This is a genomic window from Streptomyces sp. NPDC008238, from assembly GCF_042956445.1.
Lineage (GTDB): Bacteria > Actinomycetota > Actinomycetes > Streptomycetales > Streptomycetaceae > Actinacidiphila.
On sequence record NZ_JBIBGK010000007.1, the window covers coordinates 1 to 114,938 of the forward strand.

Here is a 114,938-nt window from a genome sequence, read left to right on the forward strand (position 1 = left end):
CCCCGACCGTCTCCTCCAGCGAGGTGCCGGAGTCGGGGTTGGTCACCTTCAGCACCGCGAAGTCGTAGGGGTAGGCGGAACTGGTCTCCGAGGACTCCCCGCCCCCGTCGATCCACTGCTGGGAAGTCCCCGCCTTCGTCGCCCACCACGTGCCGTAGGGCGCGAGCTGCTCCTTTCCGGCGCTCCGCAGCGCGGCGCCGGTCAGGCCCGCGTCGTTGAAGGACGGCACGAAGACGATGTTGCGGTACCAGCCGCCCCGGGCGCCCGCGTGCACGCAGTGCCCGGCCGTCCAGACCAGGTTGCTGCGGCCCGGGTTCGCCGGGTCGCTCACCACGGTCGCCGAGCAGACGGCCTGGCCGTCGGGCATGTCGAAGAGCAGCTTGCCCGTGGCCGGGGAGGCCTCGTGGTACGGGGTCGGCAGCCGCTGCACCCGGATCGCGGCCGGCTCCGGGTCGGTGGTGCCGTCGTCCGCCTGTCCCAGGTCGGGCCGTTGCTCGTCGTCCGGGGTCCCGTCGGCGTTGCGGAGCCGGTCGGCGTCCCAGAGGTCCTTGATGATCGGGTTGATGAAGTCGGCCGCGTCGCGCAGCCACTTGTCCTTGTCCCAGTCCTTCCAGCCGCCGTTCTTCAGCGCGTCGGCCCACTTGTCCAGGTCGTCGAGGCTGGTGGGGAGGGCGGTCGGCAGCCGGAGGCCGCCGTCGCCCGCCGTGGCGGTGGGCGTGGGGCTCGGCTTGGCGTCGGCGTTGTCGTCGGACGGGCCGCAGGCCGTCGCGGTCACGGCGAGCAGTGCCGCGGCGACGGCGGCCGCGGCCAACCGGCTTATCGGTGCCATGGGTTGTGGTCCCCCTGTTGTCAACACGTCGTCAACAGTCGTCTGCCCGCTCGAGGGCGACCCCGCACCATGCCCTCACGGGGAGGACGGCGCCGGCCCCGCCGACGGTTCCTCGCCACGATCTGCGCCCCAGGCAGTTGCCGGTCAGCGCGTACGTCGTTGGTAGCTCCGGGGACGCAAGCGCCGACACCGAGGAGTGAGCACGTGACCGCCATGCCGAGCGCGAGGAGCCGACCGGCGGTGCACGAGGGCGGACGCGTGGACACCGAGGGCATCCTGCGCCGCCAGTCGTCACGTGAGTCCGCCGCCCGCACCTACGCCCGCTGGCTGCCCGTCGTCCCCGTGCGCGCCCGCGGCATGACCATCGAGGGCGCCGACGGCCGCCGTTACCTCGACTGCCTCTCCGGCGCCGGCACCCTCGCCCTCGGGCACAACCACCCCGTCGTCCTCGAGGCCGTCCGCGCCGTCCTCGACTCCGGCGCCCCGCTCCACGTGCTGGACCTCGCCACCCCCGTCAAGGACGCCTTCACCACGGCCCTCTTCGAGACCCTGCCGCCCGAACTCGCCCACCGCGGACGCGTCCAGTTCTGCGGCCCCGCCGGCACCGACGCCGTCGAGGCCGCCCTCAAACTCGTCCGCGCCGCCACCGGCCGCGACGGACTGCTCGCCTTCTCCGGCGGCTACCACGGCATGACCGCCGGCGCCCTCGCCGCCACGGGCGACACCGCCGTCCGCGGCGCGGCCGCCGCCGACGCGCGGATCACCCGGCTCCCGTACCCGTACGACTACCGCTGCCCGTTCGGCGTCGGCGGGGAGCACGGCGCCGAACTCGCCGCCCGGCTGACGGAGAACCTGCTGGACGACCCCAAGGGCGGCGTCCAGCCCCCGGCGGGGATGCTCCTCGAACCAGTGCAGGGCGAGGGCGGCGTCATCCCCGCCCCCGACGACTGGCTGCGGCGCATGCGCGAACTCACCGCGGCGCGCGGCATCCCCCTCATCGCCGACGAGGTGCAGACCGGCGTGGGACGCACCGGCGCCTTCTGGGCCGTCGACCACAGCGGTGTCGTCCCCGACGTGATGGTGCTGTCCAAGGCGATCGGCGGCAGCCTCCCGCTCGCCGTCATCGTCTACCGCGAGGAACTCGACGTCTGGCGGCCCGGCGCCCACGCCGGGACCTTCCGCGGCAACCAGCTCGCCATGGCCGCGGGCACCGCCACGCTCGCCTACGTGCGCCGCAACGGCCTCGCCGAGCGTGCCGCGCTGCTCGGGGCCCGCATGCTCTCCCGCCTGCGGGCGCTGGCGGCGGAGCACCCGTGCGTGGGCGACGTCCGCGGCCGCGGCCTCATGCTCGGCGTCGAACTCGTCGACCCGGACGCACCCGTCGGCCCCGGGGGCGTCCCCCCGACCGCACCGCGCCTGGCCGCGGCCGTCCGGCAGGCCGCCCTGGACCGCGGGCTCATCGTCGAACTCGGCGGCCGCGACGGCAGCGTGATCAGGCTGCTTCCCCCGCTGACGATCACCGAAGAACAGTCAGAAGCCGTCCTCGACCGTCTCGCCGACGCCCTCGCCGCGGCGACCGCGGTCCCGGCGTGACCTCGCGCCCACCGGCCCCGCCCCGGAGCGGACGCCACCGGGCGCCGACCCCCCACGGAGCGAAGCGATGACCGTACGTCCCGGCGAAGAGGCCACCGTGGCCGTCCCCCAGCAGCGCGCCGCCGTGGCCGAACCGCCGGGCCGCAGCGAGCCGGCGGCCCCCGCGGAACCCGCGGAGCCGGCCGCCGCCCCGGCCGGCGCCGACCCGCTGGAGCAGGCGGACCCGTGGGCCGCCGCCGACGCCGCGGGCACGGAGGCGCTGCTGCGCTGCTGGGTCCGCGAGAAGGGGCTGCCGCCGGAGCCGGACGGCCGCACCCTGCGCGTCCCGCTGCCGGCGAGCGGCGCCGAACTCCTGGTCCCGGTACGCCACTGGTCGGCCGTCGGCCACCACCGCTTCGGCGTGCCGCGGCCCGCCTCCGCAGGCGCCCCGCTGGACGCTGTCACCCTCGCCGCGCTGCTCGCCCGCGAGGCCGCCACGACCGGCCCGGACGGTCCCGGCCTCGTCGCGCGCGTCGCCGACTCCGTACGCCAGACCGCGGCGTTCCTCACCGGGCGCCGCGCCCGCCCCGCCGCCCCCCAGGGCACCCACCCCTTCCTCGACGCCGAGCAGGCCCTCGTCCTCGGCCACCCGCTGCACCCCGCGCCCAAGGGCCGGGAAGGGCTCACCGAGGCCGAGGCCGCGGTGTACGCCCCGGAGCTGCGCGGGTCCTTCGCCCTGCACTGGCTGTCCGTGCACCCCTCGCTCCTGGCCGCCGACTCCGCCTGGACCGAACGCGGCCGCCCCGTCCCCGCCGGGCACCTGCTGGCGGCCCTCGCCGGACCGGAGCTCACCCGGCGGCTCCCCGCGGGCACCGTGCCCCTGCCGCTGCACCCCTGGCAGGCCCGCGAGGTCGCCCACCGCCCGGGGGTGCGCGCCCTGCTGGAGGCCGGACTCCTCCACGACCTCGGTGCCGCCGGCGAGCCCTGGCACCCCACGTCCTCACTGCGCACCGTCTACCGGCCCGGGGCTCCCGCGATGCTCAAGCTCTCGCTGGCCCTGCGGATCACCAACTCCCGCCGCGAGAACCTCCGCAAGGAGCTGCACCGGGGCGTCGAGGTGCACCGGCTGCTCCGGGCCGGCCTCGCCGCGCGCTGGCACGGCGCCCACCCCGGGTTCGACATCGTCCGCGACCCCGCCTGGCTGGCCGTCGGCACCCCCGAGGGCGTCCCCGTGCCCGGCCTCGACGTCGTCCTGCGGCACAACCCCTTCGGCCCCCGCGACGAAGTGCGCTGCCTTGCCGGCATCACGGCCCCCCGCCCCGCGCCGGACGGCGGCGGCGCCCTGCGCTCAGGGCTCGCGGAACTGCTGGGCCGGCTCGCGTCCCGCACCGGACGACCGGTCGCCGCCGTCGCCACCGAGTGGTTCCTGCGCTACCTCGACGCCGTGGTCCGGCCCGTCCTGTGGCTCGACGGCGAGGCGGGCATCGCCCTCGAGGCCCACCAGCAGAACACCCTGGTCGTCCTCGACGCCGGCGGCTGGCCGGCGGGCGGCCGGTACCGCGACAACCAGGGCTACTACTTCCGCGAGTCCGCGCGCGCCGGCCTCACGGCCCTGCTGCCCGGAGCCGGCGAGGACAGCGACACCTTCGTGGCCGACGCCGTCGCCGACGAGCGCTTCGCCTACTACCTCGGCGTCAACAACGTCCTCGGCCTGGTCGGCGCCCTCGGCTCCCAGCGGCTCGCCGACGAACGCGTGCTCCTCGCCGCCCTCCGCCGCTTCCTGGAGCGGGCCGCCCGCACCGGCCGCTCGGGACTGCCCGCGCGGCTGCTGGAGGAACCCCTGCTGCGCTGCAAGGCCAACCTCCTCACCCGGCTGCACGGCATGGACGAGCTGGCGGGCCCGGTCGACACCCAGTCCGTCTACGTCACCGTCCCCAACCCCCTCAGCGCCTGACGAGAGGAGGCCGCGACCACCGTGGCGACCGCCGAACCCACCCCCGCCCCCGCAGCCCCGCCCGGGAACGCCGACGACACCCTCGACCTGGAACTGCCCCCCGAGATCCGCGCCCTCTTCGACGAGGACGTCACCGCCGACGACCGCGCCGGCGGCCCGACCCCCCTCGACGACCTCCTCGACGGCGTCGCCGACTGGGGCCCGGTCGGCACCCCCGCGGGCACCTTCCAGCTCGTCCCCGTACGGCCCGAACGCGACCTCCCCGTCATCGCCCACTGGATGAACGACCCCGCCGTGGCGGAGTTCTGGGAGCTCGCGGGCCGACCCGAGGTCGCCGAGCGGCACCTGCGCGCCCAGCTCGACGGCGACGGCCGCAGCATGCCCTGCGTCGGGGTCCTCGACGGGGTGCCCATGAGCTACTGGGAGGTCTACCGCGCAGACCTGGACCCGCTGGCCCGCTACTACCCGGCCCGCCCCCACGACACCGGCCTCCACCTGCTCATCGGACCCGTCGCCGACCGGGCCCGCGGCCTCGGCGGCACCCTGCTGCGGGCGGTCGCCGACCACGCCCTGCGCCGGCGCCCCCGCTGCACGCGGGTGGTCGCCGAGCCGGACCTGCGCAACACCCCGTCCGTCGCCGCCTTCCTCACCGCGGGCTTCCGCTTCTCGGCGGAGGTCGAGCTGCCCGGCAAACGGGCCGCGCTGCTCGTCCGCGACCGCGCGCTGCGTCACCTCCTGTGACCCGCCGGTCCCGCGGGGGGACCGGCGGACGTCCGGTGGCGACCGCGCTGTCGGTCCCGCCCCGTAGGCTGGACCCCCTATGACACAGCCCGCGAAGCCCGCCCTCACCGACCTCCTCCACGCCGCCGTCAGCGCGGTCGGCGGGGTGGAGCGGCCCGGCCAGGTCGCCATGGCCGAAGCCGTCGCCGAAGCCGTCGACAACGGCTCCCACCTGCTCGTCCAGGCCGGCACCGGAACCGGCAAGTCGCTCGGCTACCTGGTGCCCGCACTGGCCCACGGCGAGCGCGTGGTGGTCGCCACGGCGACCCTGGCCCTGCAGCGCCAGCTCGTCGAACGCGACCTGCCGCGCACCGTCACCGCGCTGCATCCCCTGCTGCGCCGCGAGCCGCAGTTCGCGATGCTCAAGGGCCGCTCCAACTACCTGTGCCTGCACCGGCTCCACGAGGGCGTGCCGCAGGACGAGGGCGACGGGCTCTTCGACCAGTTCGAGGCCGCCGCCCCCACCAGCAAGCTCGGCCAGGACCTGCTGCGGCTTCGCGACTGGTCGGACGAGACGGAGAGCGGCGACCGCGACGACCTGACCCCCGGCGTCTCCGACCGCGCCTGGCAGCAGATCTCGGTGACCTCCCGGGAATGCCTGGGCGCCTCGCGCTGCGCCTACGGCGCCGAGTGCTTCGCGGAGGCGGCACGCGAGCGCGCCAAGCTCGCCGACGTCGTCGTCACCAACCACGCGCTGCTGGCCATCGACGCCCTGGAGGGCGCGCCCGTCCTGCCCTCCCACGAGGTGCTCGTCGTCGACGAGGCCCACGAACTGGTCTCGCGCGTCACCGGCGTCGCCACCGGCGAGCTCACCCCCGGCCGGGTCAACCGCACGGTGAAGCTCGCGTCCAAGCTGGTCAACGAGAAGGCCGCCGACGCCCTGATGAGCGCGTCGGAGGGCTTCGAACGGCTGATGGAACTCGCCCTCCCCGGGCGCCTCGAAGAGCTGCCCGAGGATCTGCGCTACGCCCTGATGGCACTGCGCGACGCCTGCCGCCAGGTCATCACCTCGCTCGGCGAGACCCGTGACCGCTCGGTGCAGGACGAGGACGCCGTCCGGAAGATGGCGCTGGCCGCCACCGAGAACGTCCACGAGGTCGCCGAGCGCATCGTCGAGGGCTCCGAGTACGACGTCGTCTGGTACGAGCGCCACGACCGCTTCGGCGCCTCGCTGCGGGTCGCCCCGCTCAGCGTCTCCGGGCTGCTGCGGGAGAAGCTGTTCACCGAGCGCTCCGTCGTCCTGACCTCCGCCACGCTCCGGCTCGGCGCCGACTTCAACGGGGTCGCGGCCTCGCTCGGGCTGGCCCCGGAGGGCACCGTGGCCGCCGAGGGGGAGGAGGAGCCGCCCGAATGGAAGGGCCTCGACGTCGGCTCGCCGTTCGACTACCCCAGGCAGGGCATCCTCTACGTCGCCCGCCACCTGTCGCAGCCCGGCCGGGACAGCGGCCGGGAGGACATGCTGGACGAGCTCGCCGAGCTGATCGAGGCCGCCGGCGGCCGCACGCTCGGGCTGTTCTCGTCCATGCGTGCGGCCCAGTCCGCCGCCGAGACGCTGCGCGGCCGGATCGACCACCCGATCCTGCTGCAGGGCGAGGAGACCCTCGGCGAGCTGATCCGACGCTTCGCCGCGGACGCTCGGACCTGCCTGTTCGGCACCCTCTCGCTCTGGCAGGGCGTGGACGTGCCCGGGCCGAACTGCCAGTTGGTGGTCATGGACCGGATCCCGTTCCCCCGGCCCGACGACCCGCTGATGAGCGCACGCCAGAAGGCGGTGGAGGAGAAGGGCGGCAACGGCTTCATGGCGGTCGCGGCCACGCACGCGGCGCTGCTGATGGCGCAGGGTGCCGGCCGGCTGGTGCGCGCCTCCGGTGACCGCGGGGTCGTCGCGGTCCTCGACCCCCGGCTGGTCACCGCGCGCTACGGCAGCTTCATCAAGGCCTCCATGCCGGACTTCTGGCAGACGACCGACCGCAACCAGGTCCGCCGCTCGCTGGCCGCCATCGACGCGGCCGCCTCGGCGGCCGAGTGACACCACCGGGCACGGGCCGTCCCCGAGGACCGGCCCCCGGAACACACCACCGGAACACATTCGGCAGACGTTCCCGGAACACAACAGGGCCCCGGAACCGGCGCAGAGGTCCCGGGGCCCGGTCACGGGCGGGTCCTGGCTCAGACCCGGCGCAGCACCGCCACGACCTTGCCGAGGATGGTCGCCTCGTCACCGGGGATGGGCTGGTACGCGGCGTTGTGCGGCATCAGCCACACGTGCCCGTCCTCGCGCTTGAAGCGCTTGACCGTGGCCTCTCCCTCGATCATCGCCGCGACGATGTCGCCGTTCTCCGCGACCGGCTGACGGCGCACGGTCACCCAGTCGCCGTCACAGATGGCGGCCTCGATCATCGAGTCGCCGACGACCTTGAGGACGAACAGCTCGCCGTCGCCCACCAGCTGGCGGGGGAGCGGGAACACGTCCTCCACGGACTCCTCGGCGAGGATGGGGCCACCGGCGGCGATCCGGCCCACCAGGGGCACGTACGACGCGGACGGCTTGCCCGCGGTGTCCGTGGGCTGTGCCTGCGCGGAGTCCGAGGCGCGCACCTCGTACGCGCGGGGCCGGTGCGGGTCGCGCCGGAGGAATCCCTTGCGTTCCAGGGCCATGAGCTGATGGGCGACCGACGACGTGCTCGACAGCCCGACGGCCTGACCGATCTCACGCATGGACGGCGGGTATCCGCGCCGCTGGACGGAATCCCGGATCACCTCGATGACGCGCCTTTGGCGGTCGGTGAGTCCGGAGCTGTCCGCCCGGATTCCTGGAGGTCGTCCGGGTAGCGCTCGCGCGGGCTTTGGCGTCTCGTCGTTCATCGCTTCCATCGGGCGTACCCGGTCCTGGGGGCGGTCATGGGCGGTCAATGCGGCGCTGTCGGCGGTGGTGGTCACGGCGGCCCCTCTCGAGATGTTCTCCCTAGTAGGACAACGGTAGTTGCTTTCGAAAGGTTGCGCCAAACACACGTTCGAGTGAATTTGCACAGATCTACTGACGCGAGCAAGGTGTAGATGGTATTGATCGAATATAAATTCGAATTCACCGTGCATTCGGGATCCGAACGCCGTTTCCCCGGGCGGGTATTGCGGTGCCGCCCCCGTTCCCCTCGCCCGTCTCCATGATGCGCGAGCCGTGACGATCCGTACACCCAGTGTGTCACTCGCGCCCCGGCTCCCCCGGGAGGCGCCGCGTCGCGTAGGCTCCCGTCCCGTCGGCGGGCCGCGACACGCGGTCCGTTCGATGGGCGCATTTGGCCACCACGGCACCAGATCTAGTGGTTGGATGGAGTGCAGCCCCCACAAGTAGTGGTCCCCGGGTCATCAAGCCCTCCTGGATCGCCTATGCTTGTGGCTGCTTCGCGGGGCCGTCACCAGCCCCTCGGGCTCAGAAGTCGTGCGCTCACCGTGGGTGAGGGAGGGAGAGGGAAACGATGCATTGCCCCTTCTGCCGACACCCCGACAGCCGCGTCGTCGACAGCCGGACCACCGACGACGGCACCTCGATCCGCCGTCGCCGGCAGTGCCCCGACTGCGGCCGCCGGTTCACCACCGTGGAGACGGCCTCGCTGATGGTGATCAAGCGCAGCGGGGTCACCGAACCCTTCAGCCGGAACAAGGTCATCGCCGGGGTCCGCAAGGCCTGCCAGGGCCGGCCCGTCACCGAGGACGCCCTCGCCCAGCTCGGGCAGCGCGTCGAGGAGGCGGTCCGTGCCACGGGCAGCGCCGAGCTGTCGACCCACGACGTCGGACTGGCCATACTCGGCCCGCTGAAGGACCTGGACCTGGTCGCCTACCTGCGGTTCGCCTCGGTCTACCGGGCCTTCGACTCGCTCGAGGACTTCGAGGCGGCGATCGCGGAGCTGCGCGACCAGGGGCCGCCGGGCGACACCGGAGGGCGGGGCCGGGACGGAGCCGTCCCCACCGCCGCCCTCGCCGCGGAATAGCGGCGGCGCACCGGCACCGGACTTGCCGGGCACCTGGGGGTGCACCGGCCGTGAGACACATCGACGCGGGAAGACCGCGGCGCTTCAGGGCGTTTTACCTGTAATGCCTGTAATGGGAGGCGGCACATGACAGAGACGACGAGCGGCCCGGCACGGGGTTCCCGAGCCAAGGCCGGCAAGGCGGCCGCGGCGGCCCCGGCCGCCAAGGGCCTGCGCATCGAGCGCATCCACACCACCCCGGGGACGCACCCCTACGACGAGGTGGTCTGGGAACGCCGTGACGTCGTCATGACCAACTGGCGCGACGGCTCGATCAACTTCGAGCAGCGCGGCGTGGAGTTCCCCGACTTCTGGTCGGTGAACGCGGTCAACATCGTCACCAGCAAGTACTTCCGCGGCGCCGTCGGCTCCCCGCAGCGCGAGAGCAGCCTCCGCCAGCTCATCGACCGCGTCGTGACGACGTACCGCAAGGGCGGCGAGGACCACGGCTACTTCGCGTCGGCCGCCGACGCGGAGATCTTCGAGCACGAGCTCACCTGGGCCCTGCTCCACCAGGTCTTCAGCTTCAACTCCCCGGTCTGGTTCAACGTCGGCACCGCCCAGCCGCAGCAGGTCTCGGCGTGCTTCATCCTCTCGGTCGACGACTCCATGGAGTCCATCCTCGACTGGTACAAGGAAGAGGGGATGATCTTCAAGGGCGGTTCCGGCGCGGGCCTGAACCTCTCCCGCATCCGCTCCTCCAAGGAGCTGCTCTCCTCCGGCGGCAACGCCTCCGGCCCGGTCTCCTTCATGCGCGGCGCCGACGCCTCCGCCGGCACCATCAAGTCCGGCGGCGCCACCCGCCGCGCGGCCAAGATGGTCGTCCTGGACGTCGACCACCCGGACGTCGAGGCCTTCATCGAGACCAAGGTGAAGGAGGAGGAGAAGATCCGCGCCCTGCGCGACGCGGGCTTCGACATGGACCTGGGCGGCGACGACATCACGTCCGTCCAGTACCAGAACGCCAACAACTCCGTCCGCGTGAACGAAGAGTTCATGAAGGCGTACGAGAACGGCGAGAAGTTCGGCCTGCGCGCCCGGATGACCGGCGAGGTCATCGAGGAGGTCGACGCCAAGGCCCTCTTCCGCAGGCTGGCCGAGGCCGCCTGGGCCTGCGCCGACCCCGGCATCCAGTACGACGACGTCATCAACCACTGGCACACCACGCCGGAGACCGGCCGCATCACCGCGTCCAACCCCTGCAGCGAGTACATGCACCTGGACAACTCGTCCTGCAACCTCGCCTCGCTCAACCTGATGAAGTTCCTCGACGACGACGGCAAGGGCAGCCAGCGCTTCGACGCCGTGCGCTTCGCCAAGACCGTCGAGCTCGTCATCACCGCGATGGACATCTCCATCTCCTTCGCGGACTTCCCGACGCAGAAGATCGGCGAGACCACCCGCGCCTTCCGCCAGCTGGGCATCGGCTACGCCAACCTCGGCGCGCTGCTCATGGCGACCGGCCACGCCTACGACTCCGAGGGCGGCCGCGCGCTCGCCGGTGCCATCACCTCCCTGATGACCGGCACCTCCTACAAGCGTTCCGCGGAGCTCGCCGCGGTCGTCGGCCCGTACGACGGCTACGCCCGCAACGCCACCGCCCACAAGCGCGTCATGAAGCAGCACTCCGACGCCAACGCGGTCGCCACGCGGATGGACGACCTGGACACCCCCGTGTGGGCCGCGGCCACAGAGGCCTGGCAGGACGTCCTGCACCTCGGCGAGAAGAACGGATTCCGCAACGCGCAGGCCTCCCTGCTGGCGCCGACCGGCACCATCGGCCTGATGATGGACTGCGACACCACCGGCATCGAGCCGGACCTCGCCCTGGTCAAGTTCAAGAAGCTGGTCGGCGGCGGCTCCATGCAGATCGTGAACAACACGGTCCCGCAGGCCCTGCACCGCCTCGGCTACCAGCAGGAGCAGATCGAGGCGGTCGTCGCCCACATCTCCGAGCACGGCAGCGTCCTCGACGCGCCCGGCCTGAAGCCCGAGCACTACGAGGTCTTCGACTGCGCCATGGGCGAGCGCTCCATCGCGCCGATGGGCCACGTCCGGATGATGGCCGCGACCCAGCCGTTCCTGTCCGGTGCCATCTCCAAGACGGTCAACATGCCGGAGTCGGCGACCGTCGAGGAGATCGAGGAGATCTACTACGAGGGCTGGAAGCTCGGCCTGAAGGCGCTCGCGATCTACCGCGACAACTGCAAGGTCGGCCAGCCGCTCTCCGCCAAGACGAAGGCGGACGAGAAGAAGGCCGAGGCGACGCCGGCCGCCGCCCCCGCCGCGGTCGAGAAGGTCGTCGAGTACCGCCCGGTCCGCCGCCGGCTCCCCAAGGGCCGCCCGGGGATCACCACCTCCTTCACGGTGGGCGGCGCCGAGGGCTACATGACCGCCAACTCCTACCCGGACGACGGTCTCGGCGAGGTCTTCCTGAAGATGTCCAAGCAGGGCTCGACCCTCGCGGGCATGATGGACGCCTTCTCCATCGCCGTCTCGGTGGGCCTGCAGTACGGCGTGCCGCTGGAGACCTACGTCTCGAAGTTCACCAACATGCGCTTCGAGCCGGCCGGTCTCACGGACGACCCGGACGTGCGGATGGCGCAGTCGATCGTCGACTACATCTTCCGCCGCCTGGCGCTGGACTTCCTGCCCTTCGAGACCCGTTCCGCCCTCGGCATTCACTCCGCCGAGGAGCGCCAGCGCCACCTGGACACGGGTTCCTACGAGCCCGCCGCCGAGGAGGTCGACGTCGAGGGTCTGGCGCAGTCCGCCCCGCGCCAGACCGAGGCGCCCAAGCCGGCGGCCACCGTCGTGCCCGAGGCCGAGGCGGTCGCGGTGGCCCCGGCCCCGAAGACCGCGCACAACTCGACGGAGCTGCTGGAGATCCAGCTCGGCCTGAACGCCGACGCCCCGCTCTGCTTCTCCTGCGGCACCAAGATGCGCCGCGCGGGCAGCTGCTACCTCTGCGAGGGCTGCGGCTCCACCAGCGGCTGCAGCTGACCTGAGGCCGCCGGCCTGATCCGGCCGTCGTCCCCCGCGTGTCCCCCCGAAGCGCTCCGCTCCGGGGGGACACGCTGCGTTGCGGGCCTTTTCCCTGCGTTCCGGAGGCCGCCGAAGTCGGCGCGCACCTTCTATTCCGGTCCTTCCGGGCCCGCATAGGGTCAAGGGGACCGCTGTCGCATTCCCGTGACGGTGAGGCGTTTCCCCTCCCGCGGCGATCGGCGCCTTCTTCCCCGTACGCCAAGGAGTTCCCCCGTTGTCCACCGATCCCCTCGCCGGCACCGTCGCGTCGCTGATCCCGGCGGCACGGGAGGAACTCGCGGAGCTCGTCGCGTTCAGGTCGGTCGCGGACCCGGCCGCCGCGCTTTCCGAGGAATGCCACGAGGCCGCCGCCATCGGACTCCGCGGACCCGGGGCACGGATCCACTCCGTGGACGAAAGCGAGTCCGCCGATGGATTGCGGCGCCTGGCCGTCGCCGAAGGCCATTTCATGCGCCATTCCGCGGGAACGGTCGACCGCGAACAGCGGGGCGGTGCGGGTCATGGCGGTGCGGGTCATCGGAAGTGACGTGCTCTTCCCGGGGAAGCGTTGTTGCCTTTGAGCCGCCGCGCCGTTCCTCGTTCCGTCGTCGATCCGCGTGCCGCCGTCCGTCCGGCGCCCTGCGCGACTCACCCGCCCTTTGGAGCACCCGGTGCGGAGAGCACTCGTATCCGCCGTACTCGCCACCGCCGGACTCGGCGTGTTCGTCGTCGGGCAGCCGAGGGGCTCCGACGCGCACGGGGCGGCGGGGGGCGCCGCCTCCGCGGCGGGTCTGCGGGTCGGCGCCGTCTGCTCGTCGGGCATCGGTTACGCCACCGAGGTCTCCTGCGGGCTGGGCGAACTCGGGGACGTGCGCTTCCGGTGCCCCGAGGGCACCTCAGCCGGCCCCTGCCCGCGAACCCGCACCGTCACCCTGGAGAACACCGGCCGCGCGTCCCTGCGGTTCGTCACCATCAGCGGCTCGGCGCCGGGCGTTGGGGGCGACGTTGTTCCAGGCGGTGGAGGGGCGTTCGCCGTTCCGCCGGGACACGGCGATCGAGACGGCGTACGCGATCGCGACGGACGAGGTGCCGGTGGCGGGGAACGCGGGGCCGCTGGGGCCGGTGATCGCGGGGCTGCTGGTGCGGGAGCCGCAGGGCCGGCTGTCGGCGCCGGGGGCCGAGCGGATGCTGCGGGCGTGTGCTGCCGAGACCGAGACCGAGACCGAGACCGAGAGCGTCCCCCGTGACGGCCTCGTGTCCCCGGCCGGCCCGGCCCGCGCCGCGCGTTCCGGGGCAGGCGGTTCGGTGACCGCGCCCGTCCCCGCCCGTGTGTCCGCCTCCGCGCCCGGGCCGCGTGCCCGCGGGCGGCGTGCCCCGCTGTGGGCCGCCGCCTTCCTGGTGCCCGCCCTCGCCGGGGGCGGGGTGTACGCCGTGCCGCTCCTGCGCGACGTGGACCGTACAGGGGCGGGCCCGTCCCCTTCCGCGTCCTCGTCCGCCGCGAGCACGCCGGACGCGTCCCCCGCGGCCTCCGCCACGGCCCGTCCCTCCGTACGGCCGACGCCCGCCCACACCCCGCCCCCGGTCCCCGAGGGCTACCACCTCGCCGAGGAACGGGAGCGCGGCTTCTCCGTCCCCGTGCCGGACGGCTGGAAGCGTCAGGTGAGCGACGACGGGCGGCAGTTCGTCTACGTCGACCCGACGGGGCTCGTGGGCCTGCGGGTCGCCGCGCTCGACTTCGCGGGCCCCAGCCCGCTCCGGCACTTCGAGGACGTCGAGGCACAGATGGTCCCGGACCTGCGCGCCTACGAGCGGCTGCGGATGCAGAGCACCCGCTGGCGCGGGAAGCCCGCCGCGATATGGGAGTTCACCTTCCAGGGGAGCGCCCGCGGCTTCCGGGCGATCGACCTCGGCTTCGGGGAGCCCGGCGGGCAGGAGTTCACGGTCTACCTCTCCGCGCCGTCGGACCGCTGGGCCTCCTACCGGGCCGTCTTCGAGAACGCCGTCGACGGGTTCCGGCAGGACACGCCCTGAGGCCTCAGCCGTCCGACGGCTCGCCGTCGTGCCTCGTGGCGACGCCGACCCGGCCGAGCCCGGCCGGCACCGAGGGCACGGCCTGCTCCGCGACAGGGGCCGCCGGGCGGCGGTCGCGACGGACGTCCCCGGCGACGAGGGCGACCACGGCCGCGGAACCGACGAGCTCCAGCAGGTCCTGGGAGGTGTCCACCAGGTTCTGCGCCGTCGCGCCCACCGCGTACGCCCACAGCTCGGTGAACGCCGAGGGCATCATGAACAGCGCCAGGCCCACGGAGAACCCGGTCGCGACGGGACGGCGCCGGGCGGCGAAGAGCATCCCGGCACCGCACAGCACCGTCAGGCAGGCCCACTGGTACGGGGCGGAGACGCCGAGGACCGATCGTCCCGTCCCCTTGCCCACGAGCAGGTCGCCGAGCGTGCCGGGGCCCACCTGGAAGGCCGTCACCGCGTTCCTGCCGATGTAGAAGACGTTCAGCACCGCGAGGAGCAGCCCCGAGGTGGTGGCCGTGACCTTCACCGGCCGTATTCCGCCGGCGGCCGACGCCTGCGTGGCGGCGGCCTCGTACTCCATCCGCCGGGCCAGGTACAGCAGCGCCCCCAGGACGAGGGCGAGCACCGCCGCGAGCGCGGCGGTGCCCCCGACGACGCTCACCGGGGGGCCGCTGAGGCCCCCGAACCAGGGGTCGGAGGGGGAGTCGAGGAGGACGTACCAGACCCTGGGGAGGCGGAAGCCGAGCGTCGCCGCGCACGAGGCGACCAGGAGTCCGCCGGCGCCCCGGGTCCGGTCGAGCGCCGCCAGGCCGGCCGCGAGCTGCAGTGCCGCGAGGCCCAGGTCCAGCGAGGTCGTCGCCGCGAGGCCGGGCGCGCTGCCGGTCGTCCACAGCGACCACGCGCCGGGCATACCGCGAGCGGCGACGTCGTACAGGAGCCAGGAAGCCGTCTGGACGAACAGCGCGAGGCTGAGCACGGCCAGGGCGAGGCGTACCTGGTGGATCGACACAGCCGGATCCATCGCGTGCTGTCCCCTTCGACGTCCATCTGAACCAGGCGCTGATGCAAGCATTCTGAGGGATGCTCAGGCAAGTTCCCGCCGTGATTCGATCTAATTGGCGCTCCCCCTCCATTCCTGGCACAGGCATTCCATTTCCCGGCCGGCGGGCGCCGCGGCGACGGCCGCCGGACGCGGGCCGACGGCGATGGAATGCGGGTGCCGCGCCCTCGTCACGCGGAGTGCCGGTCCTGGCGCGGCCGTACTATTTCCGGGGACGTCGCATGGGCGACAATGCCGTGGGCCGTGCCTCGCTCCCGGGGCGGGCCGTGGGCGGCGATCCCGGTCGTGGGCGACCGGTGGGCAATGGGGCCCGGATGACGCGTCCGCCGCAAGGGGAAAAGGAATTGCCTCAAGGGTTTCGATGACCGACCGTGGGTGGCCGTACAGGGCCGGATCCGGGGCTGGATAACGTTGTCATCCGGGTCGCGGCCTCGGTACGCACACCCGGCCGAGAGGGTGCAGGTGAAAGATCAGCGATTGGCGGGAACGGTGGACTGCGCGCAGCATCGCGGGGGCTCCATAGATTATCGGGCCGACATGAGTTTGACGGCCGAACAGGCGCAGGCTTCGGAACGGCACTTCCGGGAGTGGGAGCGCGGCCCGTTCTCGCACCTCATCCGTCTTTCCGTCCCCCATTTCGCCGTTCCCCGCGGATTCCGTTTCGTCGCGAACGGTCATCTCATCGACGGGCTGCTTTCCGCCCGGGTCTACTGCGATTCGCTGACCGGGGTGTCGGGGAACAACCTGGACCAGGACCCGATCGTCGCCGATCTGGTGACCTCGGGCTGGATCGAGTTCCAGGACGGGAAGAAGCGGCATTCCGTCAAGCCCGGGCAGATATGCATTCGCGACACGAAGGCCTCCTGGGAGTTCTCGTGCGCGCCGGCGACGACCGCGCACGTCGTCTCGATCCCGCGGCACCTCGTGGTCCCCCGGATCGGGTCGCCCCGGGTGCTCGGTCAGGCGTACCTGTCGGACGCCGACGTCCCCGAGGTCCGCTTCCTGCTCAACTTCCTGGACGCGATCAGGAGGAGCAGTGACGACCTCGAGGGGTCGCCGGCCGCGCGGGACATGGCCCGGGAGGCCTCGGCCACGCTGTTCTCCCGGATGATCTCCGAGCGGCCGGGTCCGGGACTCGGGGACCACCCGCAGGCCGTCGTGGTCGCCGCCAGGAACGTCATCGAGCAGAACCTCGAGAGCGGCGAACTGTCGCCCCCGATGGTCGCCCGCAGCGTCGGGGTGTCCCTCCGGACCCTGCACCGGTGCTTCTCGGCGTCCAACGACTCCGTCATGTCGTTCGCCCGGCGCCGCCGTCTGCAGAAGGCGCACGACGAACTCCTGGACCGCGGCAGCACGACCGGGATGTCCGAGGTCGCGGCACGCTGGCACTTCTCCGACGCCAGCCACTTCATCAGGCACTTCAAGTCGGTGTACGGGGCCACCCCGGCCGCCTACCTCCGCAGCCACAGGAAGGCGGGTTCCCCGTGACCCCCGTGCACGATCCGCTCGGGCCCATCGCGGCCGCCTACGCCGACCTCGTGGAGGCCCTGGCGACGGTCGCCACCGGGCATGCCCGAAGGGGCCGGGGCGACGCCGTGCTGGCCGTCTCGGGGGCGCCGGTCGCCTCCCTCAACGGCGTGTTCAGCCCCAGCCCCGAACCGCTCGCGGACGACCTTGCCGCGCTGGCGGAGTCCGAGCGGTGGGAGGTCCCGTGGAGCATCCAGGTCCGCGGGGTACCGGGACGGCTCGTCACCCGGGAGGCGGCACGGCACGGCCTCACCGTCCTCCACCGCAGCCCGCTCATGGTCAGGTGGCCCGACCACGGCGTGCCGCCGCGGACGCCCGCGGAGTCCCTCGAGGTGCGGGCGCTGGACGCCGCCGAGCTCGGCCTGTACGCCGAGGTCATGGCGAAGGGCTTCGGGGTGCCGCGCGAGGTGTTCGGGCTGTTCGCCGATCCGGCGATGGGCCGGCTGGACGGGGTCACGTTCTACCTGGCGGAAGCCGGCGGCGTGCCGGTCGGGACGGGCATGACGGCGGTCCGCGGCGACCTCAACGGGATCTTCAACGTCTCCACGCTCCCGGGGCACCGGCGCCGCGGCTACGGGCGGGCGGTCACCGTGGAGCTGGTCCGCGCGGGCTGTGCCGCCGGCGCCGCCACGGCCTACCTGTACGCGAGCGCGATGGGCGAGGCCGTGTACGCGTCGGCGGGCTTCCGCACCGAGGAGTACCTGTCGGTGTTCTCGGCCCCGTCCCAGGAGTGAGGGACGGCGGTCCGGGACCCGCGGAGCCCCGCGGGTCCCGGACCCCCGGGGTCCGGGACCGGCCGGTCGTCCTCAGGCCCGCGCGGCGGCGTCCGGTTCACGCCGCGGTCGCAGCATCACCAGCGCGAGCACGAAGGCCGCCGCGAGGAGGGCCGCCCCGGTGCCGAAGGCGAGGCGGAAGCCCCCGGTGAGGGCGGACGCCTCCTCGTGCCCGGCGGCCACGAGGTCCTGGGTGCGGGAGCCGGCGAGGGTGGACAGCACGGCGACGCCGAGGGCGCCGCCCACCTGCTGGGTGGTGTTGAACAGGCCCGAGGCGACACCCGCGTCCCGCGGCCCCGCACCCGACATGCCGAGCACGGTCAGGGCCGAGACGGCGAGGCCGAAGCCGGCCGCGAGCAGCATCGTGGGCAGCAGGTCGGCGGCGTAGCCGGCGTGCACCGGCAGCCGGGTGAGCAGGCCGAGCGCGACCACCAGCAGGGCGAGCCCCGCGAGCAGCACGCGGCGCTCGCCGAAGCGCGCGCTGAGCCGGGCGGACAGGAGCAGCGAGACGGCACCGATGGACACGGCGGCGGGCAGCATGGCCAGTCCCGTGGCCGCGGCACCGTAACCCCGGACGCCCTGCAGGTAGAGCGCCACGAGGATCTGGAACCCGAAGAGCGCGGAGACCATCAGCACCTGGACGAGATTGGCCCCCGAGACCTCCCGCGAGCGGAACATGCGCAGCGGCAGCAGCGGGGCCGCCGCCGTCGCCTGCCGGAGCACGAAGCCCGCGAGGAGCGCGACGGACAGGGCGGCGAGACCGAGGGTGCGGCCGGAGGCCCAGCCGTGGCCACCGGTCTGGACGATCGTGTAGACGCCGGTCATCAGGCCGGTCGTGACGAGGAACGCGCCGAGGGCGTCGGCGCCCCGGGCGGCGGGCCGCGCGGGGTCGGGCTCCAGCACGCGGACGGCCAGCAGCGCCGCGGCCGCCCCGATGGGCAGGTTGATGAAGAAGATCCAGTGCCAGCTGACGGCCTGGGTGAGCACGCCGCCGAGCACCTGCCCGATCGATGCCCCGGCGGCGCCGACGAAGCTGAACGCGCCGATGGCCCGGCCGCGCTCGCGGGGTTCGGGGAAGAGCGTGACGAGCAGGCCGAGGCTGACGGCGGAGGTCATCGCGCCGCCGACGCCCTGGAGGAAGCGCGCCGCGATGAGCACGGCCTGGTCGCCGGCGACGCCGCACAGGAACGAGGCGGCGGTGAAGACGGCCAGTCCCGCGACGAACATCCGCTTGCGTCCGAGGAGGTCGCCGAGCCGTCCGGATAGCAGGAGCAGCCCGCCGAAGGCGATCATGTAGGCGTTGACCGTCCAGGTCAGGTCGGCGGGGGAGAAGCGCAGGTCGCGCTGGATGGCGGGGAGCGCGACGGTGACGATGCTGCCGTCCAGCACGATCATCAGCATCCCGGCGCACAGGACCGCGAGGGCCGGCCCGCGGGAGCGGTGGCCGGGGCCGGTTCCCCCGGTTGCCGTGGTCGCCGTGGTCGCCGCGGTTGCGGCCGTGGGCGAGGTGCGTGCGCGTAAGGGCTGCGAGGTGCGTGCGCGTAAAGGCATGGCGTCGTCTCCTGGTCGTCGGGACACCCAGGTGTGACGCTAGCAGATTGTTTTGTTGCGGACTATCTCTTTCCGTCTTGCTTTCCGGGGTTCGGTCAGTACGACTGGAGTTCCACGAGGGTGCCGTCCGGGGTCCGCAGGTGCGCGGTCCGCAGTCCGGGGCCCCATTCGGGCCGGTCCTGGGGCCCGGCGAGGACGACGGCACCGTGGGCGGTCAGCTTGCCCGCGGCCGCCTCGACGTCGTCGACCCGCAGGACGAGCATCGACGCGTCCTGGGCGGGGGCGTGCGTGGGAAGGGCGTCGGTGCCGATGGCCCTGGCGAGCGCGGCGCGGGAGAAGAGCGTGAGGGCCGCCTCACCGCCCAGGTCCCAGTTGGCGTAACCGGCCTGCGGGATCACCTTGACGGGTTCCGTACCGAGCAGGTCGCGCAGGGCGGCGGTCCAGAAGCGGACGGCGGTGTCGAAGTCCTCGACGAGCAGGCGCGGGTACAGGGTGTCCATGTCGTGATCGTATTCCGGTCCCTTTCAGGGGAGTTGCTGCTCCGATGGGGCGGAAGCCCCGCCGGCGGGCCGTAGGATGGCGCGGTGCTGGTGAAGTGGATTCGCTGCGGAATCGTCGATCGCGCCGGATTCGAGCGCGGGCAGCGGAAATGGGCCAACGGGCTCATGGGGGAGCCGGGGTTCCGGGGGCAGGGCGGCGGCTGGAGCCGCAGTCAGCCGGGTGTCGCGCACCTCTTCGCGTTCTGGGAGGACCGCGACTACTACGAGGCCTTCATGGCCGGTGCGCACGACCGCCTCGCGGCCGCCCAGGCCGGCACCTACGAGAGCCTCGGCGTCAAGCTCTTCGAGCACCGCCTGGACGTCAAGGTCGGCTTCCGGCCCCGCTTCGCCGACGGTGACCTGCTGCGCCTGGCGCACTGCAAGGTGCGTCCGGACCGCGTCGAGCACTTCGTGCTGATGCAGGAGAAGGTCTGGAACCCGGCCATGGCCGGCTCCCCGGGGATGCTGCGCGGGGTTTTCGCGCAGGGCCCCGAGTCCGACTTCCTGGTGCTGTCGATGTGGGACTCGGCCTCCGAGCACGCCAAGTACCGGGACGGTTCCATCCTGCGACTGTCCGAACGGGCGGATCTCGACGCCGACGTGCTCACCGTCGCCGGGGACGTCGTCGACCTGGAACAGGCCTGGTCGATATGACGCCACGGCGACCGGGGACCGGCCCCGGCGCCGCCCGCCTCAGCCCTCCCCGCCCCGCGCGGACGGGCGGGTGATCACCGAGAAGTACGCGCCGTGCGGGTCGTCGAGCACGGCGACCCGTCCGACGTGCTCCAGGTCGAACGGCGGCACGGAGACGCTGCCCCCGAGCTCGGTGGCGCGGGCGGCGGCCGCGTCGGTGTCGGCGACGGAGAAGTAGTGCATCCAGTGCTGGGGTATCTCCGGCGGCCAGGCGTCGTTCATCAGCAGGATGCCGCCGAACTTCCTTCCCGCGCCCTCCACTTCGAGCTCGGTGTAGGAGCTGTCCCCGCCGAACGGATGGGTCTCGCCCGTCCAGCCGAACACCTCGCGGTAGAAGGCGCGGGAGCCGTCCACGTCCCGGGTGTTGAGCTCGATCCAGCACAGCGCGCCCGGCTCGTCGAGCAGGCCCGCCCCGCTGAACCGGCCCGGCTGCCACGCGGCGAACTCCGCGCCGTGCGGGTCCGTGAACTGTGCGAAGCCGCCCTGGTCGAAGACCGTCATCGGCGGTACGCACACCGAGCCGCCCGCGGCCTCGACCGCCTTGGCGGTGTCGGTCACGTCGTTCGTGGCCATGTAGGTGATCCACCGCGGCCGGTCGCCCTCGGCCATCACCGGGCCGACGGCCGCCACGTGCTCGCCGCGCAGGCTGAAGAAGGTGTAGCCGCCGGCCTCCGGGGGACCCGCCTGGGAGTCCCAGCCGAACAGGCCGCCGTAGAACGCGCGGGAGGCCTCGATGTCGGGACTGCTCAGATCGGTCCAGCAGGGTGTGCCGGGAACGAACGACGTGGTCTTCATGGCGGCCTCCAACCGTGGCGCGCGAACGCGCCCCCCTCTTCATGCTGAGTCTGAGGTACGCCACTGACAATCGGGGGAGACGGCGGCCGGCCGGCGGGCGGAGCGGGTGCCCGCCGCGACCCTGCTCCCGCGTACGAATTACAGTGAGGCCATGGCCCGACCGCGTCGCATAGTGCTCATCAGGCACGGAGAGTCCCAGGGCAATGCCGACGACACGATCTACGAGCGGGTGCCCGACCACGCGCTGACCCTCACCTCCAGGGGCGAGGAGCAGGCCCGCGCGGCGGGCCGGGAGCTGCGCGAGCTGTTCGGCGAGGAGCGCGTGCAGGCCTTCGTCTCGCCATATCGCCGGACGCATCAGACCTTCCACCTGCTCGGCCTCGACCCGTGCCGTACCCGGGCCAAGGAGGAGCCCCGGCTGCGCGAGCAGGACTGGGGGAACTACCAGGACGCCGAGGACGTGCAGCGGCAGCGCAAGGCCAGGGACGCCTACGGCCACTTCTTCTACCGCTTCGCCCAGGGCGAGTCCGGGGCGGACGTCTACGACCGCGTCGGGTCCTTCCTGGAGACGCTCTACCGCGCCTTCGACAAGCCCGAGTTCCCGCCGAACGTCCTGCTCGTCACCCACGGGCTCACCATGCGGCTGTTCTGCATGCGGTGGTTCCACTGGACCGTCGACGAGTTCGAGTGCCTGTCGAACCCCGACAACGGCGAGACACGGATGCTGCTCGTCGAGCCCGACGGCCGGTACGGGCTCGACCGGCCCTTCTCCCGCTGGCGGACCACCGACTCCGACCTGGCGCGATATCACGGGTGAGATTGCGCACAGGACGATTGACCCGGGTGGCACCGGATGTCAGAGTTCTCCCGCCATGACCGCTGACCCGCATGACCTCCCACGCCGCCGCGCCTTGTCCAGCCTGCGCGGTCTCGCCTTGGGCGACGCCCTCGGCTCCCAGTTCTTCGTGCCGGCCCACTACCCGGCCCTGCAGGGCCGCACGCTGCCGCCGGGAACCTGGCAGTGGACGGACGACACCGAGATGGCGTGCTCGGTCGTCGCGGTCCTGGACTCGCGCGGCACGATCGACCAGGACGCCCTGGCCGCCTCCTTCGCGGCGCACCACGACTTCGACCGCGGTTACGGACCCGGCGTGAACCGGATGCTGCGGCTGATCCGGCAGGAGGGCGCCGACTGGCGCACGCTGGCCGCCGAGATGTTCAACGGCCAGGGTTCCTGGGGCAACGGCGCCGCCATGCGCGTGGCGCCCCTGGGCGCCTGGTACGCGGGCGAGCCGGAGAAGGCCGCCGAGCAGGCCGAACTGTCGGCGTACACCACCCACCAGCACCGCGAGGCCGTCGTGGGGGCGATGGCCGTGGCCGCCGCCGCCGCGCTCGCCGCGGACCCGGCCGGCCCCGGAGCCCCCGCCGACCTCATCACGCGCGTCGTGGCGCTGCTGCCGCGCAGCGCCGTGCACGCCGGGCTGCGCCGCGCCGTCGACATGCTCGACTACGACGACGTCGCCACCGTCGCGGCCGTGCTCGGCAACGGCCGGCGCACCAGCGCCCACGACACGGTCCCCTTCGCCCTGTGGTCCGCCGCCCGCGGCCTCGGCGACTACGAGGGCGCCTTCTGGACCACCGCCCGGGCCGGCGGGGACGTGGACACCACCTGCGCCATCGTGGGCGGGATCATCGCCGCCGGGGCCGGTGGCGAGCCCCCGCGCGAGTGGCTGGAGCGCTGCGAGGCCCTCCCGGAGTGGCTGCCCGCCGGCTGACCACCCACCGGTCCCGCCCCCGAGGTCCCCAACCCCCTGCATTGTCACGGGCCTGTCACAGACTCGGTCGTGCGGCCCGCACCGCGTCCGCGCGGCCGGCCGGCGCGCCTAGCCTGTCGGCCACGCCGTCCGGCCGATCTTCACCGGACGGCAGTCGAGTATCCGGTCTCGCGTGCCGCCTCCGGCCGCCGTGTGACCGGCGGGGAGGGGTTCTCATGTCCGACACGCCGTCCGACGCCGCACCGGCGGTGCAGGCGTCCGCACCGCCACACCCGCAGGCACCATCGCGGAAGAACGGTCCACCCGCCCCTCCGGCGGCGCCGTACGCGCGTCCCTGGACGCCGCCACCACCGCCCCCGCCCCCGGCCTGGGTGGTCGCGAGCCGGCCGCGGACCCCGCGTGCCGTGCGGCCCGCCGCGCTGTGGGCGGCGCTGCTCACCGGCGTGCTGACCTCGGCCCTGCTGCGCGGCGGCCTGGGGATCAACCTGCTGCTGGTCACCGTTCCCGCCGTGGCCGCGGCCGCGGTCGCCGCCCGCGACCACGGACGGCGGCTGCGGCCCTGGTCGGCGCTGTGGGCGGTGGCCGGCCTGACGCTGCTGCTCGTCCCGGCGCTGCGGGACGCCTGGTGGCCGTCGTTCCTGGCCGTCGTCGCCGCCGCCTTCCTGGGCTCGCTGGCGCTGCACGGCGGCCGCCGCTGGCCGGGCGTCCTGCTCGGCGGCGCCGGACTGTGGTTCGCTCCGGCGTCCGCGATCGGCTGGGCGCTGCGCGGGCTGCGGGAGCGGGCCGGGCGCGGCCGGAGCCGGCTGGTGCCGATGCTGAAGACCGTCGGCGTGACCGCCGTGCTCCTGGTGGTCTTCGGCGCGCTCTTCGCGGGGGCCGACGCGGCGTTCGCCGACCTGCTGTCCGACCTCATGCCGGACGTGACCGTCACCGACGCGCCGCTGCGTGTCCTGCTCCTCGCCGTGGGCACGCTGTTCGCGCTCTGCGCCGCGTGGACCGCCGCGGCGCCGCGCCGCTGGGACCGCATCGAGGTCACGCCGGGACGCGCCCGCCGGCGCGCCGAGTGGGCGCTCCCGCTGGTCGTCCTCGCCGGGCTGTTCGCCGCCTTCAACGCCGTCCAGCTGGCGGTGCTCTTCGGCGGCTACGAGAAGGTGCTCGCCAAGACCGGCCTGACCTACGCGGAGTACGCGCGGCAGGGCTTTTGGCAACTGCTCGTCGTCACCCTGCTCACCATCGCGGTGATCGGCCTCGCGCTGCGCTGGGCGCCGCGCGGCACCGACCGCGACCGCCTGCTCGTGCGCTCCGTGCTCGGCACGATCTGCGTGCTGACCCTGGTCGTGGTCGCGTCCGCGCTGCGCCGCATGGACCTCTACGTGGACGCGTACGGGCTGACCCGGCTGCGGATCTCGGTGGCGGGTGTGGAGCTGTGGCTCGGGCTGCTGATCGTCCTGGTCATGGCGGCCGGGGTGTTCGGGGCGCGCTGGCTCCCGCGTGCCGTGGTGGTGAGCGCCGCGGCGTCCGTCCTGGCCTTCGGGCTGGTCTCGCCCGACGCGCTCATCGCCGGCCAGCAGGTGAGCCGCTTCGAGAGCAGCGGCAAGATCGACCTGGCCTATCTGCGGAACCTCTCCGCGGACGCCGTCCCGGAGCTGGACCGGCTGCCGGAGCCGCAGCGCTCCTGCGCCCTGGAGAAGATCGCCGAGCACCTCTACGAGGACGGCACCGAGGCCTGGTACACCACCAGCCTGGACGAGGTCCGGGCCCGGTCCCTGCTCGACGGGCGTCCGCCGCTGACCGCCGACCAGCCGTGCCGCGCGGCGGGTCTGGACGGGTTCTCCGTCGACTGGCGCGACCCCGCGTACCCGTGACGCGAACGCCGTGTGCCGCCGCCCCGGCCTCCCCTCAGGCCGGGCGGCGGCGCCGGTGTCAGGCCGCGGGCACGCCCGCGCCGCCGCTGAGCGCCTCCAGGTCGCTCCTGCGGACCCGGATCACGAACACCGCGGTGACGAGCGCCAGCGCGACCAGCCCCACGCCCGCGTAGAAGGCGGTCGAGATGCCGTGCGCCAGCACCTCGTGGCCCCACGGCGGCGGCAGTTCGTGCGTCCGCCGGAAGGCCTCCTGCTGCTCGGGCGTGGCGCGCGCGAGGAAGTCCGGGAGGAGACCCGTGGCCTTGTCGCGGCTCGCGGTGCCGAACACCGTCACCAGGATGGACAGCCCGAGCGAACCGCCGACCTGCTGCATCGCGTTGAGCAGCCCGGAGGCGGCCCCCGCCTCGTGCTGGGCGACGCCGGAGACGGCCGTCAGGGTCAGCGTCACGAAGTTGAGGCCCATCCCGAAACCGAAGAGCAGCATCGGGCCGAGGACGCCGCCCACGTAGCTGCTGCCGGGGTCGATCAGGGTCAGCCACGCCATCCCGGAACCGGTCAGCGCCGAGCCGGCGACGAGGAACGGCTTCGGCCCCAGCACCGGCAGGAAGCGGGTCGACAGCCCGGCCCCGGTCACGATCGCGGCCGTGACCGGCAGGAAGGCGAAGCCCGCCGCTATGGGGCTGTAGCCGAGCACGTTCTGCACGAAGAGGACGATGAAGAAGAACATGCCGAACATGGCGGCGGCCAGGCTCAGCATCATCAGGTAGGTGCCCGAGCGGTTGCGGTCGGCGAACATCCGCAGCGGGGTGATCGGTTCCCGGGCCCGCCGCTCGACGACCACGAAGGCGCCCAGCAGCAGGACCGCGGCCGCGAACGAGGAGACGGTGAGCGTGTCCCGCCACCCCGAGTGCGCGGCGCGGATGAAGCCGTAGACGAGCGAGGCCATGCCGAGCGTCGAGGTGACGGCCCCGGTGACGTCGAACCGGCCCGGGTGCCGCTGCGACTCGCCGATGAAGCGTGGCGCCAGGAACGCGATCAGCAGCCCGATCGGCACGTTGACGAAGAACACCCAGCGCCAGTCGAGCCAGTCGGTGAGCATGCCGCCCGCCAGCAGACCCACGGCACCGCCGCCCGCGGAGACCGCGGCGAACACGCCGAACGCCCGGTTGCGTGCCGGGCCCTCGGGGAAGTTGGTGGTGATGAGCGCGAGCGAGGTCGGCGAGGCTATCGCGCCGCCGACGCCTTGCAGCGAGCGTGCGGCGAGCAGTTGCCAGGGCTCCTGCGCGAAGCCTCCGAGGAGGGAGGCGAAGGAGAACAGCAGGATGCCGGAGACGAACACCCTGCGCCGTCCCAGGATGTCGCCCGCGCGCCCGCCGAGCAGCAGCAGACCGCCGAAGGTGAGCGTGTAGGCGTTGAGCACCCAGGACAGATCGGTGGTGGAGAAGGAGAGCGCGTCCTGGATGTGCGGGAGCGCGATGTTCACAATGGTGGCGTCCAGCACGACCATGAGCTGGCAGGCCGCGATCACCGCGAGTGCGATGCCCGGCCTGCCGTCACGTCGCGCGGCTCCGGGCTTTCGTGGTGAGGTGAGTTGCCCAGTCGTCACGAGGTCCCCAGTCGGTGACTTAGTGAACGGTCGCGTTCACTGTGTACGACAGTAGGGTGATGGTTGTAGTGAACGCAAGCGTTCACTAGCGAGCGATTGAGAAGGTGGCATGGCCATGTCGCAGGGAGCGGGCACCCGCCGCCGCGGGCCCGTCCTGGAACGGGCGATCCTCGGGGCCGCCCTGGAGCAGCTGAGCACGGTGGGCTGGCGAGGGCTGACCATGGAGGGCGTCGCCGCCGGCGCGCAGACCGGCAAGGCGGCCGTCTACCGCCGCTGGCCGTCCAAGCAGGCACTCGTCGCGGACGCCCTGCAGACGGCCTTCCCCGAGGTCCCCGACGTCCCGGACCTCGGCGGCCTGCGGGAGGACCTGGTCTTCCTCGTGCTGCGGATGCGCGAGGCGATGTACTCGCGCGGCGGGCTGGCCCTGCGCTCGGTGATCGACGAGTGCGACCAGGAGGCCGCCCACTGCTTCGTCCGGCTGATCATGGAAGGGGTCGTCGAACCCACCAAGCAGCGCATCCTCGACGTGGTCCGGCGCGGCATCGAACGCGGTGAGGTACGGCCCGACGCCACCGGCGACATCGTCGCCGACGTCGTGCCCGCGCTCATGATGTACCGGTCGAAGATCGGCGGCCGGGCGATCACCGAGGAGGACCTGACCGAGGTCGTCGACCAGGTGATGCTGCCCCTGCTGCGCCCCTGACGCCGTCGCCGGGTGCCTCCGTCGGTGGGTGCTTCCGTCGCCGGGTGCTTCCGGCGCGGCCACGTCGGGCCGCGTCGTGGTCGCGGCCCGGCGCGGACACCGCCCGGTCGCGCCCGGGGAGCGGTTCCCGTAGGCGCTGCGCGGACCTGCTCCGGGACGGCCCAACACGGGAGCGTAGGCTAAGCCTTGCCATGGTCCACGAACCCCCCACCCACACCGTCGAGCGCTCGCTGCGCGCGACCCTCGGCGCCAAGGTCGTCGCGGGTGTCGACGAGGTCGGACGGGGCGCCTGGGCCGGGCCCGTCACAGTGTGTGCGGCCGTCACCGGTCTGCGACGGCCCCCCGACGGCCTCACCGACTCCAAGCTGCTCACCGTCAAGCGCCGTAACGCACTCGCCGGTGTGCTCACCGGATGGGTGAACTCCTTCGCGCTCGGCCACGCCTCCCCGGAGGAGATCGACGCGTTGGGGATGACCGCCGCGCTGCGGCTCGCCGCCACGCGCGCCCTGGACGCCCTGCCCGTGCGGCCGGACGCGGTGATACTCGACGGCAAGCACGACTACCTCGGCGGTCCCTGGCGCGTGCGCACGGTCATCAAGGGCGACGTCTCCTGCGTGGCCGTGGCGGCCGCGTCCGTGATCGCCAAGGTGCGGCGGGACGCGATGATGGCGGAACTGGGCGTCGACTATGCTCCGTTCGGCTTCGAGGCCAATGCCGGGTACCCTTCGCCGGTGCACCGGGCGGCACTGGAGGAGCTGGGGCCCACCCCGTTCCACCGGCTGTCCTGGGCATACCTCGACGCGCTGCCGCGTTGGCAGCACTTGAAGAAGGTCCGGGAGACCGCGGAGGCGGGGGATACGGGTGAGCAACTCGGGTTCGACTTCTGAGCCGAGTTGTGACCTACCCGCCGCTGCGTTGTTCCGGTGCATTTGATAGACATCAGCACATGCCTCTCACCCCCGAGGAGCCTCAGATTCACGAGAGTGTCCCGGGTCCCCGCGTTGCCCCGGCCGCCGGCCGGCCCGCGCCGACCCCCCGCCCCGTACCGGGCTCCGGCCCGCGTCCCGCGCCTCCGCGCCCCGCGCCGCCGCGTGGCGCTCCGGCGGCGAACGCCCGTCCCGGCCGTCCCGGTCCGGCCCGCGGGCCCGTCGTACCCCCGCAGCAGCGCTCGCCCCGGGACTCCGAGGCCGTCGCCTCTCCCGCCGCCGGCACGTCGGCGCAGCTCCAGCTCATCCCCGCCTCGGTGGACGGCGCCCTCGACGCCGCCGACGAGGCCGTCGACCTGCTGCTGGACAGCGGGCGCGCGCCGGGTGAGGTCCTGGTGCTCACCACCGGCGAGGAGCACCCCTGGGCGGCCCACGAGCTGAGCTTCGGCGAGGCGTCGTACTGGGCCCAGCAGGACGCCGGTGACGACGTGTTCTACGCCGCCCACGACGCCGAGCGCGCCAAGGGCCGGCCCGTGGTGGTCGTGGCCGTCAACGGCGGCTCCGACGAGACCGTCGCGAGCATCCTGCCCTCCGCGCTGGCGCGGGCCGGAAAGCTGCTGATCGTCTGCGGCGACCCGCAGCGGATCAACGCGCTGCTCGGCGTCAACGCCTGATCAGCGCGCCGCCGCGCGGCGCAGGGGCGGCGTCCCGCTGGGACGCAGGCTCGCTGCGCCGCGGCTCGTGGCCGCCGACCAGGAGGCCGCGTTCGGGGTCCGTCCGGCGCGGTCCTCGCCCTGCACCCGCCAGCCGTCGTCGGTCACGGTGATGTACGACCCGGGGCGCAGCCCGTACAGCGAGCAGGCGTCCCGCAGCCCCCACATCCAGGCACCGTCCACCTCGGTCCAACCCGCTCCGCCGTCGCGGCAGACGAGCAGGACCGCGGTGCGGACCGGCCTGCGCCGCCGCAGGTCGTCGGCGGTGATCCGGCGCAGGTGGACGAGGATCGCGTTGCGCCGCTCCCAGCCGTCGACGACGTGGGGGCGCTGCGCGAAGGACGCGCTGGCCGTCAGCCGTTCGTCCGGGGAGTAGACCGCGACCACGGCGGTGCCCGGTGCCGGGAGGTGCCGCTCGTGGAGGTCGGTGACCACCTCGCGCGGGTTGATCAGCAGGGGGACGCCCGCGGCCGTCCATTCGGCGGGCTCGAGGCTGCGATGGCGTCCGGCACGGCGGGAGGCATTCACGGAAGCGGTTTCCGGAGCGAAGCCGATGGCCACGGTCCTCCCTTCGGGTATGCGTCCGCGACCGGGCGTGCGCGGGCATGCCGGTCGTAGGGCTCCAAGAGCCGATGCGGGGATCCAGGTTCAATTGTTCCTGTCGCACACGCGGGCGGCAACGGTCATTTTGTCGACCTGTCTGTTATCTGACCGTCCGCCGCTTAGATCCCTTCTCTGTCTCACATGGTGACTACCGGTCAGCTCTGCAGGGCCAGGACCAGCGGAAACACCGCCGTAACACCGGCACGGCGCAACAGCCGCGCGGCGACGGCCACCGTCCACCCCGTCTCGGTGAAGTCGTCGACCAGCAGGACCGGTCCCGCGGCCTCGGCGAGGGCGTCGGAAAGGGCCGGCGGAAGCGTGAACGCCCCGTGCAGCGCCCGCAGTCGCTGTGCGCTGTTGCTGCGCGGCACCCGGGAGGGCTCCAGCTCACCGCTGTGCGCCACCTCGCCGAGCAGCGGCATGCGGCCGATCTCGGCGATGCGTGCGCCGAGCGACGCGATGAGCTGCGGCCGGGTGTGCGAGGCGACGGTGACGACACCGACGGGCCGCTGCGGGGCGTCGGGCGCACCGCTCGCCCAGCCGCCCGGACCCTTCGCCCAGTCGGCCAGCACCTGCACCACGGCCTGTGCCACGTCGTCCGGAACGGGCCCGTCCGCCGCGTTCTCGGCGAAGAGCGGGCGCAGCCGGTTGCCCCAGCCGATGTCGGAGAGCCGTCCCAGGGCCCGGCCGGTGGCAGCCTGTTCGCCCGCCGGGATCTTCCCCTTCAGGTCGATGCCGATCGCGGGCAGGCCCGTCGGCCACATGCGGCGGGGCTCCACCTCGACCCCGGGGCGCCCGAGGGCGGCCCGCGCCGCCTCCAGGGCCTCGCGGGAGACCTCCGCGGTGAACCGGGGCCCGGCGCAGTTGTCGCAGCGGCCGCAGGGGGCGGCCTCCTCGTCGTCGAGCTGACGGCGCAGGTACTCCATGCGGCACATCGACGTCGTGGCGTACTCGCGCATCGCCTGCTGCTCGGCCTTGCGCTGCCGGTCGACCCACGCGTACCGCTCGGTGTCGTACGTCCAGGGCATGCCCGTGGCCGTCCAGCCGCCGCGCACCCGGTGCACGGCGCCGTCCACGTCGAGCACCTTGAGCATGGTCTCCAGCCGGTTGCGGCGCAGGTCCACCCGCGTCTCCAGGGCGGGGACCGACATCGGGCCCCCGGCGGCGGCGAGGGTCTCCAGGGTGCGCCGCACCTGCTCCTCGCGGGGGAAGGCGAGCGAGGCGAAGTAGCGCCAGATGGCCTCGTCCTCGGGCCCGGGGAGCAGCAGCACCTCCGCGTGGTCGACACCGCGCCCGGCGCGGCCGACCTGTTGGTAGTAGGCGATGGGGGAGGAGGGCGAGCCCAGGTGCACCACGAATCCCAGGTCCGGCTTGTCGAAGCCCATGCCCAGCGCCGAGGTGGCGACCAGCGCCTTGACCTCGTTGTTCAGCAGCGCGGATTCGGCGGCCCGGCGGTCGGCGTCCTCGGTGCGCCCCGAGTAGGCCGCGACCTGGTGACCGCGCTGCCGGAGGAAGGCGGTGACCTCCTCCGCGGCCGCCACCGTCAGGGTGTAGACGATGCCCGAGCCCGGGAGGTCGCCGATGTGGTCGGCGAGCCAGGCGAGGCGGTGCGCGGCGTCGGGCATGCCCAGCACCCCGAGCGACAGGCTCTCGCGTTCCAGCGGCCCGCGCAGCACCAGGGCGCCCTCGTGGTCGCCGGTGCCCAACTGCTCGGCGACGTCGGCCGTTACGCGCGCGTTGGCCGTGGCGGTCGTCGCCAGTACCGGGACGCCCGGGGTGAGGTCGGCGAGCATCGTCCGCAGCCGGCGGTAGTCGGGCCGGAAGTCGTGTCCCCAGTCGGAGATGCAGTGGGCCTCGTCGACCACGAGCAGGCCCGTGGTGGACGCCAGCTCGGGCAGCACCTGGTCCCGGAAGTCCGGGTTGTTGAGCCGCTCCGGGCTCACCAGCAGGACGTCGACCTCCCCCGAGGCGACCTCGGCCTGCACGGTGTCCCATTCCTCGGGGTTGGCCGAGTTGATCGTGCGGGCACGGATGCCGGCGCGGTCGGCGGCGTCGATCTGGTTCCGCATCAGCGCCAGCAGCGGGGAGACGATCACGGTGGGACCGCTGCCCCGCTCGCGCAGCAGCGCGGTGGCCACGAAGTACACGGCCGACTTGCCCCAGCCCGTGCGCTGCACCACCAGGGCCCGGCGTCCGTGCGCGACCAGCGCCTCGACGGCGCGCCACTGGTCTTCGCGCAGGCGTGCGGTGCCCGTCGGGTCCCCGACGAGCCGGCTGAGGATCGTGTCGGCGGCGGTGCGCAGTGCGGTGGTCATGCCCCCATGCAACCCGATGGCACCGACACGGCGCCAACCGTGAGGAGGTGGCCTGTGGATAACTCACCCCCGATGAATGTGATGATATGCGCGAGTTATCCACAGGTTTTGGAGGGGTCTGGCGGAGATCCACGGCGTGCGGGACCTTCGGATCATGACTCAGCACACCGACTCCCCCCGTCCCTCGGACGACCCGAAGGTCACGCTGCGCAGCCCGGCCGAACTCGCCGCCGCGCTCCCCTACCTGTGCGGCTTCCACCCCGACGACAGCATTCTGATGATCGCCCTGCACGGCGAGCGCGGCCGCTTCGGCGGCCGGGCCCGGCTCGGGATCCCCCGGGACGCCGCCGAGTGGCCCGGCGCCTCCCAGCAGTTGGCGGAGTGTCTGGTGAACGGCAGCGAGCAGCGCGGCGCACGGCCGGACGCGATCGTGCTCTTCCTCGTCCAGGAAGCCGCTCCCGGCGAGGAACCCCACCAGGTCATGGAACGGCTGCGCCCGCTGGCGCAGCGGCTGCGGATCGCCTGCGGCACGCTCGACGTGCCCGTCGTCGAGGCGCTGTGCGTCTCCTCCGGCCGCTGGTGGTCCTACTGCTGCCCGGAATCGGAGCGGTTCCCGCGCGAGGGCATCGGCATCACGCAGTCCGGAGACTCCGTGATGGCCGCGGCAGCCGCCTACGCGGGCCTGCGGGTCACCGGCTCCCTCAAGGAGATGGAGGAACGCCTCACCCCGCCACCGCCGGGCGCGCCGGCGTCCGCTGCCCGCGCGGACGCCCTGGACGCGGCGGCCGCCGCACTCGTCCCGCGCATGCTGGAGCGGGACGACTCCGACGAGGTGCGGCGCACCACCCTGCGCCTGCTGCGGGAGGCGCTCGACCGCTTCCGGGCCACCACACCCGTGGGGGACGGGCCGGAGGCCGACAGCGACGACGACGCGCTGCTGGACGACGACGAGGCCGCGTCGATGATCCTCGGGCTGCAGGACCGCGCCACCCGCGACGAGGCGGCCGAGTGGATGGACCCGCCGCACACGGACCCCGCGGTGCGCCTGTGGCGGGCGCTCGCCCGGCGCTGCGTCGAGCCCTACCACGAGCACGCCGCGGCGCCCCTGACCCTCGCCGGATGGGTGGCCTGGTCCGCCGGGGACGAGGCCACCGCCCGCGTGGCCTTCGGCCGCGCCCTGGACCTCGCCCCCGACTACACCTTCGCCCGGCTGCTCCACGCCGCCGTCAACAACGGCCTCTCACCGGAGCCGCTCCGCCGCTACCTGCGCCGGCAGAGCGTCGCGCGCGCCCGCCGGGCAGCGTTGTTCACAGCTCGCCGCGGGCCAGCCGGATCAGCCGGTCGAGGACCCGGCCGCCGCTCACCCGGAGCCCGTCGTGCTCGTACTCGTCGGTGACCCAGGTGCGAAGGCCGTGGACGGAGCGCGCGGTGGCCAGGGAGTCGGCCGTGTCCACGTACATGTCGTCGTGGTAGACGGCCGCCGCCACCGGGACCTCGTTGCGCGCCAGCTGAGCCGGGTCGTACAGGTCGGGCCACTGCTCGTGCTGCGCCAGGTGGTGCGCCGTCTCGCGCAGCGGTGCCAGCGCCGGATCCGTGGCGAACATCCAGGGGTAGATCATCTCGCCGGTCAGCAGCACCGGCGCGTCGTCCGCCAGCGGCTTGTCGACGTCGAACTGCGGGAATTCGGTCCGGACCGATTCGGCGGCCCAGCCGGTGGCCCGCGGCGAGACCGACTGCTGGCCGTAGATCGACTCGTGCAGCACCGCGTAGAGCGGATTGCCGGCGAACGACAGATGGCCCTGGACCTCGGAAAGGAAGGAGTCGGAGAGCTGGAGGCCGGAACCCCCGGTCACGAAGGCGTCCTCGAGCAGGTAGTGCAGCGTGTGCGAGCCGGTGCCGGTGCCGAGAAGTATCCCGGTGGCCTGGAAGGCCTCCGCGGTCAGCAGACCCCCGTCCGGGAGCCTGACCTCGCGCTCGCGCAGGTGCCGCACGACCGCGCGGACCGTCTCGACGTCCTCCGGGTAACGCGCGTAGTGCGCCGCGGTCTTCCGCTCCACGCGGGGATAGGCGGCCCGGTAGACGTCCTCGGCCGTGCTGCGCAGGCCCGCGAGCCCGCCGGTCACGAAGGCCTCGCGGACGCCCTCGGGGGCGAACGACAGATAGGTGAGCGTGCAGAACCCGCCGTAACTCTGGCCGAGCAGGCTCCACTGCTCGTCCTCGCCGAGCAGCTCGCGGCGGATGAACTCGCAGTCGCGGATGATCGAGTCGGCCCGGAAGTGCTCCAGGTAGCGGGCCTGTGCCGAGGCGTCCCCGCGCAGCGGCAGGGTCTGCCGGTTCGCCGGGGTGGAACGGCCGGTGCCCCGCTGGTCGAGCAGCAGCACCCGGTAGTCGTCCAGCGCACGGGTGAGCCAGCCGTCGCGGCCCAGCGGCCGCGGCGACCGGCCGCCCGGCCCGCCCTGGAGGAACAGCAGCCACGGCAGCGGATCTCGTTCCTTACCGGCGGCCACGACCTCCCGTGCGTACACCTCGATCCGCTCACCGCCCGGGTCCGCGTGGTCGAGCGGCACCTGGAAGGTGTGGTCGGTGATGACGGTTCCCGGCTGGCGGTAGACGGCCATGGCTCTCTTTCCGGTGATACGGACGGCTTCCCGATCAGGAACGGTAGACGGCGCGTGACCCGAGTGCCCACACGGCCGTTCTCGTGGGTAGTGGCGGCAGCGCCCGAGCGACCGATCCGACGTGGAGGTGGCATGAGCCCGCAGCCGGTCAACCGGCCGCCCCGGCAGGACCGGGGGCCGCAGCCGGTGCACGACGCCGTGATGTGCGTCGCGGCCCCGGCCCTCGCGGTCTCGCCGGAGCACGGACAACTGGACGGAGGCGGCCTCGCCGGCTTCTACCAGGGCGGCCGCCGGGTACTGGCCCGTTGCGAGCTGCGCGTCGCGGGGGTGCACCCGGTCCCCGTGCAGGGCGGGCTTGTCACGGCGGGACGGGCGCGGTTCACCTCCGTCGCCCGCGTTCCCGGCGACACCGCGCCCGACCCGGCCCTCACCGTCGAAAGGCTGCGGACGGCGGGGGGCACCGAGCGCATCACCGTGCACAACACCGGATCCCGCGCCCTGCGCATCCCGTTCGAGGTGGCGCTGGCGACCGACCTCGCCGAACTGCCGGCCATCGCGGCCGGATCCTCCGGGCCGGAGCTGCAGTCCAGCGTGTGCGACGCGGGACTGCAGTGGTCCGCGGAGGGCCTGCGGGCCCGGGTCACCGCCGTACCGGCACCCGAGAGCGCCATGGCCTCCGCCGGGCTGCTGTGCTGGGAGCTGGCGCTGCCGCCCGGCGCCTCCCGCACGATCGAACTGCGCGCGACGCTGGAACCCGCCGTGGCCGGCGTCAACGGTGGATCCGCCCCGGCGGTCCCCGTCCCCTGGTCGGCCCCGGAGATCCGCGGCGGCGACGGCCGGGCGGAGACGCTGCTCCGCGCCGCCCTCGACGACCTGCGGGCGTTGCTGCTGCGTGACCCCGGGCACCCGTTGGACGTCCATGTGGCGGCCGGCGCCCCGTGGCGGCTCGGTCCCGCCCCGGCCGACGCGCTGTGGGCGGCCCGCATGCTGCTCCCGCTGGGCACCCGCCTGGCAGCCGGCACCCTGCGGGCCTTCGCCCGCCGCCAGGACCCGGAGACCGGCGGCCTGCCGGGCCCGCTGCGCCATGCCGGCCCGCATCTGCCGCCGACCTGTTCGGGGGTGGAGGCGGGGCTGCTCTTCGTCACGCTGCTCGCCGAGGCACGCCGCTGGGGTCTTCCGGAGCGGGACACCGAACAACTGCTGCCGGCCGTCGAGCGGAGCCTGTGGTGGCTGCGTTCGGTCGCGGGCGAGGGCGGATTCGTCCCCGACCCCGCGCCGGGCGGGCCGCTGCGCTGCGACGTGCAAGCCCATGCCCACCGGGCCATGCTGCACGGCGCCGATCTGCTCCAGGCCCACGGACGCCCGGGCGCGGAGGAGTGGCGGGAGCGGGCCGAGGCACTGCGCCGGAGGTTCCGGGAGGAATTCTGGCTGGACGACCCCGCCGGCGGGAGCCCGGCCGCCGCGCTCACCCCCGACGGCAGACCGGTGCCGCACCTGGGCTCGGCCGCCGCCCACCTGCTCGACACCGGCCTGTCGGGCGGCTGCGAACTCGCTCCCGGCCTGCTGGACAAGGTGCAGACCGAACAGCTCGCCCGTCTCCTCGCGGCACCGGAGCTCGACTCGGGGTGGGGGCTGCGGACCCTGTCCGCCAGGGCTCCCGGGCACAACCCCTTCGGCCACCGCGGCGGAGCGGTACGGGTGCACGAGACGGCCGTCGCGGTCGCCGGACTGGCGGCGGCCGGCCACGAGCGCGAGGCCGGGGCACTGCTGCTGGGCGTGCTGGACGCGGCAGCCGCGTTCGGGTACCGGCTGCCCGAGATGTACGCGGGGGAGCAGCGCGACGACTCACGCCGTCCCGCCCCGCACCCGACGGCCTCACGGCCCGCCGCGGTGGCCGCCGCGGGCGCCGTCCACCTGCTGATGGCGCTCGCCGGGATCCGCCCCGACGCCCCCGAACGCATGGTGGCGGTACGCCCGCTTGCCGCTGCCCCGCTCGGTGATCTCCACCTTGCCGGGCTGCGGGTGGCCGAGGAGCCCTTCGCCCTGCGGATCGGTGCGTCGGCCACAGCCGTGATCGAGGAGGCGGCCCCCGGGCTCCAGCTCGGTGCCTGAACCCGCCGGGCGGCGGCAGCGGCCGGGCCGCCGCCCTGACGTCGGACAACAGGCCGAGAGCGAGTCGCGTCATCCCGTCAACCTGCTGTTTATCGTCAGGCAGACGACTATGATCGCGGGCATGGCGCCCTACGACCCGTCAGCTTTCCCGCCCTTCGCCGTCACTGTCGATCTCGTCGTGCTCACAGTGCGCAGCCACGCCCTGTGCGCCCTCGCGGTCCGCCGCGGTGAACCGCCCTACCAGGGCCGGTGGGCGCTGCCCGGCGGCTTCGTACGCGGCGACGAGGACCTCTCCGGGGCGGCGGCCCGCGAGCTGGAGGAGGAGACCGGTCTGCGCGCGGGCAGCGGGGTCCACCTCGAGCAGCTGGCCACCTACGGCGACCCCAAGCGCGATCCGCGGATGCGCGTGGTGAGCGTCGCCCACCTGGTGCTCGCCCCGGACCTGCCCGCGCCCCGCGCCGGGGGCGACGCACGCAGCGCCCGCTGGGCCCCGGTCGAGGAGTTGCTGCGCAACGGGGAGGACGGTGCCCTCGCCTTCGACCATGCGCGCATCCTGGCCGACGGAGTGGAGCGCGCCCGTTCCAAGCTCGAGTACTCGGCGCTGGCCACCGCCTTCTGCCCGCCCGAGTTCACCGTCGGCGAGCTCCGCCGGGTCTACGAGGCGGTGTGGGGCGTCGCCCTGGACCCGCGCAACTTCCACCGCAAGGTGACGGGCACGGTCGGCTTCCTCGTCCCCTCCGGCGGCACGACGACCCGTCAGGGCGGCCGTCCCGCACAGCTGTTCCGCGCAGGTGGCGCAACCATCCTGAATCCGCCCATGTTGCGACCAGAGGTGTAAATTCCGGGCCAATTGCGCGTTATGGTGCAAGGGTGATCCAGGCCATCGGATTGACCAGTGCGTCCCGGGGTGAAGAGCCCCCTGCCGTCGACGACCTCACCTTCGACGCCCGCCCCGGCGAGATCACCGTCCTGCTCGGCGACAGCGGCGCGGGCAAGTCCACCGTCCTGCGGCTGATGCTCGAACTCGAACCGGGGCGCGGCATCACGCTGTTCGGCGGGCGTCCGCTGCACCGCCACACCCATCCGGCGAACGCGGTGGGCGTACTCCTCGGCGACGTCCCCGGCCATCCCTCCAGGACCGCACGCGGCCACCTGCGCATGCTCGCCGCCGCGGCCGGGGCCCCGGCCGAACGCGCCGACCACGTCCTGGAGATCGTCGGCCTGGGCGAGACGGCCGGACGCCGGCTGTCGACCTTCTCCCTCGGCATGGACCGCCGCCTGGGCGTCGCCGCGGCCCTGCTCGGGGATCCGCCCGCGCTGCTCCTGGACGACCCCGCCCAGGGGCTTTCACCGCACGACACCGCCTGGTTGTACGGCCTGCTCAAGGCGTATGCGGCCCGCGGCGGCGCCGTCGTCGTCACCTGCGCCGACCCCAAGGTGGCGGGCCGGCTCGCGGACCGCGTCGTCACCCTGGACAAGGGCCGTCTCGTCGCCGACCAGTCCGCCCACGAGTTCGGCCGCCGCCGGCTGCGCCCCTACGTGGCCGTCCAGTCGCCCCAGGCCGAACGCCTGGGCCTGCTGCTGACCGACGACGGGACCGAGATCACCCACGAGAGCGGCAGCCGCATCCGCGTGCACGGCCGGACCACCGCCCAGGTCGGCGAGGCCGCCTTCCGGAACGGCATCCTCCTGCACCGCCTCGCGGACGAGGTCGCCGACACCGGCGCCCCGGAAGCACCCCACGGCGACCGGCCCGCCGCACCCCTGGCGGTCGCGCGCGCCGCCGTGCCGCCCGCCGGTCCCGCCCGGCCCGTGCGCTACGAACTGCGCCGTCTCACGGGCGTCCGCGGCCCCTGGCTGATCGCGCTGGTCTCCGTCCTGGTCTCGGGGCTCGCCACCCTGACCCTGCTGCGCACCGGGCACCACGCCTTCTCCCTGCGCCTGCTGACCGGCTGGTCGCACTCCCTGCCGCTGCCGCCCGCCGCGTTGGGCGGCGGGCTCCTCGGGGCCCTCGCCTACGGCCAGGAGTTCCGCTACCCCGCTCTGGCACCCGCGCACGCGCCCGTGCCGCGCCAACTCCGCCTGCTGCTGACCAAGCTCCTCGTCAACGGCTGCGCGGCGGCGCTGATCTCCCTCCTGGGAGCGGCCCTCGGCCTCGTGGCGATGCACCTCGAACCCCCGGCGGGCGGACTGCCCTCGCCGTTCGCGCCGGTCTCCGCCACGGCGACGTCGGTGGGCCTCGCGCTCGTCTGCTGCTGGGCCGGTGTGCTGGCGGCCGGGGTGTTTCGCACGACGGCGCTCGGGCTGGCCGGCGTTCTGGCGATTCCCCTGCTGATCGCCCCGTTGGTGCGACGGGCGGCCTCCGCCCCGGCGATCGACGTGACCCGTCTGGCGACCCAACCGGTCCGCTATTCCTTCGCTTTGTCGCTCTTCGCTCTCTTGTGTGCCTATGTGGCAACGGTCTTGCGCCGGAGAAACCCCATTTCCTTCCGATAAAGCGTCAATTATCAGGTGATGAGTGCTCACCCTTTCGTGTGCTTTTCAGGAAAGCCCTCAAGGCCTCGCGCGCCATCGCCGACAAATGATGCGTGAGTACCCTTGCGCACACCATGATGACCGCGGCCCGCCCCGCCGACCCGAGTCTCGGCGGCGGGGACACCGACCGCTATCCGTACGCCGACGCGCCCGCCGGCCTCGACCGCCCGGGCGGCGCACCGTCCTGGGACGGCGGCGACGCCGACATGGGCCGTGTCGGCCGTCGCGCCGGCGGGAGCCGTGGCCGCGGGCTGCACGGCCAACTCGTCCAGCAACTCGGCCAGATGATCGTCTCCGGCGATCTCGGGGCCGACCGCCCGCTCGTCCCCGAGGAGATCGGCCAGCGTTTCGAGGTCTCCCGCACCGTCGTCCGCGAATCGCTGCGGGTGCTGGAGGCCAAGGGCCTCGTCAGCGCCCGGCCCAACGTCGGCACCCGGGTCCGCCCGGTCAGCGACTGGAACCTGCTCGACCCCGACATCATCGAATGGCGGGCCTTCGGCCCGCAGCGCGACGACCAGCGTCGCGAGCTGTTCGAACTGCGCTGGACCATCGAGCCCCTGGCCGCCCGCCTCGCGGCGGGTCACGGACGCGAGGACGTCCAGCAGCGGCTCATCGACATGACCGACATCATGGCCCACGCCGCGGGGCAGGGCGACGGCCTCACCTTCGCCCGGGCGGACGCCGAGTTCCACGCCCTGCTGCTGCAGGTCGCGGGCAACCGGATGCTGGAGCACCTGTCCGGCATCGTCTCCGCCGCCCTGCAGGTCTCCGGCGGCCCCGTCACCGGCTGCGAGCGCCCCGGTGAGCACTCGGTGGCCCTGCACACGCGGGTCGTCGAGGCGCTGGCCGCCTCCGACGGTGCCGAGGCGGAGACCGCCATGCGCCAGCTGCTCGCCGTCCACCCCGACACGGGTCCCGGCGGCCCGGCGGACCACGTCGTCCCCGCCCCCCGCGAGCACTGACCCGCCCCGAGCAGCACGAGACGGCACAGACTTCCGCCGCCGGCCCACGCCCTCCGGGCCCGGCGGCGGAGCCGTCCGTCATGTTTGGCGCCCGTATCCGACCGGGCATGGTCGTGGCGTGCACGGGAAGTGTCCTGCTATCGACGCATTGGCGCCGATCCGGGGTGTGACTCGGACCACGTACGGCCGGGCGTAACGCTCTCGGCGGCAGCGCGATGAGCTTAGAGGTGGCGGCCGTGCATGGAATATCCGCGACGAACATGACGCTGAGTTGCAGCGCGGTTCCCACCGTAGTCGTTTTCCATCGTTCCGAGAGGTTGTTCGTGTCGGCCAGCACATCCCGTACGCTCCCGCCGGAGATCGCCGAGTCCGAGTCTCTGATGGCGCTCATCGAGCGGGGTAAGGCTCAGGGTCAGATCGCCGGCGACGACGTGCGCCGAGCCTTCGAAGCGGACCAGATCCCGGCAACCCAGTGGAAGAACGTTCTGCGCAGCCTCAACCAGGTCCTCGACGAGGAGGGTGTGACGCTGATGGTGAGTGCCGCCGAGGCGCCCAAGCGCACCCGTAAGAGCGTCGCAGCCAAGAGCCCGGCGAAGCGTACTGCCACCAAGACCGTCGCCACCAAGGCCGCCCCGGTCAAGAAGACCGTCGCCGCCAAGGCCGCCGCGGCCCCCGCCCCCACCGTGGCGGCGGAGTCCGTGGGGGATCCGGAGGACGAGGCCGTGGCACCCGCGAAGAAGGCCGTCGCCAAGAAGACTGCGGCGAAGAAGACCACCGCGACCGCCAAGAAGACCGCCGCCAAGAAGACCACCGCGACCAAGGCCAAGAAGGACGACGAGCTCGTCGAGGGCGAGGAGCTCCTCGAGGACGCCGCCCCCGGCAAGGACGAGGACGTCCCGGCCGCCGAGGCCGAGGCGGAGAGCTTCGTCCTGTCCGACGACGACGAGGACGACGCGCCCGCGCAGCAGGTCGCCGCGGCCGGCGCCACAGCCGACCCGGTGAAGGACTACCTCAAGCAGATCGGCAAGGTCCCGCTGCTCAACGCCGAGCAGGAGGTGGAGCTCGCCAAGCGCATCGAGGCCGGTCTGTTCGCCGAGGACAAGCTGGCCCAGGCCGACAAGCTCGCCCCCAAGCTCAAGCGCGAGCTGGAGATCATCGCCGAGGACGGCCGCTGGGCCAAGAACCACCTCCTGGAGGCCAACCTCCGTCTGGTGGTCTCGCTGGCCAAGCGCTACACCGGCCGCGGCATGCTCTTCCTGGACCTGATCCAGGAGGGCAACCTCGGTCTGATCCGTGCCGTCGAGAAGTTCGACTACACCAAGGGCTTCAAGTTCTCGACGTACGCGACCTGGTGGATCCGCCAGGCGATCACCCGCGCGATGGCCGACCAGGCCCGCACCATCCGCATCCCGGTGCACATGGTCGAGGTCATCAACAAGCTGGCCCGCGTCCAGCGCCAGATGCTCCAGGACCTGGGCCGCGAGCCCACCCCGGAGGAGCTGGCCAAGGAACTCGACATGACCCCCGAGAAGGTCATCGAGGTCCAGAAGTACGGCCGCGAGCCCATCTCGCTGCACACCCCGCTCGGCGAGGACGGCGACAGCGAGTTCGGTGACCTCATCGAGGACTCCGAGGCGGTCGTGCCGGCCGACGCGGTCAGCTTCACGCTGCTGCAGGAGCAGCTGCACTCGGTGCTCGACACGCTCAGTGAGCGCGAGGCGGGCGTGGTCTCCATGCGCTTCGGCCTCACCGACGGCCAGCCGAAGACGTTGGACGAGATCGGCAAGGTGTACGGGGTCACCCGTGAGCGCATCCGCCAGATCGAGTCCAAGACCATGTCCAAGCTGCGTCACCCGTCGCGTTCCCAGGTGCTGCGCGACTACCTGGACTGATCAGGACGGAAGCCCGGACGGGCCCGCGACCGCCACGGCGGTCGCGGGCCCGTCGGCCTTTCCGGACAGTTCTCCGGATGCGGCCCCGGTCCCGCCAGGTCACTGTGGGTGCTCAGGGGAATCCGGACGGTGAGGAGAATGCATGCGTTCCTCGATCCGCACGCTGGTCGGCGGGCTCATAGCCGGGTCCGCGCTCGCGCTGTCGCTACCCGCCTCCGCCACGGCGGCCACGGCCGCGGTGGGGTACGCACCCGGCGCCCCGGGCGCCGACAACGGTGTCATAGGCGGCACGCCGGTCACCACGGAGCAGTACCCGTGGGCGGTGGTCCTGTCGAGCCGCTCCCGCTACGGAGCGGGCCGCTCGGGGCAGTTCTGCGGCGGCGCGCTCGTCGGGCCGAACACCGTGGTCAGCGCGGCGCACTGCTTCAGCCCGACCGCGCTGGGCGGGGACTGGAACCAGGTGCCCGACCTGCGCATCATCGCCGGGCGGACGGACCTCGCCGGCTCGGCCGGCAGGGAGGTGGCGGTCCGCAAGGTCTGGGTCAACCCCGCCTACGACCCCACGACGAACAGCGGTGACGTGGCGGTCGTCACGACCGCGGAGCCGTTCCCCGCGGGGAGCACGATACGCATGGCGACACCGGGGGACGTGAACTCCTACGAAGCGGGCACGCCGGCGCAGGTCTTCGGCTGGGGGGACACCGCGGGCCTGGGGGCCTACTCGAACGTCCTGATGGCCGCGAACGTCTCGGTGCTTGCCGACTCGGTCTGTGAGCAGGCCTATCCGGGCAGTGCGGAAGGCAAGTACCGGAGGGGCGACATGGTCTGCGCCGGCGACCTGGCCGGCGGGCACGATTCGTGCCAGGGGGACAGCGGCGGTCCGCTGGTGGCGGAGGGGCGGCTGATAGGGCTCGTGTCCTGGGGCGCCGGATGCGCCCAGGCGGGGCATCCCGGTGTGTACACCCGGGTCTCCACGCTGGCGGGACTGGTCGGCCTGCACTCTTCGTGACGTGCGGCGGACAAGCCGACGGGCGGCCTCCCTCGCGGGGGGCCGCCCGTCGTGAGCTCGTCGCAGTGCTACGCGTCAGCGTTCGTCATCGGCCGCGACGGTCGGGGTGGCGGTGAGCCGACCGGTCTCGTCCTGTATTTCCGCAGCGATCTTCTTCAATTCGGGCTCGAACTTACGCCCGTGGTGCGCGCAGAAGAGCAGCTCGCCGCCACTGATGAGTACAACGCGCAGGTAGGCCTGGGCGCCGCAACGGTCGCAGCGGTCCGCCGCCGTCAGCGGGCTCGCGGGGGTCAGAACAGTAGTCACGTCGCCTCTTCTCTAGCTCGACGAGCTGTCGTACCAGGGTCAACATCCAACCAGGCCGAAACTGTTCCCGCTCGGGTCTTTTCCTTGGAAACCGTTGTTGTAGCGGCCGGATGCTACCGATTGGCGGCGAATGATCCTCTGGCGTCTTATCTGTCGGCTTCGGGTCGTTCTGGCAGATCTGGTCAGATTGTTCGGTTATGTCCCCCCGGCCCTGCGGCCGGTTGTTGAGGAGGACGTGCCCCGAGCCTAAATGGTTCATGCCTCCAGGGGAACGTGACATGTGTATCACTCAAACGAGGGATCGAACACACCTTCGAAAACGGGCTAGCATGGTGCCCAGACCGGGTCGCGGCGAAACGGCCGCGCGCGACCTCGGTACCCTCTCACCGATACGGCTGAAGAACTTCATGAGGAGACGTTCGCGTGACCGCCGAAACATCCGTGCCGTCCACCGCGTTGCTGACCGGTGCAGATCGTGACGGCTCCAACTACACCGCGCGACACCTGCTCGTACTCGAGGGCCTCGAAGCGGTCCGCAAGCGTCCCGGCATGTACATCGGTTCCACCGACAGCCGCGGTCTCATGCACTGCCTCTGGGAGATCATCGACAACTCGGTGGACGAGGCCCTCGGCGGGCACTGCGACCACATCGAGGTCGTTCTCCACGGCGACGCCTCGGTCGAGGTGCGGGACAACGGCCGCGGCATCCCCGTGGACGTCGAGCCCAAGACCGGCCTGTCCGGCGTCGAGGTCGTCATGACCAAGCTGCACGCCGGCGGCAAGTTCGGCGGCGGCTCCTACGCGGCCTCCGGCGGTCTGCACGGCGTCGGCGCCTCTGTCGTCAACGCGCTCTCCGCCCGGCTGGACGTCGAGGTCGACCGCGGCGGCCACACGCACGCGATCAGCTTCCGCCGCGGCGTCCCCGGCGGCTTCGCCAAGGCCGGTCCGGAGGCGCCCTTCGAGCCGGGCAACGGGCTGGACAAGGTCAAGAAGGTGCCGCGGGCCCGCACTGGTACGCGTGTGCGCTACTGGGCGGACCGTCAGATCTTCCTCAAGGACGCCAAGCTCTCCCTGGAGACGCTCCACCAGCGGGCCCGTCAGACCGCGTTCCTCGTCCCCGGGCTCACGATCGTCGTCCGCGACGAGCGCCCCGACAACGGCTCGGAGGACGGGAAGCCGGTCGAGGACACCTTCCACTTCGACGGCGGCATCAGCGAGTTCGCCGAGTACCTCACGCCGGACAAGCCGATCTGCGACGTACTGCGGCTGACCGGCAGCGGCACCTTCAAGGAGACCGTCCCGGTCCTCGACGACCGCGGCCACATGACCCCCACCGAGGTCACCCGGGAGCTCGGGGTCGACGTCGCGCTGCGCTGGGGCACCGGCTACGACAGCACGCTGCGCTCCTTCGTTAACATCATCGCCACCCCCAAGGGCGGCACCCACGTGCGCGGCTTCGAGGGCGCCGTCACCAGAACGTTCAACGAGGTGCTGCGCGCCACCAAGCTGCTGCGCGTCGCCGAGGACGACATCGCCAAGGACGACGCCCTGGAGGGCCTGACGGCGATCGTCACCGTCCGGCTCGCCGAGCCGCAGTTCGAGGGCCAGACCAAGGAGGTGCTGGGCACCTCCGCGGCCAACCGCATCGTGGCCAACGTGGTGTCCCGCGAGCTCAAGGCCTTCCTGACCTCCACCAAGCGGGACGACAAACAGCAGGCCCGCGCCGTCCTGGAGAAGGCCGTCGCCGCGGCCCGCACCCGGATCGCCGCCCGGCAGCACAAGGAGGCCCAGCGCCGCAAGACCGCGCTGGAGTCCTCGTCGTTGCCGGCGAAGCTGGCCGACTGCCGCAGCGACGACGTCGACCGCAGCGAGCTCTTCATCGTCGAGGGCGACTCGGCGCTGGGCACCGCCAAGCTCGCGCGCAACTCGGAGTTCCAGGCGCTGCTCCCGATCCGGGGCAAGATCCTCAACGTCCAGAAGTCCTCGGTCTCGGACATGCTGAAGAACGCCGAGTGCGGCGCCATCATCCAGGTCATAGGAGCGGGTTCGGGCCGCACCTTCGACATCGACCAGGCCCGCTACGGCAAGATCATCATGATGACGGACGCCGACGTCGACGGCAGCCACATCCGCTGTCTGCTGCTGACGCTCTTCCAGCGCTACATGCGGCCCATGGTCGAGGCGGGCCGGGTCTTCGCGGCCGTGCCGCCGTTGCACCGGGTCGAGCTCAGCAACCCGCGCAAGGGCCAGGACAAGTACGTCTACACGTACTCCGACCGGGAGCTGCGCGAGACGCTGCTGGAGTTCGAGCGCAAGGGCATCCGCTACAAGGAGTCCATCCAGCGCTACAAGGGCCTCGGTGAGATGGACGCCGACCAGCTGGCCGAGACCACCATGGATCCGCGCCACCGCACCCTGCGCCGGATCAACATCAGCGACCTGGAGGGCGCGGAGCTCGCCTTCGACCTGCTGATGGGCAACGAGGTCGCGCCGCGCCGCGAGTTCATCGCCAACTCCGCCGCCACGCTCGACCGTTCACGGATCGACGCCTGACGCACCGGGCCCCGTCGCCGGAGCCCTCCACGGTCACCCGCCCGTGGAGGGCTCCGGCGCCTCCCCACCCCCAGGAGTGGGGCACCGTCACCCGATGAGGTGAAGGTTTCTGCTTGGAGGCTCCCGGGTCTTCCCGCAATGTCCATGCTTGGGCGCACGGCCGATCGGCCCGTGAAGCGAGGAGAGTTCGTGAAAGAGCACGACCGGGCGGAAACCGGAGGGCTGCGGGTGGACGACCCCTGGTACGACGTCCTGGCCGCGGGGGAGTGGGAGGGCCCCGAACCCACGGCCGTCTCCCTCCCGTCGCAGGGCCGCCCGGCCGACGACCACGCCGGGGTCTACCGGGAGGTGCAGGCCAGCGGCCCCTTCCAGGAGGTGCGTTCCCGCTACCGGCGGTTCGCCTTCCCGGCGGCCGCCGCCTTCCTCACCTGGTACCTGCTCTACGTCGTCCTGGCGACGGCCGCACCGCGGCTGATGGCCCGGCCACTGGTCGGCGAGCTCAACGTGGCCATGGCGCTCGGCCTCGCCCAGTTCGCCACGACCTTCCTCCTGACCTGGGCCTACGCCCGGCACGCCCGGCTGCGCCGGGACCGGGCCGCCCTCGACCTGCGCTGGGACACCCAGGAGCGGATGCGGTGACCGGCAACCACCAGGGCCTGGCGCTGGTCCTCTTCACGGTCTTCGTCTCCGTCACCCTCGCGATCACCGCCTGGGCGGGCCGGCGGCGCAGCTCGTCCGTGGAGTTCTTCGCCGGCGGCCGTCTCTTCTCCCCCCTGGAGAACGGATTCGCCATCGCGGGCGACTACATGTCCGCCGCCTCCTTCCTCGGCATCTCCGGGCTCATCGCGCTCTTCGGCTACGACGGCATGCTCTACTCCGTCGGCTTCCTCGTCGCCTGGCTGCTGGTGCTGCTGCTCGTCGCCGAACTGGTCCGCAACTGCGGCCGCTACACCCTCGCCGACGTCCTGACCGCCCGCATGCGCCGGCGCCCGGTCCGGATCGCGGCGGGCACCTCCTCGGTCATCGTCTCCGTGCTCTACCTCGTCGCGCAGATGGTCGGCGCCGGAAGCCTGGTCTCCCTGCTGCTCGGCGGTCAGGGATCGGCCGCCCGGACCTGGACCGTCATCGGCGTCGGCGCGCTCATGGTCTTCTACGTGGCCTTCGGCGGCATGCGTGCCACGACCTGGATCCAGATCGTCAAGACCGTGCTCCTCATAGGCGGCACGGTCACCCTCACCGTCCTCGTGCTCCTGCGCTTCCACGGCGACCTCGGCGCACTGCTGCGCTCGGCCGCCGACGGCAGCGGCCACGGGCGGGAGTTCCTCGGCCCCGGCCTGCTGTACGGGCAGAGCTGGACGGACCGGCTCGACTTCATCAGTCTCGGCCTCGCCCTCGTCCTGGGCACCGCCGGGCTGCCGCACATTTTGTCGCGCTTCTACACCGTGCCCACGGCACGGTCGGCGCGGCGGTCGGTGGTCTGGGCGATCGGCCTCATCGGCGGCTTCTACCTGATGACGATCGTGCTGGGCTTCGGCGCCGCGGCGCTGGTCGGCTCCCACACCGTGAGCGCCTCCAACGCCGCCGGGAACACGGCGGTGCCGCTGCTCGCCCTCGATCTGGGCGGGGGAGCGGGCTCGACGGGTGGAACGGTGCTGTTCGCGGTCGTCGGGGCGGTGGCCTTCGCCACGATCCTGGCCGTCGTCGCCGGGATCACCCTCGCCTCCTCCGCCTCGGTCGCGCACGACCTCCATGCGACGCTGCGCCGCCGGAGCACCGAGCGGGGTCGCAAGCGCCGGGAGAACCATGACGTCCGGGTGGCCCGGGTGGCCGCGGTCGGCATCGGCAGTGTGGCCATCGCGCTGAGCCTGTTCGCACAGGGCCAGAACGTGGCCTTCCTCGTCGGGCTCGCCTTCGCGGTGGCGGCGTCCGCCAACCTGCCCGCGCTGCTGTTCACGCTGTTCTGGCGGAGGTTCACGACCCGCGGCACGGTGTGGGCGATCTACGGCGGGCTGGTCCCGGCGGTCGCGCTGGTGGTGCTGTCCCCGGTGGTGTCGGGCAGCCCGCAGTCGCTCTTCCCGGGCGTGGACTTCCAGTACTTCCCGCTGGAGAACCCGGGCCTGGTGTCCATCCCGCTGGGCTTCGCGGCGGGCTGGCTGGGCACGGTCCTGTCGCGCGAGCGCGCCGACGAGGACAAGTTCGCGGAGGTCGAGGTCCGTTCGCTCACCGGGGCCGGGGCGGTGTGACACCCGTTCCGCCGGGCGGAACGCTCTGATTGCCGTGGGCTGACGGCGTCTCCACGCTGTGCGGCGTGCCGTCGAGCCGTGTGCGTCGGCTGCTGCGCGACGAGACGGGCGTGGCAGCGGTCCTGGTCCTGCCGGTGCTCGTCGTGGGCCCTCGCCGAGCCCGACTGCCCGGCCTGGTCGAACTGACCGGGACTCGCCCACAACGCCTGCTCCGTGGGCCTGATGACGGCCGGCACGGTCTTCGCCCTCGCCGTGCGCAAGGTCGACCTGTCGGTCCGCGGGGTCCACACGCCGGGCGTGACCGTCGGTGCGGTCTGGCTTCGCGACGGCTGGTTCCCCGTGGGCGGGGGCCGCCGCGGTCCTGGTGGTGTCGGCGCTGCTCGGGGCGGGCAACGCGGTCATCGCGACGTACGTGGGTCTGGCGGCCGTCATGGCCCCTGGCTTCATCTCCGGGGACCCGGCGATCGGCCAGGGGTACGAACTCGCCGCCTTCGCCGCCGACCGCGCCCTGTGCCGTGTACGCGGCCGCCAAGCACGCCCAGGTCGGGCTGATGCGCGGCGCGGCACGCGAGTGCGCCGCTGCGCGGCATCCGCGTCGACACCCTCCACCCGGGCCCGGCCGACACCCGTGCGGCGCATCGAGACCGTCGCCACCGGGCAGCCTTCCGAGCATGCGGCCGGGGCGTTCGACGGGATGAGCCCCTCGGCCGGCACGCGGCACCCGAGGAGTTCGCCCGCACCGGCTCCACCTCGCGGGCGACGACGCGAGCTTCACCACCGGAGCCACCGTCGTGGTCGACGGCGGCATGACCGTACGAGAGGCGTCCCCGCCATGACGACCGCGCTGAAGGCCCTGCTGGAGATCCTCGCCGACGAAGGGGTGGACCGGGTCTTCGGCAACCCGGGCACCACCGAACTGCCCTTCCTGGTGGCGCTGTCCGGGCCGGGGCCGGTGCCCGGGTACGTGCTCGGCGTCCAGGAGGGCTCGGTCGTCGCGATGGCCGACGGATACGCCCGTGCCACCCGGCGTCCCGCCTTCGCCAGCCTGCACATCGCCGCGGGCACGGCCAACGGTCTGATCGGGATGCTCAACGCCCGGCGTTCCCGCACCCCGCTGGTCGTCATGGCAGGCCAGCAGGACCGGCGGCACCTGCTCCAGGACCCCATGCTCGCCGGGGACCTGGTGGCCCTCGCCTCCGGAGCGGCCAAACGGGCGGAGGAGGTGCACCGGCCCGAGGACCTGCCGCTGGTGCTGCGGCGCGCCTTCGCGCTGGCCCGGCAGCCGCCGCAGGGGCCGGTGTTCGTCTCCGTGCCCATGGACGTGCTGGAGGACGCCTCGCCCGTGGAGGTCCCGGCGCGCTCACCGCTCGCGCCGCCCGGACCGGCCGGTGGACTCGACCGGGCGGCGGCCCTGCTCGCCGCCGCCGAACGGCCCGCGGTCGTCGCCGGTGACGGGGTCGGCAGGGACGGCGCTGTGGCGGCGCTGGTCCGGGTCGCCGAGGCGCTCGGCGCCGTCACGTACCACCAGCCGATGAACGACCACCTGGACTTCCCCGGCTCCCACCCGCTGTACGCCGGGCCGCTGCCGCCCGTCAACGCCCGCATCCACGAGCGGCTGAAGGGCCACGACGCACTGCTCATCGCCGGCTGCCGCGCTTTCACCCCGCACCACTACAGCGCCGGCCCGCCCGTCCCGGATCATCTGACGGTCGTCCAGATCGACGCCGACCCCGCCGAGCCGGGCCGCAACTTCCCCGTGAGCCTCGGTCTCACGGGCCCGTTGGAGTCCTCGCTCGCCGCGCTCGCCGGCCACGTGGCCCGGCTGGTCCCCGAGGAGACCGCACGCGAGCGGGCACGGGAGGCCGGCGCACGGCACTCGGAGGCACGGGAACGGCTCGCGCGGCGCGCCCGGTCGGCGCGGGGTGGCTCACCGGTCGACCCGCTCGCCGCAGCGCACGCCCTGGCCGGCGCGCTGCCGGAGGAGGCGGTGCTCGTCGAGGAGTCGATCACCGTCGGGGTGCACCTGCGCGGTGTGCTGCACCGGGACCGGCCGGGCGGCTTCGTCCACACCGTCGGCGGAGGCCTCGGCTGGGGCATCGGCGCGGCCGTCGGCCACCGGCTCGGTGCGCCGGAACGCCCGGTGGTGGCCGTGCTGGGGGACGGCTGCGCCATGTTCGGGCTGCAGGGGCTGTGGAGCGCGGCACACCACCGGGTGCCGGTGCTGTTCGTCGTGATGGCCAACGGCCAGTACCGCACCCTGAAGGACACCCTCGACACCCGGGGCGGCAGCCCCGCCGTCCCCCACCCCGGCCTCGACCTCGGCGAGCTCGACTGGCGCCTCGCGGCACGCTTCTTCGGCATCCCAGCGGTGCGCGTGGCCGGTACGGAGGAACTCGCGGAGACCGTGGCGGCGGTACGCGGGCTCGACGGCCCGCTGCTGGTCGAGGTCCCCTTGCGGGGGCACGCGTGAACGCCGGAGACGCGAGCGTGCCCGAGAGCCGTTCGATGCCGGCCCGCGGGGCCGCGCTGCTCGGCGCCTTCGCCGCGGGCGAGGACGGGGTCCCGCTCGGCGAACTCGCCGCCCGCACCGGCCTGCCCGAGTCCACGGTGCACCGGCCGCTCGGCGAACCGGCCTCCGTCGGCCTCGTCGAGTGCGGGGTCGGACGGGTACCGGCTCGGCGTCGCCCTCTTCGAACCGGGCCGGCGGGTGCCGCACCGGCCGCCGAACCGGCCGCCGCTCCATGCGGGTCATCTCCCAGGTCGGCGGCCGCCTCCCCGCGTACCGCACCGCCACCGGCAAGGCGCTGCTCCGGCAGGACCTCGTCCGCACCCGTGCCCGCGGCTACGCCGTCAAACGGGAGGATACCGAGGTCGGCGTCTCTGCCGTCGCCGTCACCGCCGCCACGCGGGGGCTGCGGCCCGACCGTGTCGTGCCCGTGGTGTGCGCTGCGGCGCGGGCGCCGGGCCGTGGACTCGCCCGCCGGTGAGCGGTGAACGGGCTCAGCCGGTGCGCGCCCACGCGTAGCGGTGCTCGGGGCGGCCGGTGTCGCCGTACTTGAGGGTGAGGCTGATCCGGCCCTCGCGCTCGAGGAACTTGAGGTAGCGCTGCGCGGTGGAGCGGCTGATGCCGGCGCGTTCGGCGACCTCGTGGGCGGAGAGCGGGCGCGCGGCCTCGGTGAGCACCGTGCGCACCAGGTCGGCGGTGGGCGCCGAGTGGCCCTTGGGCAGCTCCGCCGGGGCCGCACCGGTGGTGCGCAGCGCGCCGAAGATGCGGTCCACCTGCTCCTGGCCTGCCTCGCCGCGGCCACCGACGCCGTCGAGCGTGCGGCGCAGCGCCGCGTAGGCGTCCAGCTTGCCCCGCAGCCCGGCGAAGCTGAACGGCTTGACGAGGTACTGCAGAGCTCCGGAGCGCATCGCCGCCTGCACGGTCGCCACGTCGCGGGCGGCCGTCACCATGATGACGTCCGCGCTGTGGCCGAACTGCCGCATGCGCCGCACCAGGGTGAGGCCGGTCTCGTCCGGGAGGTAGTGGTCCAGCAGGACGAGGTCGACGTGCGTGCGCTCCAGCGTCGCCATCGCGTGGGCCGCGGTGTGGGCGCGGGCGGTCACCCGGAAACCGGGGACCTTGGCGACGTACGCCGCATTGATCTCGGCGACGCGGAAGTCGTCGTCCACGACCATGACGTCGATCACCGGGCTCCCCCCAGGGACGCGGCGGACTCGGCGGATGCCGTGGGCGCGGAGGGTGCGGTGGACGCCGCCGTGGTGAGTTCCGTCCCCGCCAGCGCTTCCGGCAGGACGACGGTGAAGACCGCGCCGCCGCCCGCGCGGGCGGTGACCCGGGCCATGCCGCCGTAGCGTTCGGCGAGCCGCCGTACGAGCGCGAGGCCGAGCCCGCGGCCGCGGTGGGCCGGGGACCGCTTCGTCGTCCAGCCCTCGGCGAAGATCCGCTCGCGCGCCTCGGGCGGCACCCCGGGACCGTCGTCGGACACCCGCAGCACGACCGTCGTCCCCTCCGCGCGCAGTTCCACCTCGACGAGCGAACGGGCCGCGTCCAGGGCGTTGTCGATGAGGTTGCCGAGCACGGTGACCAGGTCGCGGGGGTCCACGACCCGGTCGGGCAGCAGGGTGCCGGGGGAGACCGACAGGGCCGCGCCCCGCTCCGCGGCGATCGCCGACTTGCCGACGAGCAGGGCGGACACCAGCGGGTCCCTGACCCGTTCGGCGACCTGTTCCGCGGAGGCCCGCTGGGCGTCGGCGACCTCACCGACGAACTCCACCGCCGCGTCGTACAGGCCGAGTTCGAGCAGCCCGAGCAGGGTGTGCAGCCGGTTGGCGTGCTCGTGGTCCTGGGCGCGCAGCGCGTCCAGCAGGCCGTGCGTGCTGTCCAGCTCGCGGCCCAGCCGTTCCAGTTCGGTGCGGTCGCGCAGGGTGGCCACCGCGCCGCCGTCCCCGGTCGGCATCCGGTTGGCGACGAGCACCCGCGCCCCGCTGACGGTGAGCAGGTCGGTGCCCGCGACCCGGCCGGCCAGCACGTCGGTCGTCCGCCCGGGTGGCAGCACCGCGTCCAGCGCCCGCCCCTCGGCGTCCGGGCCGAGCCCCAGCAGCCGCTGCGCCTCGTCGTTGAGCAGCCGCACCCTGCCGTGGGCGTCCAGGGCGATGACGCCCTCCCGGATGCCGTGCAGCATCGCCTCGCGCTCGTCGAGCAGCGCGGAGATGTCGGCGAAGGCCAGCCCGTGCGTCCGGCGCTGCAGCCGCCGCGACACCAGCAGCGCCGCCAGCACCCCGACGCCGAGCGCGGCGCCCGCGTACAGCAGCAGCACCGGGACCGTCGCCAGGAGCCGTTCGCGCACGCTGTCGTACGCGATGCCGACCGACACCGCGCCCACAATGCGCCCGCCGTCGTCGCGCAGCGGCACCTTGGCGCGCGCGGAGCGGCCGAGGGTGCCCCGGTCGATCTGCATGATCTCCCGCCCCGAGAGGGCCACGCTGGGGTCGGTGGAGACGTGCCGGCCGATCTGGGTGACGTCCGTGTGCGACCAGCGCACGCCCCGGGTGTCCATGACGACGATGTACAAGGCGCCGGTGGCCCGGCGGATCCGCTCGGCCTCCTCCTGCACGGGCCCGGTGACGCTGGGCCGGGTGCCGAGCAGGTCGCGGGCGAGCCCCGGGGTCGCGGCGGTGGTCTGCGCGATCGACAGCGCCTGCCGCATCGCCTGCTGGTCCAGCTGCGAGCTGAGCGGCGCCAGGAACAGCCCGGTGGCCAGGGTGATCACGCCGGTGGTGAGGACCACCTGGACGAGCAGCACCTGCGCGAAGACACGGCGGGGCCAGCGGATGCGCATGTACGTCACCCCTGTCCTCCCCGGTGTTCCGCGCCCTTGCGGAACCCGCTCGTCCGTTCGCCCGGCTGTGAACGCAACGTAGACGCGGCCGGCACCCGCTGCCCAGCCCCTGTGGCCCTTTCGTTGCCGGAGCGCGAGCAAAACGAGCAGAACAGCGGGTTGTGGGCGCAAGGCGGAGTTGTGACCGCAAGGGTGCCGCCGTGACCCGGGCCGCACCTACCGTCCCGGCGCATGAGCACACACACCAGCCCCGCCATCGAACTGCGGGGTGCGAGCAAGGCGTTCCGGACCCCGTCCGGGGCCCTCCACACCGCCGTCCGCGACCTCGACCTGACCATCGGGCGTGGGGAGTTCGTGGCCGTCGTGGGTCCGACGGGCTGCGGCAAGTCCACGACGCTGACCCTGGTCAGCGGGCTGGAGGAGCCCACCGAGGGCGAGGTGCTGGTCGCCGGCGAGCCGGTGCGCGGCATCGGCGGCAAGGTCGGCTTCGTCTTCCAGCAGGACGCCGTCTTCCCCTGGCGGACCGTGCTGTCCAACGTCATGGCCGGCCCGCGCTTCCGCGGCGTGCCCAAGGCCGAGGCAAGGGAACGGGCCCGCGAGTGGCTCACCCGCGTCGGCCTGTCCGCCTTCGAGGACCGCTACCCGCACCAGCTGTCGGGTGGCCAGCGCAAGCGCGTCGCGCTCGCCGCGACCTTCGTCAACGACCCCGAGATCCTGCTCATGGACGAGCCCTTCTCCGCGCTCGACGTGCAGACCCGCGCGCTGATGTCGGACGAGCTGCTGGAGCTGTGGTCCGGCACGGGCGCCTCGGTCGTCTTCGTCACCCACGACCTGGAGGAGTCCATCGCGCTCGCCGACAGGGTCGTCGTCATGACCGCCGGGCCGGCCACGGTCAAGGAGGTCTTCGCGATCGACCTGCCGCGCCCGCGCCGGGTCGAGTCCGTGCGGCTGGAGCCGCGGTTCATCGAGATCTACCGGGAGATCTGGGCCTCGCTCGGCGAAGAGGTCCGCATCACCCGCGAGAGGAGTGCGGCCGATGTCGCCTGAGACCGTGGCGGCCCCCTCGGCCGCGGCCGTCAAGGACCCCGCGGGCGGCGACCGCGCCCGCTCGCGCGCCCGCGCCGCCCGCAACCGCGGCTACCTCGTCCAGGGCAGCCGCGTGCTGCTCCTGGTCGCCGTCCTCGGGCTGTGGGAGTCGCTGGCCAGGGCCGGGGCCGTCGATCCCTTCCACTTCTCGATGCCCTCCCGGATCTGGGAGCAGATCCGCACCTGGGCCGTGGACGGCACCGCGCAGGGCTCGTTGTGGGAGCAGATCTGGTACACGCTCTACGAGGCCCTGCTCGGCTGGGCCATCGGCGTCGTCGCGGGCGTGGTGCTCGGCATCGCCCTCGGACGGGTCCGCTTCCTCGCCGACGTGCTCGGGCCGTACATCAAGGTGCTCAACGCGCTGCCGCGTATCGTGCTCGCCCCGATCTTCCTGATCTGGTTCGGACTCGGCCCCGCCTCCAAGGTGGCCTCGGCGGTCGTCCTGGTCTTCTTCCCGGTCTTCTTCAACGCCTTCCAGGGCGCCCGCGAGGTCGACCGCAACCTGGTCGCCAACTCCCGCATCCTGGGCGCCCGCGACCGCCAGGTCACCCTCCAGGTCGTCGTCCCCTCGGCCACCTCCTGGATCTTCACCAGCCTCCACGTGAGCTTCGGCTTCGCCCTCATCGGCGCCATCGTCGGCGAGTACATCGGCGCCACCAAGGGCCTCGGCCTGCTGGTCGCCGCCTCGCAGGGCACCTTCAACTCCGCCGGCGTGTACGCCGCGATGGCGATCCTCGCGGTCGTCGCGCTGCTCGCCGAGGGCCTGCTGACCTTCCTGGAGAAGCGGCTCTTCCGCTGGAAGCCGACCGAGGCCGGCTCCGCCCGCTGACCCCGCCACCGCCTCCCGCCCACCCCCTCCACAAGGACGTGAACCAGATGCGCACGCCCCTCAAGGCCGCGGCAGCCCTCGCCGCCTCCGCCCTCGCCCTGACCACGCTCACCGCCTGCGGCGGCGACTCCACCGCCTCCGGCTCCGGGGGCGGTGGCGACAAGGTCAAGATCATGGTGGGCGGCCTGGACAAGGTCATCTACCTGCCCGCGATGCTCACCGAGCGGCTCGGCTACTTCGAGGCCGAGGGCCTGGACGTCGAACTGCTCACCGAACCGGCCGGCGTGCAGGCCGAGACCGCGCTCGTCTCCGGCGACGTGCAGGGCACCGTCGGCTTCTACGACCACACGCTCGACCTCCAGGTGAAGGGCAAGCAGGTGGAGTCCGTGGTGCAGTTCTCGCAGGCGCCCGGCGAGGTGGAGATCGTCTCCAACGCGGCGGCCGGCGAGCTGAAGGGCGCCGCGGACTTCAAGGGCAGGAAGCTGGGCGTCACCGGCATCGGCTCGTCCACGGACTTCCTCACCAAGTACCTCGCCGTCAGCAACGGGGTGAAGACCAGCGAGTTCACCCCGGTCGCGGTCGGTGCCGGCCAGACCTTCATCTCCGCGATGGAACAGGGCTCGATCCAGGGCGGCATGACCACGGACCCGACCGTGGCGACGATCCTGGACAAGGGGCTCGGCAAGGTGCTCATCGACATGCGCACGCCGGAGGGCTCCCGGCAGGCGCTCGGCGGGCTCTACCCGTCCTCCAGCCTGTACATGCAGACGGAGTGGGTCGACGGGCACAAGGAGACGGTGCAGAAGCTCGCCAACGCCTTCGTGAAGACGCTGCGCTGGATGTCCACGCACAGCGCCGCGGAGATCGCCGCGAAGATGCCCGCCGACTACGCGCAGGGCGGCGGGCAGGACCTCTACGTCAAGGCGATCGAGAGCACGCTGCCGATGTTCACCAAGGACGGCGTGATGCCCGAGGGCGGCCCCGAGACGGTGGAGCGGGTCCTCAAGGCGTTCAACCCCAACCTGCAGAACACCAAGGTGGACCTGAGCAAGACCTACACGACGGAGTTCGTCAAGAGCGCCGGCTGAATGCCGCTGATCTCCATCCGCAGCGGCGCCCCCAGGGCCGCTCCGCAGCTCTCGGGCCGGGGCGGCTCCGCCGCGACCGGCGTCACCTCGACGTCCCAGGCCCGGCCGTCGAGGTGCCGCACACGGGTGCCGTGCTCACCCTCCACGGTCAGTGCCTCGGCGCGCAGTTCGCCGGTCAGGCGCCGCACGGCCAGTTCGGCGGCCTGGCCCGGACGCTCCCAGGCGGAACGCCCGCGGCAGCCCTCCAGCACCATGTCGCCCTCGCGGGCGGCCGTCAGCACCTGCCGGGCCAGCTCGGCGTCGACCCGGCCGTAGGCGTAGCCGTACGGCAGCACCAGCATCGTCGGCGAGAACCGGTGCCCGCCCAGGTGGGTCACCTCCCACACCTCGCCGAGCCCCGAGGCGGCCAGCTCCGCGGCGAGGGGCCGGCCCTTGAGGGCGCAGCAGCGGTCCCGCTTGCCGTTGGTGCAGACGAGGGCGAGCGGGTCGCCCTCGTACGGCATCCCGAAGCCGCGGTGGTCGCCGCGGCCCAGTGCCCCGAAGTCCAGGCCCAGCAGCGTTCCCGGGTCCTCCACGACGGCCTCCCGCACCCACGTGCCGCCCGGCACGGTGTGCGCCACGTACGCCGTGCGCCGCCGCAGGTCGTGCCGGTCCGCGTGCCGCCCGGGCCGCCGGATCAGCCCGACCCGCACCCCGGTCCCGGCCGCGGCCCGCTCCAGCGCCCTGCCCACCCGCGGATCCAGGTGGCTCCCGGTCAGCGCCTTGGGGCCCCAGGGCCCGGGCTGCTCAAGCAGCAGCCAGGTCCGCGCGGTGGCGGCCGTCGCGGCGACGGGCTCCGACAGCGAGCTGGAAGCGGAGGTGCAGGTGCTCATGAAGGTAAGCCTAACCTTCCGCATCACCCCCGGCTCTCCAGCCCCACCTGTCGGCACCGGGAAGGGTCGTGAATCCTGCCAGTCAGGACCGGCGGTCGCTGTATTGGGGCAGGTTGGGGACGAGACGGCGCTTGTGTCCCGGGTGTCCCGGCGGCGTGGCGGTGTCCCCCGGGTCTCGATGGACTTGCGCAAGAGCGCAAACCACTTGCATGTCATGTCGTATGCTTGCGCGCATGACGCGACGGCTTGCCGAAGTAGCGAAGAAGGTCGGGGTCAGTGAGGCCACCGTCAGCCGTGTGCTGAACGGGAAGCCGGGGGTGTCGGAGGGCACCCGGCAGGCGGTGCTCACGGCGCTCGACGTGCTGGGGTACGAGCGGCCGACGCAGCTGCGGGGGAACCGTGCCCGGCTGGTCGGGCTGGTGCTGCCGGAGCTGCAGAACCCGATCTTCCCGGCCTTCGCCGACATCGTGGGCGCGGCCCTCGCCCAGCAGGGCCTGACCCCGGTGCTGTGCACCCAGACCGCGGGCGGGGTGTCGGAGGCGGACTACGTCTCGCTCCTGCTCCAGCAGCACGTCTCCGGCGTGGTCTTCGCCGGCGGCCTGTACGCGCAGGCGGACGCGCCGCACGACCACTACCGGCTGCTGGCGGAGCGGAACCTGCCGGTGGTGCTGATCAACGCCGCCATCGAGGACCTGGGCTTCCCCAGGGTGTCGTGCGACGACGCGGTCGCCGTGGAGCAGGCCTGGCGGCACCTGTCCTCGCTCGGCCACGAGCGGATCGGCCTGCTGCTCGGGCCCACCGACCACATGCCGTCGCGGCGCAAGCTGACCGCGGCGCGGGCCGCGGCGGCGGCGGGCGGCGGGTCGCTGCCGGACGAGCACGTCGGGCGGGCGATGTTCACGCTGGAGGGCGGCCAGGCCGCGGCCGCCAAGCTCTGGGAGCGCGGGGTCACCGGGATCATCTGCGCCAACGACCCGATGGCCCTGGGCGCGGTGCGGGCGGCGCGCCGGCTGGGGCTGTCCGTGCCCGGTGACGTGTCCGTGGTCGGCTACGACGACTCCGCGTTCATGACCTGCACCGACCCGCCGCTGACCACGGTGCGCCAGCCCATCGAGGCGATGGGCCGCACCGCCGTCGAGCTGCTCGCGCTGAAGATCGCGGGCAAGCAGGTGGCCTCCGACGAGCTGCTGTACGAGCCGGAGCTGGTCGTCCGCGGGACGACGGGGCCCGTGCGCGGCTGACGGCCGCACGCCCACCGGACCGGGCGGTTCCGACGACGTCGGAACCGCCCGGTCCGCGTTTGCGGCCTCGGGCTTCGCGCTCCGTCCCCGGCGTTCGCGGCTTCGTTGCCGAGCTGCGCAAGGCGGTCAATGTTTTGCGAAATCTGCGCGAGATATTGCGGTCATCTGTTTGTGGTGCTTGAGTGTGCGACGCCCCCGCTGCGTGTGGTCGGGGGTCTTCCACGCTCATGCCCGAAGGGGACCACCGATGAGAAGCTCCTGGTTCCGCCCCGCCCGCCGTGCCACCGCGGCCACGCTCGTCTCCGCGCTGGCCCTGGCCGCCCTGACCGCCTGCGGTACCAGCAGCAGCGCGGACAACGACAACAACGCGGGCGGCGGTTCGTCCGACCCCACCGCCCCGCTGGACCCCAAGGCCAAGGTCACGCTGACCATCGACTGCATGCCGCCGGCCGCGAAGAAGGCGGAGCTCAAGGAGTGGAAGGAGGACGTCGCCACCTTCAACAAGCAGTACCCGAACGTGACGATCGACGGTAAGTCGACGCCCGGTCAGTGCGAGGAGCCGGCCCGGTTCACGGCCGCGCTGAAGGCCAAGTCGCAACCGGACGTGTTCTACACGTACTTCACCGACCTGCAGCAGGTGCTCGACAACGACGGCGCCGCCGACATCAGCGCGTACGTCACCGACAAGACCGTCCCGGCGCTCGCGGACATCGACTCCAACGTGCTCGACGTGCTGAAGAAGGACGGCAAGCTCTACGGGCTGCCCACCAGCAACTACCGCATGGGCCTGCTGATCAACCGCAAGCTCTTCGGCCAGGCCGGCCTCGACCCCAACAAGCCCCCGGCCACGTGGGACGAGGTGCGCACCGCGGCGAAGGCCATCGCGGGCGTCGGCAAGGGCGTGTCGGGCTACGGCGAGTACAGCGCGCAGAACACCGGCGGCTGGCACTACACCGCGACGATGTACGGCCTGGGCGGCGACGTCGTGTCCGCCGACGGCACCAAGGCGGCCTTCAACACCGACCTCGGCAAGGAGATCGTGCAGAACCTGCACGACATGCGCTGGACCGACAACAGCATGGGCCAGACCCAGCTGCTGAAGTGGGGCGACCTGCAGAAGCAGATGGCCACCGACAAGCTCGGCATGTTCCTGGCCGCACCCGACGACATCACGTACATGGTCCAGCAACTCGGCGCCGACTACGCCAACTTCGGCATGGGCCCGATCCCCGGCGGCAAGGCCACCCTCTTCGGCGGCAACGACTACATGATCAAGAAGGGCAGCTCGCCCGACAAGATCAAGGCCGCCATCGCCTGGCTGAACTTCAAGACCCTCACCCCCGGCAAGGGCCAGTTCGACTACGCCCGCAGCAAGACGGACGGCCTCCCCGTCGGCCTGCCGCAGCCGGCCTTCTTCACCGGCGCCAGCAAGACGAAGGACGACCAGCTGAAGGCCGCCAGCGCCACCATGCCGGTCGAGAACTTCCGGGCCTTCATGGACAACCCGGTCCCCGGCAAGGCCGAGCCGCCGAAGGCGCAGGAGATCTACAAGGTCCTGGACAACGTGATGTCCGGCGTCCTGACGAACAAGAACGCGGACGCCGCCAAGCTGCTGTCCACCGCGGAGACCCAGGTCAACCAGGTCCTCGCCAACCAGTAGCCCAGGCCCCCTCGGCCCCCGGCACCCAGGAGCGACGATGTCGGCCCCCAGCGCCCCCACCCTGCCCGCCAGCACTCCCGCGAAGAGCCGGTCGCGCCGTACGGTGCGCCGCCCCGCCCCGGACGGCCGACGTCCGGGGCGGGCCGGCCGCGCCCTGCGCCGCAACCTCACCGCGCACGCGTTCCTGATCGGCGCCGTGCTGTGCTTCGCGTTCTTCTCGTGGTACCCGATGGTGCGGGAGTTCCTGCTGGCCTTCCAGAAGACCGAGGGCGGGCAGACCACCTGGGTCGGCTGGTCCAACCTGAACTACGTCTTCCACGACCCCGCGTTCTGGCAGGCCTGGCGCAACACCCTGCTCTTCACCGGCCTGGCCCTGCTGCTCGGCTTCGCGGTGCCCTTCTTCGTGGCACTGCTGCTCAACGAGATGCGGCACACGCGGGGTTATCTGCGGCTGCTGGTGTACCTGCCGGTCATGCTGCCGCCGGTGGCCTCGGTGCTGCTCTTCAAGAACTTCTACAACCCCGAGTACGGCCTGTTCAACCGCATCCTGGAGACGCTGCACCTGCCCACCCAGCAGTGGCTGCAGTCCACCGACACCGCCATGCTCTCGGTGGTCATCGCCTCCACCTGGATGAACATGGGCGGCGCCACCCTGATCTACCTGGCCGCCCTCCAGGGCATCCCCGGCGAGCTGTACGAGGCCGCCGAACTCGACGGCGCCGGACTGCTGCGCAAGATCTGGCACGTGACGATCCCGCAGACCCGGCTCATCCTGTCGCTGATGCTGCTGATGCAGATCATCGCCACGATGCAGGTCTTCACCGAGCCCTTCCTGCTGACCGGCGGCTCGGGCCCGGAGGGGTCCACGACCACCGTCGTCTACCTGATCTACCAGTACGCCTTCAGCTTCAACAACTACGGCGGTGCCGCGGCGCTCGGCCTGGTGCTGCTCGTACTGCTGGCGATCTTCTCCGCCGGCTACGTGCGGCTCAGCCGCGCCGCGGACGAGTAGGACGGGACACACCGATGAGCAGCAGCACCCGAACGCTGATATCGCCGACGCAGCTGGCGAGCCGCCGCGGCAAGATCGTCTACCGGACCGTCCTCGCCCTGGTTCTGGTCGCCTTCACGCTCGTCTTCCTCGGCCCGCTGTACTGGATGGCCTCCAACGGCCTGAAGTCCACCCAGGAGTTCGCGCAGATCCCGCCCACCGCCTTCCCGCACGCGATCCACCCCGAGAACTACAAGAGCGCGTGGGACGTGATGGACCTGTCCCACCTGCTGCTCAACACCCTCTGGTACGCCTTCGGGGCGCTCGCCTTCCAGCTCCTGTTCGACGTGGCGGCCGCCTACTCGCTGTCCAAGCTCCGCCCGGTGCTCGGCAACGTGATCCTGGGGATGATGCTCGCCACGCTGATGATCCCGGCCACCGTCCTGGTCGTACCGCAGTACCTGACGGTGTACGACGTGCCGATCTTTGAGCGCAACCTGCTCAACTCGCCCTGGGTGATCTGGCTGCCGTCGGTCACCAACGCCTTCAACATCTTCCTGCTGAAGCGGTTCTTCGACTCGGTCCCGCAGGAACTGCTGGACGCCTCCGCCATCGACGGAGCCTCCCCGCTGCGCACCCTGTGGTCGATCGTCCTGCCGATCTCCCGCCCGATCCTCGGAGTGGTCTCCATATTCGCGATCGTCGGGGTCTGGAAGGACTTCCTCTGGCCGATGCTCACCCTGCCCGACCCGACGAAGCAGACGCTCAACGTCGGCATCTACTCGCTCGCCAGCGGGGTGCCGGAGAACTGGCTGCTCGCGGCCATCGCGATGGCCTCGGTGCCCACCCTGCTGATCTTCCTGATCTTCCAGCGCAACATCATGAGCGGCCTCACCGCCGGCGGCCTCAAGGGCTGAGACCCGGCCCCGGCGGCCTCCGGCCGCACCCGTCCAGTACCACGCCGCCCGCCACGGGGCGGGCGGCGCGGTCCCAGCTGCCCGAAAGGACCAGTCACGTGGCAGACACCCACCCGGCCGAGGCCACCGACGCGTGGTGGCGCGGCGCCGCCATCTACCAGGTGTACGCACGCAGCTTCGCCGACGGAGACGCGGACGGCACCGGCGACCTCGCCGGGGTGCGGTCCAGACTGCCGTACCTGGCCGCGCTGGGCGTGGACGCGCTCTGGTTCAGCCCCTGGTACCCCTCGCCGATGGCCGACGGCGGCTACGACGTCGCCGACTACCGCGCCATCGACCCGGCGTTCGGCACCCTGGCCGACGCCGAGAAGCTGATCGCCGAGGCGCGCGCCCTGGGCATCCGCACCATCGTCGACATCGTCCCCAACCACGTCTCCGACCGGCACGTCTGGTTCCGGGCGGCCCTCGAGGCCGGGCCGGGCAGCGCCGAGCGCAAGCTGTTCCACTTCCGCACCGGCCGCGGCGAGGACGGTGAACTGCCGCCCAACGGCTGGCGTTCGCAGTTCGGCGGCTCCGCCTGGACCCGGCTCCCGGACGGCGACTGGTACCTGCACCTGTTCGCCCCGGAGCAGCCGGACCTCAACTGGGCCCACCCCGCGGTGCAGCGGGAGCACGAGGACGTCCTGCGCTTCTGGTTCGACCGCGGCGTGGCCGGCGTGCGCATCGACTCGGCCGCCATGGTCGCCAAGGACCCGGACCTGCCCGACTTCGTGGAGGGCACCGACCCGCACCCCTACATCGACCGCGACGAGCTGCACGACATCTACCGCTCGTGGCGCGCCGTCGCCGACTCCTACGACGGGGTGCTGATCGGCGAGGTGTGGCTGCCGGACACCGAGCGCTTCGCCCGCTACCTGCGGCCCGACGAGCTGCACACCGCCTTCAACTTCGACTTCCTGGCCTGCCCCTGGGAACCGGAGCGGCTGCGTGCCTCCATCGACGGGACGCTCGCCGCGCACGCCCCGGTCGGGGCGCCGGCGACCTGGGTGCTGGCCAACCACGACGTCACGCGTACCGTCACCCGGTACGGACGACGCGACACCGGCTTCGCCTTCGCCACCAAGGCCCACGGCATCCCCACGGACCTGGAGCTGGGCACCCGTCGTGCCCGCGCCGCCGCCCTGCTCACCCTGGCCCTGCCCGGCTCGGTCTACCTCTACCAGGGCGAGGAACTGGGACTGCCCGAGGTCGAGGACATCCCCGCCGAACTGCTGCAGGACCCGATGTACTTCCGCTCCGGCGGCACCGACCCGGGCCGTGACGGCTGCCGGGTGCCGCTGCCCTGGTCGGGCGACGCGCCGCCGTACGGCTTCGGGGGCGACCGGCCCTGGCTGCCGCAGCCGTCGGACTGGGCGCGCTACACCGCGGAGGCGCAGGAGACGGACGCCGGCTCGATGCTGAGCCTGTACCGGACGGCGCTGCGGCTGCGCCGCGCCGAACCCGGCCTAGGCGAGGGCCCGATGGCATGGCTCGACGGTCCCGGCGACGTGCTCGCCTTCCGCCGCGAGGGCGGCTTCGCCTGCGTGCTCAACCTGTCCGGGGACGCCGTCGGGCTCCCCGCGCACCGGCAGCTCCTGCTGGCCAGCGGACCGCTCGCCGACGACGGCCGGCTGCCCCGGGACACCTGCGTGTGGCTGCGCCTGGACGAACCGGCCTGATCCGGCGGGACAGCGGCGTACGCGTCCTGACACCGCGTACGCCGAGGGGCGCGGCACCCGCACAGGGTGCCGCGCCCCTCACCGTTCGGGCCGGCCGGTCAGACCGGTCCGGCGACCACCGAGACGCGCTTGGTGAGGGCCACGCCGGAGCCGTCCCGGCGCGGGTCCTTCGGCGGGAGGTCGGCCGGCGCGCCCGTGGAGGTGGCGGCCCGGGCGGGGGTGCCACCGGCCCAGGCGAGCAGCAGCATGTCCTCGCCCTTCAGGAAGCGCTGGCAGCGCACACCGCCGGTCGCCCGTCCCTTGCGCGGGTACTGGTCGAACGGCGTGAGCTTGGCCGTGCCCTCCTCGGCCCCGGCGAGTGCCTCGCGGGTCCCGGCGAGGGTGAACACCACGGCGTCGGCCGAGGGGTCGACCGCGGTGAAGGAGATCACCTTGGCGCCGTCCGTCAGCTTGATGCCGGCCATGCCTCCGGCCGGGCGGCCCTGCGGCCGCACCTGGCCCGCGGGGTAGCGCAGCAGCTGGGCGTCGTCGGTGATGAAGACCAGGTCCTCCTCGCCGGTGCGCAGCTCGACGCCGCCGACGATGCGGTCGCCCTCCCGGAGCGCGATGACCTCCAGGTCGTCCTTGTTGGCCGGGTAGTCCGGCACGACGCGCTTGACCACGCCCTGCTCGGTACCGAGCGCGAGGCCGGGGGAGGACTCGTCGAGCGTGGTCAGGCAGACCACCTGCTCGTCCGCCTCCAGCGACAGGAACTCCGCGAGCGGCGCCCCGCCCGCCAGGTTCGGCGCGCCGGAGGGCTCCGGCAGGATCGGCAGGTCGATCACGGCGATCCGCAGCAGGCGCCCGGTGGAGGTGACCACGCCGATGTCGGCCCTTGCCGTCGTCGGGATCGCCGAGACGATCACGTCGTGCTTGACCCGCTTGCCGTCGAGCGGCGCCAGGGCCTCCCCGTTCGCCGTACGGGCCAGCAGCCCGGTGGAGGAGAGCAGCACGCGGCAGGGGTCGTCGGCGACCTCCAGCGGTACGGCCGCGACGGGCGCCGCGCCCGGCTCCATCAGCAGGGTGCGGCGTTCGGTGGCGTACTTCTTGGCGACCGCCGCCAGCTCCGCGCCGACCAGCTTGCGCAGCTCGGCGTCGGACTCCAGGATCGCGGTCAGCTCCTCGATCTCCGCGGTGAGCCTGTCCCGCTCGGACTCCAGTTCCATCCGGTCGAAGCGGGTCAGCCGGCGCAGCGGGGTGTCGAGGATGTACTGGGTCTGGATGTCCGACAGCGCGAAGCGCTCGATCAGGCGCTCCTTGGCCTGGGCGGCGTTGTCGCTGGAGCGGATGATCGAGATGACCTCGTCGATGTCGACCAGGGCGACGAGCAGGCCCTCCACCAGGTGGAGGCGGTCGCGGCGCTTGCCGCGGCGGAACTCGCTGCGGCGCCGGACGACCTCGAAGCGGTGGTCGAGGTAGACCTCCAGCAGCTCCTTCAGGCCCAGCGTGAGCGGCTGGCCGTCGACCAGCGCCACGTTGTTGATGCCGAAGGACTCCTCCATGGGGGTCAGCTTGTAGAGCTGCTCCAGGACGGCCTCGGGGTGGAAGCCGTTCTTGATCTCGATCACCAGCCGCAGGCCGTGCTCGCGGTCGGTCAGGTCCTTGACGTCCGCGATGCCCTGCAGCTTCTTGGAGCCGACCAGGTCCTTGATCTTGGAGATGACCTTCTCCGGGCCGACCGTGAACGGCAGCTCGGTCACCACCAGGCCCTTGCGGCGGGCCGTCACGTCCTCCACGGACACCGTGGCGCGGATCTTGAAGGTGCCGCGGCCGGTCTCGTACGCGTCCCGGATGCCGTCCAGGCCCACGATCCGGCCGCCGGTCGGCAGGTCCGGGCCGGGGACGTGGCGCATCAGCGTCTCGAGGTCCGCGTTCGGGTGGCGGATCAGGTGGCGGGCGGCGGCGATGACCTCGCCGAGGTTGTGCGGCGGCATGTTGGTCGCCATGCCGACCGCGATGCCGGAGGCGCCGTTGACCAGCAGGTTCGGGTAGGCGGCCGGCAGGGCCACCGGCTCCCGCTCCTGGCCGTCGTAGTTCGGCGTGAAGTCGACGGTGTCCTCGTCGATCGACTCCACCATCAGCATCGCGGCGGGGGTCGTACGGGACTCCGTGTAACGCATCGCGGCCGGAGGGTCGTCGTTGCCGAGCGAGCCGAAGTTGCCGTGGCCGTCCACCAGCGGCACGCGCATCGAGAACGGCTGCGCCATGCGCACCAGCGCGTCGTAGATCGAGGCGTCGCCGTGCGGGTGGAGCTTGCCCATCACCTCGCCGACGACGCGGGCGCACTTCACGTAGCCGCGCTCGGGGCGAAGCCCCATCTCGTTCATCTGGTACACGATCCGGCGGTGCACCGGCTTGAGCCCGTCGCGGGCGTCGGGGAGCGCACGCGAGTAGATGACCGAGTAGGCGTACTCGAGGAAGGACCCCTGCATCTCGTCGACGACGTCGATGTCGAGGATGCGCTCCTCGAAATCGTCCGGCGGCGGGGTCTTCGTGGTGCGGCGGGCCATCAGGGCGCTGCTCCTTCGGCTGGACCTCATCGGATAAGGACACGGGACTGACGCGGACCATTGTGGACCGCCCCACCGACAGCCCGGACCACCCCCCCCCGGCTCATACGTGGCGGTGACGGGAACTTCGCGGGCCGTTTGTCCGCTGCCTAGAGTGGCAGGTCTCAGCACAAAACAACGAGTACGCGACCGGAAGGACAGCTTGCCCATGGGTCACACGGCCACGCCGGAGGCAGATTCCGGCGGCCTCACCGCGACCGAGCACCGCCTGGCCAACGGCCTGCGCGTCGTGCTCTCCGAGGACCACCTCACCCCGGTCGCCGCGGTCTGCCTCTGGTACGACGTCGGTTCCCGCCACGAGGTGAAGGGCCGTACCGGACTCGCCCACCTCTTCGAGCACTTGATGTTCCAGGGTTCGGAGAACGTCAAGGGAAACGGCCACTTCGAACTGGTCCAGTCCGCCGGCGGCTCCCTCAACGGCACCACCAGCTTCGAGCGCACCAACTACTTCGAGACCATGCCGGCCCACCAGTTGGAGCTCGCGCTCTGGCTGGAGGCCGACCGCATGGGCAGCCTGCTGTCCGCGCTGGACCTGGAGAGCCTGGACAACCAGCGCGACGTGGTCAAGAACGAGCGCCGTCAGCGTTACGACAACGTCCCGTACGGAACGGCCTTCGAGCGTCTGACGGCTATGGCGTACCCGGACGGCCACCCGTACCACCACACCCCCATCGGTTCGATGGCGGACCTGGACGCCGCCTCCCTGGAGGACGCGCGCGCCTTCTTCCGGACGTACTACGCGCCGAACAACGCCGTCCTCTCGGTCGTCGGCGACATCGACCCGGAGCAGACGCTGGCCTGGATCGAGAAGTACTTCGGCACCATCCCGTCCCACGACGGCAAGCCGGCGCCCCGGGACGGTTCACTCCCGGGGGTGATGGGCGGGCAGCTCCGCGAGGTCGTCGAGGAGGACGTCCCCTCGCGCGCGCTGATGGCGGCCTACCGGCTGCCGCACGACGGCACCCGCGAGGCCGACGCCGCGGACCTGGCGCTGACCGTCCTCGGCGGCGGTGAGTCCTCGCGGCTGCACAACCGCCTGGTACGCCGGGACCGCAGCGCCGTCGCGGCCGGGTTCGGGCTGCTGAGGCTGGCCGGGGCGCCGTCGCTCGGCTGGCTCGACGTGAAGACGTCCAGCGGCGTCGAGGTGCCCGCCGTCGAGGCGGCCGTCGACGAGGAACTGGCCCGCTTCGCCGAAGAGGGCCCGACCCCCGAGGAGATGGAGCGGGCCCAGGCCCAGCTCGAGCGCGAGTGGCTGGACCGGCTCGCCACCGTCGGCGGCCGTGCCGACGAACTGTGCCGCTACGCCGTGCTGTTCGGCGACCCGCAGCTGGCCCTGACGGCCGTCAGGCGCATCCTGGACATCACGGCCGACGAGGTGCGCGCCGTCGCCGCGGCCACCCTGCGGCCCGACAACCGCGCCGCGCTGGTCTACGAGCCCACCGGCTCCGCGGCCGCCGCGGGCGAGGACTCCGACGAGGACGAGGAGGGCGCGGACCAGTGACCGACGTCCACACCACCATGACGTTCCACCCGCAGCCCCGGCCGGGGCAGCCCAAGCCCTGGGACTTCCCGGCCCCCGAGCGCTCCACGCTGCCGAGCGGGCTGACGGTGCTGCGCAGCCGGCGGCCCGGCCAGAAGGTCGTCGCCGTGGAGGTGCTGCTCGCGGCGCCGCTCGACGCCGAGCCCGAGGGCCTCGACGGCGTCGCCACGATCATGGCGCGGGCGCTGTCGGAGGGCACCGACAAGCACAGCGCGGAGGAGTTCGCCGCCGAGCTGGAGCGGTGCGGGGCCACCCTCGACGCCCACGCCGACCACGCCGGGGTCCGGGTCTCCCTGGAGGTCCCCGTCTCCCGGCTCGACAAGGCCCTCGGCCTGCTCGCCGACGCACTGCGCGCCCCGGCGTTCCCGGACGGCGAGGTCGAGCGGCTGGTGAACAACCGCCTCGACGAGATCCCGCACGAGCTGGCCAACCCGGCCCGGCGCGCCGCCATGGCGCTGTCCAAGGAGCTCTTCGCCGCCGAGCTGCGCTGCTCCCGGCCGCGCCAGGGCACCGAGGAGACGGTCGCGCGCATCGACGCGGAGGCCGTCCGCGCCTTCTACGACACGCACGTGCGCCCGTCCACCTCCACGGTCGTCGTGGTCGGCGACCTCGCGGGCATCGATCTGGACGCGCTGCTGGCGGGCACGCTGGGGGAGTGGAGCGGCAAGCCCGGCGAGCGCCGCCCGCTGCCGGCGATCACCGCGGACGACACCGGACGCGTCGTGATCGTCGACCGGCCCGGGTCGGTGCAGACCCAGGTGCTCATCGGACGTGCAGGGGCGGACCGCCACGATCCCGTCTGGGCCGCCCAGGTGCTCGGTACGTACTGCCTCGGCGGCACGCTGACCTCGCGCCTGGACCGCGTCCTGCGCGAGGAGAAGGGCTACACCTACGGCGTGCGGGCCTTCGGGCAGGTGCTGCTCTCCACTCCCGAGGGCACCGGGGCCTCCCTGCTGGGCATCAGCGGATCCGTGGCGACCGACGTCACCGCGCCCGCGCTGGCCGACACCTGGCAGGTGCTGCGCACCCTGGCGGCGGAGGGGCTCACCGACGAGGAGCGCGACGCCGCCGTGCAGAACCTGGTCGGTGTCGCCCCACTGCGCTACGAGACCGCCTCGGCGGTGGCCGGCACGTTCGCCGACCAGGTCGAGCAGTCCCTGCCGGACGACTTCCAGGCGCGGCTCTACGAGCGCCTGGCCGTCACCGGCACGGTCGAGGCGACGGCGGCGGCCGTCAACGCGTTCCCCCTCGACCGGCTCGTGGTCGTCCTCGTCGGCGACGCCTCCGTCATCGCGGACCCGATCCGCGAGCTGGGCATCGGCCCGGTCGAGGTCGTCACGGGCGGCTGACCGGCACCACCCCCACCGCGGCCCCGGGCGCCCTCGCGGCGCCCGGGGCCGCGGTGCGCGAACGGCCGGGGACGGCCGCGCCGGTGGTCCGTGACGCCGGTCACCCGGTCCGCACCGCGTCCCCACCCCTCCTCGCCGCCGCCGCGCAGGGGCCTTCCGCGGGCGCGCGGACCGCCGCGGAGCTGCGGCGTCGCGGTATTGCGGACGGTTGCGACCGGTTGGCGGCCGGTGTGGCATCCCGCACATATTGCCGGATTTTTTTGGAACGGGAAGCAACGCCTGGTTAACGTCCTCGGGTTGCCCGGCGGAAGCAGCCGCCTCCCGCGGCACCGGAGCAACGATCGCCGAGTCCCCGTCGGGCGTGAGCCTGGGGAGCCGGGGACCCACATGAGAAGTCCCTGGGGTGAATCGGGCGGCGTGCCGTCGCCCGTAGGAGACCTTCCTGCTCCGAACCCGTCAGCTAACCCGGTAGGCGAGAAGGAAGGAAAGGATCTCCGCCTGCCCATGGCGTCGTTCTCGATACGCTCCACCCTGGCCGGCGCCGCCGCGCTGACCACCGTCACCACCGGCGCGTTCGTCGTGCCCGCCGCGGCCGCCGACGCCGGCACCGGGGGGTCAGCCTTCGCCCGCTGCGCGGCCGTCGCCGACGACCTCGCCACGCACCTCGCCGACCAGGCCTCGGCCCAGCACCGGGCCGCCGTCGTCGCCCAGAAGCGCCATGACGCCAAGGTCGCCAAGGCCAGGCGCGCCGCCCGTGAGCGTGCCGCCGAGGAGGCCGCCGCCAAGGCGGCCAAGGCCAAGGCGGCGCGGAGCGGCACCGCGCACGCGTCGCGGAGCGCAGCGGCCGGCCGGGGCACGCTCGGCGGCTGGACGCTGCCGGTCGCCGGTTCCATCGGCACGCCGTACCACGCGACCAGCAGCCTGTGGTCCTCCGGCTACCACACCGGCGTCGACTTCGTGGCCTCCGTCGGCACCCCGGTGCACGCCGCCGGTGCGGGCACCGTCGTCGAGGCCGGCTGGGGCGGCTCGTACGGCAACAACATCGTGATCCGCCACGCGGACGGCATGTACACCCAGTACGGCCACCTGTCCTCGCTGGACGTGTCCGTGGGGCAGACCGTCTCCGCGGGCCAGCGGATCGGCCTGTCGGGCGCCACCGGCAACGTGACCGGGCCGCACCTGCACTTCGAGGCCCGTACGGCCCCGTCCTACGGCTCCGACGTGGACCCGCTGGCGTACCTGCGCTCCAAGGGCGTCCGCGTCTGAGCGACCATCCGACCATTCCCCTCCCCCCACCCGAAGGCCCCGGTCCCCCCGCCGGGGCCTTCGGCATGCCGGCGTTTCCCGGCCGCGGGTGTGTCCGAAAACGCTCCATGAATTCAGGACGCCCGTCGGAATCGACGCCGCGCTGGAATAGAGTCGCGGCAGAAACGCCGGCTCCTCCGTTGCGCGCGGATCAAAAGGACGGCCGTCGGCGCGCACCGGAAGGAATCTGCGATGTGGGGTCGGACGTGAACGGGAGCGGCGCTGCGGGCCGCCGGATTTCCGCCGCAGCCGTGTGCGCGGCGATCCGTGACGACATCGTCAGCGGGTTCTTCGCGCCGGGCAGCCGGCTGACCGAGGAGCAGTTGGCCAAGCGCTACGGGGTGTCCCGGGTCCCGGTGCGCGAGGCGCTGCGCACCCTGGAGTCCGAGGGCTTCGTGCGCACCCGCCGGCACGCCGGGGCGTCCGTCGCCGAGCCCACCGACCAGGAGGCCGCCGACCTGCTGGACATCCGTGCCCTGCTGGAGCCGCTGGGCGCCGCCCGGGCGGCGCAGCGGCGCACCGAGGCCCATGTGAAGGTGCTGCGCGGACTCGTCCGGCTGGGCCAGGAGCGTTCACTGCGGCGCCAGTCGTCGGACCTGCCCGCCCTGGACGGCTGGTTCCACGAGACGCTGGCCCAGGCGTCCGGCAGCCCGACCCTGGTGGCGCTGCTGACCCAGCTGCGGCACAAGATCGCCTGGGTCTACGCGGTGGACACCCCGGACCGCGCCGTGGAGTCCTGGGCGGAGCACGGGGCGGTCGTCGACGCGGTGGCGCGCGGTGACGCGGAGCGGGCCCGGCGGCTGACGGCGGACCATGTGGAGCGGGCGACGGCGGCACACCGGTTGCGCCGTCCGCAGAGCACGGGGCGCGGCGCCGCGGCGCGGTGAGGAATCCGAAACACGCCGTACACATGTCGAGCGGCCGGGTTTAACAGAAGTGCCGTATACAAAGCGGGGAATGGTGGGCGGAGGTATTTCCGCGTTCCCCGCGCGGTGCGCCGCCGGGAATTCCCCCGGAATGACGGAGGGGCGGGTCCCGAACGAAATCCGGCCGGATTTCGTTCGGGACCCGCCCCTTTTGCCGTACCGCGCTGCCGCGCGTGTGTCAGACGGTCTCGGGGAGCTCGTCCAGCCCCTCGGAGACGAGCTTGGCGAGGCTGTCCAGAGCGGCGTCCGCGCCCTCGGCGTCGGAGGCGAGCACGACCTCCTCGCCGCCGGCCACACCCAGGCTCAGCACGGCGAGCATCGAGGCGGCGTTGACGGGGGCGCCGTCCGCCTTGGCGATGGTGACGGGCACACCCACGGCGGTGGCGGCGCGGACGAAGATCGAAGCGGGACGTGCGTGCAGGCCCTCGGCCCAGCCGATGGTGACGCGGCGCTCAGCCATGGTGTTGCCCTTCGGGATCGTTCCTAAGGAGGTCTAGACCAGTCTGCCATGCCTCGGACACCGGTCCGTCCCCCACATCGTCGCACCGGTTCCGCGGCGGGCGGCGGCCCGTACGCTGGGGCCATGACGACGCCGTCCGACGCAGAGCGCGACTACCCGGTCCACTGGGAGGCGGACGTGGTCCTGCGCGACGGCGGGATCGCCCACGTCCGGCCCATCGCGCCGGACGACGCGGGACGGCTGGTGAGCTTCTACGAGAAGGTCTCCGACGAGTCCAAGTACTACCGCTTCTTCGCGCCCTACCCCCGGCTCTCCGACCGGGACGTGCACCGCTTCACCCACCACGACTACCGCGACCGCGTCGGCCTGGCGGCCCTGGTCGGGGGCGAGTTCATCGCGACCGTCCGCTACGACCGCACCGACGACCGCGAGGCCGAGGTCGCCTTCCTGGTCCAGGACGCGCACCAGGGCCGCGGCGTGGCCTCCGCCCTGATGGAGCACGTCGCCGCGGTGGCGCAGGAGCGCGGCATCCGCCGCTTCATCGCCGAGGTGCTGCCCGCCAACCGCAAGATGATCAAGGTTTTCACCGACGCGGGCTACACCCAGCAGCGCAGCTTCACCGACGGCGTCGTCCGGCTCGAGTTCGACCTGGAGCCCACCGAGCGGTCCCTCGCCGTCATGCGTGCCCGCGAGCAGCGCGCCGAGGCCCGCTCCGTCCAGCGGCTGCTCGCCCCCGCCTCGGTCGCCGTCATCGGCACCGGACGCCGCCCGGGCGGCGTCGGCCGCGGCATCCTCCGGAACATCCTCGCGGGCGGCTACACCGGGCGCGTCCACGCCGTGAACCGCTCCTTCCCCGAGGACCGGCACACCCTCGAACCCGAGGGCGTCCCCGCACACCGCTCCGTCGCCGATATCCCCGACGGCGTCGACCTCGCCGTGATCGCGGTACCCGCCGACGAGGTCGCCGAGGCCGTCGACGCGTGCGGCCGGCACGGCGTCCTCGGCCTGCTGGTGATCTCCTCCGGATACGCCGAGTCCGGCGCCGAGGGCCGCCGCAGGCAGCGCGACCTGGTACGGCAGGCGCTCGCCCACGGCATGCGGGTCATCGGGCCCAACGCGTTCGGCATCCTCAACTCCGCCGAGGACGTCCGGCTCAACGCCTCCCTGTCGCCCGAGACCCCGGACGCCGGCCGGCTCGGGCTGTTCACCCAGTCCGGGGCCATCGGCATCGCCCTGCTGTCCGGGCTGCGCCGCCGCGGCGCCGGGCTGTCGTCCTTCGTCTCGGCGGGCAACCGGGCGGACGTCTCCGGCAACGACATCCTGCAGTTCTGGTACGACGACCCGGCCACCGACGTCGCCCTGCTCTACCTCGAAACCCTCGGCAACCCGCGGAAGTTCTACCGCCTCGCCCGGCGCACCGCCGCCGTCAAGCCGGTCGTCGTGGTCAAGGGCGCCCGGCACTCGGCGGCCGCCCCGCCCGGACACGCCGTGCCCCCCGCCCGCATCCCCGACGGCACCGTCTCCGCCCTGCTGCAGCAGGCCGGCGTCATCCGCACCGACACCGTCACCGAGCTCCTCGACACCGGGCTGCTGCTGTCGTGCCGGCCCCTGCCCGCCGGACCCCGCGTCGCGATCCTCGGCAACTCCGAGTCCCTCGGGCTGATCACCTACGACGCCTGCCTCACCGCTGGCCTGGAACCCGGCCTCCCCCTCGACCTCACCACCGCCGCCGGACCGGAGGACTTCCGGGCCGCCCTCGCCGCGGCCCTCGCCGACCCCGCCCACGACGCCGTCGTCGTCACCGCCATCCCGCGCGTCGGCTCCGAGCTCGCCGAGCTCCCCGCCGGCAGCGACGACCCCGCGCTGGCCGAGGCCCTGTACGCCGCCGCGGACGGGCCCCGCGCCGGCAAGCCCGTCGTGGTCGTCCACACCGCGCTGGAGGCCATGGCCACCCGCCTCGCGGCCGTCCGCATCCCCGCCTACGGGGCCGCCGACCGCGCCGTGAAGGCCCTGGCCCGGGCCGCCGCCTACGCCCGGTGGCGCAGGGACGCCCAGGAACCGGGCAGGGTGCCGGAGTTCGAGGACGTCGACGAGGCGGGCGCGTGCCAGGACGTCACCCGGCTGCTCGACGCCGCCGGGGAGCCCGCCGCCGTCAGCCGGGGCGTCACCCTCGACGACCTCGCGGCAGCCGGCCTGCTGGGCCGCTACGGCATCACGGTGCGGCCCACCCTGCCCGCCCCCGGGATCGACGCGGCCCTGGAGGCGGCCCGCCGGCTCGGCTACCCGGTCGCCCTCAAGACCACCGCACCCCACCTGCGGCACCGCGCCGACCTCGGCGGCGTACGCCTGGACATCGCCGACCCCGACGACCTCAGCCGCGCCTTCGGGGAGCTGACCGCACGGCTGGGCAAGCCCGAGGAGCTGCACCTGGTCGTCCAGGCCATGGCGCCGCGCGGGGTGGACACGGTCGTGCGCGCCACCGTCGACCCGGCCGCGGGCGCCGTACTCTCCTTCGGCATCGCCGGGGCCCCTTCCGAGCTCCTGGACGACATGGGGCACCGGCTGGTCCCGGCCACCGACCGGGACGTCGCCGAGCTGGTCCGCTCCATCAAGGCGGCCCCGCTGCTGTTCGGCTGGCGCGGCGCGGAGCCGGTGGACACCGGGGCCCTGGAGGAACTGCTGCTGCGGGTGTCGCTGCTGGTCGACGACCTGCCCGAGGTGGTCTCCGTCGACCTCGAACCGGTCGTGGTGGCCCCCGCGGGCCTCACCGTGCTCGGCGCCTCCGTCCGCCTCGCGCGCCCCCCGGCCCGCACGGACCTCGGCCCCCGCGCACTGTCGTCCTTCTGAACACATGCTCCGCACTAGGATGGTCGCCATGGCGAAGACCGGTACGACGACCCAGGGGCTGCGCGCGGCGATCGAGCGCAGCGGCTACTACCCCGCCCTCGTGGCAGAGGCCGTGGAGGCCTCCGTCGGTGGGGAGCCGGTCGCGTCGTACCTGGTCCACCAGGAGACCACCTTCGACGCGAACGAGGTCCGCCGGCACGTCACCGTCCTGGTCCTGACCAGCACCCGCTTCATCGTCAGCCACACCGACGAGCAGAGCGCAGACGACACCTCGCCGAGCCCCTACGCCACCACCTCCACCGAGTCGGTCAAGCTCGAGCGGATCTCGTCGGTCGTGCTGAGCCGGGTCGTCGCCAACCCCGAGTCGTACACCCCCGGCACCCTGCCCCGCGAGGTCGTGCTCACCATCGGCTGGGGCGCGGTCAGCCGCATCGACCTGGAGCCCGCCGCCTGCGGCGACCCCAACTGCGAGGCCGATCACGGCTACACCGGCTCCTCCACCGCCGACGACCTCAGCCTGCGGGTCAGCGAGGCGGGCGACGGCCCGGAGACCGTCCGCCAGGCCCTCGCCTTCGCCCAGGCGCTCTCCGAGGCGACCGCGAGCACCGCGAGCGCGGCCTCCTGATGGTCCATCCCGCCCCGTCCTACGAACCGCTGGACCCGTACGCCGCCCCCGCCCCGCGCTACGGCACCGGCTCGCTGAGCGACCTGCTGCCCGCGGTCGCCGCCGGGCTCGGCATCACGGGCGTCCCGCCGACGGCGCTCGACCTCGCGCCCGCGGACCGGGTCTGCGTGTTCCTCGTCGACGGCATGGGGTGGGAGCTGATCCGCCGGCATCCCGACGAGGCGCCGTTCCTCACCGCCCTGATGGCCGGCTCCGCCACCGGCAGCGGCCGGCCGATCACCGCGGGCTTCCCCTCCACCACCGCGACCTCGCTCGCCTCCGTCGGCACCGGCCTGCCGCCCGGCGCGCACGGCCTGGCCGGCTACACCGTGCTGAACCCGGACACCGGCGAGCTGATGAACCAGCTGCGCTGGCAGCCGTGGACCTCCCCGGCCGAGTGGCAGCCGCACCCCACCGTCTTCCGGCTGGCCCAGGAGGCCGGCGTGGAGACCTGCCAGGTCACCTCGCCCACCTTCGAGCACACCCCGCTGACCAGGATCGCCCTCAGCGGCGGCACCTTCCACGGGCGGCTCACCGGCGAGGAGCGCATGGACCTCACCGCCGAGCGGCTCGCCGCGTCCGACCGCGCGCTGGTCTACACGTACTACAGCGAGCTGGACTCCATGGGCCACCGGCACGGCGTCGACTCCGACGCCTGGCGCGGCCAGCTGATGATGGCCGACCGGCTCGCCCAGCGGCTCGCCGAGCAGCTCCCGCCGCGCAGCGCCCTCTACGTCACCGCCGACCACGGCATGATCGACATCCCCTTCGACCCCGAATCGCGGATCGACTTCGACGAGGACTGGGAGCTGCGCGCCGGCGTCGCCGTCCTCGGCGGCGAGGCCCGGGCCCGCCACGTGTACGCCGTGCCCGGCGCCGCCGGCGACGTCCACACGGTCTGGAGCGAGGTGCTCGGCGAGCAGATGTGGGTGGCCTCCCGCGAAGAGGCGATCGCCGCGGGCTGGTTCGGCCCCGTCGTGGAGGACCGGGTGCGCGGCCGCATCGGCGACGTCGTCGCCGTCGCCCGCGACGACATCGCGATCGTCGCCACCCGCTCCGAGCCGGGGGAGTCCACCATGGTCGGCCTGCACGGTTCGATGACCCCCGTGGAGCAGCTGGTGCCGCTGCTCGAGGTCCGCACCTGACGCGGCGCCGACCGCTCGCACAACCCCCCTCGCACCACCCACCGCCCCGCCCCGAAAGGCCGCCGCCTCCTCATGCCTGAGCTCGTGTTCTTCTCCGGAACGATGGACTGCGGGAAGAGCACCCTCGCCCTGCAGATCGAGCACAACCGCTCGGCACGCGGCCTGGATGGCCTGATCTTCACCCGCAACGACCGCGCCGGCGAGGGCGTCCTGTCCTCCCGGCTCGGCCTGGAGACCAAGGCCGTCGAGGCCACCGACGACTTCGACTTCTACGGCTACCTCGTCACGCACCTGTCCGGCGGCGCCCGCGCCGACTACGTCATCGTCGACGAGGCCCAGTTCTTCACGCCCGGCCAGATCGACCAGCTCGCGCGGATCGTCGACGACCTGCGGCTGGACGTCTTCGCCTTCGGGATCACCACCGACTTCCGCACCAAGCTCTTCCCCGGCTCCCAGCGGCTGATGGAGATGGCCGACCGGATAGAGGTGCTCCAGGTCGAGGCCCTGTGCTGGTGCGGCGCCCGCGCCACGCACAACGCCCGTACGGTGGGCGGGAAGATGGTGGTCGAGGGCGAGCAGGTCGTCGTCGGCGACGTCAACCGCCCCGGCACGGAGATCGGCTACGAGGTGCTCTGCCGCCGCCACCACATCCGGCGGATGACCGCGGCCGCGGCGCGTGCGGCGGCGATCTCGCCGGACGTCCTGCCGGTCGACTAGCTCCCGCTGCTCCCGCCGCCCTGCTGCGGCCGGGAGCGGATCACGGTGAAGACGGCGCCCTCGGGGTCCGCCACGGTCGCCACCCGGCCGTGCTCGGAGTCGCGCGGGGTGCGGAGGACGCTGCCGCCCAGGTCCAGCACGCGGCGCGCGGCGGCGTCGGTGTCGGCGACCTCGAAGTACGTCATCCAGTGCGCCCCGCGGTCGCGCGGCAGGGCCCGGCCGACGCCGTGGACACCGGCGACCGGACGGCCGGCGAGGTGGAGCGTCAGGTAGTCGAAGTCGGTGGAGACGACCGCGTCGGTCTCCAGTCCGAAGACCACCGAGTAGAACGTGCCGACCAGCGAGGTGTCGCGGGTGACCAGTTCGTTCCACACCGGTGCGCCCGGCTCGCCGGTGACCTCGGTCCCGCGGTGCCGCCTGGCCTGCCACACCCCGAACACCGCGCCCATCGGGTCCGACGCGACGGCCAGCCGTCCCGCGTCGTCCGCGTCGAGCGGTCCGACGCCCACCGTGCCGCCGCAGGTCCGGATCAGCTCGGCGGTCTTGTCGGCGTCGTCCGCGGCGAAGTAGGTCGTCCAGGCGACCGGCAGATGCCGGTCCCCGGGCAGCTCGCCGATGCCGGCCACGCTCCTGCCGCCCAGCGTGGCGCGGACGTACGGGCCCAGGGAATGCGGACCGGGGTGGAACTCCCAGCCGAACAGCCGGCTGTAGAACTCCTGCGTGGCCTCGACGCTGTGGGCCAGCAGGCTGACCCAGCACGGGGTGCCGTGCGGGTGGCGGTTCCCTACCTCGGTCATCAGTTCTCTCCTGGGGAGCAACGCTCGGGCTTGCAGGGGAAGTGCCACAGCGATGCTCGCACCACCGGGTGTGCCGCGGACCGGGGCCGTGCCGCGGGTTTCCCGCGCCGGGTGACCACAATGGGCTTATGCATCCTGTCATTACCGTAACCGAATTGGCCGCATTGCCGAAGGGCTCCCCGGGAGGCGCCGTCCTTCTGGACGTCCGCTGGCAACTGGGCGGCCCGCCCGGCCGTCCCGCCTACGAGGCCGGTCACCTGCCCGGCGCGCACTACGTCGACCTGGACACCGAGCTCGCCGGGACGCCTGGCGCGGCCGGCCGCCATCCCCTGCCGGACCTCGCGGTGTTCACCGCCGCCATGCGCCGCGCGGGCGTCGGCCCGGACCGCGACGTGGTGGTCTACGACGGGGGACTCGGCTGGGGCGCGGCGCGCGCGTGGTGGCTGCTGCGGTGGGCCGGTCACGAGCGGGTGCGCGTCCTGGACGGCGGGCTCGCGGCGTGGACGGCGGCGGGGCTGCCCCTGGAGACGGACGTCCCCGCCGACGAGGAGGGCGACTTCACCGCCACGCCGGGCGCGCTCGCCGTGCTGACCGCCGACGAGGCGGCGGCGCTGGCCCGCCGCGGTGTCCTGCTGGACGCCCGGGCGGCGGAGCGCTACCGGGGCGACACCGAGCCCATCGACCCCGTCGCCGGCCACATCCCCGGCGCGGTCAACGTCCCGACCACGGAGAACGTCGTCGCGGGCACCGGTGTCTTCCGCGCCGCCGGCGAACTGGCGGCGCGCTTCGGTGAGGCCGGCGCCACGCCGGAGGCCGAGGTCGGGGTCTACTGCGGCTCCGGCGTCTCCGGCGCCCACGAGGTGCTGGCCCTGGCGATCGCCGGCATCCCCGCGGCGCTCTACGTCGGTTCCTGGAGCGAGTGGTCCACGGCGGGCCGCGACGTCGCGACCGGGCCGCAACCGCGCTGACGCGGCGCCGGCGCCCGGCCCGTTCGGAGGAGGGCGTGAGGACGGCGCGGAGGACGGCACCGGGGCACCCCCTGCGGGGCGCCGTGCCCCGGTCAGTCCTGCTTCTTGCGCCGGCTCCCGAAGACGATCTCGTCCCAGCTCGGTACCGTCGCCCGCCGCCCCGGCCGCACCCCGTCCGCCTCGGCCTGGCGGTCGGTGGACCCGACCAGTCGGTCGCGGTGGGCGCCGACCGAACGCGGCATCAGGACGTCGGCGTACGCGGAGCCCGCGCCGGCGCTCGCGGCGGGGGCCGGCGGTGCCTCCTCCTCGGCGGGTGCCTCGGGAGCGTCCTCCGCGACCGACGCCGCGGCCGGCGTGTCGGGTGTGGTGGAGGGCGGGCCCGCCTGGGCGGGCACCACCATGTCGCCGCGGAAGCTGGGGACCGCCTCCAGGAGGCTGGTCAGGGAGTCGCGCTCCTCCTCCGCCCGCTCCTCGGCCGTGCGTTCGGCCCGCTCGGGCCGGTCCAGCGCACGGTCGCGCGGCAGCCGTGCGATCCGCGGGACGAAGGGGTAGCTCGGCTCCTGCGCGGGCTCCTGGGTGGTCTCCCCGATGAGGGCGCGCGCCTCGTCGTCCACGGCCTGCACGAGCCGGCGCGGCGGGTCGTACGTCCAGCTCGCCGAATGCGGCTCACCGGCCACCCGGTAGACGAGGAGCACCTCCCAGGTGCCGTCGTCGCGGCGCCAGGAGTCCCACAGGACGCTGTCCTTCTCGGCGCCGCGCAGCAGCAGCCGTTCGGCGACGGCCTCACCGAGCTGCGGACCGGTGCTCTCGCCCTGCCGCCGCACCGCGGTCTTGCGGGCCCGCTCGGCCATGAAGGCGCGCTCCGCGAGGACGGGGCCCTCGAAGCGCCGGACGCGTTCCACCGGGATCCCGGCGAGCTGGGCGACCTCCTCCGCGGTGGCACCGGCTCGTATCCGCGCCTGGATGTCGCGCGGGCGCAGATGGCTCTCGACCTCGATCTCGATCTGGCCGAGCCGCGCGCGGTCGTTGCGGATGGCGGCGCGCAGGCGTTCGTCGATCGGAAGGGTGTACTCCGTGCTGTCGGCAGCCTTGAGCACCAGTCGTGTGCCGTCGTTGCTGACAGCCACGACACGCAGTTCGGGCACGGTTACCTCCCGGGTGGTGCCTGCCGACGTCACGTGCGTCGCTGCTCCCGATGGACGAGTGTGACCTGCCCGGGTGCAGCCTGCCACAACCTTGCTGAGTTTCCCGGCGTGTCGGGCATGTGCCGTGACGCGCCGTTATGGCACGGTTACCTATTTGCAACGCTGAGTGACCAAACGAACCACTCGGCGTCACGTGTCTCCGGTTCGATCGACGGCACCCCGGGACGAGTGCGCCGTCTCCCCCCGGAGCCAGGATTTGTCACAGTACTCCATTTGGGCCACGTCGGTGGGGCGCCGCGCCGTCGAACTTCGCGCACGCCAAGGGAGTTGGGGCGGGATCTTTATAAAAACCCCACAAGTGGAACTATTCGCCCAGCACCCGCCGCAGGTAGTCGTTCCGGAACAGCCGGTCCGGGTCGAGCCGGTCGCGCAGGGCGGTGAACTCCGCGAAGCGGGGGTAGGCCTTGGCGAAGTAGTCCGCGTCCCGGGTGTGGATCTTCCCCCAGTGCGGCCGCCCCTGATGGTCGGTCATGATCTGCTCGACCGCCGTGAAGTACTCCTGGTACCGGCTGCCGCGGTACATGTGCACCGCGACGTAGGCGGTGTCCCGGCCCGAGGCCGTCGACAGGGCGATGTCGTCCGCCGGGGCGACCCGCACCTCCACGGGGAAGCTGATCCTGAACCCCGAGGACTCCACCATCGACTTGAGTTCGCGCAGCACCTCCACCGCGGCCTCGCGCGGCACCGCGTACTCCATCTCCACGAAACGCACACGTCGCGGGTGGGTGAACACCTTGTACGGCACGTCGGTGTAGGTGCGGGCCGACAGCGCCCGGCTGGAGACCTGGGCGATGCCCGGGATGAGGGAGGGGGCCGCCCGGCCCACGACGCAGGCCGCCTGGAAGACCCCGTTGGAGAGCAACTCGTCGTCGATCCAGCCGCGTACCCCGGGGACCGGTGCCGCGGGACCCTGGCTGCGGTTGTTCCGCTTGGTGTTGCAGCCGTCGGTGTGCGGGAACCAGTAGAACTCGAAGTGCTCGTTCTCCTCGACCAGTTGGTCGAACTCGGCGACCACCCGGTCGAAGCGCATGGGCTCCTCCCGCGCGGTGAGCAGGAAGAGCGGTTCCACCGCGAAGGTGATCGCGCTGACCACGCCGAGCGCGCCGAGCCCGATCCGGGCGGCGGCGAAGACCTCGGGGTTCTCCCGCGCCGAGCAGGTGAGCAGTGATCCGTCGGCGAGCACCAGCTCCAGCGCCGTGATCTGGGCGGCTATGGAGCCCGAGTCACGGCCCGTGCCGTGCGTTCCGGTGCTGGTCGCGCCGGCCGCCGTCTGCTCCATGATGTCGCCCATGTTCGTCAGCGACAGGCCCTCGGCGGCGAGCATCGCGTTGAGGTGCTTGAGCTGGACGCCCGCCTCCACCGTGATCGTGCCGGCCTCGCGGTCGATGCCCCGCACCGCGGTCATCCGCTCGGGCCGGATCAGCACGCCCGCGGTCGCCGCCGTCGAGGTGAAGGAGTGCCCGGTGCCCACGGCCTTGGCGGGGAGCCCGTCGGCGGCCGCCCTGCGGAGCGCGGCCGCCAGTTCGTCGGCCGAGGCGGGCGACTCGGTCCGCGCGGGCAGGGCCCGTACGTTGCCCGCCCAGTTACGCCATGTGGTCTTCCCGGTGGTTCTGTTCGTCGTCGTAGCCATGCGCACGCGTCCCCTCCAGCTCCGGCGCCGGCTCCAGCCGGCGGTACCCCAGGAAGGCCGCCACCACGGCGAGCGCCGCGGCGGAGGCGGGTACCGCGAACGCGGCCCGGGCCCCCGCCGCGTCGATCACCCACCCGGCCAGAGAGGCGCCCAGCGCCACGCCGACCGCGAGTCCCGTGCTCGTCCACGTCATGCCCTCGGTCAGCTTCGCGCGCGGTACCAACTGCTCGACGAGGGCCATGGTGGTGACCATCGTCGGTGCGATGGACAGGCCCGCGACGAACAGCGCCACGGCCAGGAACGGCAAGTTCCCGACCAGTAGTGGCGGGATCATACTCACGCCCATGGCCGCCACGCCCAGCAGGAAGCGGCGGGAGGCCGTTCCGGCCGGCTTCATCAGGCCGAAAAGCACCCCCGCGAGGCAGGAACCCGCCGCGTACACCGCCAGCACCACGCTCGCCGCGGCCTTGTGGCCCTGCTCCTCGGCGAAGGCCACGGTGGTCACGTCCACGGCGCCGAAGATCGCCCCGGTCGCGACGAAGGTCAGCACGAGGACCTGCAGCCCGCGGGAGCGCAGCGCGGAGCCCGGGGTGTGCTGCTCGCGCGGATGCGGCGCCGGCTCGGTGGCGCGCTGCGCGGTCAGCAGCCACGCCCCGGCCGCCAGGAAGAGCACCGCCAGCAGCGGCCCCGCCTCCGGGAACCAGATCGTGCACAGCCCGATCGACAGGATCGGGCCCACGATGAAGCAGACCTCGTCGACGACGGACTCGAAGGAGTAGGCGGTGTGCAGCAGCGCGGGCGACCCCCGGTGGATCATGGCCCAGCGCGCCCGCACCATGGCGCCCAGGCTCGGCGTCGTCCCCGCCAGCGCGACACACACGAAGAGCGTCCAGTCCGGGGCCCCGGCCCGTACGCACACCAGCAGCGCCGCCACCGCCAGCACTGTGACCGCGGTGGCCGGGCGCAGCACCCGGCGCTGGCCGTACCGGTCGACCAGGCGGGACACCTGGGGGCCCAGCGCCGCCGCGGCCAGCGCGAGGGTGGCCGCGAGCCCGCCCGCGATCCCGTAGCGGCCGGTGACCTGGGACATCATCGTCACGATGCCGATACCGAGCATGGACAGCGGCATCCGGCCGATGAAACCCGCCGCCGAGAAACCCCTGGTCCCGGGAGTGGAGAAGATCGCGCGATAGGGACTGGACACAGGCGCTCCACGGCTTCGTCGCCGACGTCTCAAGGGGCGGGAGTAAGGAATGTGACTGCCCCACACAGCTTACAAAGGGAGCGCAAGCGGTTTTCGCCGGTTCCCCTGCCGTCACCGCCGGGTGGCAGGATCGGAACATGTCCGATCACACCGAGGCCGGCGCCGCTCCGTACGACGCACTGCTCCTGCTGTCCTTCGGGGGCCCCGAGGGGCCCGACGACGTCGTCCCCTTCCTGGAGAACGTCACGCGCGGCCGTGGCATCCCCCGCGAGCGCCTGAAGGAGGTGGGGCAGCACTACTTCCTGTTCGGCGGGGTCAGTCCGATCAACGCGCAGAACCGCGAACTGCTGCAGGCGCTGCGCAAGGACTTCGCCGAGCACGGCCTCGACCTGCCGGTCTACTGGGGCAACCGCAACTGGGCGCCCTACCTGACCGACACCCTGCGCGAGCTGGCCGGGGACGGCCACCGCAGGGTGCTGGTCCTGGCCACCAGCGCGTACGCCTCGTACTCGGGCTGCCGGCAGTACCGCGAGAACCTCGCCGACTCCCTGGCCGCCCTGGAGGCCGAGGGCCGCGAGGTGCCCCGCGTGGACAAGCTGCGGCACTACTTCAACCACCCCGGCTTCGTCCGGCCCATGGTCGACGCGGTGCTGACCGCGCTCGCCGCGCTGCCCGAGGACGTCCGCGACGGGGCGCACCTGGCGTTCACCACCCACTCGATCCCCACCGCGGCCGCCGACACCTCCGGCCGGCCCGAGGACCACACGCGGGACGGAACCGGCGGCGCCTACGTCGCCGAGCACCTCGACACGGCCCGGGTGATCGCCGACGCGGTGCGCGAGGCCACCGGCACCGACCGCCCGTGGAAGCTCGTCTACCAGTCCCGCAGCGGCGCCCCGCACATCCCGTGGCTGGAGCCCGACATCTGCGACCACCTGGAGGAGCTGCACGCCTCCGGCGTCCCGGCCGCCGTCATGGTGCCGATCGGCTTCGTCTCCGACCACATGGAGGTCAGGTACGACCTCGACACCGAGGCGACCGCCAAGGCCGCGGAACTGGGCCTGCCCGTCGCCCGCGCCGCCACTGTGGGCGCCGACCCGCGGTTCGCGGCCGCCGTGCGCGAGCTGGTGCTGGAGCGCGCCGCCACCGAGCGGGGCCTGGCCCCCGAGCGCTGCGCGCTGGGCGCCCTCGGGCCCAGCCACGACGTGTGCCCGGTGGGCTGCTGCCCGGCGCGCAGCCCCCGGCCCGCAGCCGCCGGTGCCGAGTGACCGACCGACCCGAACGCACGAGGAGTGCCGTGATCGACCACCTCAAGGACGAACTCCTGGCCGTGGCCCTCGAGGCCGCCCGCAGGGCCGGTGAGCTGCTGCGCGACGGCCGCCCCGCCGACCTCGGCGTGGCCGCCACCAAGAGCAGCCCCATCGACGTCGTCACCGAGATGGACATCGCCGCGGAGAAGCTGATCGCCTCCTTCATCACCGAGCGCCGCCCCGACGACGGCCTCCTCGGCGAGGAGGGCGTCAGCGTCGCGGGCAGCAGCGGGGTCCGCTGGGTGATCGACCCGCTGGACGGCACCGTGAACTACCTGTACGGCCTGCCGTCGTGGGCCGTGAGCATCGCGGCCGAGCTGGAAGGCGAGACGCTCGTCGGGGTCGTCGAGGCCCCGATGCGCTCCGAGAGCTACCGCGCGGTGCTGGGGCGGGGCGCCTGGGTCAACGACCGGCAGGCGGCCGTCCGCCCGGCGCCGCCGCTCGACCAGGCGCTGGTCGGCACCGGCTTCGGTTACCTGAAGAAGCGCCGGGAGGGCCAGGCGAGGGTGCTGCGCGAGCTGGTGCCGCAGGTGCGGGACATCCGCCGTGGCGGATCCGCCGCGATCGACCTGTGCGACGTGGGCTGCGGCCGCCTCAACGCCTACTACGAGCGCGGCCTCAACCCGTGGGACTACGCGGCGGGCGCCCTGTTCGCCCGCGAGGCCGGCGCCCTGACCGGCGGCCGTCCGGGAGTGCCGGAGTCCACGGAGCTCACCGTCGCGGCCCCGCAGGGGCTCTTCGAGCCCCTGCAGCGGCAGCTCGACGAACTCGGCGCCTGGCACGACTGAGGCCCGCCACCGCCCCCTCCACGCGAAGGCCCGCCGCCCGGCACGAACCGGCGGCGGGCACGCGAACGCCCCGGCACCCGCAGGTGTCCGGGGCGCGGCGTTCGGCTGTGCCGCCCGGGGGATCTCAGGCGATCTTGGGCAGCACCTGGACGCCGTGCTCGGCGGCGAGGCGGCGCAGGTCGGCCAGTTCCGCCTCCTCGACCTCGGCCAGGAAGTCGTCCCCGTCCTCACGGGCGCGCAGAAGGTCGGATTCGGTGCTGTGTATGCGCTGCAGAATGCCAGTGGTGAATGCGTCCATCAGGTGGCGCCCCCTCGTCGTCGTGGGTTGACACAGGGATATTCGTCGGTGGTGCGATGTGCGGGGTCGTTCACAGGTCTTGTCGGGGGACCCCTCGGATCACACAGCGGCCACTGCCACGGGAGTTGCGGACGCCCTACGGGCGTGATCGGGGGTGTGCAGTCGTCCTCCCCAGGCCCGCCGGAGGGGAAACCTCCGGGACGCGAAGAATTCGGCGCCGAGTCCTCTTACCCCTGTTTTACGGCCGTCCGGTGCAGGATGGAGGGGCGTTCGGCCTGCGCGGGCGGGCCGTGCACGGCTCTTTGAGACACGGCTCTTCGAGAAGTGCCTAGGGAAGGAACAGCGCCTTGCGCGTACTGGTCGTCGAGGACGAGCAACTGCTCGCCGATGCGGTAGCCACCGGACTGCGCCGTGAGGCCATGGCCGTCGACGTCGTCTACGACGGCGGTGCGGCCCTGGAGCGGATCGGGGTCAACGACTACGACGTCGTGGTCCTCGACCGCGACCTGCCGGTCGTCCACGGGGACGACGTGTGCCGCAAGCTCGTGGAACTCGGTCTGCCGACCCGCGTGCTGATGCTGACCGCCGCCGGCGACGTCAGCGACCGCGTGGAGGGGCTGGAGCTGGGCGCCGACGACTACCTCCCCAAGCCCTTCGCCTTCACCGAGCTGACCGCCCGCGTACGGGCCCTCGGGCGCCGTACGACCGCGCCGCTGCCGCCCGTGCTGGAGCGCTCCGGGATCAAGCTGGACCCCAACCGCCGCGAGGTCACCCGGGAGGGCCGGCAGGTGCAGCTGGCGCCCAAGGAGTTCGCGGTGCTGGAGGTGCTGCTGCGCAGCGAGGGGGCCGTGGTCTCCGCGGAGCAGTTGCTGGAGAAGGCCTGGGACGAGAACACCGACCCCTTCACCAACGTCGTGCGGGTCACGGTGATGACCCTGCGCCGCAAGCTCGGCGAGCCCGCGGTGATCGTCACCGTCCCGGGCTCCGGATACCGGATCTGACCCGCCGTGCCCGCGCCCTCGTCGTCGCCGACGACCCCGCCAACATCGCAGGCCATCCCGCCCAGGCCCACCTGGGACCCGAAACCGGCCGCCCGGCCGATGCCGCTGCTGCGGCCCACGATCCGGATAAGGCTCACCCTGCTCTACGGCGGCATGTTCCTGATCGCCGGGGTGATACTGCTGTGGATCATCTACATGCTGGCCGCCCAGGCCATCCGCCAGGGCACCGAGGCGCAGTTCCACGTCGAGGCGGGCCGGCTGTCGCTCACCGGGCTGTGTCCGGAGCTGCCCACGGGCCCGACCAACCCGGACGCCTTCAACAAGGCCTACGTCCACTGCCTGGCCGTGCAGCGGGAGACCGCGCTGAACGTCCTGCTGAAGCGCTCCCTCTTCGCGCTCGTCGGCCTCGCGGTGCTCGCCTTCGCCTTCGGCTACCTGCTGGCCGGCCGGGTGCTGGCGCCGCTGGGCCGGATCACCCGCACCGCGCGCGGCGTGGTCAGCTCCGACCTGACCCAGCGGATCCACCTGACCGGCCCGGACGACGAGCTCAAGGAGCTCGCCGACACCTTCGACGACATGCTGGAGCGCCTGGAGCGGTCCTTCGACGCCCAGCGCCGTTTCGTCTCCAACGCCTCCCACGAGCTGAGAACGCCGCTGGCGATCACCCGCACGCTGCTGGAGGTCCAGCTCGCCGACCCCGACGCCTCACCGGACATGGAGCAGCTGGGCAAGAACCTGCTCGCCACCAACACGCGCAGCGAACAACTGGTGGAGGGTCTGCTGCTGCTCGCCCGCAGCGACAACGAGATCGTCGACCGCAAGCCGGTGGACCTCGCGGAGGCGGCCACCCAGGCGCTGGAGCAGACCCGCGCCGAGGCCGACGCCAAGGGCGTGGAGCTGCGCGCCGCGCTGGGCGAGGCCGTCGTGCAGGGCAACGGGGTGCTGCTGGAGCGCATCGCGCTGAACCTGGTGCAGAACGCGGTCCGGTACAACGTCGCGGAGGCGGGCCGGGTGGAGGTGACCACGGGCGTCGAAGCGGGCTCGGCGGTCCTGACGGTGGCCAACACGGGGCCCGTCGTCCCCGCGTACGAGATCGACAACCTGTTCGAGCCCTTCCGCCGGCTGGGCACCGAGCGCACCGGCAGTGACAAGGGCGTGGGCCTCGGGCTCTCGATCGCCAAGTCCGTCGCCCGGGCCCACGGAGGCACGATCTCCGCGGTCCCGCGCGAGGGAGGTGGCCTGGTCATGCGGGTTGTCATCCCCGTGTGACCCGTGACACGACACCCCCGGAGGCGTGTTCGCTTTGCGCTGAATTTTGCGGTCTGCGCGCCTCGGGGGCATGCTGTGAGCGATCACACATACGATTCCGGCCTCGGGTACTCTGCGTGATTGCGACCTCCGGGAAAAGACCGGAAAAATCCATGTTTCCGCAGGTCATGATCACGGGAAGTACACGTGGAGGCGCGAGCAAGGTGCGACAAGTGGGCCGTTTCCGGTCATCACCGGCAGCGGATGGGATCACCTCTTCGGGGGTGCGGTTGGGTGTCGATTGAGTAACGGCACTTGATGTAAGGCAAAATCTCCGCTTCGGGCCGGGCACAAGACCGGCCTCCCATGCGTTACGAGCGCTGGAGACACCGCAGACACCCAGAGGGGGAGAGCGATACATGGCTACTGATTACGACACCCCACGCAAGACCGACGATGACGTCAACGAGGACAGCATCGAGGAACTGAAGGCCAGGCGGAACGACAAGTCGACCTCCACGGTCGACGTGGACGAGTACGACCAGGCCGAGTCCCTCGAGCTGCCCGGAGCCGACCTCTCCAACGAGGAGCTGTCGGTCCGGGTGCTGCCCCGGCAGGCGGACGAGTTCACCTGCATGAGCTGCTTCCTCGTGCACCACCGCAGCCAGCTGGCCACGGAGAAGAACGGCAACCCGATCTGCCGCGACTGCGCGGCCTGACGGGCAGCCGGACCGTGGCGAGCGACGACGAGCGGGGCCATGAGGCCTCGCTCGCGGGCGCATCGGAGGGACCGGCGGGCGATCCCGTCCCGTTCCGTCCCCCCGGCCGTGCCGCACGGGCACGGGCACGCGCCAAGGCGGCGCTGAACACCTTCGTCGACGGGCTCGTCGAGACGGCCCCGAGGGTCCCCGTGCGGGACCTGGAGACGCTTCGCCGGCAGTTCCCCGGGCTCGGGCCCGAGGAGCTGGCCGACAAGCTGGTGAACGCCGCCACGGTGGGCACCGCGACGGTCGGCGCCGGCATCGGCGCCGCCGCCATGCTGCCGACCCCGCCGGCCATGCCGGCGGAGCTGGCCTCCGAGACGCTCGGGGTCGCCCTGGTCGAGTACAAGCTCATCGCCGAGCTGCACGAGGTCTACGGGCTGCGCGCCCCGGGCACGCTGCGGCAGCGGTCGATGATGTACCTGGCCGAGTGGACCGAGCGGCGCGGCATCGACTTCTCCAAGCCGTCCACACTGAACATCGCCCTCGGCGGCAGGATGAAGCGGGAGCTGCGCCAGCAGCTGCTGAAGCGCACCATGCGCAACCTGCCGACGCTGACCCCGTTCATGGTCGGCGCGGCCGTCGGTGCCGTGATGAACCGGCGCGACACCAAGAAGCTCGCGGAACAGATCCGCAAGGACCTGCGCCTGCGCCAGGTGCCCTGGGGCCTGCTGTCCGCGGAGGAGGAACCCCCGCCCGCCCTCGGGCCCGGCGAGCCGCCCGCACTCGGGCCCGGCGGCTGAGCCGCCAGGCCCCGGGCGCCCCGTGCCGGAGCGCGGGGGCGATCAGGCGCGCACGTCCCGCAGGGCCGCGGCCAGGCGCTCGGGGGAGCGGGTCGACAGGTACAGGTACGGCGTCGGGTCGTCCGGGTCGCTGACCTCGACCTTCAGCGCCGTCGGCACGTAGGCGCGCAGCAGCATGAAGGCCCGCGGATCGGCCTTGTGCGACCGCCAGGCCAGCGCCTCGTCCCGGTCCAGCACGGTGGCCTCGCCGAGCGCCGTCACCGGGATCTTCGCGTCCCCGGCCACCAGCGAGCCGGCGACCACCCGCAGCCGCGGGGAGCCGTACGCGCTGACCAGGGCCGCTCCGACGGCCGTGCCGCCGACGAGCCCGCCGAGCAGCGCCAGGGGCCCGAGGGGCAGCAGGATCAGCGCCAGCGAGACGCCCGCGCCGACGGCGAGGCCCCACCACGAACGCGGCGCGGTCAGCCGCTCCTCATAGCTCATGACGGTCATGACACCCAGCTTGTCATGCCGTCCCGTCAGCGGCCGCCCCGGGACCGCAGCCTCGTGAGCGCGTGCGCGGCGCGCGGGGGACGCCGCAGCCCCGTGGCGACCTGCTTGGCCCAGTCGGTCGCGGCCGTCGGCAGGGCGGCGTCCAGGACCGCGGAGGACCGGGCGTCGTTGCCCACCAGGTAGCGGGGGAGCGGACGCGGCGCCGAGAGCGCCTTCAGGACGGTGCGCGCCACCGGACGCGGCGAGGGCAGCTCCCGCTTGATCATCTCCTCCGCGGCCTCGTACTGGTGCCGGTAGGCCGAGTTGCGGCGCTGCGGCAGCCGGCTCGCGCCGCGCTGCCAGATGTCCGTGCCGTACGGGCCGGGCTCCACCAGCACGACCTTGACCCCGAACGGGGCCGCCTCCATCCGCAGCGCGTCCGTCATCGCCTCCAGGCCCTGCTTGCTGGCGCAGTACCAGCCGAGCAGCGGCATCGAGACCCGCCCGGAGATCGACGAGATGTTGACGATCCGCCCCGCCCGCCGGGCCCGCATCGTGGGCAGCACCAGTCGGGCGATGCGCGCCGGGGCCACCAGGTTGGTCTCCAGCTGCTGCCGCACCTGCTCGTCGTCCACGTCCTCGATCGCACCGGGCTGGGCGATCCCCGCGTTGTTCACCACCGCCCAGGGGCCGCCGTCCGTCATCGTGGCGATCTCGGTGAACGCCCGGACGGAGGACGTCGCGTCCGTGACGTCCAGCAGCACGGTGCGCACCGGCGCGCCGGTGCGCCCGACCGCCTCCCGCAACGCCTCCGCCTTCTCCTCGCTGCGTACCGTCCCGATGACGTCGAAGCCGGCGTGGGCCAGTTCGAGGGTGGTGGCGAGGCCGATCCCGCACCCGGCTCCTGTGACGACGACGGACCTGGGGGTCATGTGGTGCTCCAAGGGAGGGTGCTCCGGTGATGGGCGGGCCGCGGGGCCGGAAGGACAACGGCCGGGCGGCGGGAAACGATCCCGCAGGAGGGTAGGGTCTCCCGCGTGAGTGGAGCTACGACCGACGCCGGCCCGGACCGTCCGGGCCTGACACCGCCGCGCGACGCCGTCGCGCCGGAGCGGCACCCCGACGCCCCCGCCCCCGGTGAGCCGCTGGGCGCGCACTACGACCACTGCTTCGGCTGTGGCGGGGCGCAGCCGCACGGCCTGCACCTGGAGGCCAGGGCCGGGGAGGGCGTCAGCGTGACCGCCGAGTTCACCGTCCAGGCCGCCCACCAGGGCGCCCCGGGCCTGGCGCACGGTGGTGTGCTGGCCACGGCCCTCGACGAGACGCTCGGCTCACTCGCCTGGCTGCTGCGCACCATCGCCGTGACCGGCCGCCTGGAGACCGACTTCGTGCAGCCCGTGCCGGTCGGCGCCACCCTCCACCTGGAGGCCCGCTGCACCGCCGTGGCCGGGCGCAAGATCTACTCCACCGCGATCGGCCGGATCGGCGGCCCGGACGGCCCCGTCGCGGTCCGTGCGGACGCGCTGTTCATCGAGGTCAAGCTGGAGCACTTCACCGACAACGGCCGCCCCGAGGAGATCCGCGCCGCGATGGCGGACCCCGACCAGGTCAAGGTCGCGCGCGCCTTCGAGGTGAACCCTTGACCGGCGGTCCTCGCCCCCCGGTCGACGTCCTCATCCACCGTTTGCACGAGGGCGTCCCGATTCCTTCGTACGGGCACCCGGGCGACGCCGGGGCCGACCTCGTCACCACCGAGGCGGCCGAACTGGCCCCCGGCGAGCGCGCCGTACTGCCCACGGGGGTGTCGATCGCGCTGCCGGACGGCTACGCCGCCTTCGTGCACCCCCGCTCGGGCCTCGCCGCGAGGTGCGGAGTGGCCCTCGTGAATGCCCCGGGAACGGTTGATGCCGGGTACCGTGGGGAGATCAAGGTGATCGTGGTCAACCTGGACCCGCGCGAGAGCGTACGGTTCGCAGAAGGGGACCGGATCGCCCAACTGGTCGTCCAGCAGGTCGAGCGGGTCCGCTTCCACGAGGTGGCGGAGCTGCCCGGCTCCGCACGGGCGGCGGGGGGCTTCGGCTCCACGGGGGGTCATGCCGCGGTGGATGGCTCGCCGGTCGGTCCGTCCGGCAATGGATACGCATCGGTCATCGCTGACCGGGAAGGACAGTGACGTGTTCCGTCGTCGTCGCAAGGAGCGCGGAGACGCCCTCGACGAGCTCGAGGCCGAGAGCCCTGACGAGCTGGCCGAAGACGCCGAGGAGTCGGACGACTCCATGGAGTCCCGTCGGTACAACCTTCCGCCCGCCCCCAGGCCGGACGGTCCGTGGGACGTGAGCGAGGTCAGGGACCCGGCCGAGGGCCGGGTCGACCTGGGCGGCCTCTTCGTGCCCGGTGTCCAGGGCATGGAACTGCGCGTCGAGGTGGCCGGGGAGTCCATCGTCGCCGCGACCGTGGTGCTGCGCGAGAGCGCCGTCCAGTTGCAGGGCTTCGCCGCCCCGAAGTCGGAGGGCATCTGGGGCGAGGTCCGCGACGAGATCGCGTCCGGCATCACCAAGCAGGGCGGCATCGTCGACGAGGTCGAGGGCCCGCTGGGCTGGGAGCTGCGCGCGCAGGTCCCGGTGCAGCTGCCCAACGGCGCCAACGGCGTGCAGGTCGTGCGCTTCGTCGGCTGTGACGGCCCGCGCTGGTTCCTGCGGGGCGTCATCTCCGGGCAGGGCGCCGTCCAGCCCGAGACCGCCGGCCTGCTGGAGCAGATCTTCCGCGACACCGTGGTCGTCCGCGGGGAGTCGCCGATGGCACCGCGCGACCCGATCGTGCTGAAGCTGCCCAACGACGCCCAGATGGTGCCCGAGGGCATCGCCCAGGAAGAGGGCGGCCGCTTCTCGGACGGCATCGACCCCATGCGCCGCGGACCGGAGATCACCGAGGTGCACTGAGCCCAGGGGGCCCAGCGCCCCGGCCACGCCCGACGCCCGTGGGCCGACCTGTGAGAACAGGTCGGCCCACGGGCGTTTTCGCAGGTCAACAGGGGTGAACGTCAAAGGCCCGTCAAGGCGCCGCAAGGGCCCGTATGGAAGCCGTCAACGGTGTCCGCGCACGGCGGGAACGGAGGTTTCCTGGGCTTGGTCGACGTTCCGTCAAGAGCTGGGAGCACACGATGGACGACCTGGCCTTCCTGCTCGTCACACTCGCGGTCTTCGCGCTGATCGCGCTCATCGCCAAGGGGGTGGCGAAGCTGTGAGCGCCGAGAACATCACCGGTCTCGTCGTCGCCGCCGGCCTGCTGGTCTACCTGATCGTGGCGCTCGTGCGGCCCGAGAGGTTCTGAGGTACGGCCATGGGCCCCGTCACCGCCGACGTGCTCCAGGTCACCGCCCTCGTCGTGGCCCTGGCCCTGGTGTACCGACCCCTCGGCGACTACATGGCCGCCGTCTACGCCTCCGACCGGCACCTGCGCGTCGAGCGCCTGGTCTACCGCTGCCTCGGCGCCGACCCCGACGCCGAGATGCGCTGGCCGTCCTACCTCAGGGCGGTGCTGGCCTTCTCCGTCGTGGGCGTGCTGTTCCTCTACCTGCTGCTGCGGGTGCAGAACCACCTCCCGCTGTCCCTGGGCTTCGCGGCCATCACCCCCGACCAGGCGTTCAACACCGCGGCCTCGTTCGTGACCAACACGAACTGGCAGTCGTACATGGGCGAGAACGCCATGGGCCACGTCGCCCAGACCGCGGGCCTCGCCGTGCAGAACTTCGTCTCGGCGGCGGTCGGCATGGCCGTGGCCGTGGCGCTCGTCCGCGGCTTCGTCCGGTCCCGTACCGGTGAGCTGGGCAACTTCTGGACCGACATGGTCCGCGGCACCGTCCGCATCCTGCTGCCCATGGCGTTCGTCGCCGCGATCGTGCTGGTGGGCTTCGGGGCGATCCAGAACTTCGCCGGCTGGCACGAGATCACCACCCTCGCCGGCGGGCACCAGACGCTGACCGGCGGCGCGGTGGCCTCCCAGGAGGCCATCAAGGAACTCGGCACCAACGGCGGCGGCTTCTACAACGCCAACTCCGCGCACCCCTTCGAGAACCCGGACGCGTTCACCAACCTCTTCGAGATCTTCCTGATCCTGGTGATCCCGTTCTCGCTGACCCGCACCTTCGGGAAGATGGCCGGCAACCTGAAGCAGGGCTACACGCTCCTGGCCGCGATGGGGCTGATCTGGGTCGGCTTCGTGACGCTGATGACCTGGGTCGAGACGGCGCACCCCGGTTCGGCGAACCAGATCGCGGGTGCCGCGCTGGAGGGCAAGGAGCAGCGCTTCGGCGTGGGTGCGTCGTCGCTGTTCGCGGTGAGCACCACCTTGACCTCGACCGGCGCGGTGGACTCCTTCCACTCGTCCTTCACCGGTCTCGGCGGAGGCATCGCCCTGCTCGGGATGATGCTGGGTGAGATCGCCCCGGGCGGCGTCGGCTCCGGCCTCTACGGCATCCTGATCATGGCGATCATCGCGGTGTTCATCGCGGGCCTGATGGTCGGCCGCACCCCGGAGTACCTGGGCAAGAAGATCGGCACCCGCGAGATCAAGCTCGCCGCCCTGTACATCCTGGTCACCCCGGCCGTCGTGCTGGTCTTCACGGCCCTGGCGATGGCCCTGCCGACCCCGCCGCACTCCATCCTCAACAGCGGGCCGCACGGCTTCTCCGAGGTGCTGTACGCCTACACCTCCGCCGGCAACAACAACGGCTCCGCCTTCGCGGGCCTGAGCGCCAACACGCGGTGGTACAACACCACGCTCGGCCTCGCGATGCTCCTCGGCCGCTTCGTGCCGATGGTCTTCGTCCTGGCCCTCGCCGGCTCGCTCGCCCGCCAGCAGCCGGTGCCCGCCACCGCCGGCACCCTGCGCACCGAGAAACCGCTCTTCGCGAGCCTGCTCGTCGGCGCGATCCTGATCATCACGGGCCTGACGTACTTCCCCGCGCTCGCCCTCGGCCCGCTCGCGGAGGGCCTGTCATGAGGCGTACGACCACCCCTGCCGCCCGTCCCGTGGAGGAAACCATGTCCACCGGCACGCCCGTGCGGGCGCCCGGGGGAGGACCGGCACCGCACGCCCCGGACGCGAGCCCCCGCGCCCGTGTCTCGGGCGGCCTCTTCGACCCGGCGCAACTGCTGCGGTCCCTCCCGGACGCACTGCGCAAGCTCGACCCCCGGGTGATGGTCAAGTCGCCCGTCATGTTCGTCGTCCTGATCGGCTCGGTGCTCACCACCGTGCTGGCGGCGCTCTCCCCGGCCGACTGGTTCGGCTGGGCGATCACCGCGTGGCTCTGGCTCACCGTGGTCTTCGCCAACCTGGCGGAGGCCGTCGCCGAGGGCCGCGGCAAGGCGCAGGCCGACACCCTGCGCCGGGCCAAGACCGACACCGTGGCCCGCCGGCTCACGGACGGCGCCGAGGAGCACGTGCCCGGCACCGCGCTGCGCGTCGGCGACCGCGTGGTCTGCGAGGCGGGCGACGTCATCCCCGGTGACGGCGACGTCGTCGAGGGGGTCGCCTCGGTCGACGAGTCGGCGATCACGGGTGAGTCGGCGCCGGTCATCCGGGAGTCCGGCGGTGACCGCAGCGCGGTGACGGGCGGCACCAAGGTGCTGTCGGACCGGATCGTCGTGCGCATCACGACCAGGCCCGGTGAGACCTTCATCGACCGGATGATCGCGCTGGTGGAGGGCGCGGCCCGGCAGAAGACGCCCAACGAGATCGCGCTGAACATCCTGCTGGCCTCGCTGACCATCGTCTTCCTGCTCGCCGTCGTCACCCTGCAGCCCTTCGCGGTCTACGCGGGCGCCCGGCAGTCGCTGATCGTCCTCGTGGCGCTGCTGGTCTGCCTCATCCCGACGACGATCGGCGCCCTGCTGTCGGCGATCGGCATCGCGGGCATGGACCGCCTGGTGCAGCGCAACGTGCTCGCCATGTCCGGCCGCGCCGTCGAGGCCGCCGGAGACGTGTCCACGCTGCTGCTCGACAAGACCGGCACCATTACCCTCGGCAACCGCCGGGCCGCGGAGTTCGTGCCGGTCGGCGGGACCGGTGAGGCGGAGCTGGCCGACGCCGCGCAGCTGTCGTCGCTGGCCGACGAGACGCCCGAGGGCCGTTCCGTCGTCGTCCTGGCCAAGGAGAAGTACGGGCTGCGCGAGCGTCGCGAAGGCGAGCTGGGCAACGCCGAGTTCGTGCCCTTCACGGCGCAGACCCGCATGTCCGGCGTCGACGCCGACGGCCGCCAGGTCCGCAAGGGCGCGGCCGGCGCGATCGCCGCCTGGGTCACCGGTCACGGCGGCACCGTCGTCCCCGACGCACAGCACGCCGTCGACACGATCGCCGCGGCCGGCGGCACCCCGCTGCTCGTCGCGGTCAAGGACGCGCATGGCGCCCGGGTGCTCGGCGTGATCCACCTCAAGGACGTCGTCAAGGAGGGCATGCGGGAGCGGTTCGACGAGCTGCGGCGGATGGGCATCCGCACGGTCATGATCACGGGTGACAACCCGCTGACGGCCGAGGCGATCGCCGACGAGGCGGGGGTCGACGACTTCCTGGCGGAGGCGACGCCCGAGGACAAGATGGCGCTGATCAAGCGGGAGCAGGCGGGCGGCAAGCTCGTCGCGATGACCGGTGACGGCACCAACGACGCCCCGGCGCTGGCCCAGGCCGACGTGGGCGTGGCCATGAACACCGGCACCTCGGCCGCCAAGGAGGCCGGGAACATGGTCGACCTGGACTCCGACCCCACCAAGCTGATCGAGATCGTGGAGATCGGCAAGCAGCTGCTGATCACCCGCGGCGCGCTGACCACCTTCTCCATCGCCAACGACGTCGCGAAGTACTTCGCGATCATCCCCGCGATGTTCGCGGTCGTGTACCCGGGCCTGGACAGGCTCAACATCATGCAGCTGTCCTCGCCGCAGTCGGCGATCCTCTCCGCGGTCGTCTTCAACGCGCTGATCATCGTCGCCCTGGTGCCGCTCGCCTTGCGCGGCGTGCGCTACCGGCCGACCGGCGCGGGCCGGATGCTCCGCCGCAACCTCGGGATCTACGGACTCGGCGGCCTGGTCGCCCCGTTCCTCGGCATCAAGCTGATCGACATGCTCATCTCCCTGATCCCCGGCATCCACTGACGCGAGGCGTGCACAACCATGAACACTCCCGTACGCAACTCGGCCCGGCTGCTCTGGAGCGCCCTGCGCGCGCTGCTGGTGCTGACCGTCGTCCTCGGCGTCGCCTACCCGCTCGCGGTGTGGGGGGTGGCCCAGACGGCCTTCCACGACCAGGCCAACGGGTCGGAGGTGAAGGTCGGCGGCAAGGTCGTCGGCTCCGCGCTGATCGGCCAGAACTTCACCACCGGCAAGGACTTCGCACCCGACCCCAAGTGGTTCCAGCCGCGTCCCTCGGCCGCGGACGCGGGCGCGGGCGCGGGGCCGTACGACCCGACGTACACCGGGGCCTCCAACCTCGCGGTCACCGGCAAGCCCCTCACCGACCTGGTGAAGGAGCGCAAGAAGGAGGTCGCCGCCTTCAACGACGTCCCGCAGTCGGCGGTCCCCGCGGACGCGGTCACGGCCTCCGGCTCCGGCCTGGACCCGGACATCTCCCCGGCGTACGCGGACATCCAGACCGCACGCGTCGCCAAGGCCAACGGGCTGAGCACCGCCCGCGTCGCCCGGCTGGTGGCGGAGCACACGGACGGGCGCCAGTTCGGCATCCTCGGCGCGCCGACCGTCAACGTCCTGGAGCTCAACATCGCCCTGAAGCAGCTGGCCGGCTGACCCGCCGCCGCCCCGCCCCCATCCGGCACCACGCTTGCCGGACGGGGGTTCAGCGCGCCCGGGGGTCCCTGGCGCGCCCGCCCGCGGGGACCGGCAGCTGCCGCTGACGGTGGGGGTCGCGGCCTTCGGCGCCCTGCTGCTCGGGCTGTCCGCGCTGAGCGTCGTGGACCTGTCCGCCCTGGTGGCCCTGCCCACCGCGTTGTTCCTGCTGGTGTACCTCGCCTGCACCGGCGCCGCGACCCTGGCCCTGCGCGGCCTGCCGCGCGCGGCCGCGGCCTCCGCCGTCGTGGTGGCCCTTCTCGTCGCCGCGGGGCCCGTCACGGTCGTGGCCCCGACGGTCGCGGTCGCGGCGGTCGCCTGCCCGGCACCGGGACGGCGACCGCTCGCGGATTCCGGCCGCGGGTGATCCCGGGGCCCGTCCCGGTCCGGCCGCGGCCCGGTGCGGCGTCAGGAACGCGCCAAGTACGGGGCGTCGGCCGTCAGGAGGCCGCCAACGCGGGCGGAACCCCGCCCCCGCCGGGGAGAGAGTGAGAACACGGAGGGAGGCCGGCGGAGGCCGCTCGACGGTGCGGAGGGGGTCTGTGGAATGGCACACACCGTCACCGCTCAGGAGCGGCGGCAGGTGCCACCCGGTCCGGAACCCGACGGCGGTGGGGATTCCGGGTCAGGGAGACGGCACCGTCTTCCGCCTCGGCCTCCCGTCCGTGGGGGAGCGCCGGGCCGGCCGCGTCGCACGTTGACGGCGTCGCTGCGCGGCCGCCCCGGCAGCGCGCCCGCCCGGCTGCGTCTGCTGCGGGCGGCGGCGTTCACCGCGTGCGCGGCCCTGGCGGTGGCTCTCCTCGCGGGCGGCGTGTGGGCGGAGACCTCCTGGTCGGCGATCCGTACCCACTCCGCGCCACAGGTCACCAGTGCCGCGGGCCTGTACTTCGCGCTCAACGACATGGACGCCCCCGCCCGCGCCCTCGCCCGTGCCGTGGACGCCTACCGCGCCGATCCCGCGGACCTGCGCTTCACCGGCTTCCTCGGCGACGGGTTCCGCAACATCACCTTCCCCGGGGAGCGCACCGCCGCCGAGCGCGCACTCGCCCGCTACCAGGTGTACGAACGGGACGACCGCAAGATCCGGGCCCTCGCCGAGGCCGGCGGGCTCCCCGCAGCCGTCGCTTACTGCACCGGCTACGCCCCGGGGGAGTCGAACCACGACTTCGCGGCGTTCGACGGGGCGCTCGGCAAGGTCGTCGCCATCAACCTCGCCGCGTACGAGAAGGCCGCCTCCGATGGCGCGGACCGGGCGCTGCCGCTTCCCCTGGGCCTTGCCGGGGCCCTGGTAGCCGCCGCCGGGCTGGTCGTCCTCGGCCTGCGGCCGCGGCTCGCGGAGTTCCGATGACGCGCCGCGGCGGCACCGCCCGGAGACGTCAAGGACGCGTCAACGTGCACCGCACAGGGGCATCGCGCCCTATTTGTCCACTGCTGGGACCATAGGATTCTTAGTGTCGGACGCGCCCGGAAGGGGCACGCCACGAGGCGGAACGTGGAGCCATGGCACGCGGGACTTTGCGGATATACCTGGGGGCGGCCCCGGGAGTGGGCAAGACCTACGCGATGCTCTCCGAGGCCCACCGGCGCATGGAGCGGGGCACCGACGTCGTCGTCGCCTTCGTCGAGCACCACGACCGCGCCCGGACCGAGGTCATGCTGCACGGCCTGGAGGTCGTGCGGCGCAAGGAGATCGGGTACCGGGACACCGTCTTCACCGAGATGGACGTCGACGAGGTGCTCGCGCGCCGCCCCGAGGTCGCCCTCGTCGACGAGATGGCGCACACCAACATCCCCGGCAGCCGCAACGAGAAGCGCTGGCAGGACATCGAGGAACTGCTCCAGGCCGGCATCAACGTCATATCGACGGTGAACATCCAGCACCTGGAGTCGCTCGGCGACGTCGTCGAGTCGATCACCGGTGTGCGCCAGCGCGAGACCGTGCCCGACGAGGTCGTCCGGCGGGCCGACCAGATCGAGCTGGTCGACATGTCGCCGCAGGCGCTGCGGCGGCGCATGGCGCACGGCAACATCTATGCCTCGGACAAGGTCGACGCGGCCCTGTCCAACTACTTCCGGCCCGGCAACCTCACCGCGCTGCGCGAGCTGGCCCTGCTGTGGGTGGCCGACCGGGCCGACGAGTACCTGCGGCAGTACCGCACCGACCACCGGATCTCCGCCACCTGGCAGGCCCGCGAGCGCATCGTGGTCGGCCTCACCGGCGGCCCCGAGGGGCGGACGCTGATACGGCGTGCCGCGCGGATGGCCGCCAAGGGCGCGGGCGGGGAGATCCTCGCCGTCCACATCGCGCGCAGCGACGGCCTGACGGCCGGCTCGCCCAAGGAGCTCGCCGTCCAGCGCACCCTCGTCGAGGACCTCGGGGGCTCCTTCCACCACGTCGTCGGCGACGACGTCCCCGGCGCGCTGCTGGACTTCGCCCGCGGTGTCAACGCCACCCAGGTCGTGCTCGGCACCAGCCGCCGCCCCGCGTGGCAGTACGTCTTCGGGCCCGGCGTCGGCGCGACCGTGGCCCGGGAGTCCGGCCCCGACCTCGACGTGCACATCGTCACCCACGAGCACGCCGCCAAGGGCCGCGGGCTGCCCGTGGCGCGCGGCGCCCAGCTCGGCCGCTCCCGGGTGATCGTCGGCTGGCTGACCGGGGTGCTCGGCCCCGCGCTGCTCTGCCTGGTCCTCACCCAGCTGCACCCCGCCCTGGGCATCGCCACCGACATGCTGCTGTTCATGACCCTGACGGTCGCGGCGGCCCTCATCGGCGGCCTCTACCCGGCACTGGTCTCGGCGGTCGGCGGCTCGCTGCTGCTCAACTACTTCTTCGCCCCGCCCCTGCACACCTTCACCATCGCCCAGCCCGAGAACCTGATCGCCATCGTGATCTTCGTGGTGGTCGGCGTCGCGGTGGCCTCCGTGGTGGACCTGGCCGCACGCCGCACCCACCAGGCCGCCAGACTCCAGTCCGAGGCCGAGATCCTGTCGTACCTGGCCGGCAGCGTGCTGCGCGGCGAGCACTCCCTCGACGCCCTGCTGGAGCGGGTCCGGGAGACCTTCGGCATGGAGGCCGTGTCCCTGCTGGAACGGGCCAGCGAGCACGACGCGTGGACCTGCGCCGCCGGCGTCGGCAACCGGCAGTGCCTGCGCCCGGAGGACGCGGACGTGGAGGTGCCGGTCAGCGACAACCTCTCCCTCGCCCTCGTCGGCCGGGTGCTGCCCGCCTCCGACCGCCGGGTGCTGTCCGCCTTCGCGGCGCAGGCCGCCGGCGTCCTGGACCGGCAGCGGCTGGAGGACGAGGCCGCCAGGGCCCACAAACTCGCCGAGGGCAACCGCATCCGCACCGCGCTGCTCGCCGCCGTCTCGCACGACCTGCGCACCCCCCTCGCCGCCATCAAGGCGGCCGTCAGCTCGCTGCGCTCCGACGACGTCGCCTGGTCCGAGGAGGACGAGGCCGAGTTGCTGGAGGCCATCGAGGAGGGCGCGGACCGGCTCGACAACCTGGTCGGCAACCTCCTCGACATGTCGCGCCTGCAGACCGGCACCGTCACCCCGCTGATCCGCGAGGTGGACCTCGACGAGGTCGTCCCCAAGGCCCTGCGCGGCGTCCCGGACGGCAGCGTCGCGCTGGACGTCCCGGAGACCCTCCCGATGGTCTCCGTCGACCCCGGGCTCCTGGAGCGCAGCGTCGCCAACATCGTCGAGAACGCCGTCAAGTACAGCCCGGCCGGCACCCAGGTGCTGGTCGCCGCGAGCGCGCTGGGCGCCCACGTCGACCTGCGCGTCGTCGACCGCGGCCCCGGTGTCCCCGACGCCGCCAAGGAACGGATCTTCGAGCCGTTCCAGCGGTACGGCGACGCCCCCCGCGGCAACGGGGTGGGCCTCGGCCTCGCGGTGGCCCGCGGCTTCGCCGACGCCATGGGCGCCACCCTGCAGCCCGAGGACACCCCGGGAGGCGGTCTGACGATGGTGCTCACCCTCCCGGCCGCGCCCGGCAGCGCTCCCGCCGCCCCGGACCTCCCGGCCGAGGCGACGACCCGACCGTCCCGCACCGCACCACCCGCTCCACCCCCCTCACCGTGAAGGAAAGGCAGGCTCCATGAACCGGGTGCTCGTGGTCGACGACGAGCCGCAGATCGTGCGCGCTCTCGTGATCAACCTGCGGGCCCGTAAGTACGAGGTCGACGCCGCCCACGACGGCGCGACCGCGCTGCAGCTCGCCGCCGCCCGTCACCCCGACGTCATCGTGCTCGACCTGGGCCTGCCCGACATGGACGGCGTCGAGGTGATCCGCGGGCTGCGCGGCTGGACCCGGGTGCCGATCATCGTGCTCTCCGCCCGCCAGGCCTCCGACGAGAAGGTCGAGGCCCTCGACGCGGGCGCCGACGACTACGTCACCAAGCCCTTCGGCATGGACGAACTGCTGGCCCGGCTGCGCGCCGCCGTCCGCCGCGCCACGCCCGGCGGCCCCGAGGACGGCGCCGCGACCGTGGAGACCGAGTCCTTCACCGTCGACCTCGCCGCCAAGAAGGTCAACCGCGACGGCGCCGACGTCCGGCTCACCCCCACCGAGTGGCACCTGCTGGAGGTCCTGGTCCGCAACACCGGCCGCCTGGTCAGCCAGAAGCAGCTGCTCCAGGAGGTCTGGGGCCCGTCCTACGGCACCGAGAGCAACTACCTGCGGGTCTACATGGCCCAGTTGCGGCGCAAGCTCGAGGCCGACCCCGCGCACCCGCGGCACTTCATCACCGAGCCCGGCATGGGGTACCGCTTCGAGAAGTGATCGGTGATCCGTTCACCCGGGCCCGGTACCCTTCCAGGTATGAGTGGTACCACCCGTTCGGACCGGCCGGCCGGCCGCTTCCGCAGGATGCTCGACCGACTGTCCAGTTCCCAGGAGGAACTGCACTCCGACGAGCTGCGGCAGGACACCGCGGACGTCGGGTGCACCCGGATCTGCGACTGCTCCGACCGCGACATAGTGACCGTCACCGGTACACTACGCGCTGTCACCCTGCGGCCGCGGGCCGGAGTGCCCGCCCTGGAGGCCGAGTTGTTCGACGGTTCCGCACCGCTGGACGTGGTGTGGCTCGGCCGGCGCAGCATCGTCGGCATCGAGCCGGGCCGCAGGATCATCGCGTCGGGGCGGATCTCCATGAACCGCGGCCGTCCGGTGCTGTTCAATCCCAAGTACGAGTTGCGTCCGGTCGGACAGGAGTAGCCGGTGGCGTCGATCGACAAGCGGACCGGGGCACAGCCCACGACCGGAGCCGGACAAGGGCCGGAGCACGACGCGGCCGCCTCCAAGGCGGCCGCCGACCACGCGCTCCTGGAGGCCTTCGGCGGCGTCTGGGGCATGATCGACACGACGGTGCCCGGCCTCGTCTTCGTCCTGATCTACACGATCAACCGGGACATCCACACCTCGGCGATCGCCGCACTGGGCCTCTCCCTGGTGCTGGCGCTGGCCCGCCTGGTGCGCCGGCAGACCCTCAAGCACGCCTTCAGCGGCGTCTTCGGCGTCGCCTTCGGCGCGGTGTTCGCGATGATGTCCGGCGACGCGAAGAACTTCTACCTGCCGGGCATGCTCTACACCCTCGGGCTCGCGGTCGCCTACGTGGTCTCCGCCCTGGCGAAGTACCCGCTGATCGGACTGCTGCTGGGCCCGATCCTCAAGGAGAACCTGTCCTGGCGGACCCGGAACCCGGGCCGGCTCGTCGCGTACACCAAGGCCACCTGGGCCTGGGGCATCATCCTGCTCGTCAAGTCGGCGATCCTCTTCCCGCTCTACTTCTGGGGGAACGCCACCCAGCTCGGCTGGGTCAAGGTCGCCCTCGGCATCCCGCCGTTCCTGCTCTGCGTCTACCTGACCTGGATCTTCCTGGCGAAGGCGCCGCCGCCGATCGACGTGATCGCGGAGATGGAGGAGGCCGAGCGGGCCGAGAAGGCCGAGCACGCCGCCAAGGAGGCCGCCGGCAACTGACCCCGGCGCCCCGCGCCGGCGGCGAACGCACGAGGGGCGGCCGGAACCCACGGGTTCCGGCCGCCCCCTCGTCGTACGTCCCGCTACGCCCCGGTCTCGCCGCTGCGCACCGAGAGCAGGTCCTCCAGCTGCTCCTCGCGGTGCGGGGCCGCGACGAACAGCAGCTCGTCGCCCGCCTCCAGCGCGTCGTCCTTGGACGGGGTGAGCACACGGTGGCCACGGATGATCGTGACCAGCGAGGTGTCCTCCGGCCAGGAGACCTCCCCGACCCGGGTGCCCACCAGCGCGGCCTCCTCGGGGAGGGTCAGCTCGACCAGGTTGGCGTCGCCCTGGCTGAAGCGCATCAGCCGGACGAGGTCGCCGACGCTCACCGCCTCCTCCACCAGGGCCGACATCAGACGCGGGGTGGAGACGGCCACGTCCACGCCCCAGGCCTCGTTGAACAGCCACTCGTTCTTGGGGTTGTTCACCCGGGCGACGACGCGCGGGACGCCGTACTCCGTCTTGGCCAGCAGTGACACGACCAGGTTGACCTTGTCGTCACCGGTCGCCGCGATCACCACGTTGCAGCGCTGCAGTGCCGCCTCGTCCAGCGAGGTGATCTCGCAGGCGTCGGCCAGCAGCCACTCCGCCTGGGGGACCCGCTCCACCGAGATGGAGGTCGGGTTCTTGTCGATCAGCAGGACCTCGTGGCCGTTCTCCAGCAGCTCGCCCGCGATCGAGCGGCCGACCGCCCCGGCCCCGGCAATGGCGACCCTCACAGCGCTACCTCGTTCTTCCCCGGGGCTGCCGCCCGGGAGGGGCCCCCATCTCCGCCCGCGCGGCGAAGTCGCGCGTCGTCCGTCGTGTGCGGCCCGTCGGCCGTGCGTGCGCCGCTCACCGGTGGGCCTCCTCGGGCCCCTTGGCGAACGCGGCCTCGACCTGCTCGACCTCGCCCGTGCGCATCATCACGTGCACCAGGTCGCCTTCCTGCAGGACGGTCTCCGAGGTGGGGAGCATCGCCTCGCCCAGCCGGGTGAGGAACGCCACGCGCACGCCGGTCTCCTCCTGGAGCCTGCTGATCTTGTGCCCCACCCACGCGGTGTCCGTGTGCACCTCGGCGAGCTGCACACCCCCGCTCGGGTCGCGCCACAGCGGCTCCGCGCCGGACGGCAGCAGACGGCGCAGCATCTGGTCGGCCGTCCACCGGACGGTGGCGACGGTGGGGATGCCCAGACGCTGGTAGACCTCGGCACGCCGGGGGTCGTAGATGCGGGCGGCGACGTTCTCGATCCCGAACATCTCCCGGGCCACCCGGGCCGCGATGATGTTGGAATTGTCACCACTGCTGACGGCCGCGAACGCGCCCGCCTCCTCGATGCCGGCCTCGCGCAGCGTGTCCTGGTCGAACCCGACCCCGGTCACGCGGCGTCCGCTGAACCCGGAGCCCAGGCGCCGGAACGCCGTCGGGTCCTGGTCGATCACGGCCACTGTATGACCTTGCTGCTCAAGGGAGTGCGCGAGAGTGGAACCCACTCGCCCACACCCCATAATCACGACGTGCACGACCGTCCTTCCGGCTGCCAACAATTCCGGGCCGATCCCTCTCAGGGTCTCAGACCGCGCCCAAAGCTACACACGCACGTAACCCCTCGATAGGTGGGCGGGGGATCGGAAATCTTGACGATCCTCTAACATCGCGGGGTGTCCAAACTGACCGACCTTCCGAAACGGATCCTGATCGGGCGGGCGCTCCGCAGCGACAGGCTCGGAGAGACGCTCCTCCCCAAGAGGCTGGCGCTCCCCGTCTTCGCCTCCGACCCGCTGTCCTCCGTGGCGTACGCGCCCGGAGAGGTGCTCCTGGTCCTGTCGATCGCGGGAGTGTCGGCCTACCACTTCAGCCCCTGGATCGCGGTCGCGGTCGTCGTGCTGATGTTCACCGTCGTCGCCTCGTACCGGCAGAACGTGCACGCCTACCCCTCCGGCGGCGGCGACTACGAGGTCGCGACGACCAACCTCGGGCCGCGCGCCGGGCTCACCGTCGCCAGCGCCCTGCTGGTCGACTACGTCCTCACCGTGGCCGTGTCGGTCGCCTCCGGCGTGGAGAACCTGGGCTCGGCCGTGCCGTTCTTCGTCGAGCACAAGGTGCTGGGCGCCATCGGCATGATCGTCCTGCTGATGCTGATGAACCTGCGCGGCGTGCGCGAGTCGGGCACGATCTTCGCCATCCCCACCTACGCCTTCGTCTTCGGCGTCTTCTGCATGCTGGTCTGGGGCGTCATCCGGATCGCGCTGGGCGACGAGATGCACGCGCCGACCGCCGGCTACACCATCAAGGCCGAGCACACCGGACTGGCGAGCTTCGCGCTCGTCTTCCTCCTCCTGCGGGCCTTCTCCTCCGGCTGCGCCGCGCTCACCGGAGTCGAGGCGATCAGCAACGGCGTGCCCGCCTTCCGCAAGCCGAAGTCGAAGAACGCCGCGACGACCCTCGCGCTGATGGGCGTCCTCGCCGTCACCATGTTCTGCGGCATCATCGCGCTCGCCCTCAACACCAACGTGCGCATGGCCGAGAACCCGGCCGCCGACCTGCTGGTGAACGGAAAGCCGGTGGGCCCCGGCTACACCCAGGACCCGGTGATCGCGCAGGTCGCCTCCGCGGTCTTCGGCGACGGGTCGATCCCCTTCATCTTCCTCGCCGGCGCCACCGCGCTCGTCCTGTTCCTCGCGGCCAACACCGCGTACAACGGCTTCCCCGTGCTCGGCTCGATCCTCGCCCAGGACCGCTACCTGCCGCGCCAGCTGCACACCCGCGGCGACCGGCTCGCCTTCAGCAACGGCATCGTGCTGCTCGCCGCCTTCGCCTGCGTGCTGGTCTACATCTACGGCGCCGACTCGACCCGGCTGATCCAGCTCTACATCGTCGGCGTCTTCGTCTCCTTCACGCTCAGCCAGATCGGCATGGTCCGGCACTGGAACCGGCACCTGGCCACCGAGACCGACCCGGCCGTGCGCCGCCACATGGTCCGCTCCCGCGCCATCAACACCTTCGGCGCCTTCTTCACCGGGCTCGTCCTCGTCGTCGTGCTGCTGACCAAGTTCACGCACGGCGCCTGGGTCGCGGTCCTCGGCATGGTCCTCTTCTACGGCATGATGACGGCCATCCGCCGCCACTACGACCGGGTCTCCAGCGAGCTCGCGGCCGCCGAGGAGCGCAGCGAGGAGGAGGTCAAGCCCTCCCGCGTGCACTCCATCGTCCTGGTCTCCAAGGTGCACAAGCCCACGCTGCGGGCCCTGTCGTACGCCAGGCTCTTCCGGTCGGACACGCTGGAGGCGCTCAGCATCAACGTGGACCCGGCCGACACCAAGGCCCTGCAGGCCGAGTGGCACCGGCGCGGCATCGACGTACCGCTGAAGGTGCTGGACTCCCCGTACCGCGAGATCACCCGGCCGATCATCGACTACGTCAAGGGCCTGCGCCGCAGCAGCCCGCGCGACGTCGTCTCGATCTTCATCCCGGAGTACGTGGTCGGGCACTGGTACGAGCACCTGCTGCACAACCAGAGCGCACTGCGGCTCAAGGGCCGGCTGCTGTTCACCCCCGGCGTGATGGTCACCTCCGTGCCCTGGCAGCTGGAGTCCTCCGAACGCGCCAAGCAGCGGGCCCGCAAGGGCGCCGAGTGGAACGCGCCGGGCTCCGTGCGGCGCGGCGAGGTGGGCCCGGCCAAGCGGCCCCGGGAGGCCGGTAGCCGGCGGTGAACCGGGGACGGCGGCGGGCCGTAGACTGGTCAGCTGCTCGTTCTTCGCCGTCCCTTCGCCGTCCCCGTGCCCCCTCGTGATCCAGGAGCCCTCCCCGCCATGCAGCACCGTACGAAGGCCCCTGAGGCCGACGCCCTTGTCGGCGAGCGCTACGAGGTCGAGGTCGGCCCGGTCGCGCACGGCGGCCACTGCATCGCGCGGACGGTCCTGCCGGGCCACGACCGCCCGCAGGTGATCTTCGTCCGGCACGCGCTGCCCGGTGAGAAGGTCGTCGCCCAGATCACCGAGGGCGGCCCGGACTCGCGCTTCCTGCGCGCCGACGCAGTGGAGGTCCTTGAGGCCTCCCCGGACCGCGTCGAGGCGCCCTGCCCGTTCTCCGGCCCCGGCAAGTGCGGCGGCTGCGACTGGCAGCACGCCTCCCCAGGTGCGCAGCGTCGGCTCAAGGTGCAGGTGATCACCGAGCAGTTGCAGCGGCTCGCCCACCTCACCCCCGAGGAGGCCGGCTGGGACGGCACCGTCGAGCCCGCCCCCGGCGACAAGGTCGCCAAGGGCGAGGTCCCGGCCTGGCGCACCCGCGTCCAGTACGCCGTCGACGCCGAGGGCCACGCGGGACTGCGCCGCCACCGCTCGCACGAGGTGGAGCGCGTGGACCGCTGTCTGATCGCCGCCCCCGGCGTCTCCGAGCTGGGTGTCGAGTCCCGCGACTGGTCCGGCATCGCCACGGTCGAGGCCATCGCCGCCACCGGCTCCTCCGACCGCCAGGTGATCCTCACCCCCCGTCCCGGTGCCCGGCTGCCCATCGTCGAGCTGGACCGTCCGGTCTCCGTGCTGCGCGTCGACGAGCAGGGCGGTGTCCACCGGGTGCACGGCCGCGGATTCGTGCGCGAGCGTGCGATCGACCGCACCTGGCGGGTCGGATCCGGCGGCTTCTGGCAGGTCCACCCCATGGCCGCCGGACTCCTGGTCGAGGCCGTGATGCAGGGCCTCATGCCGCGCAAGGGCGAGACCGCGCTGGACCTCTACTGCGGCGTGGGCCTGTTCGCGGGCGCGCTGGCGGAGCGGGTCGGCGAGACCGGTGCCGTCCTCGGCATCGAGTCCGGCAAGCGCGCCGTGGAGGACGCCCGGCACAACCTCGGCGACTTCGACCGCGTCCGCATCGAGCAGGGCAAGGTCGAGTCCGTGCTGCCCCGCACCGGGATCACCGAGGCGGACCTCGTCGTCCTCGACCCGCCCCGCACCGGCGCCGGACGCGCCACCGTGGAGCACGTCGCCTCCCTCGGCCCCCGCCGCATCGCCTACGTCGCCTGCGACCCCGCCGCCCTCGCCCGCGACCTCGACTACTTCGCCACGGCCGGGTACGTGCCGCGGCGGATGCGCGCGTTCGACCTCTTCCCGATGACGCACCACGTGGAGTGCGTGGCGATCCTGGAGCCGGCGAAGCAGGGCGACTGACCCGCGCCCGCCGGGGGACCGACCGGCGCGGACGCTAGGGCTGCCCTAGAGGTACGTCGTGATCACCGTCACCGACACGAGCGCACCGGCGGCGTCGCGGCCGAGCCACACCGGCCACGTCCCGTCGCCGCCCGTGCAGAACGCCACCAGGTCGCTTCCGGTCGTCTCGTCGACGGCTCGCAGGTGGCCCTCGTCGATGGACTCGCAGGAGACGTCGTCCTGCTCCTCGTAGTGGCGACGGACCTTCCCGGACAGCGTCTCCCAGGCGCCGGCGTCCGCGAAGCCGCCGGTCGCCGTGTCGGTGCCGAAGCCGTATGCGTGGCCGTCGAGGAGCAGCCGGGGGTCCTCGCCCTCGCCCAGCGCCAACTCCCAGCGGACGGCGGGCTCCTCGCGTATGACGAGGCGCACGGCGGGCTCCTCGGTGACCGGGAACCGTTCCCCGCCGTACTCGCCCTCGCCGACGACCACGGCGGTCTCCAGCGCGTACGCGCCGGGGGGTATGCGCTCGACGAGTTCCCTGGGCTCCTTCGCGAGCGGGTCGCAGACGGCCAGGCGCCCGGTCGGGACCCGCAGCATGGCGATGTGCCGCGGTTCGGCCGTCACCATCTCCTCCCAGGGCTCCACGGGGAAGGGAGTGCCGGGCCGGAACAGGTCGTCGAACGGCACGTCCATGCGCAGGGGCTTCGGGGGGCGCCACAACGACGCGGGCTCTTCGCCGCCGGCGCCGCCGGCCGCGGCGTCGGCTGTGGCGTCCCCCGGTCCGGGCTCCTCCGGCGGCCGGGGCGTACCGGAGGCCCGAACGCCGAACCCGGCCCGGTCGAACCACCGTTGCTCCTCCGGCACATCGGCCGAGGTGTGGGACGAACCGCCGTTTCGGCCGCGTTCCTCCACCACCTGCCTGCCGCTGCGACCGGGGACGAGCTCCAGCGTGAGCCGCCACGCGTCGGGCGCCAGATCCGGCTGCTCCGGTGAGGCGTACCGCCGCTCCACGTACCGCCGCAGGAACAGCCGGTCGTCCTCCAGCAGCCGGAGGTCGACCTCGTGGGTGCGCCGGCCCGACTCGTCGTAAACCCACTGCCCGACGAAGAGGTCACGCCACGCCACGAGGTGCACCTCCGCGGGGACCGCGCGCCCCGGCGCCCGGTGCAGCACCACGTACGGGTCCCCGGCGGTGTCCCGCTCCGCCGCCTCCGCCCGCGTCAGCGGTCGGAAGGCCCGGCGGGCGTCGGCGTCCCAGCCCTCGGCGTAGGAAACCGTCACCAAGTCCTCGTCCACGGCCCGCCCCTTCCGACCGGTCCTGGTCACCCGCGGGCGAACCGCACAGGTGTCGATCACATTTCGGACAGCGTAATCCCCGCCTGTGACAACGGCCTTGCCGCGCGAGTCGTGGGCACCGCCGGCGCGGTACGATCGCGCATGGCGTGATGGAAGTCAGCGCCTGTGCAGCACCGTGCGGATCGGGTCCGCGTGCCCCCGCCGGTCCGGCCGCGCGTGCGAGCACTGCCCCGCCGGGTGCGCCCGCTCTCGGGACCTCCAGAGTGCGTCCTTCCGACAGTGCGCCACCGGCCGGCGTCGACCCGCACTGCCCGCACGAGCCCCGCCGGTCCGTCGTTGACCGGTGCGCAGGCTTCTCTCCTGGAGACGACGTGAAGATCCTTCCCGAGATTTCCCGCACCCTCAGCGAGTACCTCCTCATCCCCGGCCTGACCACGGAAGACTGCACGCCGGACACGGTGGATCTCGGGGCGCCGCTGGTGCGTCACCGGGTCGGTGAGGAGCCGCGGATCAAGGTCGCCACCCCCATGGTGAGCGCCATCATGCAGGCGGTGTCGTCGCCGGGGCTGGCGGTGGCGCTCGCACAGGTCGGCGGTTTGTCGTTCATCCACCAGAACCAGCAGATCGAGGACCAGGCCGCGGACGTGCTGGCGGTGAAGCGCCACAAGGCCGGCTTCCGGACCGGCGACGTCACCGTCGCGCCGAACACGCCGCTCGGGGAGGTCGCCCGACTGCTGGCCGACACGGAGCAGGGCGTCGCCGTGGTGACGGAGAACGGCGAGGTGGACGGCGGGTTCCTGGGCATCATCAGCCTCGACGACTTCCACCTGGAGCGGCACGGGGCCGACGAGCCCGCCGCCCACCGGATGCGCGGCCGGGACGGGCTGGTCACCGCGCCGGCCTCGGTCTCACTCTCCGAGGCGAACGAGCTGATCTGGCAGCACCACTTGGACGTCCTGCCGGTGGTCGAGGGCGACCGGCTCGTCTCCCTGGTCCTCAAGCGGGACTACCAGGCCCACAAGACGTACCACCGCGCGAGCGTGGACGGCGAGAAGCGCCTGCGGGTGGGCGCCGGCATCAACTCCCGTGACTTCAAGGACCGCATCCCCGCCCTGGTGGAGGCCGGTGCGGACGTGCTGTGCCTGGACTCCTCCGACGGCTACTCCGTCTACCAGGCGAGGACCCTCGAATTCGCCCGGGAGACGTACGGAGGGGACGTCTTCGTCGGCGCGGGCAACGTCGTCGACGGCCGTGCCTTCCGCTACCTCGCCGACGCGGGCGCGGCGTTCGTGAAGGTCGGGATCGGCGGCGGGGCCATCTGCACCACCCGGGAGCAGAAGGGGATCGGCCGCGGGCAGGCCTCCGCACTGCTGGACGTGGTCCAGGAGCGCGACGCCTACGCCGCGGAGACCGGCGTGCACGTCCCGCTGTGCTGCGACGGGGGCCTGCTCAACGACTCGCACATGGCGATGGCGCTGGCGATGGGGGCGGACTTCATCATGCTCGGCCGCTACTTCGCCCGGCTCGACGAGAGCCCGTCGCGGAAGCTGCAGATCGGCGGCCAGTGGTACAAGGAGTACTGGGGCGAGGGCTCGCGGCGGGCGCAGAACGCGGCCCGCTACGGGCAGCGCGGGCAGATGGCCTTCGAGGAGGGCGTCGACGGCTACGTGCCCTACGCCGGCAGCCTGTACGACAACGTGGAGCGGACCCGGGCCAAGATCACCTCGACGATGATCAGTTGCGGGTCGGTCAACCTCCGTGACTTCCACCGCGACGCGGTGCTCGTCCCGGTGTCCGCGGAGTCCTTCAAGCAGACCGGGGCCGAGGTGCAGTTGCGCCGGCCCACCGTCGCCTCGGGAGAGTGACCCGGCGGGGCCGGGCGGGGTTCCGGTGCCGTCCGGCATCCCGCCCGGCCTCCGAAGCGGGGGGCGGGCAAGGGCTGGCCTGAAGCTCTGAACGGTGCTTCACTTGTTGGCATGGCCTACCGGAAGACGCCTGCGGTGCAGGACCGCCTGGCCGCCGCCAGGGAGCACCTGGTGGCGCGGGCCACGGCCGTCGTCGCCGAGGTGGGCTGGGCGAACGCGTCCGTCACGGCGGTGGCGGCCGCGGCCGGCATGTCGGTGGGCACCGTGTACCAGCACTTCCCCTCCAAGGGCGCGCTCGCGGTCGAGGTGTTCCGCCGGGCCTCGGGCCGTGAGGTCGAGGTGCTCGGGGAGGTGCTGCGCGACGCCGGCGGCGACCCGGTGCGGCGGCTGACCCTGGGCGTCACCGTCTTCGCCCGTCGCGCGATGGAGAACCGGGGGCTGGCCCACGCCCTGCTCGCGGCCCCCGCGGAACCCGCGGTCGGCGCGGAGCGGCTGGACTTCCGGCGCCGCTACCGTGCCGTGTTCGCCGAGGTGGTCCGCGAGGGGATCGCCGCCGGACTGCTGCCCGCCCAGGACCCCGAGGTGACCGCGGCCGCGCTGACCGGGGCCATCGGCGAGGTCCTGGTGGACCCGCTGTCCGTCCCCGCCGACGACGTCGCCGCCGACCACCTCGTCACCGAGCTGGTGGCGGTGTCCCTGCGCTGCGCGGGCGCCGCGCCCGCCGTCCGCATCCCCACGATAACGAAGGGCCCGACGCCATGACCGCGATCGCAGATGCCGCGCCCCGCAGCGACCCCGCCGGTCGCACGCACGAGGTGACCAACCAGGCCCCGCCGCTGGTCGGCCACGACGTCGCCGAAGACGCCGTGCTGCTGGAGGGCCTGCGCCGCGAGGGCGCCGGATGGTACGCCGACGACCTGCACCGCCTGGGCCGGCTGGCCGGTTCCGAGCAGGTGCAGCGCTGGGCGGAGGAGGCCAACCGCTACGAGCCGGTGCTGCGCACCCACGACCGGTACGGCAACCGCGTCGACGAGGTGGACTTCCACCCCTCCTACCACGCGCTCATGGAGGTCGCCCTCACCGAGGGCCTCGCCGGGGCGCCCTGGGCCGACGACCGGCCCGGCGCGCACGTGGCCCGTGCGGCCGGCTTCATGGTGTGGAGCACCGCGGAGGCCGGCCACGGCTGCCCGGTGTCCATGACCTACGCCGTCGTCCCGGCGCTGCGCGCCGCACCCGGCCTGGCGGCGGTCTACGAGCCGCTGCTCACCAGCCGCGTCTACGACCCGGGGCTGCGCGCGCCCGCCGGCAAGCGCGGGCTGCTCGCCGGCATGGGGATGACCGAGAAGCAGGGCGGCACCGATGTGCGGGCCAACACCACCACCGCCACCGAGCGGCCGGACGGCACCTGGCGGCTGCGCGGGCACAAGTGGTTCACCAGCGCGCCCATGAACGACCTGTTCCTCGTGCTGGCCCAGGCCCCCGCGGGGCTGTCCTGCTTCCTGGTGCCCCGGGTCCTGCCGGACGGCAGCCGCAACACCTTCCGCATCCAGCGGCTGAAGGACAAGCTCGGCAACCGCAGCAACGCCAGCAGCGAGCCGGAGTTCGACGACACCGTGGCCTGGCTGGTCGGTGCCGAGGGCCAGGGGGTGCGGACCATCATCGAGATGGTCACCATGACCCGGCTGGACTGCATCCTCGGCTCCGCCTCCGGCACCCGCGCCGCACTCGCCCAGGCGGGCCACCACGTCCGGCACCGCTCGGTGTCCGGGGCGCGGCTGATCGACCAGCCCCTGATGCGCAACGTCATCGCCGACCTCGCCCTGGAGTCCGAGGCCGCCACCACCCTCGCGCTGCGCGTCGCCGGAGCCGCCGACCGGGCCCGGGGCGGGGATGAACGGGAGCGGGCGTTCCTGCGCCTGGCCACCGCCGTCGGCAAGTACTGGGTGTGCAAGCGGCAGCCCGCCGCCGTCGCGGAGGCCCTGGAGTGCCTGGGCGGCAACGGCTACGACGAGGCGTCCGGCATGCCCCGGCTCTACCGCGAGGCTCCCCTGAACGGCATCTGGGAGGGCTCCGGCAACGTCAACGCCCTGGACGTGCTGCGCGCCCTCGCCCGTGAGCCGGAATCGCTGGAGGCCTTCCGCGCCGAAGTGGAGGCCGCCGCGGGCGGCGACGCCCGCCTGGACGACGCCTGGCGCCGGGTACGCGGCGAGCTGGTGCTCACCGAGGACGCCCCGCTGCGCGCCCGCCGCCTGGTCGAGCGCCTGGCGCTGGTCCTGCAGGGCTCGCTGCTCGTCCGTTACGCGCCGCCCGCCGTCGCGGACGCCTTCTGCGCCTCCCGCCTGGCCGGCGACCGGGGCCTGGCCTTCGGCACCCTCCCCGCGGGGACCGACCTGGCCGCGGTCATCGAACGCGTGCCCGGCGCGGCGGGCTGAACGGGCCAGGCGTCCGCGGCCCGCCCGCGGTGCGGGTCAGGCCGTGCCGCTGATGCTCTCGGCCTCGATCACGAACAGCACACGAACCTGGTCACGGCCGCCGTACCAGGGGTAGGGCGCGCCGGTGTACTTGTGCGCGAGCTTCTCGATGTGGTCCTCCGCGCCCTCCGTGACCACCTCGCGCACCCGCCCGCGGACCTGGAAGTAGCGGGAAGGGTCCTCCGGATCGGAGACGGCGACGGCCACCCGCGGGTCCCGTGCGATGTTCCGCGTCTTCACGTGGCCGCGCACGCTGTTGACGAGCACGTGCTCGCCGTCGGTGTCGACCCACGTCTGGGTCAGTTGCGGCGAGCCGTCCGGCATGGCGGTCGCCAGGAAGCACAGGCTCGGGCGGTGCAGGAGGTCGAGCAGGTCGGCGGGCAGTTTCATGATCGTCCCTCGGTCGGCTGGGCGCAGCCTACGCCCCCCGACGACCGGCCCGGCGACCGGTGTCCGGCGCGAGAAAACCCCGCCCCGGGGTCACGATGGGTGGGAAGGGCGCTACGCGCCGCAACCCCTCACACAGCGGACGGGCAATGGACTCCATGCGCGTGGCCCAGGTCTTCGAACCGGGCGGAGAATTCGAGATCGTCGAGCGCGAGCTGCCGGAGCCCGCGCCCGGCCACGTCCGCATCGCGGTGGAGGCCTCGGGCGTCTGCCACAGCGACGCCGGCTTCGTGCACAACGCCTTCCCCCACAT

Annotated in this window: 98 protein-coding genes, 2 pseudogenes and 1 riboswitch (1 of these 101 running past the window's edge); of the genes and pseudogenes, 73 read left to right on the top strand and 27 right to left on the bottom strand. The window is 72.8% G+C overall.

What is annotated here, in order from left to right:
- Positions 1-829: trypsin-like serine peptidase (locus tag ACFZAU_RS17300; RefSeq protein WP_500552841.1), on the bottom strand; the 829-nt coding region annotated here is incomplete at its 3' end.
- A 213-nt stretch (positions 830-1,042) separates the two neighbouring features.
- Between ACFZAU_RS17300 and ACFZAU_RS17305 the strand changes: the two genes are divergently transcribed.
- The 4 genes from ACFZAU_RS17305 (at position 1,043) to ACFZAU_RS17320 (ending at position 7,164) form a co-directional block, all read left to right on the top strand.
- A complete protein-coding gene (locus ACFZAU_RS17305; RefSeq protein WP_500553036.1) occupies positions 1,043-2,422 on the top strand; it encodes a diaminobutyrate--2-oxoglutarate transaminase family protein in 1,380 nt (459 codons plus the stop codon).
- Positions 2,423-2,489: 67 nt separating this feature from the next.
- Entirely contained in the window at positions 2,490-4,355 is a 1,866-nt protein-coding gene (locus ACFZAU_RS17310) for an IucA/IucC family protein (protein ID WP_500552842.1), read from the top strand.
- Positions 4,356-4,376: 21 nt separating this feature from the next.
- Entirely contained in the window at positions 4,377-5,096 is a 720-nt protein-coding gene (locus ACFZAU_RS17315; protein WP_499601903.1) for a GNAT family N-acetyltransferase, read from the top strand.
- Between the two features lie 79 nt (positions 5,097-5,175).
- The gene (locus tag ACFZAU_RS17320) at positions 5,176-7,164 is read left to right on the top strand and encodes an ATP-dependent DNA helicase (RefSeq protein WP_500552843.1); all 1,989 of its coding nucleotides are present in this window, start codon (positions 5,176-5,178) and stop codon (positions 7,162-7,164) included.
- Between the two features lie 140 nt (positions 7,165-7,304).
- Here ACFZAU_RS17320 and lexA read toward each other — a convergent pair whose 3' ends face one another.
- Positions 7,305-8,075, bottom strand: coding sequence for a transcriptional repressor LexA (lexA, locus tag ACFZAU_RS17325; RefSeq protein ID WP_499601900.1), 771 nt, complete (start codon positions 8,073-8,075; stop codon positions 7,305-7,307).
- Between the two features lie 536 nt (positions 8,076-8,611).
- On the opposite strand from lexA, the gene nrdR reads away from it, so the two are divergent.
- The 4 genes and pseudogenes from nrdR to ACFZAU_RS17345 all read left to right on the top strand — a co-directional run bounded on the left by nrdR (position 8,612) and on the right by ACFZAU_RS17345 (position 14,218).
- Positions 8,612-9,124 (top strand): transcriptional regulator NrdR, encoded by a 513-nt coding sequence (nrdR, locus tag ACFZAU_RS17330; protein ID WP_499601899.1) that lies wholly within the window; start codon positions 8,612-8,614, stop codon positions 9,122-9,124.
- Positions 9,125-9,250: 126 nt separating this feature from the next.
- Complete coding sequence (locus ACFZAU_RS17335; RefSeq protein WP_500552844.1) at positions 9,251-12,166, top strand: vitamin B12-dependent ribonucleotide reductase; 2,916 nt, start codon at positions 9,251-9,253, stop codon at positions 12,164-12,166.
- Between the two features lie 256 nt (positions 12,167-12,422).
- A pseudogene (locus tag ACFZAU_RS17340) lies at positions 12,423-12,557 on the top strand (dipeptidase); the annotation flags it as partial.
- 635 nt (positions 12,558-13,192) lie between these two features.
- Complete coding sequence (locus ACFZAU_RS17345; protein ID WP_500552845.1) at positions 13,193-14,218, top strand: serine/threonine kinase C-terminal domain-containing protein; 1,026 nt, start codon at positions 13,193-13,195, stop codon at positions 14,216-14,218.
- 4 nt (positions 14,219-14,222) lie between these two features.
- Here the strand turns inward: ACFZAU_RS17345 and ACFZAU_RS17350 are convergent, their stop codons facing one another.
- Positions 14,223-15,221, bottom strand: a complete 999-nt coding sequence (locus ACFZAU_RS17350) for a hypothetical protein (RefSeq protein ID WP_500552846.1) — start codon at positions 15,219-15,221, stop codon at positions 14,223-14,225.
- 588 nt (positions 15,222-15,809) lie between these two features.
- Between ACFZAU_RS17350 and ACFZAU_RS17355 the strand changes: the two genes are divergently transcribed.
- Positions 15,810-16,760 (top strand): helix-turn-helix domain-containing protein, encoded by a 951-nt coding sequence (locus ACFZAU_RS17355; protein WP_500464752.1) that lies wholly within the window; start codon positions 15,810-15,812, stop codon positions 16,758-16,760.
- Positions 16,757-17,533, top strand: coding sequence for a GNAT family N-acetyltransferase (locus tag ACFZAU_RS17360; protein ID WP_500552847.1), 777 nt, complete (start codon positions 16,757-16,759; stop codon positions 17,531-17,533). Before ACFZAU_RS17355 ends, ACFZAU_RS17360 begins: the two co-directional genes overlap by 4 nt.
- 72 nt (positions 17,534-17,605) lie before the next feature.
- Here the strand turns inward: ACFZAU_RS17360 and ACFZAU_RS17365 are convergent, their stop codons facing one another.
- Together ACFZAU_RS17365 and ACFZAU_RS17370 are read right to left on the bottom strand one after the other, a co-directional pair.
- Positions 17,606-18,973: an MFS transporter gene (locus ACFZAU_RS17365; RefSeq protein WP_500553037.1), complete on the bottom strand. Its 1,368-nt coding sequence runs from the start codon at positions 18,971-18,973 to the stop codon at positions 17,606-17,608.
- A 245-nt stretch (positions 18,974-19,218) separates the two neighbouring features.
- Positions 19,219-19,623, bottom strand: coding sequence for a VOC family protein (locus ACFZAU_RS17370; RefSeq protein WP_500552848.1), 405 nt, complete (start codon positions 19,621-19,623; stop codon positions 19,219-19,221).
- 84 nt (positions 19,624-19,707) lie between these two features.
- Between ACFZAU_RS17370 and ACFZAU_RS17375 the strand changes: the two genes are divergently transcribed.
- Entirely contained in the window at positions 19,708-20,316 is a 609-nt protein-coding gene (locus ACFZAU_RS17375) for a YdbC family protein (RefSeq protein ID WP_499601890.1), read from the top strand.
- Between the two features lie 39 nt (positions 20,317-20,355).
- On the opposite strand, the gene ACFZAU_RS17380 is transcribed toward ACFZAU_RS17375, so the two are convergent.
- Positions 20,356-21,150: a VOC family protein gene (locus ACFZAU_RS17380; protein ID WP_499601889.1), complete on the bottom strand. Its 795-nt coding sequence runs from the start codon at positions 21,148-21,150 to the stop codon at positions 20,356-20,358.
- Between the two features lie 151 nt (positions 21,151-21,301).
- Between ACFZAU_RS17380 and ACFZAU_RS17385 the strand changes: the two genes are divergently transcribed.
- The 3 genes from ACFZAU_RS17385 to ACFZAU_RS17395 all read left to right on the top strand — a co-directional run bounded on the left by ACFZAU_RS17385 (position 21,302) and on the right by ACFZAU_RS17395 (position 24,790).
- A complete protein-coding gene (locus ACFZAU_RS17385) occupies positions 21,302-21,967 on the top strand; it encodes a phosphoglycerate mutase family protein (RefSeq protein WP_500552849.1) in 666 nt (221 codons plus the stop codon).
- Positions 21,968-22,022: 55 nt separating this feature from the next.
- Entirely contained in the window at positions 22,023-22,925 is a 903-nt protein-coding gene (locus ACFZAU_RS17390) for an ADP-ribosylglycohydrolase family protein (RefSeq protein ID WP_500552850.1), read from the top strand.
- A gap of 404 nt (positions 22,926-23,329) precedes the next feature.
- Positions 23,330-24,790: a DUF4153 domain-containing protein gene (locus ACFZAU_RS17395; RefSeq protein ID WP_500552851.1), complete on the top strand. Its 1,461-nt coding sequence runs from the start codon at positions 23,330-23,332 to the stop codon at positions 24,788-24,790.
- Between the two features lie 58 nt (positions 24,791-24,848).
- Here ACFZAU_RS17395 and ACFZAU_RS17400 read toward each other — a convergent pair whose 3' ends face one another.
- The gene (locus ACFZAU_RS17400) at positions 24,849-26,396 is read right to left on the bottom strand and encodes an MFS transporter (RefSeq protein WP_499601883.1); all 1,548 of its coding nucleotides are present in this window, start codon (positions 26,394-26,396) and stop codon (positions 24,849-24,851) included.
- 109 nt (positions 26,397-26,505) lie between these two features.
- Here ACFZAU_RS17400 and ACFZAU_RS17405 point away from each other — a divergent pair, with 109 nt between their 5' ends.
- The 3 genes from ACFZAU_RS17405 to ACFZAU_RS17415 all read left to right on the top strand — a co-directional run bounded on the left by ACFZAU_RS17405 (position 26,506) and on the right by ACFZAU_RS17415 (position 28,699).
- A complete protein-coding gene (locus ACFZAU_RS17405) occupies positions 26,506-27,099 on the top strand; it encodes a TetR/AcrR family transcriptional regulator (RefSeq protein ID WP_500552852.1) in 594 nt (197 codons plus the stop codon).
- Between the two features lie 191 nt (positions 27,100-27,290).
- Positions 27,291-27,986, top strand: coding sequence for a ribonuclease HII (gene rnhB, locus ACFZAU_RS17410; protein WP_500552853.1), 696 nt, complete (start codon positions 27,291-27,293; stop codon positions 27,984-27,986).
- A gap of 59 nt (positions 27,987-28,045) precedes the next feature.
- The gene (locus tag ACFZAU_RS17415) at positions 28,046-28,699 is read left to right on the top strand and encodes a hypothetical protein (RefSeq protein WP_500464759.1); all 654 of its coding nucleotides are present in this window, start codon (positions 28,046-28,048) and stop codon (positions 28,697-28,699) included.
- On the opposite strand, the gene ACFZAU_RS17420 is transcribed toward ACFZAU_RS17415, so the two are convergent.
- Together ACFZAU_RS17420 and ACFZAU_RS17425 are read right to left on the bottom strand one after the other, a co-directional pair.
- The gene (locus ACFZAU_RS17420) at positions 28,700-29,299 is read right to left on the bottom strand and encodes a hypothetical protein (protein ID WP_499601876.1); all 600 of its coding nucleotides are present in this window, start codon (positions 29,297-29,299) and stop codon (positions 28,700-28,702) included. It lies immediately after the preceding gene.
- A gap of 197 nt (positions 29,300-29,496) precedes the next feature.
- The gene (locus ACFZAU_RS17425) at positions 29,497-31,656 is read right to left on the bottom strand and encodes a RecQ family ATP-dependent DNA helicase (RefSeq protein WP_500552854.1); all 2,160 of its coding nucleotides are present in this window, start codon (positions 31,654-31,656) and stop codon (positions 29,497-29,499) included.
- A gap of 154 nt (positions 31,657-31,810) precedes the next feature.
- Between ACFZAU_RS17425 and ACFZAU_RS17430 the strand changes: the two genes are divergently transcribed.
- A complete protein-coding gene (locus tag ACFZAU_RS17430) occupies positions 31,811-33,052 on the top strand; it encodes a DUF4192 domain-containing protein (RefSeq protein ID WP_500552855.1) in 1,242 nt (413 codons plus the stop codon).
- Here ACFZAU_RS17430 and ACFZAU_RS17435 read toward each other — a convergent pair.
- The gene (locus ACFZAU_RS17435) at positions 32,964-34,274 is read right to left on the bottom strand and encodes an alpha/beta fold hydrolase (RefSeq protein WP_500552856.1); all 1,311 of its coding nucleotides are present in this window, start codon (positions 34,272-34,274) and stop codon (positions 32,964-32,966) included. The genes ACFZAU_RS17430 and ACFZAU_RS17435 overlap by 89 nt on opposite strands.
- Before the next feature lie 132 nt (positions 34,275-34,406).
- On the opposite strand from ACFZAU_RS17435, the gene ACFZAU_RS17440 reads away from it, so the two are divergent.
- From ACFZAU_RS17440 to ACFZAU_RS17465, 6 genes are all read left to right on the top strand, one after another.
- On the top strand, positions 34,407-36,386 hold the full coding sequence (locus ACFZAU_RS17440; protein WP_500552857.1) for a glycogen debranching N-terminal domain-containing protein: 1,980 nt from the start codon (positions 34,407-34,409) through the stop codon (positions 36,384-36,386).
- 121 nt (positions 36,387-36,507) lie between these two features.
- On the top strand, positions 36,508-37,224 hold the full coding sequence (locus tag ACFZAU_RS17445; protein ID WP_500365678.1) for an NUDIX hydrolase: 717 nt from the start codon (positions 36,508-36,510) through the stop codon (positions 37,222-37,224).
- A gap of 32 nt (positions 37,225-37,256) precedes the next feature.
- On the top strand, positions 37,257-38,882 hold the full coding sequence (locus ACFZAU_RS17450; RefSeq protein ID WP_500552858.1) for an ATP-binding cassette domain-containing protein: 1,626 nt from the start codon (positions 37,257-37,259) through the stop codon (positions 38,880-38,882).
- Between the two features lie 113 nt (positions 38,883-38,995).
- Complete coding sequence (locus ACFZAU_RS17455) at positions 38,996-39,883, top strand: FadR/GntR family transcriptional regulator (protein ID WP_500553038.1); 888 nt, start codon at positions 38,996-38,998, stop codon at positions 39,881-39,883.
- A gap of 323 nt (positions 39,884-40,206) precedes the next feature.
- Positions 40,207-41,775 carry an RNA polymerase sigma factor gene (locus ACFZAU_RS17460; protein WP_500552859.1) on the top strand — a complete coding sequence of 523 codons (1,569 nt, stop codon included), beginning with the start codon at positions 40,207-40,209 and terminating at the stop codon, positions 41,773-41,775.
- Between the two features lie 142 nt (positions 41,776-41,917).
- Positions 41,918-42,784: a S1 family peptidase gene (locus ACFZAU_RS17465; RefSeq protein WP_500552860.1), complete on the top strand. Its 867-nt coding sequence runs from the start codon at positions 41,918-41,920 to the stop codon at positions 42,782-42,784.
- 75 nt (positions 42,785-42,859) lie between these two features.
- Here the strand turns inward: ACFZAU_RS17465 and ACFZAU_RS17470 are convergent, their stop codons facing one another.
- Positions 42,860-43,090: a DUF7455 domain-containing protein gene (locus tag ACFZAU_RS17470; protein WP_354796799.1), complete on the bottom strand. Its 231-nt coding sequence runs from the start codon at positions 43,088-43,090 to the stop codon at positions 42,860-42,862.
- 423 nt (positions 43,091-43,513) lie between these two features.
- Here ACFZAU_RS17470 and ACFZAU_RS17475 point away from each other — a divergent pair, with 423 nt between their 5' ends.
- The 6 genes and pseudogenes from ACFZAU_RS17475 to ACFZAU_RS17500 all read left to right on the top strand — a co-directional run bounded on the left by ACFZAU_RS17475 (position 43,514) and on the right by ACFZAU_RS17500 (position 50,873).
- Complete coding sequence (locus tag ACFZAU_RS17475) at positions 43,514-45,643, top strand: DNA gyrase/topoisomerase IV subunit B (protein ID WP_500552861.1); 2,130 nt, start codon at positions 43,514-43,516, stop codon at positions 45,641-45,643.
- A gap of 189 nt (positions 45,644-45,832) precedes the next feature.
- Positions 45,833-46,282, top strand: coding sequence for a DUF485 domain-containing protein (locus ACFZAU_RS17480; protein ID WP_500552862.1), 450 nt, complete (start codon positions 45,833-45,835; stop codon positions 46,280-46,282).
- Positions 46,279-47,886 carry a monocarboxylic acid transporter gene (locus tag ACFZAU_RS17485; RefSeq protein WP_500552863.1) on the top strand — a complete coding sequence of 536 codons (1,608 nt, stop codon included), beginning with the start codon at positions 46,279-46,281 and terminating at the stop codon, positions 47,884-47,886. The genes ACFZAU_RS17480 and ACFZAU_RS17485 overlap by 4 nt, the downstream gene beginning before the upstream one ends.
- A gap of 832 nt (positions 47,887-48,718) precedes the next feature.
- Entirely contained in the window at positions 48,719-50,356 is a 1,638-nt protein-coding gene (locus ACFZAU_RS17490; RefSeq protein WP_500552864.1) for a thiamine pyrophosphate-binding protein, read from the top strand.
- A gap of 35 nt (positions 50,357-50,391) precedes the next feature.
- Positions 50,392-50,457: pseudogene (locus tag ACFZAU_RS17495) on the top strand (hypothetical protein); the annotation flags it as partial.
- Between the two features lie 170 nt (positions 50,458-50,627).
- Entirely contained in the window at positions 50,628-50,873 is a 246-nt protein-coding gene (locus ACFZAU_RS17500) for a hypothetical protein (protein ID WP_500553045.1), read from the top strand.
- A 13-nt stretch (positions 50,874-50,886) separates the two neighbouring features.
- On the opposite strand, the gene ACFZAU_RS17505 is transcribed toward ACFZAU_RS17500, so the two are convergent.
- Together ACFZAU_RS17505 and ACFZAU_RS17510 are read right to left on the bottom strand one after the other, a co-directional pair.
- Positions 50,887-51,579 carry a response regulator gene (locus ACFZAU_RS17505; protein WP_500552865.1) on the bottom strand — a complete coding sequence of 231 codons (693 nt, stop codon included), beginning with the start codon at positions 51,577-51,579 and terminating at the stop codon, positions 50,887-50,889.
- Entirely contained in the window at positions 51,576-53,231 is a 1,656-nt protein-coding gene (locus ACFZAU_RS17510) for an ATP-binding protein (protein ID WP_500553039.1), read from the bottom strand. Before ACFZAU_RS17510 ends, ACFZAU_RS17505 begins: the two co-directional genes overlap by 4 nt.
- A 231-nt stretch (positions 53,232-53,462) precedes the next feature.
- On the opposite strand from ACFZAU_RS17510, the gene ACFZAU_RS17515 reads away from it, so the two are divergent.
- The 3 genes from ACFZAU_RS17515 to ACFZAU_RS17525 are packed head-to-tail and all read left to right on the top strand — an operon-like array spanning position 53,463 to position 56,234.
- Complete coding sequence (locus tag ACFZAU_RS17515) at positions 53,463-54,278, top strand: ABC transporter ATP-binding protein (protein ID WP_500552866.1); 816 nt, start codon at positions 53,463-53,465, stop codon at positions 54,276-54,278.
- Entirely contained in the window at positions 54,268-55,146 is an 879-nt protein-coding gene (locus ACFZAU_RS17520; protein ID WP_500552867.1) for an ABC transporter permease, read from the top strand. Before ACFZAU_RS17515 ends, ACFZAU_RS17520 begins: the two co-directional genes overlap by 11 nt.
- A gap of 47 nt (positions 55,147-55,193) precedes the next feature.
- Positions 55,194-56,234: an ABC transporter substrate-binding protein gene (locus ACFZAU_RS17525; RefSeq protein WP_500552868.1), complete on the top strand. Its 1,041-nt coding sequence runs from the start codon at positions 55,194-55,196 to the stop codon at positions 56,232-56,234.
- Here the strand turns inward: ACFZAU_RS17525 and ACFZAU_RS17530 are convergent.
- Positions 56,201-57,106, bottom strand: coding sequence for a ferredoxin family protein (locus ACFZAU_RS17530; protein WP_500552869.1), 906 nt, complete (start codon positions 57,104-57,106; stop codon positions 56,201-56,203). The two genes, ACFZAU_RS17525 and ACFZAU_RS17530, sit on opposite strands and share 34 nt — an antisense overlap.
- A 233-nt stretch (positions 57,107-57,339) precedes the next feature.
- On the opposite strand from ACFZAU_RS17530, the gene ACFZAU_RS17535 reads away from it, so the two are divergent.
- The 5 genes from ACFZAU_RS17535 to ACFZAU_RS17555 all read left to right on the top strand — a co-directional run bounded on the left by ACFZAU_RS17535 (position 57,340) and on the right by ACFZAU_RS17555 (position 63,633).
- The gene (locus ACFZAU_RS17535) at positions 57,340-58,347 is read left to right on the top strand and encodes a LacI family DNA-binding transcriptional regulator (protein WP_354796787.1); all 1,008 of its coding nucleotides are present in this window, start codon (positions 57,340-57,342) and stop codon (positions 58,345-58,347) included.
- A 247-nt stretch (positions 58,348-58,594) separates the two neighbouring features.
- A complete protein-coding gene (locus ACFZAU_RS17540; RefSeq protein ID WP_329185275.1) occupies positions 58,595-60,007 on the top strand; it encodes an extracellular solute-binding protein in 1,413 nt (470 codons plus the stop codon).
- Positions 60,008-60,044: 37 nt separating this feature from the next.
- Positions 60,045-61,019 (top strand): carbohydrate ABC transporter permease, encoded by a 975-nt coding sequence (locus tag ACFZAU_RS17545; protein WP_354796785.1) that lies wholly within the window; start codon positions 60,045-60,047, stop codon positions 61,017-61,019.
- A gap of 14 nt (positions 61,020-61,033) precedes the next feature.
- Positions 61,034-61,915: a carbohydrate ABC transporter permease gene (locus ACFZAU_RS17550; protein WP_500552870.1), complete on the top strand. Its 882-nt coding sequence runs from the start codon at positions 61,034-61,036 to the stop codon at positions 61,913-61,915.
- Positions 61,916-62,013: 98 nt separating this feature from the next.
- Positions 62,014-63,633, top strand: coding sequence for a glycoside hydrolase family 13 protein (locus tag ACFZAU_RS17555; RefSeq protein WP_500552871.1), 1,620 nt, complete (start codon positions 62,014-62,016; stop codon positions 63,631-63,633).
- 98 nt (positions 63,634-63,731) lie between these two features.
- On the opposite strand, the gene ACFZAU_RS17560 is transcribed toward ACFZAU_RS17555, so the two are convergent.
- Positions 63,732-66,182 carry a DNA gyrase/topoisomerase IV subunit A gene (locus tag ACFZAU_RS17560; RefSeq protein WP_500553040.1) on the bottom strand — a complete coding sequence of 817 codons (2,451 nt, stop codon included), beginning with the start codon at positions 66,180-66,182 and terminating at the stop codon, positions 63,732-63,734.
- Positions 66,183-66,390: 208 nt separating this feature from the next.
- On the opposite strand from ACFZAU_RS17560, the gene ACFZAU_RS17565 reads away from it, so the two are divergent.
- The 4 genes from ACFZAU_RS17565 (at position 66,391) to ACFZAU_RS17580 (ending at position 71,323) form a co-directional block, all read left to right on the top strand.
- On the top strand, positions 66,391-67,743 hold the full coding sequence (locus ACFZAU_RS17565; RefSeq protein WP_499601844.1) for a M16 family metallopeptidase: 1,353 nt from the start codon (positions 66,391-66,393) through the stop codon (positions 67,741-67,743).
- 17 nt (positions 67,744-67,760) lie between these two features.
- Positions 67,761-69,131 carry a M16 family metallopeptidase gene (locus ACFZAU_RS17570; protein WP_499602004.1) on the top strand — a complete coding sequence of 457 codons (1,371 nt, stop codon included), beginning with the start codon at positions 67,761-67,763 and terminating at the stop codon, positions 69,129-69,131.
- A gap of 332 nt (positions 69,132-69,463) precedes the next feature.
- Positions 69,464-69,620: riboswitch (cyclic di-AMP (ydaO/yuaA leader) on the top strand.
- Positions 69,621-69,635: 15 nt separating this feature from the next.
- Positions 69,636-70,397 (top strand): M23 family metallopeptidase, encoded by a 762-nt coding sequence (locus ACFZAU_RS17575; RefSeq protein ID WP_500552872.1) that lies wholly within the window; start codon positions 69,636-69,638, stop codon positions 70,395-70,397.
- Positions 70,398-70,630: 233 nt separating this feature from the next.
- A complete protein-coding gene (locus tag ACFZAU_RS17580; RefSeq protein ID WP_499601842.1) occupies positions 70,631-71,323 on the top strand; it encodes a GntR family transcriptional regulator in 693 nt (230 codons plus the stop codon).
- 217 nt (positions 71,324-71,540) lie between these two features.
- Here ACFZAU_RS17580 and ACFZAU_RS17585 read toward each other — a convergent pair whose 3' ends face one another.
- The gene (locus tag ACFZAU_RS17585) at positions 71,541-71,822 is read right to left on the bottom strand and encodes an HPr family phosphocarrier protein (protein ID WP_499601841.1); all 282 of its coding nucleotides are present in this window, start codon (positions 71,820-71,822) and stop codon (positions 71,541-71,543) included.
- Positions 71,823-71,945: 123 nt separating this feature from the next.
- On the opposite strand from ACFZAU_RS17585, the gene ACFZAU_RS17590 reads away from it, so the two are divergent.
- From ACFZAU_RS17590 to ACFZAU_RS17605, 4 genes are all read left to right on the top strand, one after another.
- Positions 71,946-74,669 (top strand): bifunctional acetate--CoA ligase family protein/GNAT family N-acetyltransferase, encoded by a 2,724-nt coding sequence (locus ACFZAU_RS17590; protein ID WP_500552873.1) that lies wholly within the window; start codon positions 71,946-71,948, stop codon positions 74,667-74,669.
- A 28-nt stretch (positions 74,670-74,697) separates the two neighbouring features.
- Complete coding sequence (locus ACFZAU_RS17595) at positions 74,698-75,294, top strand: DUF5998 family protein (RefSeq protein ID WP_499601838.1); 597 nt, start codon at positions 74,698-74,700, stop codon at positions 75,292-75,294.
- Positions 75,294-76,478: an alkaline phosphatase family protein gene (locus tag ACFZAU_RS17600; RefSeq protein ID WP_500552874.1), complete on the top strand. Its 1,185-nt coding sequence runs from the start codon at positions 75,294-75,296 to the stop codon at positions 76,476-76,478. Before ACFZAU_RS17595 ends, ACFZAU_RS17600 begins: the two co-directional genes overlap by 1 nt.
- Before the next feature lie 72 nt (positions 76,479-76,550).
- Complete coding sequence (locus ACFZAU_RS17605) at positions 76,551-77,195, top strand: thymidine kinase (protein ID WP_500552875.1); 645 nt, start codon at positions 76,551-76,553, stop codon at positions 77,193-77,195.
- Here ACFZAU_RS17605 and ACFZAU_RS17610 read toward each other — a convergent pair.
- A complete protein-coding gene (locus tag ACFZAU_RS17610; RefSeq protein ID WP_500552876.1) occupies positions 77,192-77,992 on the bottom strand; it encodes a VOC family protein in 801 nt (266 codons plus the stop codon). The two genes, ACFZAU_RS17605 and ACFZAU_RS17610, sit on opposite strands and share 4 nt — an antisense overlap.
- A 128-nt stretch (positions 77,993-78,120) precedes the next feature.
- Here ACFZAU_RS17610 and ACFZAU_RS17615 point away from each other — a divergent pair, with 128 nt between their 5' ends.
- On the top strand, positions 78,121-78,960 hold the full coding sequence (locus ACFZAU_RS17615; protein WP_500552877.1) for a sulfurtransferase: 840 nt from the start codon (positions 78,121-78,123) through the stop codon (positions 78,958-78,960).
- 92 nt (positions 78,961-79,052) lie between these two features.
- Here the strand turns inward: ACFZAU_RS17615 and sepH are convergent, their stop codons facing one another.
- The 3 genes from sepH to ACFZAU_RS17630 form a co-directional block, all read right to left on the bottom strand.
- A complete protein-coding gene (sepH, locus tag ACFZAU_RS17620) occupies positions 79,053-80,138 on the bottom strand; it encodes a septation protein SepH (protein WP_499601832.1) in 1,086 nt (361 codons plus the stop codon).
- Between the two features lie 331 nt (positions 80,139-80,469).
- A complete protein-coding gene (locus ACFZAU_RS17625; protein WP_500552878.1) occupies positions 80,470-81,795 on the bottom strand; it encodes a D-arabinono-1,4-lactone oxidase in 1,326 nt (441 codons plus the stop codon).
- Positions 81,749-82,999 carry an MFS transporter gene (locus tag ACFZAU_RS17630; RefSeq protein ID WP_500464789.1) on the bottom strand — a complete coding sequence of 417 codons (1,251 nt, stop codon included), beginning with the start codon at positions 82,997-82,999 and terminating at the stop codon, positions 81,749-81,751. The genes ACFZAU_RS17625 and ACFZAU_RS17630 overlap by 47 nt, the downstream gene beginning before the upstream one ends.
- Before the next feature lie 137 nt (positions 83,000-83,136).
- Here ACFZAU_RS17630 and ACFZAU_RS17635 point away from each other — a divergent pair, with 137 nt between their 5' ends.
- Both ACFZAU_RS17635 and ACFZAU_RS17640 read left to right on the top strand, forming a co-directional pair.
- Positions 83,137-84,267 (top strand): ferrochelatase, encoded by a 1,131-nt coding sequence (locus ACFZAU_RS17635; protein ID WP_500552879.1) that lies wholly within the window; start codon positions 83,137-83,139, stop codon positions 84,265-84,267.
- Positions 84,268-84,296: 29 nt separating this feature from the next.
- Positions 84,297-85,097: an inositol monophosphatase family protein gene (locus tag ACFZAU_RS17640; RefSeq protein ID WP_500552880.1), complete on the top strand. Its 801-nt coding sequence runs from the start codon at positions 84,297-84,299 to the stop codon at positions 85,095-85,097.
- Positions 85,098-85,221: 124 nt separating this feature from the next.
- On the opposite strand, the gene ACFZAU_RS17645 is transcribed toward ACFZAU_RS17640, so the two are convergent.
- Positions 85,222-85,395 carry a hypothetical protein gene (locus tag ACFZAU_RS17645; protein WP_319132283.1) on the bottom strand — a complete coding sequence of 58 codons (174 nt, stop codon included), beginning with the start codon at positions 85,393-85,395 and terminating at the stop codon, positions 85,222-85,224.
- Positions 85,396-85,742: 347 nt separating this feature from the next.
- On the opposite strand from ACFZAU_RS17645, the gene ACFZAU_RS17650 reads away from it, so the two are divergent.
- The 4 genes from ACFZAU_RS17650 (at position 85,743) to ACFZAU_RS17665 (ending at position 89,148) form a co-directional block, all read left to right on the top strand.
- Positions 85,743-86,396 carry a response regulator transcription factor gene (locus tag ACFZAU_RS17650; RefSeq protein WP_500464792.1) on the top strand — a complete coding sequence of 218 codons (654 nt, stop codon included), beginning with the start codon at positions 85,743-85,745 and terminating at the stop codon, positions 86,394-86,396.
- A gap of 99 nt (positions 86,397-86,495) precedes the next feature.
- Entirely contained in the window at positions 86,496-87,665 is a 1,170-nt protein-coding gene (locus ACFZAU_RS17655) for a sensor histidine kinase (RefSeq protein WP_499601825.1), read from the top strand.
- A 398-nt stretch (positions 87,666-88,063) separates the two neighbouring features.
- Entirely contained in the window at positions 88,064-88,363 is a 300-nt protein-coding gene (locus ACFZAU_RS17660; RefSeq protein WP_450393077.1) for a DUF4193 family protein, read from the top strand.
- A 14-nt stretch (positions 88,364-88,377) separates the two neighbouring features.
- Entirely contained in the window at positions 88,378-89,148 is a 771-nt protein-coding gene (locus tag ACFZAU_RS17665) for a hypothetical protein (protein ID WP_500552881.1), read from the top strand.
- 42 nt (positions 89,149-89,190) lie between these two features.
- Here ACFZAU_RS17665 and ACFZAU_RS17670 read toward each other — a convergent pair whose 3' ends face one another.
- Both ACFZAU_RS17670 and ACFZAU_RS17675 read right to left on the bottom strand, forming a co-directional pair.
- Positions 89,191-89,640 (bottom strand): DUF3093 domain-containing protein, encoded by a 450-nt coding sequence (locus ACFZAU_RS17670; RefSeq protein ID WP_499601823.1) that lies wholly within the window; start codon positions 89,638-89,640, stop codon positions 89,191-89,193.
- Between the two features lie 26 nt (positions 89,641-89,666).
- Complete coding sequence (locus ACFZAU_RS17675) at positions 89,667-90,551, bottom strand: SDR family oxidoreductase (protein WP_500552882.1); 885 nt, start codon at positions 90,549-90,551, stop codon at positions 89,667-89,669.
- Between the two features lie 105 nt (positions 90,552-90,656).
- Here ACFZAU_RS17675 and ACFZAU_RS17680 point away from each other — a divergent pair, with 105 nt between their 5' ends.
- The 14 genes from ACFZAU_RS17680 (at position 90,657) to ACFZAU_RS17745 (ending at position 103,440) form a co-directional block, all read left to right on the top strand.
- Entirely contained in the window at positions 90,657-91,262 is a 606-nt protein-coding gene (locus ACFZAU_RS17680) for a PaaI family thioesterase (RefSeq protein WP_500552883.1), read from the top strand.
- Positions 91,259-91,792, top strand: a complete 534-nt coding sequence (gene dut, locus ACFZAU_RS17685; RefSeq protein WP_500464797.1) for a dUTP diphosphatase — start codon at positions 91,259-91,261, stop codon at positions 91,790-91,792. Before ACFZAU_RS17680 ends, dut begins: the two co-directional genes overlap by 4 nt.
- A gap of 1 nt (position 91,793) precedes the next feature.
- Entirely contained in the window at positions 91,794-92,558 is a 765-nt protein-coding gene (locus tag ACFZAU_RS17690; protein WP_500464798.1) for a DUF3710 domain-containing protein, read from the top strand.
- 134 nt (positions 92,559-92,692) lie between these two features.
- The gene (locus ACFZAU_RS17695) at positions 92,693-92,863 is read left to right on the top strand and encodes a hypothetical protein (protein WP_499601816.1); all 171 of its coding nucleotides are present in this window, start codon (positions 92,693-92,695) and stop codon (positions 92,861-92,863) included.
- A complete protein-coding gene (kdpF, locus tag ACFZAU_RS17700) occupies positions 92,860-92,949 on the top strand; it encodes a K(+)-transporting ATPase subunit F (protein ID WP_499601814.1) in 90 nt (29 codons plus the stop codon). The genes ACFZAU_RS17695 and kdpF overlap by 4 nt, the downstream gene beginning before the upstream one ends.
- Before the next feature lie 9 nt (positions 92,950-92,958).
- On the top strand, positions 92,959-94,620 hold the full coding sequence (gene kdpA, locus ACFZAU_RS17705) for a potassium-transporting ATPase subunit KdpA (protein WP_500552884.1): 1,662 nt from the start codon (positions 92,959-92,961) through the stop codon (positions 94,618-94,620).
- 41 nt (positions 94,621-94,661) lie between these two features.
- A complete protein-coding gene (gene kdpB / locus ACFZAU_RS17710) occupies positions 94,662-96,767 on the top strand; it encodes a potassium-transporting ATPase subunit KdpB (protein ID WP_500552885.1) in 2,106 nt (701 codons plus the stop codon).
- An 18-nt stretch (positions 96,768-96,785) separates the two neighbouring features.
- Positions 96,786-97,415 carry a potassium-transporting ATPase subunit KdpC gene (gene kdpC, locus ACFZAU_RS17715; protein WP_500552886.1) on the top strand — a complete coding sequence of 210 codons (630 nt, stop codon included), beginning with the start codon at positions 96,786-96,788 and terminating at the stop codon, positions 97,413-97,415.
- A gap of 109 nt (positions 97,416-97,524) precedes the next feature.
- Positions 97,525-97,821, top strand: a complete 297-nt coding sequence (locus ACFZAU_RS17720) for a hypothetical protein (RefSeq protein WP_500552887.1) — start codon at positions 97,525-97,527, stop codon at positions 97,819-97,821.
- 330 nt (positions 97,822-98,151) lie between these two features.
- A complete protein-coding gene (locus ACFZAU_RS17725) occupies positions 98,152-98,802 on the top strand; it encodes a hypothetical protein (protein WP_500552888.1) in 651 nt (216 codons plus the stop codon).
- A gap of 152 nt (positions 98,803-98,954) precedes the next feature.
- Positions 98,955-101,540, top strand: a complete 2,586-nt coding sequence (locus ACFZAU_RS17730; protein ID WP_500552889.1) for a sensor histidine kinase — start codon at positions 98,955-98,957, stop codon at positions 101,538-101,540.
- Between the two features lie 16 nt (positions 101,541-101,556).
- On the top strand, positions 101,557-102,240 hold the full coding sequence (locus ACFZAU_RS17735; RefSeq protein WP_499514516.1) for a response regulator transcription factor KdpE: 684 nt from the start codon (positions 101,557-101,559) through the stop codon (positions 102,238-102,240).
- A gap of 39 nt (positions 102,241-102,279) precedes the next feature.
- Positions 102,280-102,678 carry an OB-fold nucleic acid binding domain-containing protein gene (locus tag ACFZAU_RS17740; protein WP_499514517.1) on the top strand — a complete coding sequence of 133 codons (399 nt, stop codon included), beginning with the start codon at positions 102,280-102,282 and terminating at the stop codon, positions 102,676-102,678.
- Positions 102,679-102,681: 3 nt separating this feature from the next.
- A complete protein-coding gene (locus ACFZAU_RS17745) occupies positions 102,682-103,440 on the top strand; it encodes a DUF3159 domain-containing protein (RefSeq protein ID WP_500460229.1) in 759 nt (252 codons plus the stop codon).
- Between the two features lie 83 nt (positions 103,441-103,523).
- Here the strand turns inward: ACFZAU_RS17745 and ACFZAU_RS17750 are convergent, their stop codons facing one another.
- Both ACFZAU_RS17750 and ACFZAU_RS17755 read right to left on the bottom strand, forming a co-directional pair.
- Complete coding sequence (locus tag ACFZAU_RS17750; RefSeq protein WP_500552890.1) at positions 103,524-104,201, bottom strand: potassium channel family protein; 678 nt, start codon at positions 104,199-104,201, stop codon at positions 103,524-103,526.
- 115 nt (positions 104,202-104,316) lie between these two features.
- Positions 104,317-104,985: a potassium channel family protein gene (locus ACFZAU_RS17755; protein WP_026251763.1), complete on the bottom strand. Its 669-nt coding sequence runs from the start codon at positions 104,983-104,985 to the stop codon at positions 104,317-104,319.
- A gap of 138 nt (positions 104,986-105,123) precedes the next feature.
- Here ACFZAU_RS17755 and ACFZAU_RS17760 point away from each other — a divergent pair, with 138 nt between their 5' ends.
- Together ACFZAU_RS17760 and ACFZAU_RS17765 are read left to right on the top strand one after the other, a co-directional pair.
- The gene (locus tag ACFZAU_RS17760; protein ID WP_500552891.1) at positions 105,124-107,175 is read left to right on the top strand and encodes an APC family permease; all 2,052 of its coding nucleotides are present in this window, start codon (positions 105,124-105,126) and stop codon (positions 107,173-107,175) included.
- A gap of 99 nt (positions 107,176-107,274) precedes the next feature.
- Complete coding sequence (locus tag ACFZAU_RS17765; protein WP_500552892.1) at positions 107,275-108,627, top strand: class I SAM-dependent RNA methyltransferase; 1,353 nt, start codon at positions 107,275-107,277, stop codon at positions 108,625-108,627.
- Between the two features lie 45 nt (positions 108,628-108,672).
- Here ACFZAU_RS17765 and ACFZAU_RS17770 read toward each other — a convergent pair whose 3' ends face one another.
- Complete coding sequence (locus ACFZAU_RS17770) at positions 108,673-109,902, bottom strand: DUF4241 domain-containing protein (protein ID WP_500552893.1); 1,230 nt, start codon at positions 109,900-109,902, stop codon at positions 108,673-108,675.
- Between the two features lie 371 nt (positions 109,903-110,273).
- Between ACFZAU_RS17770 and ACFZAU_RS17775 the strand changes: the two genes are divergently transcribed.
- The 3 genes from ACFZAU_RS17775 (at position 110,274) to ACFZAU_RS17785 (ending at position 114,199) form a co-directional block, all read left to right on the top strand.
- Positions 110,274-111,767, top strand: a complete 1,494-nt coding sequence (locus ACFZAU_RS17775; protein ID WP_500552894.1) for an IMP dehydrogenase — start codon at positions 110,274-110,276, stop codon at positions 111,765-111,767.
- Between the two features lie 111 nt (positions 111,768-111,878).
- Positions 111,879-112,529 carry a TetR/AcrR family transcriptional regulator gene (locus ACFZAU_RS17780; RefSeq protein WP_500552895.1) on the top strand — a complete coding sequence of 217 codons (651 nt, stop codon included), beginning with the start codon at positions 111,879-111,881 and terminating at the stop codon, positions 112,527-112,529.
- The gene (locus ACFZAU_RS17785; RefSeq protein ID WP_500552896.1) at positions 112,526-114,199 is read left to right on the top strand and encodes an acyl-CoA dehydrogenase family protein; all 1,674 of its coding nucleotides are present in this window, start codon (positions 112,526-112,528) and stop codon (positions 114,197-114,199) included. The genes ACFZAU_RS17780 and ACFZAU_RS17785 overlap by 4 nt, the downstream gene beginning before the upstream one ends.
- A gap of 36 nt (positions 114,200-114,235) precedes the next feature.
- On the opposite strand, the gene ACFZAU_RS17790 is transcribed toward ACFZAU_RS17785, so the two are convergent.
- A complete protein-coding gene (locus ACFZAU_RS17790; RefSeq protein ID WP_500552897.1) occupies positions 114,236-114,628 on the bottom strand; it encodes a PPOX class F420-dependent oxidoreductase in 393 nt (130 codons plus the stop codon).
- 146 nt (positions 114,629-114,774) lie between these two features.
- Here ACFZAU_RS17790 and ACFZAU_RS17795 point away from each other — a divergent pair, with 146 nt between their 5' ends.
- Positions 114,775-114,938: the 5' portion of an alcohol dehydrogenase gene (locus ACFZAU_RS17795; protein WP_500552899.1), read on the top strand. Its footprint extends 850 nt past the window's final position; the window shows 164 of its 1,014 coding nt (coding positions 1-164); the start codon lies at positions 114,775-114,777; its stop codon lies beyond the right edge, outside the window.

Bases quoted from the DNA above. Each gene is read 5' to 3' on its own strand.
- ACFZAU_RS17305 (WP_500553036.1), top strand. From the start codon at position 1,043: ATGCCGAGCGCGAGGAGCCGACCGGCGGTGCACGAGGGCGGACGCGTG.
- ACFZAU_RS17310 (WP_500552842.1), top strand. From the start codon at position 2,490: ATGACCGTACGTCCCGGCGAAGAGGCCACCGTGGCCGTCCCCCAGCAG.
- ACFZAU_RS17320 (WP_500552843.1), top strand. From the start codon at position 5,176: ATGACACAGCCCGCGAAGCCCGCCCTCACCGACCTCCTCCACGCCGCC.
- nrdR (WP_499601899.1), top strand. From the start codon at position 8,612: ATGCATTGCCCCTTCTGCCGACACCCCGACAGCCGCGTCGTCGACAGC.
- ACFZAU_RS17335 (WP_500552844.1), top strand. From the start codon at position 9,251: ATGACAGAGACGACGAGCGGCCCGGCACGGGGTTCCCGAGCCAAGGCC.
- ACFZAU_RS17355 (WP_500464752.1), top strand. From the start codon at position 15,810: ATGAGTTTGACGGCCGAACAGGCGCAGGCTTCGGAACGGCACTTCCGG.
- ACFZAU_RS17365 (WP_500553037.1), bottom strand. From the start codon at position 18,973: ATGCTGATGATCGTGCTGGACGGCAGCATCGTCACCGTCGCGCTCCCC.
- ACFZAU_RS17370 (WP_500552848.1), bottom strand. From the start codon at position 19,623: ATGGACACCCTGTACCCGCGCCTGCTCGTCGAGGACTTCGACACCGCC.
- ACFZAU_RS17380 (WP_499601889.1), bottom strand. From the start codon at position 21,150: ATGAAGACCACGTCGTTCGTTCCCGGCACACCCTGCTGGACCGATCTG.
- ACFZAU_RS17385 (WP_500552849.1), top strand. From the start codon at position 21,302: ATGGCCCGACCGCGTCGCATAGTGCTCATCAGGCACGGAGAGTCCCAG.
- ACFZAU_RS17390 (WP_500552850.1), top strand. From the start codon at position 22,023: ATGACCGCTGACCCGCATGACCTCCCACGCCGCCGCGCCTTGTCCAGC.
- ACFZAU_RS17405 (WP_500552852.1), top strand. From the start codon at position 26,506: ATGGCCATGTCGCAGGGAGCGGGCACCCGCCGCCGCGGGCCCGTCCTG.
- rnhB (WP_500552853.1), top strand. From the start codon at position 27,291: ATGGTCCACGAACCCCCCACCCACACCGTCGAGCGCTCGCTGCGCGCG.
- ACFZAU_RS17415 (WP_500464759.1), top strand. From the start codon at position 28,046: ATGCCTCTCACCCCCGAGGAGCCTCAGATTCACGAGAGTGTCCCGGGT.
- ACFZAU_RS17425 (WP_500552854.1), bottom strand. From the start codon at position 31,656: ATGACCACCGCACTGCGCACCGCCGCCGACACGATCCTCAGCCGGCTC.
- ACFZAU_RS17430 (WP_500552855.1), top strand. From the start codon at position 31,811: ATGACTCAGCACACCGACTCCCCCCGTCCCTCGGACGACCCGAAGGTC.
- ACFZAU_RS17435 (WP_500552856.1), bottom strand. From the start codon at position 34,274: ATGGCCGTCTACCGCCAGCCGGGAACCGTCATCACCGACCACACCTTC.
- ACFZAU_RS17440 (WP_500552857.1), top strand. From the start codon at position 34,407: ATGAGCCCGCAGCCGGTCAACCGGCCGCCCCGGCAGGACCGGGGGCCG.
- ACFZAU_RS17445 (WP_500365678.1), top strand. From the start codon at position 36,508: ATGGCGCCCTACGACCCGTCAGCTTTCCCGCCCTTCGCCGTCACTGTC.
- ACFZAU_RS17455 (WP_500553038.1), top strand. From the start codon at position 38,996: ATGATGACCGCGGCCCGCCCCGCCGACCCGAGTCTCGGCGGCGGGGAC.
- ACFZAU_RS17465 (WP_500552860.1), top strand. From the start codon at position 41,918: ATGCGTTCCTCGATCCGCACGCTGGTCGGCGGGCTCATAGCCGGGTCC.
- ACFZAU_RS17490 (WP_500552864.1), top strand. From the start codon at position 48,719: ATGACGACCGCGCTGAAGGCCCTGCTGGAGATCCTCGCCGACGAAGGG.
- ACFZAU_RS17500 (WP_500553045.1), top strand. From the start codon at position 50,628: ATGCGGGTCATCTCCCAGGTCGGCGGCCGCCTCCCCGCGTACCGCACC.
- ACFZAU_RS17510 (WP_500553039.1), bottom strand. From the start codon at position 53,231: ATGCGCATCCGCTGGCCCCGCCGTGTCTTCGCGCAGGTGCTGCTCGTC.
- ACFZAU_RS17515 (WP_500552866.1), top strand. From the start codon at position 53,463: ATGAGCACACACACCAGCCCCGCCATCGAACTGCGGGGTGCGAGCAAG.
- ACFZAU_RS17520 (WP_500552867.1), top strand. From the start codon at position 54,268: ATGTCGCCTGAGACCGTGGCGGCCCCCTCGGCCGCGGCCGTCAAGGAC.
- ACFZAU_RS17525 (WP_500552868.1), top strand. From the start codon at position 55,194: ATGCGCACGCCCCTCAAGGCCGCGGCAGCCCTCGCCGCCTCCGCCCTC.
- ACFZAU_RS17530 (WP_500552869.1), bottom strand. From the start codon at position 57,106: ATGAGCACCTGCACCTCCGCTTCCAGCTCGCTGTCGGAGCCCGTCGCC.
- ACFZAU_RS17535 (WP_354796787.1), top strand. From the start codon at position 57,340: ATGACGCGACGGCTTGCCGAAGTAGCGAAGAAGGTCGGGGTCAGTGAG.
- ACFZAU_RS17540 (WP_329185275.1), top strand. From the start codon at position 58,595: ATGAGAAGCTCCTGGTTCCGCCCCGCCCGCCGTGCCACCGCGGCCACG.
- ACFZAU_RS17545 (WP_354796785.1), top strand. From the start codon at position 60,045: ATGTCGGCCCCCAGCGCCCCCACCCTGCCCGCCAGCACTCCCGCGAAG.
- ACFZAU_RS17550 (WP_500552870.1), top strand. From the start codon at position 61,034: ATGAGCAGCAGCACCCGAACGCTGATATCGCCGACGCAGCTGGCGAGC.
- ACFZAU_RS17560 (WP_500553040.1), bottom strand. From the start codon at position 66,182: ATGGCCCGCCGCACCACGAAGACCCCGCCGCCGGACGATTTCGAGGAG.
- ACFZAU_RS17565 (WP_499601844.1), top strand. From the start codon at position 66,391: ATGGGTCACACGGCCACGCCGGAGGCAGATTCCGGCGGCCTCACCGCG.
- ACFZAU_RS17570 (WP_499602004.1), top strand. From the start codon at position 67,761: ATGACGTTCCACCCGCAGCCCCGGCCGGGGCAGCCCAAGCCCTGGGAC.
- ACFZAU_RS17575 (WP_500552872.1), top strand. From the start codon at position 69,636: ATGGCGTCGTTCTCGATACGCTCCACCCTGGCCGGCGCCGCCGCGCTG.
- ACFZAU_RS17585 (WP_499601841.1), bottom strand. From the start codon at position 71,822: ATGGCTGAGCGCCGCGTCACCATCGGCTGGGCCGAGGGCCTGCACGCA.
- ACFZAU_RS17590 (WP_500552873.1), top strand. From the start codon at position 71,946: ATGACGACGCCGTCCGACGCAGAGCGCGACTACCCGGTCCACTGGGAG.
- ACFZAU_RS17595 (WP_499601838.1), top strand. From the start codon at position 74,698: ATGGCGAAGACCGGTACGACGACCCAGGGGCTGCGCGCGGCGATCGAG.
- ACFZAU_RS17600 (WP_500552874.1), top strand. From the start codon at position 75,294: ATGGTCCATCCCGCCCCGTCCTACGAACCGCTGGACCCGTACGCCGCC.
- ACFZAU_RS17605 (WP_500552875.1), top strand. From the start codon at position 76,551: ATGCCTGAGCTCGTGTTCTTCTCCGGAACGATGGACTGCGGGAAGAGC.
- ACFZAU_RS17610 (WP_500552876.1), bottom strand. From the start codon at position 77,992: ATGACCGAGGTAGGGAACCGCCACCCGCACGGCACCCCGTGCTGGGTC.
- ACFZAU_RS17615 (WP_500552877.1), top strand. From the start codon at position 78,121: ATGCATCCTGTCATTACCGTAACCGAATTGGCCGCATTGCCGAAGGGC.
- ACFZAU_RS17625 (WP_500552878.1), bottom strand. From the start codon at position 81,795: ATGGCTACGACGACGAACAGAACCACCGGGAAGACCACATGGCGTAAC.
- ACFZAU_RS17635 (WP_500552879.1), top strand. From the start codon at position 83,137: ATGTCCGATCACACCGAGGCCGGCGCCGCTCCGTACGACGCACTGCTC.
- ACFZAU_RS17645 (WP_319132283.1), bottom strand. From the start codon at position 85,395: ATGGACGCATTCACCACTGGCATTCTGCAGCGCATACACAGCACCGAA.
- ACFZAU_RS17655 (WP_499601825.1), top strand. From the start codon at position 86,496: ATGCCGCTGCTGCGGCCCACGATCCGGATAAGGCTCACCCTGCTCTAC.
- ACFZAU_RS17660 (WP_450393077.1), top strand. From the start codon at position 88,064: ATGGCTACTGATTACGACACCCCACGCAAGACCGACGATGACGTCAAC.
- ACFZAU_RS17670 (WP_499601823.1), bottom strand. From the start codon at position 89,640: ATGACCGTCATGAGCTATGAGGAGCGGCTGACCGCGCCGCGTTCGTGG.
- ACFZAU_RS17675 (WP_500552882.1), bottom strand. From the start codon at position 90,551: ATGACCCCCAGGTCCGTCGTCGTCACAGGAGCCGGGTGCGGGATCGGC.
- ACFZAU_RS17695 (WP_499601816.1), top strand. From the start codon at position 92,693: ATGGAAGCCGTCAACGGTGTCCGCGCACGGCGGGAACGGAGGTTTCCT.
- kdpA (WP_500552884.1), top strand. From the start codon at position 92,959: ATGGGCCCCGTCACCGCCGACGTGCTCCAGGTCACCGCCCTCGTCGTG.
- kdpB (WP_500552885.1), top strand. From the start codon at position 94,662: ATGTCCACCGGCACGCCCGTGCGGGCGCCCGGGGGAGGACCGGCACCG.
- kdpC (WP_500552886.1), top strand. From the start codon at position 96,786: ATGAACACTCCCGTACGCAACTCGGCCCGGCTGCTCTGGAGCGCCCTG.
- ACFZAU_RS17730 (WP_500552889.1), top strand. From the start codon at position 98,955: ATGGCACGCGGGACTTTGCGGATATACCTGGGGGCGGCCCCGGGAGTG.
- ACFZAU_RS17735 (WP_499514516.1), top strand. From the start codon at position 101,557: ATGAACCGGGTGCTCGTGGTCGACGACGAGCCGCAGATCGTGCGCGCT.
- ACFZAU_RS17740 (WP_499514517.1), top strand. From the start codon at position 102,280: ATGAGTGGTACCACCCGTTCGGACCGGCCGGCCGGCCGCTTCCGCAGG.
- ACFZAU_RS17765 (WP_500552892.1), top strand. From the start codon at position 107,275: ATGCAGCACCGTACGAAGGCCCCTGAGGCCGACGCCCTTGTCGGCGAG.
- ACFZAU_RS17780 (WP_500552895.1), top strand. From the start codon at position 111,879: ATGGCCTACCGGAAGACGCCTGCGGTGCAGGACCGCCTGGCCGCCGCC.
- ACFZAU_RS17785 (WP_500552896.1), top strand. From the start codon at position 112,526: ATGACCGCGATCGCAGATGCCGCGCCCCGCAGCGACCCCGCCGGTCGC.
- ACFZAU_RS17790 (WP_500552897.1), bottom strand. From the start codon at position 114,628: ATGAAACTGCCCGCCGACCTGCTCGACCTCCTGCACCGCCCGAGCCTG.